Source organism: Pseudomonas agarici, assembly GCF_900109755.1.
GTDB classification, from domain to species: Bacteria; Pseudomonadota; Gammaproteobacteria; order Pseudomonadales; family Pseudomonadaceae; genus Aquipseudomonas; species Aquipseudomonas agarici.
In genome coordinates, this window is record NZ_FOAR01000004.1 from 161844 (window position 1) to 275972 (window position 114129).

General features: G+C 59.3%; 105 protein-coding genes and 2 pseudogenes (2 of these 107 running past the window's edge). 61 read left to right on the plus strand and 46 right to left on the minus strand.

Features of this window, described 5'->3' with window-relative positions; all coding sequences use genetic code 11:
* The 11 genes and pseudogenes from BMX68_RS05510 to BMX68_RS25100 form a co-directional block, all read left to right on the plus strand.
* A protein-coding gene (locus BMX68_RS05510) for a TniQ family protein (protein WP_017132217.1) crosses the window boundary here: on the plus strand, positions 1-1802 show its 3' portion. It extends 154 nt beyond the left edge of the window; 1802 of the gene's 1956 nt are visible here — the last part of the coding sequence; the start codon falls outside the window, past its left edge; it ends in the stop codon at positions 1800-1802.
* Positions 1799-2197, plus strand: coding sequence for a DUF6957 family protein (locus BMX68_RS05515; RefSeq protein ID WP_017132216.1), 399 nt, complete (start codon positions 1799-1801; stop codon positions 2195-2197). The genes BMX68_RS05510 and BMX68_RS05515 overlap by 4 nt, the downstream gene beginning before the upstream one ends.
* Before the next feature lie 406 nt (positions 2198-2603).
* Positions 2604-3359: a metallophosphoesterase gene (locus BMX68_RS05525; protein WP_017132215.1), complete on the plus strand. Its 756-nt coding sequence runs from the start codon at positions 2604-2606 to the stop codon at positions 3357-3359.
* Complete coding sequence (locus BMX68_RS05530; RefSeq protein ID WP_017132214.1) at positions 3356-3712, plus strand: hypothetical protein; 357 nt, start codon at positions 3356-3358, stop codon at positions 3710-3712. The genes BMX68_RS05525 and BMX68_RS05530 overlap by 4 nt, the downstream gene beginning before the upstream one ends.
* 84 nt (positions 3713-3796) lie before the next feature.
* Positions 3797-5251, plus strand: coding sequence for a DUF3375 domain-containing protein (locus BMX68_RS05535; RefSeq protein WP_017132213.1), 1455 nt, complete (start codon positions 3797-3799; stop codon positions 5249-5251).
* Positions 5248-6009 carry a DUF4194 domain-containing protein gene (locus tag BMX68_RS05540; protein WP_017132212.1) on the plus strand — a complete coding sequence of 254 codons (762 nt, stop codon included), beginning with the start codon at positions 5248-5250 and terminating at the stop codon, positions 6007-6009. The genes BMX68_RS05535 and BMX68_RS05540 overlap by 4 nt, the downstream gene beginning before the upstream one ends.
* Positions 6002-9379, plus strand: a complete 3378-nt coding sequence (locus BMX68_RS05545; protein WP_017132211.1) for an ATP-binding protein — start codon at positions 6002-6004, stop codon at positions 9377-9379. The genes BMX68_RS05540 and BMX68_RS05545 overlap by 8 nt, the downstream gene beginning before the upstream one ends.
* Entirely contained in the window at positions 9379-10569 is a 1191-nt protein-coding gene (locus BMX68_RS05550) for a DUF3322 domain-containing protein (RefSeq protein WP_017132210.1), read from the plus strand. Before BMX68_RS05545 ends, BMX68_RS05550 begins: the two co-directional genes overlap by 1 nt.
* 139 nt (positions 10570-10708) lie before the next feature.
* Positions 10709-13096 carry a TOTE conflict system archaeo-eukaryotic primase domain-containing protein gene (locus BMX68_RS05555; protein WP_017132209.1) on the plus strand — a complete coding sequence of 796 codons (2388 nt, stop codon included), beginning with the start codon at positions 10709-10711 and terminating at the stop codon, positions 13094-13096.
* Positions 13097-13734: 638 nt separating this feature from the next.
* Entirely contained in the window at positions 13735-15012 is a 1278-nt protein-coding gene (gene drt2 / locus BMX68_RS05560; RefSeq protein WP_017132207.1) for an antiviral reverse transcriptase Drt2, read from the plus strand.
* A 437-nt stretch (positions 15013-15449) separates the two neighbouring features.
* Positions 15450-16206: pseudogene (locus BMX68_RS25100) on the plus strand (transposase family protein); the annotation flags it as partial.
* 35 nt (positions 16207-16241) lie between these two features.
* Here BMX68_RS25100 and BMX68_RS05570 read toward each other — a convergent pair.
* A complete protein-coding gene (locus tag BMX68_RS05570) occupies positions 16242-17129 on the minus strand; it encodes a LysR family transcriptional regulator (protein ID WP_017132205.1) in 888 nt (295 codons plus the stop codon).
* Positions 17130-17265: 136 nt separating this feature from the next.
* Between BMX68_RS05570 and BMX68_RS05575 the strand changes: the two genes are divergently transcribed.
* From BMX68_RS05575 to BMX68_RS25825, 3 genes are all read left to right on the plus strand, one after another.
* Complete coding sequence (locus BMX68_RS05575) at positions 17266-18927, plus strand: GMC family oxidoreductase (protein WP_017132204.1); 1662 nt, start codon at positions 17266-17268, stop codon at positions 18925-18927.
* 100 nt (positions 18928-19027) lie between these two features.
* The gene (locus BMX68_RS05580; protein ID WP_017132203.1) at positions 19028-20650 is read left to right on the plus strand and encodes an MFS transporter; all 1623 of its coding nucleotides are present in this window, start codon (positions 19028-19030) and stop codon (positions 20648-20650) included.
* A gap of 58 nt (positions 20651-20708) precedes the next feature.
* Positions 20709-20846, plus strand: coding sequence for a hypothetical protein (locus BMX68_RS25825; RefSeq protein WP_017132202.1), 138 nt, complete (start codon positions 20709-20711; stop codon positions 20844-20846).
* 151 nt (positions 20847-20997) lie between these two features.
* Here the strand turns inward: BMX68_RS25825 and BMX68_RS05585 are convergent, their stop codons facing one another.
* The 4 genes from BMX68_RS05585 to glyQ form a co-directional block, all read right to left on the minus strand.
* Positions 20998-21768: a lysophospholipid acyltransferase family protein gene (locus tag BMX68_RS05585; RefSeq protein ID WP_017132201.1), complete on the minus strand. Its 771-nt coding sequence runs from the start codon at positions 21766-21768 to the stop codon at positions 20998-21000.
* 83 nt (positions 21769-21851) lie between these two features.
* Positions 21852-22385 (minus strand): D-glycero-beta-D-manno-heptose 1,7-bisphosphate 7-phosphatase, encoded by a 534-nt coding sequence (gmhB, locus tag BMX68_RS05590; protein ID WP_017132200.1) that lies wholly within the window; start codon positions 22383-22385, stop codon positions 21852-21854.
* Between the two features lie 9 nt (positions 22386-22394).
* Positions 22395-24449, minus strand: a complete 2055-nt coding sequence (gene glyS / locus BMX68_RS05595) for a glycine--tRNA ligase subunit beta (RefSeq protein ID WP_017132199.1) — start codon at positions 24447-24449, stop codon at positions 22395-22397.
* Positions 24446-25399 carry a glycine--tRNA ligase subunit alpha gene (gene glyQ / locus BMX68_RS05600; protein ID WP_017132198.1) on the minus strand — a complete coding sequence of 318 codons (954 nt, stop codon included), beginning with the start codon at positions 25397-25399 and terminating at the stop codon, positions 24446-24448. The genes glyS and glyQ overlap by 4 nt, the downstream gene beginning before the upstream one ends.
* 82 nt (positions 25400-25481) lie before the next feature.
* Between glyQ and BMX68_RS05605 the strand changes: the two genes are divergently transcribed.
* The 3 genes from BMX68_RS05605 to BMX68_RS05615 all read left to right on the plus strand — a co-directional run bounded on the left by BMX68_RS05605 (position 25482) and on the right by BMX68_RS05615 (position 27171).
* Positions 25482-26045 carry a DNA-3-methyladenine glycosylase I gene (locus BMX68_RS05605; protein WP_026013201.1) on the plus strand — a complete coding sequence of 188 codons (564 nt, stop codon included), beginning with the start codon at positions 25482-25484 and terminating at the stop codon, positions 26043-26045.
* Between the two features lie 33 nt (positions 26046-26078).
* Positions 26079-26966: a lysophospholipid acyltransferase gene (locus BMX68_RS05610; RefSeq protein WP_017132196.1), complete on the plus strand. Its 888-nt coding sequence runs from the start codon at positions 26079-26081 to the stop codon at positions 26964-26966.
* 76 nt (positions 26967-27042) lie between these two features.
* Positions 27043-27171 carry a hypothetical protein gene (locus tag BMX68_RS05615; RefSeq protein WP_017132195.1) on the plus strand — a complete coding sequence of 43 codons (129 nt, stop codon included), beginning with the start codon at positions 27043-27045 and terminating at the stop codon, positions 27169-27171.
* Here BMX68_RS05615 and BMX68_RS05620 read toward each other — a convergent pair.
* Genes BMX68_RS05620 through def form a run of 5 tightly spaced genes read right to left on the minus strand, consistent with a single transcriptional unit; the run spans position 27158 to position 31708 of the window.
* Positions 27158-27481 carry a tetratricopeptide repeat protein gene (locus tag BMX68_RS05620; RefSeq protein WP_017132194.1) on the minus strand — a complete coding sequence of 108 codons (324 nt, stop codon included), beginning with the start codon at positions 27479-27481 and terminating at the stop codon, positions 27158-27160. The two genes, BMX68_RS05615 and BMX68_RS05620, sit on opposite strands and share 14 nt — an antisense overlap.
* Before the next feature lie 12 nt (positions 27482-27493).
* On the minus strand, positions 27494-28867 hold the full coding sequence (trkA, locus tag BMX68_RS05625) for a Trk system potassium transporter TrkA (protein WP_017132193.1): 1374 nt from the start codon (positions 28865-28867) through the stop codon (positions 27494-27496).
* A 22-nt stretch (positions 28868-28889) separates the two neighbouring features.
* Positions 28890-30200 (minus strand): 16S rRNA (cytosine(967)-C(5))-methyltransferase RsmB, encoded by a 1311-nt coding sequence (rsmB, locus tag BMX68_RS05630; RefSeq protein WP_017132192.1) that lies wholly within the window; start codon positions 30198-30200, stop codon positions 28890-28892.
* Complete coding sequence (gene fmt, locus BMX68_RS05635) at positions 30197-31141, minus strand: methionyl-tRNA formyltransferase (RefSeq protein WP_017132191.1); 945 nt, start codon at positions 31139-31141, stop codon at positions 30197-30199. Before fmt ends, rsmB begins: the two co-directional genes overlap by 4 nt.
* Positions 31142-31201: 60 nt before the next feature.
* Entirely contained in the window at positions 31202-31708 is a 507-nt protein-coding gene (gene def, locus BMX68_RS05640; RefSeq protein WP_017132190.1) for a peptide deformylase, read from the minus strand.
* Positions 31709-31860: 152 nt separating this feature from the next.
* On the opposite strand from def, the gene BMX68_RS05645 reads away from it, so the two are divergent.
* The 3 genes from BMX68_RS05645 (at position 31861) to tsaC (ending at position 34694) form a co-directional block, all read left to right on the plus strand.
* Positions 31861-32883, plus strand: coding sequence for a LysM peptidoglycan-binding domain-containing protein (locus tag BMX68_RS05645; RefSeq protein ID WP_017132189.1), 1023 nt, complete (start codon positions 31861-31863; stop codon positions 32881-32883).
* Positions 32884-32988: 105 nt separating this feature from the next.
* On the plus strand, positions 32989-34089 hold the full coding sequence (dprA, locus tag BMX68_RS05650) for a DNA-processing protein DprA (protein WP_017132188.1): 1101 nt from the start codon (positions 32989-32991) through the stop codon (positions 34087-34089).
* A 47-nt stretch (positions 34090-34136) separates the two neighbouring features.
* Complete coding sequence (gene tsaC / locus BMX68_RS05655; RefSeq protein WP_017132187.1) at positions 34137-34694, plus strand: L-threonylcarbamoyladenylate synthase type 1 TsaC; 558 nt, start codon at positions 34137-34139, stop codon at positions 34692-34694.
* 52 nt (positions 34695-34746) lie between these two features.
* Here the strand turns inward: tsaC and BMX68_RS05660 are convergent, their stop codons facing one another.
* Complete coding sequence (locus BMX68_RS05660) at positions 34747-35724, minus strand: NADPH:quinone reductase (RefSeq protein ID WP_017132186.1); 978 nt, start codon at positions 35722-35724, stop codon at positions 34747-34749.
* Positions 35725-35894: 170 nt separating this feature from the next.
* Here BMX68_RS05660 and hemF point away from each other — a divergent pair, with 170 nt between their 5' ends.
* Entirely contained in the window at positions 35895-36815 is a 921-nt protein-coding gene (gene hemF, locus BMX68_RS05665) for an oxygen-dependent coproporphyrinogen oxidase (RefSeq protein WP_017132185.1), read from the plus strand.
* Positions 36815-37636 (plus strand): shikimate dehydrogenase, encoded by an 822-nt coding sequence (gene aroE, locus BMX68_RS05670; RefSeq protein ID WP_017132184.1) that lies wholly within the window; start codon positions 36815-36817, stop codon positions 37634-37636. The genes hemF and aroE overlap by 1 nt, the downstream gene beginning before the upstream one ends.
* Before the next feature lie 12 nt (positions 37637-37648).
* On the opposite strand, the gene BMX68_RS05675 is transcribed toward aroE, so the two are convergent.
* The 3 genes and pseudogenes from BMX68_RS05675 to betC all read right to left on the minus strand — a co-directional run bounded on the left by BMX68_RS05675 (position 37649) and on the right by betC (position 41779).
* Positions 37649-39217 carry a SulP family inorganic anion transporter gene (locus BMX68_RS05675; protein ID WP_017132183.1) on the minus strand — a complete coding sequence of 523 codons (1569 nt, stop codon included), beginning with the start codon at positions 39215-39217 and terminating at the stop codon, positions 37649-37651.
* Between the two features lie 107 nt (positions 39218-39324).
* Positions 39325-40245, minus strand: a pseudogene (gene choX, locus BMX68_RS05680) (choline ABC transporter substrate-binding protein).
* Between the two features lie 19 nt (positions 40246-40264).
* Positions 40265-41779 carry a choline-sulfatase gene (gene betC, locus BMX68_RS05685; RefSeq protein WP_026013200.1) on the minus strand — a complete coding sequence of 505 codons (1515 nt, stop codon included), beginning with the start codon at positions 41777-41779 and terminating at the stop codon, positions 40265-40267.
* Positions 41780-41893: 114 nt separating this feature from the next.
* Between betC and BMX68_RS05690 the strand changes: the two genes are divergently transcribed.
* From BMX68_RS05690 to BMX68_RS05700, 3 genes are all read left to right on the plus strand, one after another.
* Positions 41894-42844, plus strand: a complete 951-nt coding sequence (locus tag BMX68_RS05690; protein WP_017132179.1) for a choline sulfate utilization transcriptional regulator — start codon at positions 41894-41896, stop codon at positions 42842-42844.
* A 37-nt stretch (positions 42845-42881) separates the two neighbouring features.
* On the plus strand, positions 42882-43211 hold the full coding sequence (locus BMX68_RS05695) for a DOPA 4,5-dioxygenase family protein (RefSeq protein WP_017132178.1): 330 nt from the start codon (positions 42882-42884) through the stop codon (positions 43209-43211).
* A gap of 282 nt (positions 43212-43493) precedes the next feature.
* Positions 43494-45608 (plus strand): hypothetical protein, encoded by a 2115-nt coding sequence (locus BMX68_RS05700; protein ID WP_143063242.1) that lies wholly within the window; start codon positions 43494-43496, stop codon positions 45606-45608.
* Between the two features lie 115 nt (positions 45609-45723).
* Here the strand turns inward: BMX68_RS05700 and BMX68_RS05705 are convergent, their stop codons facing one another.
* The 5 genes from BMX68_RS05705 to trpB all read right to left on the minus strand — a co-directional run bounded on the left by BMX68_RS05705 (position 45724) and on the right by trpB (position 51772).
* A complete protein-coding gene (locus BMX68_RS05705; protein ID WP_060783051.1) occupies positions 45724-47151 on the minus strand; it encodes a hypothetical protein in 1428 nt (475 codons plus the stop codon).
* A gap of 227 nt (positions 47152-47378) precedes the next feature.
* A complete protein-coding gene (locus tag BMX68_RS05710; protein ID WP_143063243.1) occupies positions 47379-47987 on the minus strand; it encodes a hypothetical protein in 609 nt (202 codons plus the stop codon).
* Between the two features lie 313 nt (positions 47988-48300).
* Positions 48301-49482, minus strand: a complete 1182-nt coding sequence (locus BMX68_RS05715; protein ID WP_060783050.1) for a hypothetical protein — start codon at positions 49480-49482, stop codon at positions 48301-48303.
* 260 nt (positions 49483-49742) lie between these two features.
* Entirely contained in the window at positions 49743-50552 is an 810-nt protein-coding gene (gene trpA, locus BMX68_RS05720) for a tryptophan synthase subunit alpha (RefSeq protein WP_017132175.1), read from the minus strand.
* On the minus strand, positions 50552-51772 hold the full coding sequence (trpB, locus tag BMX68_RS05725) for a tryptophan synthase subunit beta (protein WP_017132174.1): 1221 nt from the start codon (positions 51770-51772) through the stop codon (positions 50552-50554). The genes trpA and trpB overlap by 1 nt, the downstream gene beginning before the upstream one ends.
* Positions 51773-51883: 111 nt before the next feature.
* On the opposite strand from trpB, the gene BMX68_RS05730 reads away from it, so the two are divergent.
* Positions 51884-52777, plus strand: a complete 894-nt coding sequence (locus BMX68_RS05730; protein WP_017132173.1) for a LysR family transcriptional regulator — start codon at positions 51884-51886, stop codon at positions 52775-52777.
* Positions 52778-52789: 12 nt separating this feature from the next.
* On the opposite strand, the gene BMX68_RS05735 is transcribed toward BMX68_RS05730, so the two are convergent.
* Positions 52790-53116, minus strand: a complete 327-nt coding sequence (locus BMX68_RS05735; protein WP_017132172.1) for an ElaB/YgaM/YqjD family protein — start codon at positions 53114-53116, stop codon at positions 52790-52792.
* 148 nt (positions 53117-53264) lie between these two features.
* Here BMX68_RS05735 and BMX68_RS05740 point away from each other — a divergent pair, with 148 nt between their 5' ends.
* Positions 53265-53480 (plus strand): dodecin, encoded by a 216-nt coding sequence (locus BMX68_RS05740; protein ID WP_017132171.1) that lies wholly within the window; start codon positions 53265-53267, stop codon positions 53478-53480.
* Positions 53481-53765: 285 nt separating this feature from the next.
* A complete protein-coding gene (locus tag BMX68_RS05745) occupies positions 53766-54005 on the plus strand; it encodes a DUF1161 domain-containing protein (protein WP_017132170.1) in 240 nt (79 codons plus the stop codon).
* 53 nt (positions 54006-54058) lie between these two features.
* On the opposite strand, the gene BMX68_RS05750 is transcribed toward BMX68_RS05745, so the two are convergent.
* Positions 54059-55060, minus strand: coding sequence for an LLM class flavin-dependent oxidoreductase (locus tag BMX68_RS05750; protein ID WP_017132169.1), 1002 nt, complete (start codon positions 55058-55060; stop codon positions 54059-54061).
* A 255-nt stretch (positions 55061-55315) separates the two neighbouring features.
* Here BMX68_RS05750 and BMX68_RS05755 point away from each other — a divergent pair, with 255 nt between their 5' ends.
* Positions 55316-55747 carry an OsmC family protein gene (locus tag BMX68_RS05755; protein ID WP_017132168.1) on the plus strand — a complete coding sequence of 144 codons (432 nt, stop codon included), beginning with the start codon at positions 55316-55318 and terminating at the stop codon, positions 55745-55747.
* Between the two features lie 202 nt (positions 55748-55949).
* Entirely contained in the window at positions 55950-56189 is a 240-nt protein-coding gene (locus BMX68_RS05760; protein ID WP_017132167.1) for a DUF1161 domain-containing protein, read from the plus strand.
* 6 nt (positions 56190-56195) lie between these two features.
* Here BMX68_RS05760 and BMX68_RS05765 read toward each other — a convergent pair whose 3' ends face one another.
* Entirely contained in the window at positions 56196-56612 is a 417-nt protein-coding gene (locus BMX68_RS05765) for a PA0061/PA0062 family lipoprotein (protein WP_017132166.1), read from the minus strand.
* A 160-nt stretch (positions 56613-56772) separates the two neighbouring features.
* Here BMX68_RS05765 and BMX68_RS05770 point away from each other — a divergent pair, with 160 nt between their 5' ends.
* Complete coding sequence (locus BMX68_RS05770; protein ID WP_051000638.1) at positions 56773-57852, plus strand: aminopeptidase; 1080 nt, start codon at positions 56773-56775, stop codon at positions 57850-57852.
* Between the two features lie 42 nt (positions 57853-57894).
* On the opposite strand, the gene BMX68_RS05775 is transcribed toward BMX68_RS05770, so the two are convergent.
* Together BMX68_RS05775 and BMX68_RS05780 are read right to left on the minus strand one after the other, a co-directional pair.
* Positions 57895-58539, minus strand: coding sequence for an HAD family hydrolase (locus tag BMX68_RS05775; RefSeq protein WP_017132164.1), 645 nt, complete (start codon positions 58537-58539; stop codon positions 57895-57897).
* Positions 58540-58567: 28 nt separating this feature from the next.
* Positions 58568-59116, minus strand: coding sequence for a gamma carbonic anhydrase family protein (locus BMX68_RS05780; RefSeq protein ID WP_017132163.1), 549 nt, complete (start codon positions 59114-59116; stop codon positions 58568-58570).
* A gap of 101 nt (positions 59117-59217) precedes the next feature.
* On the opposite strand from BMX68_RS05780, the gene prlC reads away from it, so the two are divergent.
* The 3 genes from prlC (at position 59218) to BMX68_RS05795 (ending at position 63722) form a co-directional block, all read left to right on the plus strand.
* Positions 59218-61269: an oligopeptidase A gene (prlC, locus tag BMX68_RS05785; RefSeq protein ID WP_017132162.1), complete on the plus strand. Its 2052-nt coding sequence runs from the start codon at positions 59218-59220 to the stop codon at positions 61267-61269.
* Positions 61266-61553 carry a YheV family putative zinc ribbon protein gene (locus BMX68_RS05790; RefSeq protein ID WP_017132161.1) on the plus strand — a complete coding sequence of 96 codons (288 nt, stop codon included), beginning with the start codon at positions 61266-61268 and terminating at the stop codon, positions 61551-61553. Before prlC ends, BMX68_RS05790 begins: the two co-directional genes overlap by 4 nt.
* A gap of 138 nt (positions 61554-61691) precedes the next feature.
* Positions 61692-63722 carry a M3 family metallopeptidase gene (locus tag BMX68_RS05795; protein WP_017132160.1) on the plus strand — a complete coding sequence of 677 codons (2031 nt, stop codon included), beginning with the start codon at positions 61692-61694 and terminating at the stop codon, positions 63720-63722.
* A 236-nt stretch (positions 63723-63958) separates the two neighbouring features.
* Here the strand turns inward: BMX68_RS05795 and BMX68_RS05800 are convergent, their stop codons facing one another.
* Positions 63959-64375 (minus strand): hypothetical protein, encoded by a 417-nt coding sequence (locus BMX68_RS05800; RefSeq protein ID WP_017132159.1) that lies wholly within the window; start codon positions 64373-64375, stop codon positions 63959-63961.
* An 81-nt stretch (positions 64376-64456) separates the two neighbouring features.
* Here BMX68_RS05800 and BMX68_RS05805 point away from each other — a divergent pair, with 81 nt between their 5' ends.
* From BMX68_RS05805 to BMX68_RS05815, 3 genes are all read left to right on the plus strand, one after another.
* Positions 64457-64759 carry a hypothetical protein gene (locus BMX68_RS05805; protein ID WP_017132158.1) on the plus strand — a complete coding sequence of 101 codons (303 nt, stop codon included), beginning with the start codon at positions 64457-64459 and terminating at the stop codon, positions 64757-64759.
* Between the two features lie 422 nt (positions 64760-65181).
* Complete coding sequence (locus tag BMX68_RS05810) at positions 65182-65913, plus strand: carbonic anhydrase (protein ID WP_017132157.1); 732 nt, start codon at positions 65182-65184, stop codon at positions 65911-65913.
* A gap of 95 nt (positions 65914-66008) precedes the next feature.
* Positions 66009-67547, plus strand: coding sequence for a SulP family inorganic anion transporter (locus BMX68_RS05815; RefSeq protein ID WP_026013197.1), 1539 nt, complete (start codon positions 66009-66011; stop codon positions 67545-67547).
* 15 nt (positions 67548-67562) lie between these two features.
* On the opposite strand, the gene BMX68_RS05820 is transcribed toward BMX68_RS05815, so the two are convergent.
* Positions 67563-68213 (minus strand): hypothetical protein, encoded by a 651-nt coding sequence (locus BMX68_RS05820; RefSeq protein ID WP_017132155.1) that lies wholly within the window; start codon positions 68211-68213, stop codon positions 67563-67565.
* Positions 68214-68573: 360 nt separating this feature from the next.
* Here BMX68_RS05820 and coxB point away from each other — a divergent pair, with 360 nt between their 5' ends.
* From coxB to BMX68_RS05840, 4 genes are all read left to right on the plus strand, one after another.
* The gene (gene coxB, locus BMX68_RS05825; RefSeq protein WP_017132154.1) at positions 68574-69701 is read left to right on the plus strand and encodes a cytochrome c oxidase subunit II; all 1128 of its coding nucleotides are present in this window, start codon (positions 68574-68576) and stop codon (positions 69699-69701) included.
* A gap of 79 nt (positions 69702-69780) precedes the next feature.
* A complete protein-coding gene (gene ctaD / locus BMX68_RS05830; RefSeq protein WP_017132153.1) occupies positions 69781-71370 on the plus strand; it encodes a cytochrome c oxidase subunit I in 1590 nt (529 codons plus the stop codon).
* A 16-nt stretch (positions 71371-71386) separates the two neighbouring features.
* Positions 71387-71935, plus strand: a complete 549-nt coding sequence (locus tag BMX68_RS05835) for a cytochrome c oxidase assembly protein (protein WP_017132152.1) — start codon at positions 71387-71389, stop codon at positions 71933-71935.
* A 34-nt stretch (positions 71936-71969) separates the two neighbouring features.
* On the plus strand, positions 71970-72866 hold the full coding sequence (locus BMX68_RS05840; RefSeq protein ID WP_017132151.1) for a cytochrome c oxidase subunit 3: 897 nt from the start codon (positions 71970-71972) through the stop codon (positions 72864-72866).
* Between the two features lie 10 nt (positions 72867-72876).
* Here BMX68_RS05840 and BMX68_RS05845 read toward each other — a convergent pair whose 3' ends face one another.
* On the minus strand, positions 72877-73080 hold the full coding sequence (locus BMX68_RS05845; protein WP_017132150.1) for a twin transmembrane helix small protein: 204 nt from the start codon (positions 73078-73080) through the stop codon (positions 72877-72879).
* A 71-nt stretch (positions 73081-73151) separates the two neighbouring features.
* Between BMX68_RS05845 and BMX68_RS05850 the strand changes: the two genes are divergently transcribed.
* The 5 genes from BMX68_RS05850 to BMX68_RS05870 are packed head-to-tail and all read left to right on the plus strand — an operon-like array spanning position 73152 to position 77066.
* Complete coding sequence (locus tag BMX68_RS05850; protein WP_017132149.1) at positions 73152-73898, plus strand: SURF1 family protein; 747 nt, start codon at positions 73152-73154, stop codon at positions 73896-73898.
* On the plus strand, positions 73864-74457 hold the full coding sequence (locus BMX68_RS05855; protein ID WP_017132148.1) for a PA_0111/PP_0108 family redox-active disulfide protein: 594 nt from the start codon (positions 73864-73866) through the stop codon (positions 74455-74457). The genes BMX68_RS05850 and BMX68_RS05855 overlap by 35 nt, the downstream gene beginning before the upstream one ends.
* Positions 74458-74467: 10 nt before the next feature.
* The gene (locus tag BMX68_RS05860; protein ID WP_017132147.1) at positions 74468-75547 is read left to right on the plus strand and encodes a COX15/CtaA family protein; all 1080 of its coding nucleotides are present in this window, start codon (positions 74468-74470) and stop codon (positions 75545-75547) included.
* Positions 75535-76434 carry a heme o synthase gene (gene cyoE / locus BMX68_RS05865; protein WP_017132146.1) on the plus strand — a complete coding sequence of 300 codons (900 nt, stop codon included), beginning with the start codon at positions 75535-75537 and terminating at the stop codon, positions 76432-76434. The genes BMX68_RS05860 and cyoE overlap by 13 nt, the downstream gene beginning before the upstream one ends.
* Positions 76431-77066: an SCO family protein gene (locus BMX68_RS05870; RefSeq protein WP_017132145.1), complete on the plus strand. Its 636-nt coding sequence runs from the start codon at positions 76431-76433 to the stop codon at positions 77064-77066. Before cyoE ends, BMX68_RS05870 begins: the two co-directional genes overlap by 4 nt.
* A gap of 65 nt (positions 77067-77131) precedes the next feature.
* On the opposite strand, the gene BMX68_RS05875 is transcribed toward BMX68_RS05870, so the two are convergent.
* The 3 genes from BMX68_RS05875 to BMX68_RS05885 form a co-directional block, all read right to left on the minus strand.
* Positions 77132-77557 (minus strand): VOC family protein, encoded by a 426-nt coding sequence (locus BMX68_RS05875; protein WP_017132144.1) that lies wholly within the window; start codon positions 77555-77557, stop codon positions 77132-77134.
* A 277-nt stretch (positions 77558-77834) separates the two neighbouring features.
* Positions 77835-78509: a methionine ABC transporter permease gene (locus BMX68_RS05880; RefSeq protein ID WP_017132143.1), complete on the minus strand. Its 675-nt coding sequence runs from the start codon at positions 78507-78509 to the stop codon at positions 77835-77837.
* Positions 78509-79516: a methionine ABC transporter ATP-binding protein gene (locus BMX68_RS05885; protein WP_017132142.1), complete on the minus strand. Its 1008-nt coding sequence runs from the start codon at positions 79514-79516 to the stop codon at positions 78509-78511. The genes BMX68_RS05880 and BMX68_RS05885 overlap by 1 nt, the downstream gene beginning before the upstream one ends.
* Before the next feature lie 240 nt (positions 79517-79756).
* Here BMX68_RS05885 and katE point away from each other — a divergent pair, with 240 nt between their 5' ends.
* A complete protein-coding gene (gene katE, locus BMX68_RS05890) occupies positions 79757-81910 on the plus strand; it encodes a catalase HPII (RefSeq protein WP_017132141.1) in 2154 nt (717 codons plus the stop codon).
* Positions 81911-81960: 50 nt separating this feature from the next.
* Here the strand turns inward: katE and BMX68_RS05895 are convergent, their stop codons facing one another.
* The 4 genes from BMX68_RS05895 to zur are packed head-to-tail and all read right to left on the minus strand — an operon-like array spanning position 81961 to position 84760.
* The gene (locus BMX68_RS05895; RefSeq protein WP_017132140.1) at positions 81961-82677 is read right to left on the minus strand and encodes a PA5502 family lipoprotein; all 717 of its coding nucleotides are present in this window, start codon (positions 82675-82677) and stop codon (positions 81961-81963) included.
* A 37-nt stretch (positions 82678-82714) separates the two neighbouring features.
* Positions 82715-83503, minus strand: coding sequence for a zinc ABC transporter permease subunit ZnuB (gene znuB / locus BMX68_RS05900; protein ID WP_017132139.1), 789 nt, complete (start codon positions 83501-83503; stop codon positions 82715-82717).
* A complete protein-coding gene (gene znuC, locus BMX68_RS05905) occupies positions 83496-84278 on the minus strand; it encodes a zinc ABC transporter ATP-binding protein ZnuC (protein WP_017132138.1) in 783 nt (260 codons plus the stop codon). Before znuC ends, znuB begins: the two co-directional genes overlap by 8 nt.
* On the minus strand, positions 84278-84760 hold the full coding sequence (gene zur, locus BMX68_RS05910) for a zinc uptake transcriptional repressor Zur (RefSeq protein WP_026013196.1): 483 nt from the start codon (positions 84758-84760) through the stop codon (positions 84278-84280). Before zur ends, znuC begins: the two co-directional genes overlap by 1 nt.
* Positions 84761-84825: 65 nt before the next feature.
* Here zur and BMX68_RS05915 point away from each other — a divergent pair, with 65 nt between their 5' ends.
* Positions 84826-85746 (plus strand): zinc ABC transporter substrate-binding protein, encoded by a 921-nt coding sequence (locus BMX68_RS05915; protein WP_026013195.1) that lies wholly within the window; start codon positions 84826-84828, stop codon positions 85744-85746.
* 92 nt (positions 85747-85838) lie between these two features.
* Here the strand turns inward: BMX68_RS05915 and BMX68_RS05920 are convergent, their stop codons facing one another.
* Together BMX68_RS05920 and BMX68_RS05925 are read right to left on the minus strand one after the other, a co-directional pair.
* Entirely contained in the window at positions 85839-86789 is a 951-nt protein-coding gene (locus BMX68_RS05920; protein ID WP_017132135.1) for a homoserine kinase, read from the minus strand.
* Between the two features lie 58 nt (positions 86790-86847).
* Positions 86848-87138: a DUF2782 domain-containing protein gene (locus BMX68_RS05925; protein WP_017132134.1), complete on the minus strand. Its 291-nt coding sequence runs from the start codon at positions 87136-87138 to the stop codon at positions 86848-86850.
* Between the two features lie 74 nt (positions 87139-87212).
* On the opposite strand from BMX68_RS05925, the gene polA reads away from it, so the two are divergent.
* Positions 87213-90023 (plus strand): DNA polymerase I, encoded by a 2811-nt coding sequence (gene polA / locus BMX68_RS05930; RefSeq protein WP_017132133.1) that lies wholly within the window; start codon positions 87213-87215, stop codon positions 90021-90023.
* A gap of 415 nt (positions 90024-90438) precedes the next feature.
* Here the strand turns inward: polA and yihA are convergent, their stop codons facing one another.
* Positions 90439-91080, minus strand: a complete 642-nt coding sequence (gene yihA, locus BMX68_RS05935) for a ribosome biogenesis GTP-binding protein YihA/YsxC (protein WP_017132132.1) — start codon at positions 91078-91080, stop codon at positions 90439-90441.
* A gap of 189 nt (positions 91081-91269) precedes the next feature.
* Here yihA and BMX68_RS05940 point away from each other — a divergent pair, with 189 nt between their 5' ends.
* The 7 genes from BMX68_RS05940 to BMX68_RS05970 all read left to right on the plus strand — a co-directional run bounded on the left by BMX68_RS05940 (position 91270) and on the right by BMX68_RS05970 (position 98589).
* Entirely contained in the window at positions 91270-91560 is a 291-nt protein-coding gene (locus tag BMX68_RS05940) for a c-type cytochrome (RefSeq protein WP_026013194.1), read from the plus strand.
* Positions 91561-91605: 45 nt separating this feature from the next.
* Entirely contained in the window at positions 91606-92211 is a 606-nt protein-coding gene (locus BMX68_RS05945; RefSeq protein ID WP_017132130.1) for a c-type cytochrome, read from the plus strand.
* Positions 92212-92415: 204 nt separating this feature from the next.
* On the plus strand, positions 92416-93063 hold the full coding sequence (gene dsbA / locus BMX68_RS05950) for a thiol:disulfide interchange protein DsbA (protein WP_017132129.1): 648 nt from the start codon (positions 92416-92418) through the stop codon (positions 93061-93063).
* Positions 93064-93074: 11 nt separating this feature from the next.
* A complete protein-coding gene (locus tag BMX68_RS05955; protein ID WP_017132128.1) occupies positions 93075-93932 on the plus strand; it encodes an endonuclease/exonuclease/phosphatase family protein in 858 nt (285 codons plus the stop codon).
* A gap of 19 nt (positions 93933-93951) precedes the next feature.
* Complete coding sequence (locus BMX68_RS05960) at positions 93952-96021, plus strand: GGDEF domain-containing protein (protein ID WP_074861937.1); 2070 nt, start codon at positions 93952-93954, stop codon at positions 96019-96021.
* A 98-nt stretch (positions 96022-96119) separates the two neighbouring features.
* A complete protein-coding gene (locus tag BMX68_RS05965; RefSeq protein WP_017132127.1) occupies positions 96120-96899 on the plus strand; it encodes an N-acetylmuramoyl-L-alanine amidase in 780 nt (259 codons plus the stop codon).
* Between the two features lie 76 nt (positions 96900-96975).
* Positions 96976-98589 (plus strand): EAL domain-containing protein, encoded by a 1614-nt coding sequence (locus BMX68_RS05970; RefSeq protein WP_017132126.1) that lies wholly within the window; start codon positions 96976-96978, stop codon positions 98587-98589.
* Between the two features lie 19 nt (positions 98590-98608).
* Here the strand turns inward: BMX68_RS05970 and BMX68_RS05975 are convergent, their stop codons facing one another.
* Together BMX68_RS05975 and algB are read right to left on the minus strand one after the other, a co-directional pair.
* Positions 98609-100390, minus strand: a complete 1782-nt coding sequence (locus tag BMX68_RS05975; protein ID WP_026013193.1) for an ATP-binding protein — start codon at positions 100388-100390, stop codon at positions 98609-98611.
* Positions 100391-100400: 10 nt separating this feature from the next.
* Positions 100401-101747, minus strand: coding sequence for a sigma-54-dependent response regulator transcription factor AlgB (gene algB / locus BMX68_RS05980; RefSeq protein ID WP_017132124.1), 1347 nt, complete (start codon positions 101745-101747; stop codon positions 100401-100403).
* 442 nt (positions 101748-102189) lie between these two features.
* Between algB and BMX68_RS05985 the strand changes: the two genes are divergently transcribed.
* The 5 genes from BMX68_RS05985 to BMX68_RS06005 all read left to right on the plus strand — a co-directional run bounded on the left by BMX68_RS05985 (position 102190) and on the right by BMX68_RS06005 (position 106606).
* Complete coding sequence (locus BMX68_RS05985) at positions 102190-102474, plus strand: hypothetical protein (protein WP_017132123.1); 285 nt, start codon at positions 102190-102192, stop codon at positions 102472-102474.
* Positions 102475-102555: 81 nt separating this feature from the next.
* Entirely contained in the window at positions 102556-102720 is a 165-nt protein-coding gene (locus BMX68_RS05990; protein ID WP_003170804.1) for a DUF1328 domain-containing protein, read from the plus strand.
* A 1-nt stretch (position 102721) separates the two neighbouring features.
* The gene (locus BMX68_RS05995) at positions 102722-103165 is read left to right on the plus strand and encodes an inhibitor of vertebrate lysozyme family protein (RefSeq protein WP_017132122.1); all 444 of its coding nucleotides are present in this window, start codon (positions 102722-102724) and stop codon (positions 103163-103165) included.
* A 670-nt stretch (positions 103166-103835) separates the two neighbouring features.
* Positions 103836-105167, plus strand: a complete 1332-nt coding sequence (gltP, locus tag BMX68_RS06000; protein ID WP_017132121.1) for a glutamate/aspartate:proton symporter GltP — start codon at positions 103836-103838, stop codon at positions 105165-105167.
* Between the two features lie 209 nt (positions 105168-105376).
* A complete protein-coding gene (locus tag BMX68_RS06005) occupies positions 105377-106606 on the plus strand; it encodes a nucleoside recognition domain-containing protein (RefSeq protein WP_017132120.1) in 1230 nt (409 codons plus the stop codon).
* Positions 106607-106637: 31 nt separating this feature from the next.
* Here the strand turns inward: BMX68_RS06005 and BMX68_RS06010 are convergent, their stop codons facing one another.
* From BMX68_RS06010 to BMX68_RS06040, 7 genes are all read right to left on the minus strand, one after another.
* Positions 106638-107276 (minus strand): ABC-type transport auxiliary lipoprotein family protein, encoded by a 639-nt coding sequence (locus BMX68_RS06010; protein WP_017132119.1) that lies wholly within the window; start codon positions 107274-107276, stop codon positions 106638-106640.
* Positions 107273-108211: an MlaD family protein gene (locus BMX68_RS06015; protein ID WP_017132118.1), complete on the minus strand. Its 939-nt coding sequence runs from the start codon at positions 108209-108211 to the stop codon at positions 107273-107275. The genes BMX68_RS06010 and BMX68_RS06015 overlap by 4 nt, the downstream gene beginning before the upstream one ends.
* A gap of 1 nt (position 108212) precedes the next feature.
* Positions 108213-109004, minus strand: coding sequence for an ABC transporter ATP-binding protein (locus tag BMX68_RS06020; RefSeq protein WP_218165207.1), 792 nt, complete (start codon positions 109002-109004; stop codon positions 108213-108215).
* 8 nt (positions 109005-109012) lie between these two features.
* Positions 109013-110158: an ABC transporter permease gene (locus BMX68_RS06025; RefSeq protein WP_017132116.1), complete on the minus strand. Its 1146-nt coding sequence runs from the start codon at positions 110156-110158 to the stop codon at positions 109013-109015.
* Between the two features lie 51 nt (positions 110159-110209).
* The gene (locus BMX68_RS06030) at positions 110210-111247 is read right to left on the minus strand and encodes a DUF5924 family protein (protein WP_017132115.1); all 1038 of its coding nucleotides are present in this window, start codon (positions 111245-111247) and stop codon (positions 110210-110212) included.
* Positions 111248-111506: 259 nt separating this feature from the next.
* Positions 111507-112880: a M16 family metallopeptidase gene (locus BMX68_RS06035; RefSeq protein WP_017132114.1), complete on the minus strand. Its 1374-nt coding sequence runs from the start codon at positions 112878-112880 to the stop codon at positions 111507-111509.
* Between the two features lie 215 nt (positions 112881-113095).
* A protein-coding gene (locus BMX68_RS06040) for a Na/Pi cotransporter family protein (RefSeq protein WP_060783023.1) crosses the window boundary here: on the minus strand, positions 113096-114129 show its 3' portion. Its footprint extends 625 nt past the window's final position; 1034 of the gene's 1659 nt are visible here — the last part of the coding sequence; the start codon falls outside the window, past its right edge; the stop codon is at positions 113096-113098.

Sequence of the window (114129 nt, forward strand, 5' to 3'; positions counted from 1 at the left end):
CAGAGGTTAAGACGCTGGGTGAGGCTTATGGCTTTGACCAGTCGGCAGTAGCGGCTTTGGCCGCTTTCAAAAGTGTCCGGGGCGGATTAAGCAATACGCGGTTTTTGCGCAGTGCTCAGGTTCCAGTATGCCCGCATTGCCTACGCGAGCAAGGTTACATCCGTCAGGCTTGGCATCACGTGTTGATGACGGCCTGCCCGGTACACCGTGTCTTACTCCTCCCACGGTGTCCAGAGTGTGAGGCACCGATCACCCCAGGGCGCGGGGGTTATCAGAGCTGCTACTGTGGTTGTGAGTTTGCGGATGTCGAGGTGCTGCCTGCCGATGCAGCCAGCTTATTCGTGGCGGACTTGCTGCATGGGCACGCCGACGCCAGGTTAACCGGATTTGCTGGTCTACCTGACGATATCGAATCATTCCTATTATTCTTGGCCAACCTTGATCTTGTGGTACCTCATCGGAAAAACGCGCCGATTAATTGGGCTAGGGCGTTGGATATCAATCGCGCCGCCTATGCTTTTGCTGAAGATTTGCCGGGGCGCTTTCGCGCCTTCGTGTTAGACCGGGTTCACGCAGCGAACGCCCTGGAAAGCAGCCGCTTTATCGCTAACTTGGGGCGTTGGTACTTCGAGCTCAATCGCACCTTTGCTGCTGAAGCCTACCGCCCCATCCGTGAGGTCGCTTACCGGGTGCTCTTGGAACACGCGCAGGCGCCCATCAACCGTAAAATGAAGCAGATGGGGGCCGACCTGCTGGGCCTGAAATCGACTTACACAGCGGCGGAAGCTGCGCGTGAACTGGGAAGCTCCGCGGATCGTATTGTAGCCCTTGTGAAAAGTGGGCAACTGCAGGGCGTGATCCTGCAGGGCGGCGCGAATGAGTACTGCCTGGTGGCTCGCGCCGAAGTGGCGGCGCATAAGCAAGCCGCTGCCGGCTTCGTATCCGCCAAAGATCTGCTGAAGATTCTCGGGATCGGTCGGCGCGTACGTGACCGGTTGCTAGAGATAGGATTGCTCACCGCAATCCCTGCCGGTCAACGGCCCCTGTTTGCCAAGGGTGATTTTCGCAGTGCCGAGGCTGAAGCCCTGTTGGCCCAGTTGAGCTTCGGCGCACCGCATCGCCATGGCGATAAGCTCATCATGCTCGACGAAATCAGCGGCAAGCGGTTTTCTAATGCACAGGCCGGTGAGCTACTGCGCAAGATCTTCGCCGGAGCGCTCAAACCGATTGTGCGCCTGCCAGCGGTACATGGGCTAAAAGCCTACTGTTTCGATGAAGACGCCGTTATGGCGGCAGTAAAAACGGGGTCGGGATCGGTCGAACTGACGATCACCGAGCTGACCAAACTCACCCGCTGGAAACATGAGACTATCAAGTCTTGGATCGAGCAGGGCTTTCTGCCGGCGCGGCGTGAGTCGTGCGATAAACACCGGGTGTTCGTAGCCCTGGCTGACCTGATTACCTTCCTCTCCACCTACGTAGTAGCAGGTGATACGGCGGAACGGCTGGGTAGCAAAACCTTATGGTTGATGAAGCCTCTGCAGACGGCGGGTGTGTTTGCCCGAGGGGCGCACGAAACCTCTTCGGGTTACCAGCGAGGCGTGCTGTTTTCTGTGGATGCGCTGGTCAATGTCGCCTCAATGCGGGCGTCCACCTGGACAAGACCTACGCGGATTGCTGCGCGACAACCCTCTGGCATCTTGGATCTTAGGGACGTCGCCGATGGCTTTTGCGGCGAAGCAGAGAGCGGCGAAAACTCTGCTGATGAAACTGCTGGTGACGATTTCGGGGTGTGTGCATGAATGATCTGCAGTCTGTTCTCGATCTGCTGCAGGGCCCAGGTGAGCCGATGCCTGGCTGCGCGCTAACTGTGGACGAAGCTCATATCTATTTGCGAGAGCATTTCCCTCGCCAGGCTTATTGCCTGGTACGCGATTGGATCTGGCTCGACCTGATGATGGAGGACAAGCACTGCATTGCCCTGGCCACAACGGATCGATTGCCAGTGATGCTCTATGCCCACACGGTCGTTTACGACAGCGCCGGGCGCTGGGGCGCGGGTGACTTTGTGCGCACGTCACCGCTGCACCGGTTTGATGAGGGGGGGCTGTTTCATACTCACCGTACAATCTACGTCTTGATGGGGCCCGGTTTGCGCAAATCGGTGGTACCGGAGACGGTCATGCGCATCGTATAAACCAAGGCTGGGAGGATTTGGATAACCCCAGATGGGTTAAAGGGCAGGCCGACCCTGTACTGCTAGGACATTCAGGAGTGATAGTAATGAATGAGCCAAGCCAAAAACCGTACCTGACATTCACTGCGAAGTGTGTGGCCGCCACGCACGCCTGGCCGGGTACGGCCAGCAATTTGGCACTTTGCAGGCCCGGTGGGAATACGGCTCACAGCACGGCGGCGATCGTTACTGTGTGGTTCTATGCAAGTCCTGCTTCTTCCAAATCCTGGCTTATCTTCGTGAGCAACGGCGAATCGCTTCGCTGTTCGATTACGAGCAGTCGGCGGGTGATCAATAGTTTGGCCGGATTGCCCGCAATAATTTTTTTGGCGAGTCGTAACTTGTCTCTAAGGCTATGGAGATAGCGATGCGTATTCATTTGCTGTCCGATCTGCATCTTGAGTTTGAGCCGTTTACCTCCGCGCCAGTCGACGCGGATGTCGTGATTTTGGCCGGCGATATCGATGTAAAAGCCCGTGGGATCGCCTGGGCGAGAGCTATGTTCGATTGCCCAGTGCTATACGTATTGGGAAACCATGAGTATTACAGCGGGCACTTGCAACGAACGCTGGAAAAGATGCGTGCGGCTAGCGATGACCACGTTCGTGTGCTTGATCGAGATACCGTGGAAATAGGAGGCGTTAGGTTTCTGGGCGCTACGATGTGGACGGATTTTGCTGCCACGGGTAATGCTCCATTGGCGGCACTCAGTGCTCAGAATTCTATGAACGATTTCCGCCAGATCCGTACGGATAATTATCGCCGCATTCGGCCCGCTGACTTAATTGATGAATCAGTTCGCACGAGGGATTGGTTGAGGAGTGAGCTTGCAAAACCCTTCGCTGGCCCAACCGTCGTCATCACCCACCATGCGCCAACGCTGCGCTCATTGCTGGAAAATCCTCACGCCGGTAGTCACCTGGACGCTGCATATGCCAATGGCTGGGATGATCTCATGGGCAAAGATCGGGTTGCACTTTGGGTGCATGGGCACTCCCATATGGCAGTCGATTACGAGGTGGCCGGTACTCGTGTCGTGTGCAATCCAAAAGGCTATCCTGGCGAAGAGACGGGCTTCGACGAAAGCTTAGTGCTCACGCTTGAAGAGAGATTCATCCCATGAGCGCGACGAACCCAGACGCTAGCGACCGGCTAAAGGACGCCATTAGTTACAGCTTCGACGAGCCGGTCACGGCCTATCTTACGGACGCTGTGCTGGTGGCGGGCTGTTGTATGGGAGTCACTCATCGACATAGAAAGGCCGATTGTTTTGGCCGTTTTGCTGATGGCCATCGGATTCGAACCTCTGATGTCAAACATGCGGAGCAGCGAGGGCCCTTCTGGGTACTACATACTGAAAGCGGCAGCTTCTATGTCGTGGCTTCGTTCGATCCTGAGGGCGGTGAGCAATCCCTACAGGAGTTTTTACAATTGCTGCACGCTGGTATCCACCCTACCGCCCAGTACCTTCAGTAGCTTCCGAAAAAATTCAGATGAAATCGCCCGAGATTGGCGCGTATTCTGTGATCATAATCTGAGCGCGTGCACAGGGAGGTGGCGATGAGCTTGCATGAACAACAGGCGCGATACAGGCGCTTGTTTACTGAGCACGCCGCATGGCGTTTAGTGCATGCCGAACATGCACCTATCATCCTGGCCTTCGTCAGTGACTTGTTTGCCCAGGACAGCGAAGTGTCTTTCGGCAAGGCCCGTATTGCCCTTGAGGCTGAGTTGCCTGCCTGGCAGGACAGTTACGGCCTACAAGAAAACGCCGGTATACACTTGCGCCACTGGATTCAGTCCGGTTGGCTGCGTGAGCACGATGACCGACTGACTCGTACAGATGCCTTCGAACAGGCGCTCAGGTTTGCCCAGAACCTTGAGCAGCGCGATAGCAACGCCACAGCCACTCACCTGCGTATCGTGCAGGATGCTGTTCGAGACTTGGCGGTTGCGCTCAGCCCCAACCCCGAAGAACGGATCACCCTCCTTACGGCCCGCAGCCAAGAGCTGGATCGCGAGATTGAGCTCCTGCGCGCAGGTGTCGTCCCCGAACTATCAGCACCGGAACAGCGTGAACGGATTCGAGGCCTCTACCACTTGGCCTCAGTGTTGACTGGAGACTTCCGTCGCTTGGAAGACGAGATTCGGCAGCTTGATCAGCGGATGCGTGTCCAGATGATTGAGTCAGAGACCGGGCGTGGTGAGGTTTTGCAGGCACTGTTGGAGCACGAGGGGCAGTTGCTGCAAACGGACGCCGGGCAAGCCTTCGATGGCTTCTTTCAACTGTTATGCGATCAGAACCGGATCATCGAGCTCCGTGAGCAATTGCGCTCCATCCTCGTTCGACCCGCTTCTCAATACCTCAAACAAGATGAGGTGCGTTATCTGGGGCACTTGGTACGCGAGCTGACAAAGGAAAGCGAACGGGTCTTTCAGGTGCGGCGGCGTACAGAAGAGAGCCTACGTGCGTTCGTTGAAAGTGGTGCCCAGCAAGAGCGTCGAGCGGTGGAGCGGCTGCTTCGACAGCTAGAGAAGCAGGCGGTCAATTTCAAAGAGCATGATCTGAGCTTTCGTGCGTCCGTTGCCGTTGAGCTACCAACAGGTAGTCTTCGTGTGCGCTCTCCTTCCAGCATTCACCTGCGCTTACCTGAGGAGCGGCTGGACACCAGCAAAGTGATAGCCAACACCAATAGCCACGTTGCCAGTGTTGGCATGCTCGATCACCTCAATACCGTCAAAGTACTGGAGGTCGCGCAGGAGGTTAGGGCTCTCCTTAGCCAATGTGGGCCAATGACTGTGGCGAAGATTGTTCAACTCCGCCCCATTACTGGTGGTCTAGAGGAGCTTGTCGCGCACGTACGGATTGCCAAGGCAGTCGATGCAGTCATCTTGGAGGATGCGGAAAGCCTGCTGGTGCCAGACCATATGGGTAATTTAATTCGCGCGACGATCCCTGCGCTGTTAATGGCGGCAGAACAATTTCCTATGGATCTGGAGGAGCTCGCATTATGAGTATAGAGAATGAGACCACGCCAAAGGCTCCAGCCCTGTTTGACCAGTACCGGATAGTCGGCGGGGAAGGTGATCACGAGGTTCTGTGCGAAGCAATTGCCACCACGGACTCGGAGAGTTCAGAGCTGCCGTCTCCAGATGCCGCTGCGAACGGAATGCCTATTGAGGCCCGCCGAGCCTTAGTTTTGTTGCTTCGCCAAGGTGTCGTAATGGCGGAAACTAAACGCATCGCGTTCGAGGCATTATGCCGTCATGAGGAGCTGATCGCGGCGCATCTCGGCAACATGTTCATGCACATGCTGTTGGATCATAAGACTGGGATCGCGATTCTTTTGCAGCAGGAAGTCTCTGAGCAAGACGATGAGACAGATGAGGGATCACGGCTGATCAATAAGCGCACCTTAAGTCTTTACGACACCCTGTTGCTCTTGGTTCTGCGTAAGTACTACCAGGAGCGAGAAACCGCAGGTGAACAAAAGATCATCATCGACATCGACCGTGTCGAGGCGTTGATGACGCCATTTCTTCCGCTTACCTATAGCACTCGAAGTGACCGTCGAGCTTTGAGTGGTTCGTTGGCGCTTATGAAAGATAAGCGTCTGCTCACTACCGTACGGGGAGATGACGAGCGCTTCGAAATTACGTCGGTTATTCGCTATGTCGTAAACGCCGATTTCTTGGGTAGGTTGTTGGCCGAGTATGAGCGTCTTGCCGTAGATGCTGGGGTGAACTCCGATAGAGAGGTGCAGGATGCTTGAGACTCCTGTTGTTAGCCCTAATGAGTTGTTCAGTTCTGGGCAGATCCGTTTGGCTGAGTTGTCGGTTTTCAACTGGGGATCTTTCCACGGCTTACATACGGCGAAGATTGATCCTGACGGCACCCTGATTACAGGAGATAACGGCGCAGGCAAGTCAACGCTGATCGATGGCTTGATGGCGCTGCTGTTACCCTCCAGCAAAGCCTCTTTCAATATTGCGGCGGCCCAAGGTGATCGAGCAGATCGCACACTGATGTCGTACATCAGAGGGAACTATGGCAAAGCTCACGATGGAACTGAAACAGCGATTCTTCTAAAACGGTCAGGTGCCACAGCTACAGCGCTTAGGGCGCTCTATCGAGCAGATGACGGCTCTGAGGTCACTCTCGCAGGGTTGTTTTGGATTACGCAGGCGAGCAACTCGCTGAACGATCTCAAGCGACTGTTTGTGATTGGCAAGCGTGATTTTCGACTTGAGGAGCTGCTGCATTTATTTGGTGAGGGCAATGCTCGTTTGCTCAAGCAGCACCTGAAAGAAGATCCTCTGGTCGAAGCTTTTGACTCGTTCTCCGACTACCAAGAAACCTATGTTCGTTTGCTGCGGATGGAGAATCGAAATGCCCCTGCACTGCTCTCACGAGCACTGGGTCTGAAGAAAATTGATGATCTCACCAGCTTAATCCGCGACTTGGTCTTGGAGCCAAGTCAGGTCAAGGAGTACGCCAGGCAAGCGGTGAGTGAGTTTGATGACCTGGTGAGTATTCACAATGAGCTGGACGATGCTCGGCGGCAACGAGATGCTCTGATAGAGCTGCCGGAGACGAGCCAGGCGCTCAGTCAGGCTAAAGAAGAGCTGAACAGGTTGATTGCCGAGTCAGCGGGGCTTTCGGTGTACTTTGGTGAGCAGTGTCATCGCCTCTGGGGGCTGCGTTTTGCACAGCTTGATGATGAGTTGAAGCGTCTGACTGACGAGGAAGATCGACTAAAGGATCTTGAGGGTCAAGCAAATGGACGAGTTCAGACCCTTTACCATGCCTATCAATCCCAGGGGGGAGAGCGCTTAGAGGGGCTGAGGCGGGAGTTCAGGGATGCTACCTCTGCACATGGGGAGACTGTCGGTGCGGCTCGTGCCTATCAGATGGATGTGCGGGCGCTGAGCCTGCCAGAGATGCTGAGCGCCGACGTGTTTAAGCAGAACCAGGCGAAAGCACAAAGCATCCTTCTGGACATGCCTGCGCAGCGACAACAGGCACAAGATCGCTTTGCTGAAGCCGCTAGAGAGCTCTCTGATCATCAACTCCGGTTTACGCAACTTGCTTCTCAGATTCAGGAAATCGAAGCGCGTCCAGACTCCAACATTGCCCCCGATTATCAAAGGCTTCGCGACCAAATCGTTGAGAGCCTGTCATTGGACAGGTCAGAGATCGTTTTCATTGGCGAGCTGCTCGATGTGCGCGAGGAGCACAAGCTCTGGCGTGGGGCCATCGAGCGCGCTTTGGGTGGGCTCCGAAACACCTTGCTTGTGCCTGATGGGCAATATCGATTGGTCACTAAATGGTTAAACGCCCGCCATACCGGTCTACATGTCCGGGTGCAGGTCGTTCGGGCACACGAGCAGAGTACCGAGTTCATTCCAGACGGTTTCTTGAGGAAGATTGAGTGGCGGGTGCACGGCTACCGTGATTGGTTAAAAAAGCACCTTTCGCGCTTTGATCTTGGGTGTGTCGATTCGACAGAGACTCTTGATCAAACCCCCTTCTCGATGACGATCCAGGGGCTCATGCATCTGGATAAAGGACGGTTCGAGAAGAAGGATCAGCAGCGGGTAGATGATCCGCGCCACTGGTGTTTGGGGTTCAGTAACAAGAATCGGTTGGCCGCGCTCAAAGCGGATCAGGCAGCGCTTGATACGGCGGTGTGTGACTTGGGTAAAGCCACCCAGGTCGCTCGCTCCGTGATGGACAATCTTGAGGGCTCCGCTCAAACATGGGGGCGGATTGCCAAGACGTCATGGGCCTTTATTGATGTGCAGTCTGCACAGGCTCGAATGGATGTTCTCCGCTCTGATCTAGACGCATTAGAACGGCCTGATAGTGATTTGGGAATGGCAAAGGCGCGCTGGGAGGCTGCGAGTGCAGAACATAGTGAGATACGTAGTCAGCAGGGTGAGGTCAGCAGGCAGATCGGGGGTAAAGAGAGCGATATCCGCCAAGCCAAAACCCAGATCGAACTTGCTTCGGAAGCAGCCCAAGCCGGGTTAGTCGATGTGGTCAGGGAGTCGCTCACAACGCGTGTGGGACAGATGCATATCGATGATCTTGAGATGGCTTCAGAAATCGAGACCCGTCATCGCTCAGAGTTGGATGAGACCAGACAGAAAGCCCATGTTCGAGAGAGCAAGACGTCAAACAGAGCCAGCGCTATCGTTACTCGGTTCAAGACTGAATGGCCCCTGATTGCCAATGATTGGCTGGGGGGTATTGATGGGCTAGACGATTATTTAGATCACTTGGTACATCTTGAGACTGAGGGCTTACCGGATCTTGTGGATCGTTTTCGTGAGCGCTTGAATCGTAATGCTACCCAGTCTCTAGCTCGCATCAGCCAAGCCATTGACGCGGAGCGCGAAGACATTCGGGATCGTATCGAGACGATCAATGAGGTTTTGGAACGTACGGAGTTCAAGCATGGGACTTTCCTTCGTTTAGGGAGCCGCTCTGAAATCTTCGAACACGTAAAAGCCTTTAACAGCCAGATGATCCGCGTGCTAGCTCGGGCGGGTAGCGATGACCATGATTGGCGCTTTCGGGAGTTGAAGGAACTGGTTGAAAAGCTAGAGAAGGCGACTAACCCAGCTACATCCGGCACTTTAGAAAGCCTGCGTCTGCTGGACTCTCGTTATCAGTTGTCCTTCTTCGCTGAGGAGGTTGAGAAAGACAGTAAGAAAGTGCGAGACGTTCTTGAGTCCTCCAGCGGCAAGTCAGGTGGCGAGAAGGAGTCCTTTGCCGGAACCATAGTGGCAGCAAGTCTGGCATATGTACTGACGCCTGATGGATATGACAGACCTCTGTACTGCACCGTTTTCTTGGATGAGGCCTTTTCTAACACCGCCGAGGCAGTTAGTCGTCGCGTGCTCAAAGTCTTTCGAGAGCTGAAGATTCACGTCAATCTGATTACTCCATACAAGAACCTCAACCTTGCGAGGGAGTCTGCGCGTTCCCTGCTGATTGCGGAGCGAGATCAGGATAAGCATGAGAGCCGCTTGTGCGAGGTCACCTGGGAAGAGATTGATAAGCAGCTCAACCAGCATGAGCATCATGTGCTTCAAGGCGCGGCTAAATCCTTGGGCATTGAAATGGAGTCGGTTTAATGAGGGAGTGGGGACGGCTGCCGCAGGAGGTCATTGAGGAGCTGCGAAGAGTGGAGTGGGATCACCCGGGCAGGCTCAGAGATCGCTTATCAGGTGATCGGCGATTTCCTATTAAGCAGTCGCTGGGGTTGCCCACTGGTAGTCAAGCGCTGAGGGACATCGGTCATTTTCATGACTATGTAGCAGCCTGGCGTCAATGGCCAAACCCACACCAAGTCATTTGGACGTCACGGCAATTTCGGCAGCTTGGTACGTGTGACGTGCCTGAAAGACTAGAAATCGGGTCGATTCAAGCGCTTATTGAGGTGTTGGGATCGCTGGCCATTGAACGAAGTGCGGGATGGGCTGCGCGGATGGAGCCGTTTCTTGCCCTCGACAAGAGCTTGTACCCGACACTGGTTAAACAAATTTTAGAGTTGGAAAAGCTGTCCGTTGTCGACACCGAATTGCTTGCGCGTGTTCTTCCTCAGCTCCGGCGGGGTATGGGTGAAGGACGATACTTCAGAGCATTACCCCTCCAAGGGGTGGATACCAAGTTTCTAGAGGTTCACCAGCCCTTGATGACTGCGCTTCTGGACGGGCTGTATGAGCAGGAAGTCTCCAGCTGCGGAGGGCTAGAGCAATGGCTGGCATGCATTCCGATACCTTCCAATTGGCTCTATGTGAGGCCATTGTGCCCGCAGGTACGGGGACAGTTAGCAGGATTTGATGTCTTGCGTCTCCCCCTGGAGCAACTTCTAGAGCATCCCCTGCCTGGTGAGCGTGTGCTTGTTGTGGAGAACCTACAGCCTGGATTTGGATTGCCGAATCTGCCAGGCACCGTTGCGGTATTTGGTGGGGGGCGCAACACGGTCTGGCTTCAGGCGAGTTGGTTGAAGGAAAAGCGTATAGGTTACTGGGGAGATTTAGATACTTGGGGACTTAAATTCTTGGCTGACGTCAGAGTTATGCAACCGCATGCTCAAGCACTGATGATGGATAAATTTACGCTGCTTGCTTACAGAGAACGCGGGGTAAATGAGGTGCGACCAGCAAATTTACCTGAGCTAGGTCTGAGTTTTGCTGAGATCGAGCTTTTCGAAAGCCTCCGCTCGGGAGAGCACGGGATAGGGCGCTTGGAGCAAGAGCGGCTGTCCCAAGACTATATAGTTGATGTTTTGAAAAAATGGGCGAGTGTGCAACAAATGTAACGGTGATCCACCATGAAGTTGTAGTGCTGTGGTAGCGGTAGAACCCTTGGACGTGGGCTGCGTGCCGCGAGGCAGCCGAACGCCTAAAATTATTGGCAGGGGCAGTCGTTCCCCTACGACTGAAGGTGGCATTGGTACGATGGATGATCGTGATTTGCTTGAGCAATTACGAGCTGAAAATGCCCGCTTGGTCGCGCTGTTGGAGTCGCATGGCATTGCCTGGCGGTTGCATGACGAGCCCTCGCAGGTTGAGTCGGCGAGCCCTCTTCCATTGCTAAGCTCCAGTCTCGACACGGATGCCAAGCTTGCGCTGTTTAAGCGACTGTTTCGGGGCAGGGTCGATGTTTACCCCGTGCGCTGGGTAAGTAAGGCCGGTAAATCGGGCTATTCGCCCGCTTGCGCCAATGAATGGCGACCTGGCGTGTGCGAGAAGCCACGGATCAAGTGCGGGGAGTGTTCTTACCGCCAGCTCCTGCCGCTGACAGATCAGGTGCTCTATAAACATCTGGCCGGCGAGATTGTCATCGGCGTCTACCCGTTACTTCCAGATGACACTTGCTACTTCCTTGCGGTGGATTTTGATGAGGCTGATTGGCGTGAGGATGTCACTGCTTTCGCCCAGTCATGCCGTGAGTTGGACGTGCCTGTGGCTACGGAAATATCACGCTCAGGCAACGGTGCGCATGCCTGGATTTTCTTCGAGCGCAATATCCTCGCTTGTGAGGCGCGCCTGCTCGGTTCCGCGATCATTAGCCATACCTGCGAGCGTACCCGGCAACTGACGCTGGGGTCGTATGATCGACTGTTTCCTAATCAGGACAGCATGCCCAAAGGTGGCTTCGGTAATTTGATTGCCCTTCCCCTACAAAAGCGGGCACGCACGGATGGAGGCAGTGTTTTCGTCGACGAGAGGCTGGTTCCCTATCCCGACCAGTGGGGGTATCTGGATAGTATTCAACTGATGCCCGCGCAGGACATTGCGTCGGCAACACAGCGGGCCACAGGAGGCCGCCATCCGTTGGATGTCACCGCAATAATGGATGACGACGAGCTGAAACCCTGGCATCGCGCACCGGCAAAAACTAATAAATTGGCGTGTGCGCTGCCCGCCTCAGTGAGCGTGACCCTAGCTAACCAGATCTATTTCAACAAGTCCGAGCTGCCCCAGCCATTAGTCAACAAGCTCATCCGGGTGGCGGCGTTTCAGAACCCTGAGTTCTACAAGGCACAGGCTATGCGCATGTCTGTGTGGAATACGGCGCGGATCATCGGCTGTGCTGAAAACTTTTCCCAGTATATTGCCTTGCCCCGTGGCTGCCTGGACGACGTGTGGATGTTGTTGCGCGACAACGGCATTGAGATGCTGCTATGTGATGAGCGCTTCGCAGGAGAGCCCATTGATGTCCGCTTTGGGGGCACGTTACGCCCGGATCAGGAGATTGCTCTCGAAGGCATGCTGGAGCACGACACCGGCGTCCTCTGTGCACCAACCGCTTTTGGTAAAACCGTCACAGCTGCGGCCCTGATTGCTCAACGTGGAGTGAACACGCTGGTGTTGGTGCATCGGACAGAGTTGCTCCAGCAGTGGACGGAGCGTTTGCAGGCTTTTCTAGGTGTCGACAAGATGACTGTCGGCAGCATAGGCGGTGGTAAGGCTAAGCCGACTGGCATCATCGATGTTGCCGTGATGCAGTCTTTGTCGCGGCAGGGCGAAGTCAGCGAGCAGGTGAAAAACTACGGGCAAATCATCGTGGATGAATGCCACCACGTTTCAGCTTTTTCGTTCGAGGCTCTCCTCAAGGCCGCTGGGGCCAAGTATGTGTTGGGGCTGACCGCTACGCCCATACGTCGTGATGGGCAGCAGCCGATCATTTTCATGCAGTGCGGGCCAATCAGGCACACAGCGAGCAGGCCTGAGAGTGCTCCAGCTGATCTGGCCGTGACGCCGCAGTGGCTTTCTCGACCTATACTCATGCCTGAAGGGACAAGCATCCAAGATGTCTTCTTGCAGGTGTGCAGCGACACGGAGCGAACAGCCAAGATTGCTGCCGAGGTTGGAGACGCTTTTGACCAAGGACGGAAGATCCTGGTGCTGACTGAGCGAACGGATCACCTCAGCACCATTCAGGAGCAGTTGGCAGGTCGGGTCGAGAATCTGTTCACGCTGCATGGGCGGTTGTCCAAGAAGCAACGTACCGCGCTAATCAGCGAGCTGGAAGCACTACCACCCGATGCTCCACGGGTGATCCTGGCAACCGGGAAACTGGTCGGAGAGGGGTTCGACCACCCGGCACTGGATACTTTGGTACTGGCCATGCCGGTTTCCTGGAAGGGCACTCTCCAGCAGTATGCGGGCCGCCTGCATCGGGAGCATGCGAGTAAGGCAGATGTACGCATCATCGACTTTATTGATGCCGGACATCCCACTTTGCTCCGCATGTGGAGCAAGCGCCAAGCGGGTTACAAGGCTATGGGGTACCGATTGGCTGATTCATCGAGCTCAATGGAGCTGCTGTTGAAAAGCTGAGGAGTGCCCGGCAAAGGGATAGATGGATGCTCTCATGACAGATGCTGCACGTTGGCAGTACGCGCAAATGATCAGGTCATACCTCAAGCTGCTGGTAGATAGCGCTTGGAGGATAATCAAGCCGGGAGATGTGGCACGCTGTGACCTGGCGGAGGGGAAATCATGCCCAGCTTTTTAGGAAGAATTATGGGACGGCCATAATTATAGGGATGCATAATTTCGAGCTGATCGTCTGCCCATTGAGCCCTGAATCAGGTTCAGACCGGATGGTACGTGAAAATATTTAGCCCCAAGCCTCTGCTTGGCCATGAGTGTGATGGCAATCAGGAATTACTATGTGTTAGCCTCAAACCGCTCATGGCATAGGCCCTGAGGTGCATCACAAGCTGTCAAGCCCCAAGGCGGTTCCGGAGGAATAACATCCTACGATTACCAGCAATGCGGCCAGCAGCCCACGGAGACTTATCTTCATAGATACTCCAAGTGTGACGCTGACATTATATGTCGATCCTAGCAATCGCGGTGAGGCCGGGTAACCGGTTAGATGGTGTGAAGAACATTTGGGTTTATCCGACCGAGCGGCTGAAGGATTGCCGCCATCCTATGCTCGGTCGGTTGGCTCGATACAGGGAGGTAATATGTCAAATGACTGGTATAAATCCCGAAGATATTTGCACTTTGATCGTCCTCTGAATGAAGAAGCGGCATTAAAAGTCGTTTCCGATCAGAGAGCAGTCGCACAGCACTCCTTCTATCCCCTGATTCGTTATGTCGCGGAATCTCAAAAAGTTCATTTTGATAAAGCGACAAGACGGGTAGTAAAGAAAGACCCTAAGAGGCGCCAGATTTCATATGCTGCGCACCTTGATAGCCATATATACTCATATTATTGCGAAGTGCTTGGCGGTCTATATGAGACTTATCTTAGTAAGTCGGAATGGTCTGCGTCGGTTTTGGCTTTCAGAGCTTTGGGCAAAAGTAATATTGAATTTGCCCATGAGGCGTTCACGGAGATCGCTTCAAGGACTGAATGCTGTGTATTAGGTATTGATATTAAAGGCTTCTTCGATAATTTGAGTCACACGCAACTCAAGTTAAACTGGCAGAAGCTAATTGATAGGCCTAGTCTTCCTGATGATCATTTTGCTGTCTATAAGTCGTTAACTAGATTTTCGTTCGTGGATAGAGAAGAAGTCTATAGCGCGCTGGGTATCTCCAAAAACAACCCAAAAAATGGGCGTCAGCGAATCTGCGAGCCCCATCAGTTTAGGTCATCGATCCGTGGCGCTGGCCTCGTCGAGACCAATTCAATTGGGAAAGGAATCCCCCAAGGATCACCGATTAGCGCTCTGTTATCAAATATCTACATGATGGATTTTGATGAAAAACTCTATTCCTACGTAGAAACTCATGGCGGCTCTTATTTTCGATATTGCGATGATATTTTGTTAATTGTTCCACTGGCTAAGGAAGCTGACGCCATCCAGTTCGTTGATGACGAGGTCGCAGCGATCAAGCTTGAAGTACAAAAAGCAAAAACGGAGGTCTGCCGATTCAAAAAAACGGCGAAGGGATTCAGATCAGACCGAGCACTGCAATACCTAGGTTTTATCTTCGATGGTGAAAATATTTATCTAAGATCATCCTCGCTTGCCCGGTATCAAGAACGTGTAAATCGTGGCTTATCGATTGCAACCCTGAGTATGCAGAAAGTAAACACGGCAAGGATCGCTAGAGGGCAACTGCCTAGATCAATTTTTCTCAGAAAGCTGCATAGCCGATATTCATACCTGGGTCGACGAAACTTTATTTCATATGGTTACAGAGCTGCCAGGATTATGAACTCCAAATCTATTCGGAAGCAGCTTAAGCCGTTGTGGGGCCGATTGAGGAAAAAGATCGAGGATATTGCGTGAGCTCTGAACTTACAAAGGTATCAGTGGGCCGGGCCAATATGCCCCAGATACTGCTTTGATCCTGATCGCAGATGCGTTACTATTGCCAAATTGGCAATTTATTTTTCCTCTTCATTTTTCTGCTCTATCATGACTAGGCAGTCTAGGTAATTAACTCTGTCCGAGAACGGGTTTATAGCACCTAACTTTGGCTGAGTCGGACATTTTACTTTGACTGAAGTCTCGTATAGGCCAGGTTTGCTGCTCTGCCAAATACCGGTATCTTTGCCCACCTACATTGGGTTAGAGTGCAAAACGAAAAAAGGCCAATGCTTTGTCTGCATTGGCCTTTTTTTGTGCTGTGTGTCCCGTCCTGAATAGGGTTTATACCTTCTGATCTGTTTTTCAGGAGGGCGTAATGGAATCGGCAAAAAAGGCGTAGTCAGCGAGACTACACGCTGACTTTTAAATTGTCGGTCGTCGACCAGGTTGAAAAAGGTGAGCTGAGTTATAAAGAGGCTCAGGAGCGCTACGGGATTCAAGGCAAAACGACCGTTTTGACATGGTTACGCAAGCACGGTCGGCAAGATTGGAGCCCCGGCACATATATTGGCTCGCGGAGGATGGGGTCTATGCCCGAAAAAAACCGACCATTAACGCCAGAGCAACGCATCAAAGAGCTTGAAGAGCAGTTGGCGCTGTCCAATCAGAAAGCGCAGTTTCTCGAGGCGACCGTGGACGTCTTGAAGCATGACTACGGTCTCTCTGTCGTAAAAAAGCGTCCCGGCAAGTCCTCGCGCAAAAAACGAATCCAAAACCTGAGCATCAGCAGGGCTTGTCAGTTCATGGGGATAAGTCGACAGGCTTACTACAAACGCAATCGCGCCGATGCTGCTCGTCTGATTTTGGATGAGAAGGTTGCCGATTTCGTTCAGCAAAAGCGCCTGCGGCAGCCGCGGCTGGGTACCCGAAAGCTGTATTACTTGCTGCAGTGCCAGCCGCAGCATGAGCTACAAGTGGGTCGAGATCGCCTGTTTGCGATTCTGCGTGAACGACGTTTATTGGTAGCTCGCAAGCGGGCGTATCACAAGACAACCGACAGTCATCATCGTGACGGATGCTTTTTCGCGAAAGATTGTGGGCTATCACGTTCATGAAAGCCTGCACACCGAGTCGGTCGCGCAGGCGCTGCGCCGGGCGGTGAGCCAGCGTCAAATTATGCAAAGCTCTTCGGCAAGGGCGACTGAGCATCACTCTGCCAATAAAATCTCCTGCTCTTTCGCACATAGCTCCAACAAAAAATCCCACACTACCCTCAACCTGACGGACTTGTGCAGTTCCCTGCGAGTGCTCATCCAGTAGCTGCGTTGGATCGTCTCTTGGGGCAGTATCCGCACCAGTTGCGGATCATCCTTGGCCATGTAGTTGGGTAGCACCGCGATGCCCAAGCCAGCTCGTGCCGCGATCTGTTGGGCGATCACACTGGTGCTGCGCAAGGTTACGTTCGGCGAACGGCAGAAGTGGTCGAGAAACAACAGTTCCTGGCTGAACAGCAGGTCATCGACATAACCGATCCACTGGTGCCGCGAAAGGTCGTCGCGGATGATCAGGCGCGGTGCCCTAGCCAGGTATGCCGGGCTGGCATAAAGTGCCAGGCGATAGTCAGTGAGCTTACGGGTGATCAGCATATCGGCGTGGGGGCGGTCGAGGTGGATGCTGATCTCAGCCTCGCGGTTGAGGATGCTGACGAAGCGTGGCACCGCCACCAGCTCGACTTCCAGTCCGGGGTAGCGCTCGAACAGGCCGCCCAGGCGCGAGGTGAGGAACATAATGCCGATGCCTTCGGTCACACCCAGGCGAATCTTGCCCAGGGGCGCAATGGCTTGAGTGATTTCTTCCTGAGCCAGCAACGCGACGTTCTCCATCGCCTCGGCATGTTTGAGCAAGGCCTGGCCCGAGGGTGTCAGTTCATAGCCCTGGGCATGCTGGACAAACAATGCGGTGCCCAGGTTCCGCTCGATGGTTTCGATGTGCCTGGCGACAGTGCTGTGGGTGGTATTCAGCCGTTTGGCAGCGCTCAGCAAACGTCCGCTACGCTGTAGTTCGAGGAAAAATCGCAAGTCGTTCCAGTCAAACATAGGGCTCCTTGTGAATCGTCGGTTTCACTTTCCTTGCTTGAAAACGCGCAGCCTATGCGCAAAAACGCAGGTTTTCATCTCGAAATTAATCAATAACATAAGCTGATACAAGGACAATAAAACGGCGAGGTTGCTGATGTCATCGGCCCATCTGCCTTACGATTATGTGATCGTCGGTGCTGGCCCCGCGGGTTGTGTGCTAGCCAACCGACTGTCCGCCGACCCGCGCAACAACGTGGTGTTGCTCGAAGCCGGCGGCCAGGATAGCTACCCATGGATTCATATTCCGGTCGGTTATCTGTTCTGCATCGGTAATCCACGCACCGATTGGTGTTTCAAGACCGAGCCCCAAGCCGGCCTGCAAGGTCGCAGCCTGAGCTACCCGCGGGGCAAGGTACTCGGTGGCAGTTCCTCTATCAACGGTATGATTTACATGCGTGGCCAGTCTAGCGACTATGATCGCTGGGCTGAGCAAGGCAATCCGGGTTGGGCCTGGAAAGATGTGTTGCCGTTGTTCAAACACAGCGAAAATCACTTCGGTGGAGCCGACGCATGCCATGGCGACCGGGGCGAGTGGCGGGTGGAGCAGCAGCGTTATTCCTGGCCGATCCTCGATGCCTTCCGCGCCGCCGCCGCTGAAAATGGCATTGCCAGCGTCAGTGATTTCAATGCCGGTGATAATCAGGGCTGTGGATACTTTCAGGTCAACCAGCGTTCCGGAGTGCGTTGGAATTCGGCCAAGGCCTTTCTGCGACCGGTGCTCAAGCGTCCCAACCTGACTATCCTGACGGGCGTGCAGGTCAACCGGGTCAGCCTGGAAAACGGTCGGGCCACGGCAGTCCTGGCGCGTTGGCAAGGCGAGGAGCGCTGGTTCCCTGCCCGTCGGGAAATCATCCTCTGCGCCGGCTCGGTCGGCTCTCCCGCAATCCTGCAACGCTCCGGCATCGGTCCACGACCGTTGCTGGAAAGCCTCGGGATTGCCGTGCGCCACGAACTGCCGGGCGTGGGTGGCAACCTGCAGGACCATCTGCAACTGCGACTGATCTACAAGCTCAGCAATGCCCGCACGCTCAACCAGGTGGCCAACAGCCTGTGGGGCAAAGCCGGCATGGGCTTGCGCTATCTCTACGACCGCAGTGGTCCGCTGGCGATGGCGCCGAGCCAGTTGGGCGCCTTTGTGAAATCGAGCCCGGAGCAACGCTCGGCCAACCTGCAATATCACGTACAGCCGCTGTCGCTGGAACGCTTCGGCGAGCCCCTGCATCGCTTTCCTGCATTCACCGCGTCGGTGTGCAACTTGCGACCGTTGAGTCGGGGTCGCATCGATATCCGCTCGGCCAATCCGGAGGATGCACCGCTGATCGATCCCAATTACCTCAGCGATCCCGAGGACCTGAGGGTCGCCGCCCAGGCCATTCGCCTGACCCGGCGCATTGTCGACGCCCCTGCCCTGCGCGTGTTCAAGCCCGAGGAATACCTGCCCGGTGCGTCCCTGCAAAGTGAAGAACAACTCTACGAGGCCGCCGCAAAGATCGGCACCACCATCTTCCACCCGGTCGGCACTTGCCGCATGGGCAACGGTGCGCAGGCTGTGGTCGATGCCCAGTTGAGGGTCCACGGCGTGCCCGGGTTACGGGTGGCGGACGCCTCGATCATGCCACAGATCACCTCCGGCAATACCTGTTCACCGACAGTGATGATTGCGGAAAAAGCTGCGCGGATGATTTTGCAAACTCGCCAGGCGACGGACCAAGGAGGATTGGGCAGCACCCCGGAAAGTGTATTACCGAGCGCTTGAACAGAGCGATCGGCAGCAGGATTGCGTTGGTCGTCAGGCGCAATTCACAGTGGAACAACAACAATAATCACTGGGGCCCACAAGGCCGAGGACATCACGCATGTCGGACTATATCGAGCAACAGTCAACGCCGGCGTCTGCCAGCACGGGCAAGGAAGAACGAAAGATCATCTTTGCGTCATCCCTCGGGACCGTCTTCGAGTGGTATGACTTCTTTCTCTATGGCGCCCTGGCGGCGGTGATCAGCAAGCAGTTCTTTGCCGGGGTCAACGACACCACTGCGTTTATCTTCGCGCTGATGGCCTTTGCCGCAGGCTTCCTGGTGCGACCGTTCGGCGCGCTGGTGTTCGGTCGGCTGGGGGACATGATCGGACGCAAATACACCTTTCTCATGACCATCGTCCTGATGGGCCTTTCGACTTTTGCCGTCGGCCTACTACCGACCTACAGCAGCATCGGCATCGCCGCGCCGATTATCCTGGTGGTGTTGCGCATGCTCCAGGGGCTGGCGCTGGGCGGTGAATACGGTGGTGCCGCGACCTATGTGGCCGAACATGCACCGGCTGGCAAGCGGGGTTTGCACACCGGTTGGATCCAGTCCACGGCGACCCTCGGACTGCTGCTATCGTTGCTGGTGGTCCTGGCCAGTCGCTACATCAGCGGCGATCAGTTCGAAGTATGGGGCTGGCGCTTGCCGTTTCTGCTGTCGATCTTCCTGCTGGCGATCTCTACCTGGATTCGCCTGAGCATGCACGAATCACCCGCTTTCGTGAAGATGAAGGCACAGGGCAAGGTCAGCCAGTCGCCGATCCGCGAGTCTTTCGGTTCCTGGCCGAACCTGAAGATCGTCCTGACCGCATTGTTCAGCATCAACGCCGGGCAAGCGGTGACTTTCTACACCGCTCAGTTCTACGTGATGTTCTTCATGACCCAGATGCTCAAGATGGATCCGGCCCAGGCCAACACGCTACTGATTATCAGCGTGGTGATCGGTGCACCGTTCTTTGTGCTGTTTGGCTGGCTCTCGGACAAGATCGGTCGTAAGCCGATTATCATGCTGGGTCTGTTGCTGGCGACGGTCTGCTACTTCCCGCTGTTCAAGGCGCTGAGTCATTACGCCAACCCGCAGGTGGACGCCGCCAGCCGGCAGGCGCCCATCGTCGTACTGGCCGATCCGGCTGGTTGTACCTTCCAGTTCGACCCTGTGGGTAAAGCCCGTTTCGATAGCCCTTGCGACCAGGTCAAGACCTTCCTGGTTAAACAGGGCCTGCCTTACGATTCCCGGACAGCAGCGCCGGGTTCCACGGTGACGGTTTCGGTGGGCGAGCAGAAGATCAGCGGCTTCGACGAAGCAGCCATGCGCGCGGCCATCAGCCAGGCCGGGTACCCGGCCAAGGCCGACGCGGGTTCAGTGAACGAACCGATGGTGGTCTTGCTGATCGTGCTGTTGATCCTGATCGCTACCATGACCTACGGCCCGCTGGCGGCGGTGATGGTCGAATTGTTCCCGACCCGCATCCGCTACACGTCCATGTCGCTGCCCTACCATATCGGCAACGGCTGGTTCGGTGGATTCCTGCCGACCGTTTCGTTTGCCCTGGTGGTCTATACCGGCAATATCTTCTACGGCCTCTGGTACCCGGTGCTAGTCACCGGGATCAGTCTGGTGGTGGGGCTGTTCTGCCTGAAAGAAACCAGGGATGTGGATATCGATAAGGTCTAAGCGGTTCGACGGGTGGCAGTGGTGTATCTGTCACCCGCGGCCCTCAAGGAAATGCTGTATGAAAACCTTGAACCTCATCCTCGTCATTTTAGGTGGTATGGCCTTGGGGCGCGGTCAGGTACACGCGGCGACCATGCGCTGTGATAAAGGCCCGATTGGCGAAGGAGAGACTTCATTCGAGGTGCTGGAAAACTGACCGGCATTAGCGCCGGTTTTTTTATCGCCAAGAAAAACTTATGCACGATTTTCATAAAAAAATAATATAGAAAAATAAGTATATAAATCAGATACTTAGAGTATTTTTTCGAAAGAAATAAAAATTTTGTGCACAAGTTATCCACAAAACATCAGGCGGCACTCGGCGTTTCCGCCACCGTTTGCGACGGCAGTGAACCCATGTCGCGCTGGGCATTTTCGTTCCAGGCCTGAACCCGCTCGTTCAACTCGGCAATGGCTCGTGGGCCAGTGCCTTCGGCGAACATCGGTGCGCCGATCACCACGGTGATGGTGCCGGTTTTTTTGGCCCAGCCGGTTTTCGGCCAGAACTTGCCGGCGTTGTGAGCAATCGGTAGCACCGGGAGCTCGGCGTTTACGGCCAGCGCTGTACCGCCCCGGGAAAACTTGCCGACGGTGCCGAAGGGCACGCGGGTGCCCTCCGGGAAGATCAGCACCCAGACGTTATCCCTGAGCAGCTCATCGCCCTTCTTCGCCACGTGCTTGAGCGCCGCTTTTGGGTTGTCCCGGTCAATGGCGATCGGCCGCAGCATGGCCATGGCCCAGCCGAAGAACGGTACATACAGCAACTCACGCTTGAGCACCTGGCTCAGCGGCGAAAAATAGGCCGACAGAAAGAACGTTTCCCAGGTGCTCTGGTGGTTCGACAGAATTACGCAAGGGCGCTCGGGAACATTCTCCGCACCTTTGATCTCGACCCGGATATCCAGGCATACCTTGGTCAGCCACAAGGCACAGCGGCACCAATAGACATTGATGAAGCGATAACGGGCCTTGAACGGCAGGAACGGGGCAATAAAAAAGCTCAGGGAGCACCACAACAGCGAACTGGTGCCCAGCAGCAGGTAAAAGAAAAAGGTTCTGATGGCCTGCAGGATCGACATAGCGGCATTTACCGTTGCGGGCATTGCCCGGCTGTTAATAAGTGCACCCCCGAACAGTCCTTGGTCAGGAAGTCAGAGAAGCGCTAATTGTGGATAAGTTCAGCGGCCACCGCCGCCAGATCGTCAAAAATCAAAGTGCCCACCGGCAGGGTTTTGCCCAATGTCTTCTCGCCTTTACCGGTCTTAACCAAAACTGGCTGACAATCGACGGCGCTGGCGGCTTCCAAGTCACCCAGGCTGTCTCCAACAAACCATAGCCTAGACAGTTGGACACCGTAATACGCGGCGATGGTCCTGAGCATGCCCGGCTTGGGCTTGCGACAATCGCAACCCTCGTCCGGGCCATGGGGGCAATACACGACCAGTCCGAGCTCGCCACCTTGTTGCGCCACTAACGAACGCAGGCGCTCGTGCATGGCATCCAGGGTCGCGAGATCGTAGTAGCCGCGAGCAATGCCGGACTGGTTGGTAGCGACGGCTACCGTCCAACCGGCACGGCTCATCTGTGCGATGGCTTCGATGGCGCCGGGAAGTGGAATCCACTCCTCCAGCGACTTGATGTAAGCGTCGGAGTCGTAATTGATCACGCCGTCCCGATCGAGAATCAGCAGCTTCAAAACCGGCCCTCAGCCCAGCAGCGAAATATCGGCGACGCCGAGGAACAGACCCCGCAGGCGTGCCAGTAGCGCATAACGGTTGGCTCGCACCTTGGCGTCTTCGGCATTGACCATCACCGCTTCGAAGAACGCATCCACCGGCTCGCGCAGGGCAGCCAGGCGTGCCAGCGCTTCGTTGTACTGGCGCGCCGCAGCCATTGGCTGGACGGCCTGGTCCGCTTGCTGGATCGCCGAGTAGAGCGAGAATTCGTTGGCGTTGTCGAAGTATTTCGCCTCCACCGTAGCGGCGATGCTGCCCTCGGCCTTGCTCAGCAAGTTCGATACCCGCTTGTTCACCGCCGCCAACGCGGCGGCTTCCGGCAATTGGCGGAATGTCTGCACCGCTTGTACGCGCTGGTCGAAATCCAGCGCTGAACCTGGTTTCAGGGCACGGACCGACAGGTAAGTAGCGACGTCCACGCCTTCGTCTTCATAACGGGCACGCAGGCGGTCGAAGATAAACTCCAACACCTGCTCGGCCAGGCCGGCGGCCTTGATCTTGGCACCGAAAGCGCTGACGGCGAAGGCCACGGTTTCGATCAAGTCGAGGTCGAGTTTCTTCTCGATCAGGATTCGCAGTACGCCCAGGGCGGCACGACGCAGAGCATAGGGGTCCTTACTGCCGGTCGGCAGCATGCCGATACCGAAGATGCCCACCAGCGTGTCGAGCTTGTCGGCAATCGCCACTGCCGCACCGGTCAGGGTTGTCGGCAATTCGGCACCGGCACCGCGCGGCATGTACTGCTCGTTCAGGGCCAGGGCGACATCTTCTGGCTCGCCGTCATTGAGGGCGTAGTAGTAACCGGCGATACCTTGCATTTCGGGGAACTCGCCGACCATTTCGGTCGCCAGGTCGCACTTGGACAACAGGCCGGCGCGTGCCGCGTGCTGAGCGTTGCCCGCGATGCGTGGAGCGATAAACGCCGCCAGCTTGGAGATGCGTTCGGCCTTGTCGTAGACGCTGCCCAGTTTTTCTTGAAACACCACGTTCTGCAGGCGCAGATTGAAGTCGGCAAGCTTGTGCTTCTTGTCCTGCTTGAAGAAGAACTCGGCGTCGGTCAGGCGTGGGCGCACGACCTTCTCGTTGCCGGCGACGATCTGCCGCGGGTCCTTGCTCTCGATGTTGGCGACCGTGATGAAACGCGGCAGCAACTTGCCTTCGACATCCAGCAGGCAGAAGTACTTCTGGTTGTCCTGCATGGTGGTGATCAGGGCTTCCTGTGGTACATCAAGGAAACGCTCTTCGAACGCGCACACCAGTGGCACCGGCCATTCGACCAGGGCGGTGACTTCGTCCAGCAGGGCCGGCGGTACGATCGCGGTGCCTTCTTGCAGGGTCGCCAGCTCCGTGGTACGCCGGCTGATCAGTTCGCGACGCTCGTTGGCATCGGCCAGCACGTAGGCGGCACGCAGGTCGTCGAGGTAGCTGGCCGGCGAGCCGATACGCACGCTTTGCGGATGATGGAAACGATGACCACGGGAATCGCGACCGGCCTTCTGGGCGAGGATGGTGCAGTCGATGACCTGGTCACCGAGCAGCATCACCAGCCATTGGGTGGGACGCACGAATTCTTCCTTGCGCGCAGCCCAGCGCATGCGCTTGGGAATCGGCAGGTCGTTCAGCGAGTCTTCGACGATGGTCGGTAACAGGCTGGCGGTCGGCTTGCCGGGGATGTTCTGGCTGTAGCGCAGTTTCGGTCCGCTCTGGTCGATTTCGTTCAGTTCGACGCCGCACTTCTTGGCAAAGCCCAGGGCGGCCTGGGTCGGGTTGCCTTCGGCATCGAAGGCGGCTTGGCGTGGCGGGCCATCGAGATTGATGCTGCGGTCCGGTTGCTGAGTCTGCAATTGGGTCAGCAATACGGCCAGACGCCGTGGCGCGGCGTAGACCTGCTTGGCTGCAAAGCTCAAGCCGGCAGCCTGCAGGCCTTTTTCAATACCGGCGAGGAACGCCTCGGCGAGGGTATTGAGGGCCTTGGGTGGCAGTTCTTCAGTGCCCAGTTCTACCAGAAAATCTTGCGCACTCATTGTGCCGCCTCCAACTTAGCCAACACTTCATCACGCAAATCCTCGGTCGCCATCGGGAAGCCCAGCTTGGCACGGGCCAGCAGGTAGGCTTGGGCGACGGCACGCGCCAGGGTGCGCACCCGCAGGATGTACTGCTGGCGTGCGGTCACCGAAATTGCCCGGCGCGCGTCCAGCAGGTTGAAGGTGTGCGAAGCCTTGAGGACCATTTCATAGCTCGGCAACGGCAGCGGCTGATCCAGTTCGATCAGGCGCTTGGCTTCGCTTTCATAGAAATCGAACAGTTCGAACAGCTTCTCGACGTTGGCGTGTTCGAAGTTGTAGGTCGACTGCTCCACTTCGTTCTGGTGGAACACATCGCCATAGGTCACCTTGCCGAACGGACCGTCGGCCCAGACCAGGTCGTAGACCGAATCGACACCTTGCAGGTACATCGCCAGGCGTTCGAGGCCATAGGTGATTTCGCCGGTCACCGGGTAGCACTCGATGCCTCCGGCTTGCTGGAAGTAGGTGAACTGGGTGACTTCCATGCCGTTGAGCCAGACTTCCCAGCCCAGGCCCCAGGCGCCGAGGGTCGGCGATTCCCAGTTGTCTTCGACGAAACGGATGTCGTGCACCAACGGGTCGAGGCCGACGTGCTTGAGGGAGCCCAGGTACAGTTCCTGGAAGTTTTCCGGGTTCGGCTTCAGGACCACCTGGAACTGGTAGTAGTGCTGCAGGCGATTCGGGTTTTCGCCGTAGCGGCCGTCAGTCGGGCGGCGGCTGGGTTGTACGTAGGCGGCATTCCAGGTTTCCGGGCCGATGGCGCGCAGGAACGTGGCGGTATGAAAAGTGCCGGCGCCTACTTCCATATCGTAGGGCTGAAGTACCACACAACCTTGCTCAGCCCAGTATTGCTGGAGGGCGAGGATCAAGTCTTGGAAGGTACGCACGGCTGGCGTAGGCTGGCTCACGAAATTCACCTGTTACTTGGGCTGCGATTCAAAAGGCGGGAGTATACCCGATTCGGTCGCGCCTCCACCCCCTGGGAGCCTTATGCCACGCTGCTTTTGGTGTAACGACGAGCCTTTGTACATGGACTATCACGATCAGGAGTGGGGCGTACCGTTGCGCGACGAGCAACGACTGTTCGAGTTACTTCTGCTCGAAGGGTTCCAGGCCGGGCTCTCGTGGATCACGATCCTGAGAAAACGCGAGCACTATCGCAAGGTCCTGTTCGGTTTCGATATGAGCAAAATCGCGGCAATGAGCGACGATTACATCGAGACCCTGATGCACGATCCCGGGATCGTGCGCAATCGCCTGAAGCTCAATGCCGCCCGGCGCAACGCCCAGGCCTGGCTGAAGACGAAGGACCCGGTGGCCCTGCTCTGGTCCTTTGTCGGCGGCCTGACGCTGACTCATCACTTCAAGGACCGTAGCGAGGTTCCGGCCGTCACGCCCGAGGCCCAAGCCATGAGCAAGGCTTTGAAGAAACTCGGTTTCAGCTTTGTCGGGCCGACCATCTGCTACGCCTTCATGCAGGCGTCGGGGATGGTCATGGACCATACCACCGATTGTCATCGCTATGCCGAGCTGGCCGGGCCGGGGCTACAATAGCCGGCTGACGAGTGAGCACATCGGGAGTGATCTGTGGAAAAGTTTAAAGGCGCCATGTTGGTGGGCGCGTTGCGGTTGTTTGCGCTGTTGCCCTGGCGTGCCGTGCAGCGTGTCGGCGCGACCATCGGCTGGCTGATGTGGAAGCTGCCCAACCGTTCCCGCGAGGTGGTGCGGATCAATCTGGCGAAGTGTTTTCCCGAGCTCGATCCGCTGGCCCGCGAGCAACTGGTCGGGCAGAGCCTCAAGGATATCGGCAAGTCCCTGACCGAGAGCGCCTGCGCGTGGATTTGGCCGGCCCAGCGCTCCATCGACCTGGTGCGCGAAGTCGAAGGCCTCGAGGTGCTCAAGGACGCCCTGGCCTCGGGCAAGGGCGTGGTCGGTATCACCAGCCACCTGGGCAACTGGGAAGTACTCAATCACTTCTACTGCAACCAGTGCAAGCCGATCATTTTCTACCGTCCGCCCAAGCTCAAGGCGGTCGATGAACTGCTGCGCAAACAGCGGGTGCAACTGGGTAACCGGGTGGCGGCCTCGACCAAGGAAGGCATTCTCAGCGTCATCAAGGAAGTGCGCAAAGGTGGCGCGGTGGGCATTCCCGCCGATCCTGAGCCGGCCGAGTCCGCTGGGATCTTCGTGCCGTTCCTGGGCACCATGGCCTTGACCAGCAAGTTCGTGCCCAACATGCTGGCCGGCGGCAAGGCGGTCGGGGTGTTCCTGCATGCGCTACGCCTGCCCGACGGTTCGGGCTTCAAGGTGATTCTCGAAGCCGCTCCAGAAGCCATGTACAGCGCCGACACAGAGACTTCGGCGGCGGCCATGAGCCAGGTGGTCGAACGTTATGTGCGGGCTTATCCGAGCCAGTACATGTGGAGCATGAAGCGCTTCAAGAAGCGCCCGGTGGGTGAACAGCGCTGGTACTGAAACACCTCGTTGGCGCGAGCTGTGGATAAAATCGCCAGCGATTTATCCACAGCGGCGTTAGCCAAGGACGCAATAGATGTCCGATCACAAGCATGACCTGCGTATCAAGATCGTGCACCCCAGCATGGGTGAGTGCCTGGCACGCACGCGCCATCTGTCCTGCAAGGGTGTGTACGTGCAGCACCTGCGTTTTATTGATCTTTGAGTGCGGCTTTTTCCAGTTTCTTCAGAAACACCGTCATTTCCTTTTCCGCTTGCTTGTCGCCATGGGCACGAGCAGCGTCCAGTCCCTGTTCCCAGGCCTGTTTCGCCGCGTCGGTGTCGCCAGCGGCCTGATAGGCCTTGCCCAATAGTTTCCAGGCGGCGGAATACTTGGGGTCCAGGGTCACGCAGCGTTGCAGGTGTTCGGCGGCCTCGGCGTTGTTGCCAAGATCCAGGTAACCCTTGCCCAGGCCGAAGCGCAGCAGGGCGTTATCCACACCCTTGGCGAGCATTTTTTCCAGTGATTCGAGCATCGGGGATTCCCTTTAAAAAAAACTCAGACCGACGTGGAACAGCTTCTCCACATCGCGGATATATTTTTTATCCACAAGGAACAGGATCACATGGTCGCCGGTCTGGATCATTGTATCGCCATGAGCGATCAGCACTTCTTCGTCGCGGATGATCGCACCGATGGTGGTTCCAGGCGGCAGTGCAATCTCCTCGATGGTCCGGCCGATCACCTTGCTCGACTTTGCATCGCCATGGGCAATCGCCTCGATGGCTTCCGCCGCGCCCCGGCGCAAGGAGTGCACGCTGACGATATCGCCACGCCGCACGTGGGCGAGCAAAGTGCCGATGGTCGCCAACTGGGGGCTGATGGCGATGTCGATATCGCCGCCTTGGATCAGGTCGACATAGGCCGGGTTGTTGATGATGGTCATGACCTTCTTCGCCCCCATCCGCTTGGCCAGCAGCGAGGACATGATATTGGCCTCGTCGTCGTTGGTCAGGGCCAGGAACAGGTCGGCGTCGTTAATGTTCTCTTCCATCAGCAGGTCGCGGTCCGAGGAGCTGCCTTGCAGGACCACGGTGCTGTCGAGGGTATCGGACAGATGACGGCAGCGTGCCGCGTTCATCTCGATGATCTTCACCTGATAGCGGCTTTCGATGGCTTCGGCCAGACGCTCGCCGATTTGTCCGCCGCCGGCGATGACGATGCGCTTGTAATTTTCGTCGAGCCGGCGCATCTCGCTCATCACTGCGCGGATATGTGCCTTGGCCGCGATGAAGAACACCTCGTCATCGGCCTCGATCACGGTATCGCCCTTAGGCATGATTGGCCGGTCGCGGCGAAAGATCGCCGCCACGCGGGTATCACCATTGGGCATGTGCTCACGCAACTGGCGTAGCTGCTGGCCCACCAGTGGCCCGCCGTAATAGGCCTTGACTGCCACCAGTTGGGCCTTGCCATCGGCGAAGTCGATCACCTGCAAGGCGCCAGGGTGCTCGATCAAACGCTTGATGTAATGGGTGACCACTTGCTCGGGACTGATCAGGACGTCCACCGGGATCGCGTCGTTGTCGAACAGGCCGGCGCGGGTCAGGTAGGCCGACTCGCGTACCCTGGCGATTTTGGTGGGTGTGTGGAACAGGGTGTGAGCGACCTGGCAGGCGACCATATTGGTTTCGTCGCTGTTGGTCACCGCCACCAGCATGTCGGCATCATCCGCGCCGGCCTGACGGAGAATCGTCGGGAACGAGGCCCGACCCTGCACGGTACGGATATCCAGGCGGTCGCCGAGGTCACGCAGGCGCTCGCCGTCGGTGTCGACCACGGTGATGTCGTTGGCTTCGCTGGCCAGATGCTCGGCCAGGGTACCGCCGACCTGTCCCGCGCCGAGAATGATGATTTTCATCGGATGACTCCGTTCAACCCGGTTAGCCGCGCACGGCAGCGATCTTGATCAGTTTGGCGTAGTAGAAACCGTCGTGGCCACCTTCCTGGGCCAGCAGTTGGCGACCGTGAGGCTGCTTGATGCCGAACGGGCCGGCGATATCCAGCTCGCGGGCACCCGGGGTGCGAGCCAGGAACGCCTCGATCACCTCGGTATTTTCCGTCGGCAGGGTCGAACAGGTGGCATAGAGCAGAATGCCGCCGACGTCCAGGGTGGTCCACATCGCGTCCAGCAGTTCGCCTTGCAGGGTGGCCAGGGCGGCGATGTCGTCGGGTTGGCGGGTCAGCTTGATATCCGGATGGCGACGGATCACTCCGGTGGCCGAACACGGTGCGTCCAGAAGGATTCGCTGGAACGGCTTGCCGTCCCACCAGGTCGCGGTGTCTCGGCCATCGGCGGCGATCAACTCGGCGTCCAGGCCCAGACGCTCGAGGTTTTCGCGTACCCGTACCAGGCGCTTGGCCTCCAGGTCGAGGGCGACCACGCTGGCCAGTCGCGGCTCGGCTTCGAGGATATGGCAGGTTTTGCCGCCAGGGGCACAACAAGCGTCCAGCAACCGTTGACCGGGAGCCAGGTCCAGCAGCCCGGCGGCCAGTTGCGCGGCTTCGTCCTGGACGCTGATCCAGCCTTCGGCAAAGCCCGGCAGGTTGCGCACGTCGCAGGCTTGGGCAAGGACAATGCCGTCCCGACTGTAATCGCAAGGCCGGGCGGCAACCGTGGCATCGGTCAGCAGCTTGAGGTAGGCATCGCGGCTGTGGTGGCGGCGGTTGACCCGCAGGATCATCGGTGGGTGGGCGTTGTTCGCCGCACAGAGGGTTTCCCATTGCTCGGGCCAGAAGGCCTTCAGGGATTTCTGTAGCCAGCGCGGGTGGGCGGTACGCACCACCGGGTCGTGTTCCAGCTCGGCCAGTAGTGCCTCGCTTTCTCGCTGTGCGCGACGCAGCACGGCATTGAGCAGGGCCTTGGCCCAGGGCTTTTTCAGTTTTTCGGCGCAACCGACGGTCTCGCCGATGGCGGCGTGGGCCGGGATGCGGGTATAGAGCAACTGGTAGAGACCGACCAGCAGCAGCGCCTCGACATCGGCGTCGGCGGCCTTGAAGGGTTTCTGCAGCAGCTTGAGCGCCAGCGCCGACAGGCGTGGCTGCCAGCGGGCGGTGCCGAACGCCAGGTCCTGGGTCAGGCCACGGTCGCGGACCTCGACCTTGTCCAGTTGCAGCGGCAACGAACTGTTGAGTGAGGCCTTGCCGTTGAGCACGGCGGCCAGAGCCTTGGCGGCGGCCAGACGCGGGTTCATTGGCCGAGCACCGTGCCGAGGGCGAATTTCTCGCGGCGGCTGTTGAACAGGTCACTGAAATTCAGGGCCTTGCCGCCGGGTAGTTGCAGGCGGGTCAGGCACAGGGCGTCTTTGCCGGTGGCGACGAGCAGGCCGTCCTTGCTGGCAGCGAGGATTTCGCCCGGCTGGCCTCGGCCTTCGGCCACGCTGGCGGCGAGGACTTTCACCGTTTCGCCGTTGAGGCTGCTGTGGCAGATTGGCCAGGGATTGAACGCACGAATCCGTCGTTCCAGCTCGACCGCCGGGCGGTTCCAATCGATGCGCGCCTCGTCCTTGTTCAGTTTGTGGGCGTAGGTGGCCAGGCTGTCGTCCTGGCCTTCGCCACCAAGGGTTCCGGCGGCCAGGCCGGCGATGGCTTGCAGGACCGCCGGTGGGCCGAGTTCGGCGAGGCGGTCGTGCAGGCTGCCACCGGTGTCCTCTGTGCTGATCGGGGTGACGCTCTTGAGTAGCATCGGCCCGGTGTCGAGGCCAGCCTCCATGCGCATCACCGTCACGCCGCTGTCGCTGTCGCCGGCTTCCACCGCGCGCTGGATCGGCGCCGCACCGCGCCAGCGCGGCAGCAGGGAGGCGTGGCTGTTGATGCAGCCCAGGCGCGGGATATCCAGGACCACCTGCGGCAGGATCAGGCCATAGGCGACCACCACCATCAGGTCTGGCTTGAGCGCCGCCAGTTCGGCCTGGGCATCGGCGTTGCGCAGGGTGGGCGGTTGCAGGACGGCAATGCCATGTTCCAGGGCAAGCTGCTTGACTGGGCTGGGCATCAGCTTCTGTCCGCGACCGGCCGGGCGATCCGGCTGGGTGTAGACCGCGACAATCTGGTAAGGGCTGCCGAGCAGGGCCTTGAGGTGTTCGGCGGCGAACTCGGGAGTGCCGGCGAAGACGATGCGCAATGGCTCAGTCATAAATGAAAGCTCGCTTGAAAAAGAAAAGGCTTGCCGTGGCAAGCCTTTGGGATGAAGGGATCAGGCGTTCTGGCGATGTTTCTTTTCCAGCTTCTTCTTGATCCGATCACGCTTGAGCGTGGACAGGTAATCGACGAACAACTTGCCGTTGAGGTGGTCGCATTCGTGTTGGATGCACACCGCCAGCAGGCCATCGGCAACCAGTTCGTAAGGCTGACCGTCACGGTCCTGGGCCTTGATCCTGACCTTGAGCGGGCGTTCGACGTTCTCGTAGAACTCCGGCACCGACAGGCAGCCTTCCTGATACTCGCCGGTTTCGTCGGTCAGCGGTTCGAACTCGGGGTTGATGAACACCCGGGGCTCGCTGCGGTCTTCGCTCAGGTCCATGACCACGATACGCTGGTGCACGTTGACCTGGGTTGCCGCCAGGCCGATGCCGGGGGCTTCATACATTGTTTCAAACATGTCATCGATCAGTTGCCGCACCTTGTCGTCCACCACGGCCACGGGTTTGGCGATGGTGCGCAGGCGCGCGTCTGGAAATTCGAGGATGTTTAAAATGGCCATAGGCGTATTTGCTGCACATGTGAGGTAAAGTCAGAGACGGCTGCCCAAATGTCCCGGCGGGATTCGGCTACCGTTGTAAAACGTTCTCCTTGGGAGCGAGCTACGAAGCTCCGGCGTTTCACGCGAAGGTACATAATAAAGGGATTCACTGCATGAGGAAAACACTACTCGCCCTGCTGTTGGCCTTTACCGGTGTCGTGCAGGCGCAAGTGCAACTCAAGGACGGTTATCCACAGCGCTACACCGTGGTGCGTGGCGACACACTTTGGGACATTTCCGCTAAGTTTCTCCGTGAGCCCTGGAAATGGCCGCAAATCTGGCATGCCAACCCACAGATCGCCCATCCGGACCTGATCTACCCAGGCGACATCCTGACACTGCAGTTTGTCGACGGCCAACCGCGACTGGTCGTCGAGCGTGGTGCCTCTCGCGGTACTATCAAGCTGGTGCCGCAGGTGCGCAGTTCGCCGGTGGCGGACGCAATCCCCAGCATTCCGTTGGAAAAGATCAATGCGTTCTTGCTGAGCAACCGCATCGTCGACAGCCCCGAGGACTTCAAGCAAGCCCCGTATATCCTGGCCGGCAGCAACGAGCGGGTGCTTAGCGGCATGGGCGATCGGGTCTATGCCCGCGGCGTGTTCGATTCGACGCATTCGGTGTACGGACTGTTCCGCGAGGGCAAGGCCTACAGCGACCCACGGACCAAGGAATTCCTTGGCATCAACGCCCAGGATGTCGGCACGGGCGAGTTGCTGGCGACCGAGGGCGATGTCGGCACCCTGATGCTGCGCCGGACCACCGAGGAAGTTCGCCTCGGCGACCGGCTGTTCGTCAGCGAAGAGCGACCGATCACCTCGACTTTCATGCCCAGTGCTCCCCAAGCGCCGGTCAGTGGCGTGATCATAGATGTACCACGAGGTGTTACACAGATTGGGGTCATGGATGTGGTCACGATCGACAAAGGGCGTCGTGACGGGCTGGCGGAAGGCAACGTCCTGGCGGTGTTCAAGACCGGTGAGACGGTTCGCGACCGGATCACCGGCCAGCCGGTGAAGATTCCCGACGAGCGCTCGGGCCTGCTGATGGTGTTCCGCACCTATGAAAAGCTCAGCTATGGTTTGGTACTCAATGCCACGCGGTCGCTGGCGGTGCTGGACAAGGTGCGCAATCCGTAATGGCTTTTCGGGCGAGTTCCGTTAGTTAGCTAAACAGATTACTCACAGAGTTATCCACAGGATATTCCTGCCGAATCGCGACCGCCCTGGATCAAGGATGATTGAATGTCGCTCTCTGTGAATACCCTCCCCTCGCCGGCGGAGCTGGAAGCTCGCCTGCGCTTGCATCGCCTTCCGGATATCGGTTCCAGGCGCTTTCGCAAGCTGATCGAAGCTTTTGGCTCGGCCTCTGGTGCCCTGAGTGCGCCCGCCGCTGCCTGGCATTCGTTGGGCTTGCCCGCACGCTGCGCCGAGGCTCGCCGCAGCCCTGTCGTGCGTGATGGCGCCAGCGCTGCATTGGACTGGCTAGAGCGTTCGAACCAGCATTTACTGATGTGGGACCAGATCGATTACCCGGCGTTGTTGGCCGAAGTGGACGATGCCCCGCCGTTGCTGTTCGTGGCCGGCGACCCGGCGGTTCTGGACAAGCCGCAGTTGGCGCTGGTCGGTAGCCGACGTGCCTCGAAGCCGGGCATGGATACCGCCACGGCCTTCTCCCGAAGCCTGGCCGGTGCTGGTTTTGTCATCACCAGCGGCCTTGCCCTGGGGATCGACGGAGCGGCCCATCAAGCCGCGTTGGACATCGGCGGGCTGACAATCGGCGTGCTCGGTACCGGCCTCGAGAATTTTTATCCACAGCGACACAGGGCGCTGGCGCGAGCGATGATCGACCAGGGCGGCGCGGTGATTTCCGAGTTCCCGTTGGATACCGCGCCGCATCCCGGTAACTTCCCCCGCCGCAACCGGATCATCAGCGGTTTATCCCTTGGCGTACTGGTGGTGGAGGCCAGTGTTGCCAGTGGCTCGCTGATCACCGCCCGGCTCGCCGCAGAACAGGGGCGTGAGGTCTATGCAATTCCCGGTTCCATTCACCATCCCGGTGCGCGGGGCTGTCATCAATTGATTCGCGATGGCGCGGTGTTGGTGGAGACGGTCGAGGATATCCTGCAGAACCTGCGGGGCTGGCAGCGGGTTGCCGCCAGCGAGCCGCCCGCTGCCTCCGATCACCCGCTGCTGGCCTTGCTGCACGCGGCTCCGCACACCAGCGAAGGGTTGGCACTGGCCTGTGGCTGGAACCTGTCGCGAGTACTGGCGAGCCTGACCGAGCTGGAACTGGAGGGCCGGATTGCCAACGAAGGCGGACGCTGGTTAGCTCGCATGAGATAGCCTTACTTGAGTAAACTGCGAGCGGCGTTGAATCCGGAGAACAAGCGATGGTCAAAAGTTGGCGTGTGCAAGAAGCCGCACGAGAAGTTCGCGCGGGAGCGGTGATTGCCTATCCAACCGAAGCGGTCTGGGGCCTGGGCTGCGATCCCTGGAACGAAGAGGCGGTGGATCGGCTGCTGGCGATCAAGAATCGTTCAGTGGACAAGGGGCTGATCCTGGTCGCCGACAATATCCGCCAGTTCGATTTCCTGTTCGAGGACTTTCCGCAAGCCTGGCTCGATCGCATGGCCAGCACCTGGCCGGGACCCAACACCTGGCTGGTGCCGCACCAGGATCTGTTGCCGGAGTGGGTGACTGGCCAGCACGACACCGTGGCGCTGCGGGTAAGCGATCATCCGTTGGTGCGGGATTTGTGTTCGTTGGTGGGACCGCTGATTTCCACCTCTGCCAACCCACAGGGACGGCCTGCGGCGAAAACCCGGTTGCGAGTGGAGCAGTATTTCCGCAGTCAGCTCGACTGGGTGCTGGGCGGCAATCTCGGTGGGCGCAAGAACCCGAGCCTGATCCGTGACCTGGCGACCGGCAAGGTGGTACGCCCGGCTTGAGCTGAACCCTGTGGCGAGGGTGCAAGCCTACTCGCCACAAGTTCGTGCAAAACTAAGGCAACAACACCGTCGATCCTGTAGTCCGCCGCGCCGACAGCTCGGTCTGCGCCTTGGCCGCTTCGGCCAAGGCGTAATGAGCGCCGATCTCGATTTTCAACTGACCACCGATAATCATCCCGAACAGTTCATCGGCCATGGCCTGCAGTTGTTGCGGGTTGCTGGCGTAGCTGCCGAGGGTCGGTCGGGTCACATACAGCGAGCCCTTTGCCGCCAGGATTCCCAGGTTGACGCCGTCCACCGCGCCCGAGGCGTTGCCGAAACTCACCAACAGGCCCCGTGGCGCCAGGCTGTCGAGGGAGGTCAGCCAGGTGTCCCTGCCGACACCGTCATAGACCACCGGGACCTTCTTGCCATCCGTCAGCTCCAGCACTCGTTGCGCCACGTCTTCGTGGCTGTAGTCGATGGTTTCCCAGGCACCGAGGGATTTGGCATAGGCTGCCTTCTGCGCCGAGCTCACAGTACCGATCAGCTTCGCTCCGATGGCCTTGGCCCATTGGCAGGCCAGTGCCCCGACACCGCCGGCTGCGGCGTGGAACAGCACGGTTTCGCCGGCTTTGAGCTCATGAGTCTGGCGCAGCAGGTATTGCACTGTCAGGCCCTTGAGCATGACCGCCGCCGCCTGTTCGAAGCTAATCTGCTCCGGCAATTTCACCAGGTGGGCCGCCGGCAACAGGTGAAACTCGCTGTAGGCCCCCAACGGCCCGGTGCCATAGGCCACGCGGTCGCCGACCTTGAACTGGGTAACGTCGCTGCCCACTGCCTCGACGATGCCCGCGCCCTCGCCGCCCAGCCCGGAAGGCAGGCTCGGCGGTGCATACAGACCGCTGCGCCAGTAGGTGTCGATGAAGTTCAGGCCGATGGCCTTGTTCTGTATTCGTACCTGCTGTGGTCCCGGCTCGGCGGGGGTGTAGTCGACATATTCGAGGACTTCGGGGCCGCCATGGGCACGGAACTGGATGCGTTTGGCCATCGATACTCTCCTTGGGCAGTTTTCGTCTTGAGGCTGCGCGAAGGGCCTATCGGACTCCTTCGTTTGATCTTCGTCAACTGCGACGGTGACAAGGGCGGTGTTATGCTACCTGCCCTTTGCCGCCCGCCACGCGATGTGCCGCGTAGCTTTGCCCGATTCAAGGTGATGCCATGACTACCCGCACCGAGGCCGTTAAAGCCTATCTGCTCGACCTGCAAGACCGTATCTGCGCTACGTTGGAAACCGAAGACGCGGGTTCGCGATTCGTCGAAGACGCCTGGACCCGTCCTGCCGGCGGCGGTGGTCGGACCCGGGTGATCGAAAACGGCAGGGTCATCGAGAAAGGCGGCGTGAACTTCTCCCATGTCTTCGGCAGCGGTCTGCCGTCGTCCGCCAGCGCTCACCGGCCCGAACTGGCCGGGCGCGGTTTCGAGGCGCTGGGGGTGTCCCTGGTGATCCATCCGCATAACCCTCATATACCGACCTCCCATGCCAATGTGCGGTTCTTTATCGCTGAAAAGGCCGGTGAAGAGCCGGTCTGGTGGTTTGGTGGCGGCTTCGACCTGACCCCCTACTACGGCAACGAGGAAGATTGCGTGCATTGGCACCGTGTTGCCGAGCAGGCTTGCGCGCCGTTCGGGGCGGATGTCTACCCGCGCTACAAGGCCTGGTGCGACAGTTATTTTCATATCAAGCACCGCAACGAGCCACGGGGCATCGGCGGTCTGTTCTTCGACGATCTGAACGAATGGGACTTCGACACCAGCTTCGCCTTCATGCGCGCCATCGGGGATGCCTATATCGATGCCTATCTGCCGATTGTCCAGCGGCGCAAGGCGACGGCCTGGACCGAAAAACAGCGTGAGTTCCAGGAATTCCGTCGTGGGCGCTACGTGGAGTTCAACCTGGTCTATGACCGTGGCACCCTGTTCGGCCTGCAATCGGGCGGGCGTACCGAATCGATCCTGATGTCGCTGCCGCCGCAAGTGCGCTGGGGCTATGACTGGAAAGCGACTCCAGGCAGCGACGAGGCTCGATTGACCGAGTACTTCCTGCAGGACCGCGACTGGCTGGCGCGGGGTCAGGCCTGATGGATCGCTATGTCGTCTTCGGCAACCCTATCGGCCACAGCAAATCGCCGTTGATTCACCGTCTGTTCGCCGAGCAGACCGGCCAGCAACTGGACTACAGCACCCTGCTGGCGCCACTGGATGATTTTTCCGGCTGCGCCCTGGCGTTCTTCCAGGACGGTCGCGGGGCCAATGTCACGGTGCCGTTCAAGGAAGAAGCCTTTCGCCTGGCCGACGACCTGACGGCACGGGCGCTGCGGGCCGGCGCGGTGAATACCTTGAGCAAGCTGGCCGATGGCAGCCTGTTGGGTGATAACACCGATGGCGCCGGACTGGTCCGCGACCTGACGGTCAATGCCGGCTTAAGCCTGCGGGACAAGCGTATCCTGCTACTGGGGGCCGGTGGCGCCTTACGTGGAGCACTGGAGCCACTACTGGCGCAAGGGCCGGCGTCGGTGATCATCGCCAATCGCACCGTCGAGAAAGCCGAGTATCTGGCCGAAGAATTCGCCGACCTGGGGCCATTGTCCGCCAGCGGCTTTGATTGGCTGCGCGAACCGGTGGACCTGATCATCAACGCCACCTCGGCCAGCCTGTCGGGCGAGGTGCCGCCGATTGCGCCGAGCCTGATCGAGCCGGGCCAGACCTTCTGCTACGACATGATGTACAGCAAGGAGCCGACCGCGTTCTGTCGGTGGGCCAGCGAACACGGCGCGGCGGTAGCGATGGATGGGCTGGGCATGTTGGCTGAGCAGGCGGCGGAAGCTTTTTTGCTGTGGCGTGGCGTGCGCCCGGATACCGCACCGGTGTTGGCGGAGTTGCGGCGCTTGCTGGCGCTCTGAGTACCGCCTGACTCACTCCTCAAAGCGGATCGGGCACTTATCCACACCCTCCAGCTTGACCAGTTCCTCGACCACGGGTGCCCGTGCCTTTCTCAAGGTCAGGCTGCGCCCGTCCCTTGCCAGCCTGCGGGCTTCCTGGTGCAGCATCTCTACCCCGGAATAGTCGATGAAGTTGATGTGCTGCGCCTCGATCACGACCCGTGGACCGTGTAGCCGTTGCAGGCGCACCTGCAAGTAATGGCTGGCGCCGAAGAAGATCGATCCGCCGACCCGCAACACATCCTCATCACCGTTGCGCCAATGCTGCACCCGTGGCTGTGAGGTGCGTTTGAGGTAGAAGAACAGCGACGCCAGGACCCCGGCATAGATCGCTGTCTGCAGCTCCAGGAGCAAGGTGGCCATGCAGGTCAGGGCCATCACCGCAAACTCGGCATGGCTGACCCGGAACAAGGCGCGGATACCCCGGTGATCCACCAGGCCCCAACTGATCAGCAAAATGCTGCCGGCCATGGCCGGAATCGGAATGTGGGTGATCAGCGCCGAGCCGCACACCGCGAATAACGCTACCCATAATGCTGAGAACACCCCGGCCAGCGGCGAGCTGGCCCCGGCCTCGTAGCTCAGGGCGGCGCGAGTGAATGAGCCGGCGGACAGGTAACCGGAAAACAGGCTACCGACGATATTCGACAGGCCCTGAGCGCGCACCTCCTGGTTGGCATCGAGCAATTGCTGGGAGCGTGCGGACAGCGAGCGGGCAATCGACAGGCTGGTCACCAGCCCCAGCATGCCCACCGCGACGGCGCTGGGCACCAGCCGCAGGACGGTCTCGACGTCCAGTGGCAACGGACTGAATGGCGGCAGGTGCCCGGTGAAGCCCTTGACCAATTGCACATGGCCGAACATCCCTGGCCACAGCCAGACCAATAGGCTGGCGAGTACCAGGGTGATCAGCAAGCTCGGCCAGCGCGGCAGCAGCGCCTTGAGCACCAGGCCCAACAGCAGCGTGCCGAGCCCGAGGGCCATCGACGCTCGGTCCAACTTATCGGCATGCCGTACCAGCGCCAGCAGACTGTTGAGGGCGGTTGCCTGGTTTACCACCTCGATGCCCAACAGGTTGGGCAACTGCCCCAGGGCAATGACCACGGCGGCGCCGAGGGTGAAACCGAGCACCACCGAATGGGAAACGAAGTTCACCAGAGCGCCGAAACGCAGTATGCCCAGCAGCCACTGGAAGATGCCGGCGATAAAGGTCAGCAGCAGAATCAGAGTGATGTAGTCCTGGCTGGCGGGCACCGCCAGTGGGCTGACGCTAGCAAACAGAACAATGGAGATCGCGGCGGTGGGACCGCAGATCAGGTGCCACGACGAGCCCCAGAGGCAGGCGATCAACACCGGAATAATGGCTGCGTACAGCCCATATTCAGGCGGCAGGCCGGCGATCAGGGCGTAGGCGACCGATTGGGGCAGCGCGAGGATGGCGCCGCTCAGTCCCACCACCAGGTCACGGCTGACGCTGGCGCGGGTTTGCCGAGGCAGCCAACTGAGAAATGGTAGGAATCTGTGGCGATTGGTCCAGCCCATGGGTCTCTCGGTGGGTTGAGTCGGCGTCAGGGTGCAGTATGAGTGTGACAGGCGCGAGAAGCCGAGCCCTCGTCACGGATTGTGGCGGATTTCACAGCGGCGCGGGCTCAGAGCTTCGCCTTCACCACTGGCAAGCCATCCTGCCCATCCACGGTCTTGACGTCCTTCAGCCACCTGTCCAGTACCGCCGGATTGGCCTTGATCCAGGCCCTGGCCGCCTCGGTGTTGCTCAGCTTCTTGGTCGCCACCTCGGCCATGATGCTGTTTTCCATGTCTTGGGTGAAGCTCAGGTTGTTCAGCAGTTTGCCGACGTTCGGACAGGCCTGTGCATAACCCTTGCGAGTCACGGTATAGACGCTGCCGGTGTCGCCGAAATATTTCTCGCCGCCCTTGAGGTAATGCAGCTTGATCTGCACGTTCATCGGGTGTGGGGTCCAGCCGAGGAAGACCACGAACTTCTGCTTCTTCACCGATCGGGCCACCTCGGCGAGCATGGCCTGTTCGCTGGACTCCACCAGTTTCCACTGGCCCAGGTCGAATTCGTTCTTCTTGATGATCTCCGCCAGCGAAGCGTTGGCCGGCGCGCCGGAGCCGATGCCATAGAGCTTCTTGTCGAATTGGTCGGCGTACTTGGCCAGATCGGCGAAGTCATGCACACCCGCTTCCCAAACATAGTCCGGGACCGCCAGGGTGAATTCGGTGCCTTCGAGGTTCTTCGCCAATTGCGTGACATCGCCGCTGGCGACGAACTTGTCGTAGAAGCCCTGCTGCGCCGGCATCCAGTTGCCGAGAAAGACATCGACCTGGCCGTCCTTGAGGCCGCCCTAGGTAATCGGCACCGCCAGGGTGTCGACCTTGGCCTTATAGCCCAGGCCGTCGAGCAGCAGGCTGGCAATGGCGTTGGTCGCGGCGATATCGCTCCAGCCGGGGTCGGCCATCTTCACCGTGTCGCAACTCGGTTCGGCGTAGGCGCCCAGGCTGCTTATGGCCAGCAGCCCGGCGGTCAGCGCTGTGGATAACTTCTTCATGGCTTTCCCCTTGTATGTGTTATTGGTTTTGGCAGGGTTGTGGATAACGAGCCTTGCGCTCCAGATCGTCGAGGTCGATGTGGTTGCGCATGTATTGCTGACTGGCGTCCACCATCGGCTGATGGTCCCAGCTCTTGAGCTTTCCGAGGGTCAGGGCGTCGGCGACGAAACGCCGGCGGCGCTGACTGGCGAGCACTTGCTGGTGGATCGCCGGGATATTCCATTTCGCCCGGGCTTCGACCAGAAAATCGTTGAACAGTGCCTGATGCTCCGCTGACTGACTGAGCTCTCGCTCTTCGCGAGGATCGTTATGGAGATTGAAGAGTAGGCAGGGGTCGTCTTCGCTGTAGATGAATTTGTAGGCGCCACGGCGAATCATCATCAGCGGACTGATGGTGCCTTCGGCCATGTACTCGCCGAACACTTCATCGTGTCCACCCTCGCCTCGCAGATGCGGCACCAGCGAGCGGCCGTCCAGCGGCAATTGGCCATTCAGGGTGCCACCGGCCAGCTCCACCAGGGTCGGCAACAGGTCGGCGGTGGAAACTGCGGCGCTGACCCGTCCGGCGGCGAATTGCCCCGGTGCGCTGATCAGTAGCGGGACGCGAGCGGCCATCTCGAACCAGTGCATTTTGTACCAGAGGCCGCGTTCGCCGAGCATATCGCCGTGGTCGCCGGAGAACACGATCACGGTGTCGGCGGCCAGGCCGGTGTCTTCCAGCGTCTGCAGGAGCTTGCCGACATTATGGTCGATGTAACTACAGGCACCGAAATAGGCTCGGCGGGCGTCACGGATCTTGTCCACGGGTAGCGGCTTGTCCCACAGATCGTAGACCTTGAGCAGGCGTTGGGAATGCGGATCGAGACTGTTCTGGGCCGGAGTGCGTGGCAGTGGAATATCTGCGTCGTGATACAGATCCCAGAACGCCTTGGGAATGCTGTACGGGTCGTGGGGGTGAGTCATCGAGACGGTCAGGCAGAACGGTCGGTCGCCGTCTTCGCGGATATGATCGAACAAGTACTGCCGGGCCTTGAACACCACCTCCTCGTCGAAATCCAATTGATTGGTGCGCACGCAAGGCCCGGCCTGTAGCACCGAGGACATGTTGTGATACCAAGTGGGGCGCACGTCTGGCTCGTCCCAGTTGACTGCCCAGCCGTAGTCGGCTGGGTAGATGTCGCTGGTCAGGCGCTCCTCATAACCGTGAAGTTGGTCCGGCCCGCAGAAATGCATCTTGCCCGACAATGCGGTGCGGTAGCCCAGGCGGCGCAAGTAGTGAGCATAGGTCGGCACGTCGGCGGGGAAATCGGCGGCGTTGTCATAGGCGCCGATCTTGCTCGGCAACTGGCCGCTGACCAGGGTGAAACGCGAAGGAGCGCACAGCGGGCTGTTGCAGTAGGCGGCATCGAATACCACGCCGGCGGCGGCCAGGCGGTCGAGATTGGGCAGTTTGATCGGTGAGGGTCCGTAGAACGGCAACAGGGGCGCGGCCATTTGATCGGCCATGATGAAAAGAATGTTCTTGCGCTTCATGATGTCGCGGCATTCCATAGTCAATTGTTATGCGATAGTGCTGCGATCCAGCATGTGCCCCGTGCAATTTGCGGTAAAGCCCATGCCAGACAATGACTAGGATAAGTACAGCTTATGTTTGATGCATTGGGCGACCAGTCCCTGGACATGCTCCGGGTTTTCGAAGCGGCGGCTCGTCATCGCAGCTTTACCGCGGCGGCGGCGGAACTGGGCACCACCCAGCCAGCCATCAGTCAGCAGATCAAGCGCTTGGAACAACAACTGGTGACGCGCCTGTTCGACCGTATCTACCGTGGCATCGAACTGACCGAGGCCGGCTCGATCCTGTTCGAGCAGGTGCAGGCCGGGTTGCTGAGCATCGACAGTGGCCTGAGCGCAGTGACCGCCCACCGTCAGCATGAGGTGTTACAGGTCGCCACCGATTTCGCCTTTGCCGCCTACTGGCTGATGCCGCGCCTACACCGCTTCCACGCGGCCAATCCGCAGGTCGATGTCAGCCTGGTAACCAGCGAGCGCAGCCACAACATGATGCGCACCGATATCGACGTGGCGGTGCTGTTTGGCCAGGGGCGTTTCAAGCAAGGCGAAAGCCATTGGTTGTTCAGCGAGGAAGTGTTCCCGGTGTGCGGCCCGCAATTGCTCAACGGGCGCGTGCGACCATTACCCGTCGAGAGTCTGCTGGAGTTTCCGTTGTTGCACCTGAAGGGCGAGAGCAGCAGTCAGTGGTTCGACTGGAGCGGAGTGTTTCGCGAGCTGGGCCTCACCACGGCGCCGGCGCCGGGGCAATTGCGTTTCGACAACTACACCTTGCTGATCCAGGCGGCAATCGGTGGCCGGGGCGTGGCCATCGGCTGGCGGCACCTTGTGGACAACTTGCTGGAGCAGGGATTGTTATGCCGACCGCTCGACGAGACAGTGCTTTCGAGCTTCGGTTACTATGTGGTGCTGCCACCGCGCAAGCGCCGTGGGCCATTGATCCGACGCTTCTTCGACTGGTTGATGGCCGAGCAGGCCGGCAGCGCGCAATCGTTGGTGGAGCTGGGATCGCCGTCGATTGCGCTGTAGCGTTGAGTCATTCCCAGGATCAACGAAAGAGGGCGGTATGCAACGTATCAAGGGCTACCACGCCCATGTCTATTTCGATGCCTCGACGGTCGATCAGGCGCGCGAATTGTGTGAGCGGGCGGCGGCGACATTTGCGTTGCAGATGGGACGCATGCACCAGCGCCCGGTAGGTCCGCATCCGGACTGGAGCTGTCAGTTGGCCTTCGACGCCGAGTATCTGGGCGAGGTCTTGCCGTGGCTGGCGCTTCATCGCAAGGGCCTGGTGGTGTTCCTGCACCCGTTGACCGGCGATGACCGGGCAGATCACAGCGACCATGCGATCTGGATGGGAGCGGTACGGCCGCTGGACTTGTCGATATTTCGGTGACCTCCGCTACCTCCTGTAGACGCCGAACTTGCCGGCAAATTGCAGGACAACGAGTTATCGGCCCCGGTAAATAGTATTTCGAATGAGCTGTAGTGCCTTTCCTGCGGAGTATTTTAAATGCGTTCATTATTTACTGGGAAACAAGAAACTCTATTTAAGCCCTCTCGCAGGGAAAACAATTTCGCTAGACCTGAATTACTCTGATTTACATGCGCGAATTGTGATAGTTGCAAGGATGTGGATGCGCTCGAATTATTTTTTTCGAGCGAGAGCCCATGATCCATGCGTATTACCAATAAGGAAATATTGTTGCCTTCAGCTTGGGTAGAGAAGCCCGGAAATACTACGCTGGCAACGAAGACTGTGCGTGTTGGCAACTCCAGTAGCGGCATCGAGGTTTGCGCGTCACCGAAGTCAGACACTTTCAACAAAGTGCCTATGAATGGCAGCGCCTATCCGGAAGATCTCAATCCCTTCGCGGGCAAGGTCGACGAATACCCGGACGGCATCAATCCCTTCGTAGACGCCGCCGAGACCTCTTCGCAAGCACTCAACCCCTTCGAGAACGAAACCGACACGGCCGATAGCACCGCCGCCGGCTTGCAGGAGGTGTTGCCGTCCGCACCACGGCTTGACGTAACGTTCGGGGCTCCCCTGGCTTTCATTCAGATGATCAATACGTACCTGAGAACCCGTAGCGACGGCTCTTTTCAGAGCAGCAACAATAGCAGGCACGTTGATAAGTTGAGCAAGGACATCAACCAGACCCCGGCCCTCGCCCAATTCCTGGTCATGAAGGGCGAAAAGGGAAAAGAGGCCGTGGAATGGAAGGGTGAACCTCCCAGCAAAGAAGAATTTCAGCAAATGCTGCAGGCATTCAAGCCGCTGCACAAGGTAAAGGGCAGTTTCTATACGTTGCTGACCCATTTCGACTTCGCCGGCGCGGGCTATCGCCTGCTCGACGATGGTACCCATGAGCGGATCATCAGGAAGGCTGCCGAGCCCGACTTGCATCGCCCGGGCAAGGGGGCTGTCGTGGACATGAAGCGCAAGGCCATGACCGATGTCCTTGAGCATTTCAGTGACCCGCTACGCCGTGACGAACCTGTGCCCGAGGGCTTGTTGGATGAGCTGATTGCCCATTACGGTCGCGTGGAGAAGGACCAGGACCAGGCACGGTTATCGGCGCAGAAGCTGGCGGAGAACAGCAACCTGTCGCTCAATGACAGTGGTTTCGGTGATGCGCTTGCGCGCTTTTTTCGTCGGGTGAAAACAGGCGAACGGCTAGGTCGTTTCAATAACGAAGTGGCAGCGACCGGGGAAAAGCTTCGAGGAAAAATGTTCGAAAACCTGGAGCGTATCCATCGCCAACATGAACCACAAGCGGTGGCGGTGAGGACCAAGACAATGCTCGAAAAGCATTTGAGGAAGGCGCACGACGAGTACGCGAAAGAGATGAAAGGCAGGAATATCTACCCCGACAGCATAGGGGCGGAGACTGCCGGTCAGATTAACGGCAAAGCCGAGGAAAACTTCCAGCAGGTGCTCCGAAGCGTTGTTTTCAGCTACGAAAAAGCTTTTGTCGAGGGTATGGCTAAGGCCGTCTCGTCTTTTTCTCCGCCCGATTATTTTCAGGGAAAAAGCCTCGGTAGGTCGGTGGACAATATCATTAATATCAATGATAACTTGAGTGATTTGCATCGGGTCGCGCAAGCACAGCATAAGGCCGATATACATGAGGTAAAGAGTCGATTCGGTGAAAAAGCGGTGGTGGGACTTTCGACGGATTTCCAGGCGCTGCAACTCGATTTTGCCGGTCGCATCAAGCAAAAAGTGTTAAGCAACTACGGAGATGTGCTCCAGCGTTACGAAAAAAAGCTGGATAAACTGCGACAGGCGACACCTTCCGATAGCCTGCACGGCAAACTCAAACTTGCTCGGGAACTGGCTGTTCTCTCCAAACAATCTGCCGCTGACCTCGACAAGATACGCACGCATCGTCATGCGGAGCATCTGCAACTGCAACCTGCCGAGTTGGAGCAGGTTTTGCAAAAGGCCGCCCAGCCGATACAAGAGAAGGTAACGGAGCTGCTGCCCAAGCCGATGGGTATCAAAGGGATGCTGAAGTCGATCATCGTGCGCCCATTCAAGCCCACGGTGAAAAACATCGCAATCGGTGCCGCCGTGGCGGGCGTGTCGACCCTGGCGTTGGTGGCGTTACCCGCAGTGATCGCAGGTCCAGTGGGTGTTGCTTTGATTGTCGGGTTGTCTGTTGCGGTGGTGGGCTGGTTTGGCCGGAATATCTACAGAAGTCTTAGCCAGAGTCATGAACTCAATAAATTACTGACTCAGATAGGGCAACCACGGAGCGAGGTTGAGAACCGCGACAAAGCCTGAATGTAGCGTGACGGATCTGTTCAGGACTGTTCATATTCAGGAAGAGTAAAAAGGTGGGAAGAGGGCATTATCATTGATAGTGCCCTCTTCCTTGTTTTTCTTGGAGAAGCTGGAGTTATCGCTTAACGGATGGGGTGGTCGAATTTGCCTTGAACTGTGCTTCCCAGAAAGCTCTCATTTGCTCAACCCTCGTCTGCGTTGCTTGCGTGGTGTTGTTTGTGGGGTCGCTTTGGCTTCTCTCCAGGCCTTTTTGGGCATCTATTTTCCGTGACGGTCGGATTGGCACGGATCTGGTGCCGGCTTCCGAGTCGCTACGTTTGACTAGTGATGGCGGTGGCACCTCTTGGCCGATGGGTGTTTTTTCTTCGCCTGTGAACATTTCATTGAACTCTTTTTCTATAACGTCTTTGGACATTTGATCAAGTGCCAGCTCTGAAGCAAACAGTTGATCAAACTCGCTGTCTACAGAGTCTCCAGGTATTCGATCGCTATTGGGCCGATCAGGCACTGGCTGCGCCGGTTTGGTTTGGGAAGGGGGACTCGAAGCGCTTGGGACTCCTCCATATTTAAATGTTCGTGGTGGTTTTTGGGGAGGAGACAGCGCTCCGGATTTATTATCTTTTTGCTCGCTGGATGCCTTATTAATCGACTCTGTTGGTGATTGTGGATTCACCTGCGCGGTGGGGTTATTAGTCGTATCGGAGCTTGATTGTGAATATGAGTTTTCAGGGTTTTCAGAAAAAGTTGAAATATATTGGAGCAATTCATTTTCATTGATAACTAAATCTTCCTGGTCGCTTCCCAAATTGTTTGAAATGACCGAATGCAAAAATTGCTTTCCTGGATTTTTCTGGGGCCATTCGCTCAGTTCATCACCAGTACTACCATATTGCGCGCTCTGTGATTTTTCTTGCATGGTAACTTCAGGCCCTTTCATCTCGTGAGGCGCATTTGAATTTTCGCCACTCATTGGATGCCGTGCAGCAGCAAATTTTTCCTCCTGAAGTTGGACTCTGTCCTCAAGAGCTTTGATATAGCCATCTTGAGTATCCAGTTTTTCATCTATTTTAGAGATGATATTGTCTTTGTCCGTTATTTTTCCAAACTCAAGGTCGAGACCATTAATCTTTTTTTCGAACTTTGCGGCGCCAGCATCGCGTAATCCGACAGCTTCAAGTATTTTGAAGCTATTACTCAAATAAAGACCTTTTGTTTCGGAGTAACGAAGAGTACCCTTATTGGGCAGGTTCTTTACGCTATCGATTTTTTCTTTTAAATTCAGTAAACTATTTTTGAGTTCTTGCGCATTGTTCTGCTGAGTCCGCAATAAATCTATGACAGGGTTGGTTTTGGCTGCGATCGGTGTTTCTTTGTGGCTACTTTCGGGAACATCTACCCTGGTGTTGACTTCTGTCTTGTGGGGGGCGTTATTAATAGTCTGAACGTGCAGGCTGGCTTTGGAGTTTTTTTCCGACCGTTCGCTCCTAAATATGTCAGGAAGAATGCTTGGGAAACTTAAAAAGGGGGCAAAGGGATGCATCATGAGGGCCCATTCTTGAAATTGAAACGACCCAGTACATTGGTACTGGCGCGATCCGCCGTTATAAAAAGTCGGTACGCGCGTTAAATGGTTGGCCCTTTAAGGAGGGTGTGCTTCCAATAAACGCCCATCGTCTATCAATCGGTTACTATCTCTGGTTCGCGTGTAGGTAAAAAACTAATATACCTATGAAAAAGGCTTCAGCGCTGTAGCGCCGAAGCCTCCAGGCGTCAAATTTTAGGCTGAGGCCCGGATTGTTTTCCTTCCAGCATTTTGAAAAAATTTATTCTGTCTTTAATTGATTGGCCATTTTGGTTTGTTTCCAATGGAGGTCTTGAGGCTGGTTTGGTCGTGTTGGTAAGTGCGCTCTGGCTTCGCTGTAAATGTGCCTGGATAAGATCTTCGCGTTTTTTGGGAGTTGGCAAAGCAGCGGTTTCCGAGGTGCTTCGAGTGAAGGGCAAGATGTGCCTCGGCAAGGGCACCGGCTTTGTCCGTGAGGGGGTAACTGCTATCTGGCCATCATTGAGATTGGGTCTCGGTTCGGCCCGCGAGCCTGTACGGGTGTCGCCAGGCTGATTTGTCAGACGAGCAATCAGTTTTTCGTTCTCGTTCAAGCACGTTTTGAGTGTCTCTTGAATAACCGTGCATTTTACTTTTTTGCCAAAGGGGGCGAGGGTAAGGTCTTTTATGTCTTGCGGGGCTTTTGAGGCACCGCCATCATGCCTGTGGATCGCTTCCCGGAAACTCCAATTTGAGCTGAAATACGCACCTCTTTCGGGAGAGAAACGCAGATAACCGCCACCTTGTTTGTTTTGTACAAAGTTGACCTGTTTTTTCAAATTTTCCAGGCATGTTCGGAGTTCCTCCGCACGTTCCAACTCCGTTATCGGAGCGGTGTGTTGGGAGGACTCGGATCCATCGAGAGTGTAAATACGCGGAGAACCGCCGTCGTTCGATATTGGGCCCATCTTCTATAAAACTCCTTTGCCCTATTCCATTTTTTTCATCGTTCACGCCACGAGCTGGCGTGAACGCAAGCAGGCGATGCTCAGTCAGCTCAATCCCTCAAAGCTTTCAGTAAACGCTCGCTGTGTCATGAATTGATTGGCCTCAATGCTGTGCGCCGTCGCCTTTGTGCTGACAGGCCAGGCGTTACACCAGGATCGCCCTGGTGCTTCTTCGGTCTGCTTCGCTCAACACGATGCTGGCCGTCGGGCTTCGGGTATCGATTGATATGACCTTGAATTGGCTACCGGGCTTGAACAAGCTTTCCTGTTCATAAGCGCTGTCGGCTGTGAACGGGTTGCCAATGACTGTGAACATGACCGGGCGATCCTTGTGGCTGCTGTACTTGCCCTCGGCGAAGGGGCGGGCGTCTTTTTTCTCAGGCGTCACCGCCATGAAAAATGATGATTCGATGGGCAGCGCACTATTATAGGCATCCTGGTATTTCTGGATTTCATTGTCGGGTAAAGAAGCACCACGAAAATAGGCCTTTGTGCCGGAAGGCTCGGTTAAGGCGGTGTCCATGACCTGGAGGAGTATTTCATCGTTCAACTCAAGAACTTTCTCGACCTGCTTGATGGCCTTCTGGGAAAAACTATTGATGTGGCTGTTATTGTCGCTGTTTTGATAGAAACAAGTGACCTCAGCAAGACCTGGTTTTTTGCTGGCCGCTTCTGGACGGAGGGTTGAAACTTTGGCGCGACACAACCCGTTGATATAGGCTGCCCCGCAGTTGCTCCCCCAGAGTTTCAGCACGCCGCGTTTAAGGTCTTCTGGTCTGTTACGTTGTTCCTGCAGTTCTTCTGATAGTGCTCCGAGTGCTTTTTTTTGTTCGTTAAGTGCTTGCTCTTCTTTGGTGGATTCGGCTTTCTTTATTTCAAGGCTTGCGATTTCCTTGGTATGGATTTTTAGTGCAAGATCTATATGGTGACGCATATCGGCCACTGCTATTTTTTTACCCGCGCCGCTGTTAAGGGTGATGCCGCTATCTTTAAGGTTGTCGACTGCTTGCGCGTAACCCTTGTCACCAAGATGCAGACGGACCGCCAGGCCTTTATGATGGCTGAAGTGGTCGCCTTTCCCCCTGGAGCTATGGAGGTAGACAGTTTGCTTGGCGGGATTTTTATTTTTTACTGTATCAAGGTTCTCGCGTAACTGGGTAAGGTAGGCGATTTTGAATTTTTCCAGCCTTAATTCCTTACTTATGTCTCCTAAAGAGTTATTTACTGCTTTAATTTGCGTGTTGAGGGTTTTAATTTTTTTATCATTACTGGTGATTTTATCATCCAGCGACACTGACAGACGATGGTTTGTAAGATTAATAGGCATATCATTCAGTCCGATTTCGAGGGCAGACGGCTGGCTGATAATGGGCGTCAGTAATAGCCCACTCGATTATGGGGGGAGGTCTGCGCGACAGATAGAGTGAAATACTCAGCTATTGCTGGCCGTCGATACTTTCAGTAAACGCTCACCGAGCCATAGGTCGCTTCCGAGCTTCGAGTAGGTAAAGGGCCTTTGTACCCATAAAAAAGGGCTTCAGCGCTGTAGCGCTGAAGCCCTTCGGGTGTTGCCGGTGACTGGGTGGATCAGTTACGCGCCGTGCGTACCCCTTCCGCCAGCGCCGCGCATAAGCTCAGCACGCCATCGACGGCCTGTGCGTCGCTGGTGGCATTGGCAATATGGTCGATCAGCGCCGAGCCGACCACCACACCGTCCGCGAGCCGGGCGATGGACGCAGCCTGCTCCGGTGTACGGATGCCGAAGCCGATGCTGATCGGCAGGTCGGTATGGCGACGCAGGCGAGTCACTGCCTCTTCGACATGTGCCAGGGTTGCCGAGCCGGCACCGGTCACGCCCGCCACCGACACGTAGTAGACGAAGCCCGAGCTGCCGTTGAGCACGGTGGGCAAACGGACATCGTCGGTGGTCGGGGTGGTCAGGCGGATAAAGTCCAGGCCAGCGGCCTGGGCCGGGTCGCACAGTTCGCCGTTGTGTTCCGGCGGCAGGTCGACCACGATCAGGCCGTCGACGCCGGCAGCCTTGGCGTCGGCGATAAAACGCGGCACGCCATAGTGGTGGATCGGGTTGAAGTAGCCCATCAGCACCAGTGGGGTCTCGTTGTTGTCGGCGCGGAACGCACGAACCATCTGTAGGGTTTTCGCCAGATTCTGTTTGGCGGCCAGCGCACGGATATTCGCCAACTGGATCGCCGGGCCGTCTGCCATCGGGTCGGTGAAGGGCATGCCCAGCTCGATCACGTCTGCACCGGCCTTGGGCAAGCCCTTGAGGATCGCCAGGGAGGTGTCATAACCCGGATCGCCGGCAGTGACGAAAGTCACCAGGGCGGCGCGGTTCTGTTGTTTCAGCTCGGCAAAGCGGGTTTGCAGGCGGCTCATCAGTGTTTCTCCTGCTGGGATTGCTGCATATGGTGCATGACGGTTTGCATGTCCTTGTCGCCGCGACCGGACAGGTTGACCACCATTAGGTGATCCTTGGGCAGGGTCGGTGCGCGTTTGAAGACCTCGGCCAGGGCGTGGGCGCTTTCCAGCGCCGGGATGATGCCTTCGAGCCGGCAGCACTGGTGGAAGGCTGCCAGTGCTTCATCATCGGTGATGGAGGTGTACTGAATGCGACCGATATCGTGCAACCAGGCGTGCTCCGGGCCAATGCCGGGGTAGTCGAGGCCGGCGGAAATCGAGTGCGCGTCAATGATCTGGCCGTCGTCGTCCTGCAGCAGGAAGGTCCGGTTGCCGTGCAGCACGCCGGGCACGCCACCGTTCAGGCTGGCCGCGTGCTTGCCGGTCTCGATACCGTGGCCGGCGGCTTCGACACCGATGATTTCGACGCTGGTGTCATCGAGGAACGGATGGAACAGGCCCATGGCATTGGAGCCGCCACCGATGCATGCCACCAGGCTGTCGGGCAGGCGCCCTTCCTGAGCCAGGAGCTGGTCGCGGGTTTCCTTACCGATCACCGCCTGGAAGTCGCGGACCATGGCGGGGTACGGGTGTGGTCCGGCGACGGTGCCGATCAGGTAGAAGGTGCTGTCGACGTTGGTCACCCAGTCGCGCAAGGCTTCGTTCATCGCATCCTTCAGTGTGCCGGTGCCGGCTACCACCGGAATGACTTCGGCACCCAGCAACTTCATGCGAAACACGTTGGCCTGCTGGCGCTCGATGTCGGTGGTGCCCATGTAGATCACGCAGTCCAGGCCAAAGCGCGCCGCCACGGTGGCGGTCGCCACGCCGTGCATACCGGCGCCGGTTTCGGCGATGATGCGTTTCTTGCCCATGCGCCGCGCCAGCAGGATCTGGCCGATGCAGTTGTTGATCTTGTGGGCGCCGGTATGGTTCAGCTCTTCGCGCTTGAGGTAGATCTTCGCGCCGCCGCAGTGTTCGGTCAGGCGTTCGGCAAAATACAGTGGGCTGGGACGACCGACGTAGTCGCGCTGGAAGTAGGCCAGTTCCTCGATGAATGCCGGATCGGTCTTTGCGACTTGGTACTCACGGTTCAGGTCGAGGATCAGCGGCATCAGGGTTTCGGCCACGTAGCTGCCGCCGAATGCGCCGAACAGGCCGTTGGCATCGGGGCCGTTGCGCAGGTTGGACGGGGTCATGGGAGGCTCCAGGTGGGTGATTGAATGAGCGATAGCTTCACTCTAACCATGACAGGCGCGGATGAAAACCGATAAGATTGCTATGACTTGTCAGGAAAACTCACAGATATCATGAGCCGCGATCTACCTCCGCTCAATGCCCTGCGCGCCTTCGAGGCCACGGCCCGCCTGAATAGTGTCAGTCGGGCCGCCGAACAGCTACATGTGACCCACGGTGCGGTCAGTCGGCAGTTGAAAGTCCTTGAGGAGCACCTGGGCCTGAGCCTGCTGGTCAAGGATGGACGTGGCCTGAAACTCACAGATGCCGGCATCCGTCTGCGTGACGTTAGCGCCGAGGCCTTCGAGCGCCTGCGGGCGGTGTGCGCCGAATTGACTCAGGATTCGGCATCCGCTCCGTTTGTTCTGGGTTGTTCCGGCAGCCTGCTGGCCCGCTGGTTTATCCCGCGCCTGGGCCGCCTGAATGCCGATTTGCCGGATTTGCGCCTGCACCTGTCGGCGGGTGAAGGTGATCTCGATCCGCGCAAACCAGGGCTCGATGCCCTGCTGCTGTTCGCCGAGCCGCCGTGGCCGGTGGATATGCAGGTTCATGAGTTGGCCGGCGAGCGCATCGGGCCGGTGATGAGTCCGCACTTCGCCCGCTATGAAGCCTTGCTCAAGGCGCCGGCCCAGGACCTGGTCGGCGAGCCGTTGTTGCATACCACTTCGCGCCCGCAGGCGTGGCCGAGCTGGGCGCGGCGCAACGGCATCGATGCCAACGAGCTGAAATATGGGCAGGGTTTCGAGCATCTGTACTACCTGCTTGAGGCGGCGGTGGCCGGATTGGGCGTGGCGATCGCGCCGCAGCCGTTAGTGGCGGACGATTTGCGCGCCGGTCGATTGGTCGCTCCCTGGGGCTTCAACGAAACACCTGGGCGACTGGCGTTGTGGTTGCCTGGGCGCGCCGCGGATGGGCGCGCCCGGCAGTTGGCAGAATGGCTCAAGACCGAGCTCGAACTCCTGGTGTGAGTCTCGGGCGACTCAATCCCCGCGTTTGCACAGCAGGTAGGCGGCCAGCAAGCCGAGGGCTCCGATGGCGACACCGGCGGTCGTCCACGGGTGCTCTTGAGCGTAGTCGCGGGTGGCGATCCCGGTTTCACGGGTCTTGGTCTTGACCTCCTCATACGCCTCGCCGAGCAGATGGCGAGAGTGCTTGAGGGCGCTCTCGGCATTGCTCTTGAGCGCTTTGAGGGTTTTGCGCGACTCTTCCGACGCATCGTCCTTGAGGCTTTCCAGAGACTTGAGCAGGCTCTCGATCTCAGCTTCCATGCTTTGCAATGAGGTTTTACGTAACGATGAATGGGCCATGTTGGCTCTCCTGCGATGATGAGTGGCGTGTGCAAATTGGGACTGCGCGGGTTTGTGAAAGTGCAGAAAATCTGCCGCCCGCCCGCTTTGGGTCATCCGGGAAATCACTGCTAGGCTGTGTTGACAGTCCCGAGAGTAGGAGAACGCCATGAGTGATCATCACACCTACAAGAAAATCGAACTGATAGGTTCGTCGCCCAACAGCATCGAAGAAGCGATCAATAACGCCTTGGCTGAGGCTGGCAAGAGTATCAAGCACCTGGAATGGTTCGAAGTGCTGGACACTCGTGGCCATATCAAGGACAACAAGGCGGCGCACTTTCAGGTGACGTTGAAAGTCGGTTTCAGGATCGCCAATAGCTGAGCAGATGCTGGTGGCGGGTTCTGTCATTCAATTTCGTCGCCACGAGCCCCCGGTCGGCGTTGCTGTTCCTCGTCATAGCCGGCTATGACTCGTCGCAGCGCCTTGGCCACGGACTTGAGGCAGTCGGGCTTGAGCTAACCCACTAAGCGTACCGGCCACTCGCCTTTTGAACTTCTGCACTGGCCGACAGCCCTATTGCTTGTTATACCGAAGGCTCTATCAGGCCTTATGTGCGTCGCTCAAAAGCCGACGCACTTTTTTTGATTCGACCAGGGAATGTGAGTGATGAAAAAGCTGATGTTGGCAGTAGCCTTGCTGAGTATCGCAGGTACCACTCTTGCGGCGGGCAAGTCGTGTGACGAGCTGAAATCGGAAATCAAGGCGAAGCTGGATGCCAAGAAAATACCTCATTACTCGCTGTCCATTGCCGATAAAGGAACCGGGGAAAGCGCAGGCAAAGTGATAGGTTCTTGCGAAGGTGGAACCAAGGAAATCGTCTACAGAAGAGATGCCGGTGATTTGTAGTTCACTGGACACTTATCGCGAGCAACTGTGCTCGCGATCAGTGTTTGTAGCTTTCAGCCCTTCATCACCTGTGCCAACAACTCGTAGGAATGCAGCCGATCAGCGTGTTCGTACAGGTCGCAGGTGAAGATCAGTTCATCGGCCTGTGTCTGTTCTATCAGCACGTTAAGATTCGCACGGATCTTCGATGGGCCGCCGACCATCGCCAGGCCTAGAAAATCCCCTACCGCTTCGCGTTCATGGGGCAGCCATAAGCCGTCCATGGTCTGTACCGGTGGACGCTGTACCAGGCTTTGGCCTCGCATCAGCGCGAGGATGCGCTGGTAGACCGAGGTGGCCAGGTAATCGGCCTGCTCGTCGGTGTCGGCGGCCACCAGCGGTACCCCGAGCATCACGTAAGGCGTGTCGAGTACCTCGGACGGCTTGAAGTGGTTGCGGTACACCCGAATCGCTTCATGCATGAAGCGCGGTGCGAAATGTGAGGCGAAAGCGTAGGGCAAGCCTCGCTCGCCGGCCAGTTGTGCACTGAACAGACTCGACCCGAGCAGCCAGACCGGCACGTTAGTGTTGCTGCCCGGCATGGCGATCACCCGCTGGTCCGGGGTACGCGGGCCGAGGTATTTCATCAGTTCGGCGACATCCTCCGGGAAGTCGTCGGCGCTGCCCGAACGCTCGCGGCGCAGAGCGCGGGCGGTCATCTGATCGGAACCAGGCGCACGGCCCAGACCCAAGTCGATCCGGCCCGGATACAGGCTGGCCAGAGTGCCGAACTGTTCGGCGATCACCAGTGGCGCATGGTTGGGCAGCATGACACCACCGGAGCCGACGCGGATGGTCGAGGTGCCACCGGCCAGGTAGCCCAACAGCACGGAGGTGGCCGAGCTGGCGATGCCGTCCATATTGTGGTGCTCGGCGACCCAGAAGCGGTTGTAACCAAATTTCTCTACGTGTCGGGCCAGGTCCAGCGAGTTGCGCAAAGATTGCTCCGGGCTGCCATCCTGGCGCACGGGCACCAGGTCGAGGGTGGAGAACTTGACATCGGACAGTCGCTTCATAAGCCTGCTACTCCTTTTGGGGGCACAGGTTTCCGGCACGTGGCGAAATACCTGGCGGTATAGTCTTGGCAATATGGGCATATACCCGAGTTTCAAGAGCTACCGAAACTTTTAGGTTGCAAAATTAGCCTGCAAAAAAAGCAGACGGCTCCTACAGGTTGAACTTTGCCGGCTCGACTATCCTCAGAACCCTAGTGACGACACAGATCACCCTGTCCGGCGCGAACCTTCGCACTGGCTTTTGAGGAGGTAGTTATGAGTATCACGAAGAACGCATCGGCTCATTGGGAAGGCGACCTGAAAACCGGCATCGGCTCCATCTCCACGGAAACCGGCGTGCTGCGCGAGGCACCTTATGGCTTCAAGGCGCGCTTCGAAGGTGGCCGGGGCACCAACCCCGAAGAGTTGATCGGCGCGGCGCATGCCGGTTGTTTTTCCATGGCCCTGTCGATGATCCTCGGTGAAGCCGGGCTCAAGGCGGATCGTATCGACACCAACGCGCAAGTGACGCTGGAGCAGGTCGACGGTGGTTTTGCGATTACCGCGGTACACCTGATCCTCAAGGCGAAAATCCCTGGGGCCAGCCAAGGGCAGTTCGATGAACTGACCAGCAAGGCCAAGGATGGTTGCCCGGTATCCAAGGTTCTGAACGCGAAGATCACGCTGGACGCGACCTTGCTGGACTGAGGCCGGATGATCCTGGTCTGACGGGCTGGCCCGTGCGGCTTTTGGCGGTCTTACGATGCCGTTCGTGATGGCTCGGCAGGCTTCCTCCCGTATGAGTGATGTGAGGGAGGGTCAGAACTTGGCTTGCCCGGTTGTGGTCCAATCGGTTGTGGCAACCCAGTGCGTACGCCCTTGCGACGCGTTGCCGCGAAGGAGCTTGACCATGAAACGCATTGCCCTGGGAGTTTTCTGTTGCGCACTGGCTGCGTCGGCCCTGGCGGCCCCGAAGGATTGCGAGGAGCTGAGGAAAGAGATTGAGGTCAAGATCCAGGCCAAGGCCGTACCGTCCTATACTCTGGAGATCGTCTCCAAGAAAGAAGCCGAGAAGCACGATATCGCGATGATTGTCGGACGTTGCGAAAACGGCACCCAGGCAATCATCTACCAGAGGAACGATATCTGAGGTCTTCTACGGGATGCAGCGTACATTCTGGCTTTCGCCGACCTGTTCGCGCTTGTCGTTGTAGAGCCGTGCGCTGGCGTCGAAGCTCAGGGCGACGGCCTCCAGGTGATAACGCCGGCCAGCTTCGAAGTGGTCGTAGGGTACGCTGATATAGCAGATGCGTTCCAGCGGATCGGTGTTCATCGCCATGCTCCCGGCATAGACATCGAAGTCGAAACGCACGGTCAGTTCATGGGCGCCTGGGGTGACCTGGAAAAAACGCCCGTCGTCCAGACGCTGGTTATCCAGGCTTTCGGCCATGACCAGCGTGCCGGTGCGGGTGCCCATGTCGATCCAGGCCATTTGCGGGTTGACCGCTGGCAATGGGTTGGCGCAGCCGCCAAGGCTGGCGAGGACCAGAAGGGAAGAAAGGAGCTTGCGCATGATGATTTTCGCTCGGTGATATGAAATTCGGCGTACCCGCAATCGATGCCTCGGGTTGCCCTGTCAACATCCAGTGGACACCTGATCCTCGACCATCATTCATGCCTATTTTTCGCTCCACGCGATAGTCTTGCAACAAACCCCGACCGGATGATTTTTCATGGTGCTCAGGCTGTGTCCAGGCCCTAGGCGACTCACGCTTATTTTACGTCCCTTGCTCGCTGGCCTGTCGCTTTGGTTTATCGGCGGTTGTAGCAGTGTGAGTTATTACAGCCAATTGGCCAGCGGGCAGTTGAGCCTGTTGCGCGCCCGAGAATCGGTCGCCGAGGTGATCGCCGACCCGAACCGCGACCCCGAGCTGCGCGAACACCTGATTCGCTCACAAGAGGCCCGGACGTTCGCCAGTCAGCGCCTGCATCTGCCGGATAACCACAGTTATCGCCTATATGCCGATATCAAGCGGCCCTATGTGGTCTGGAATGTCTTCGCCACGCCGGAGTTCTCTCTGACCCCACGCGAGCAGTGTTTTCCCATTGCCGGTTGCGTGGCCTATCGCGGTTACTACAGCCAGGGCGCGGCCCGGGGCGAGGCGGCGCTGCAACGCCAACGGGGCCTGGATGTGTACATCGGCGGGGTCGAAGCCTACTCGACGCTGGGTTGGTTCGATGATCCGATTCTCAACTCAATGATGAACTGGGGCGACGAGCGCCTGGCGGCGCTGATCTTCCATGAACTGGCGCACCAGCGTTTCTATGTAAAGGGCGACACCGAGCTCAACGAGTCCTACGCCAATTTCGTCGAGCAGGAAGGCACACGCCAATGGCGGGCAGCACGGGGATTACCCCCGGCCAAGGTCGGCGAGGTGGCGCAGAAGGAGCAGCTCATCGAGTTGGTGCTACACACCCGCGAACGCTTGCGGGCGCTCTACGCCCTGCCCCTGCCGGCTGAGCAGATGCGCGAGCGCAAGGCTGCGGAGTTCGCGCGCCTACGCCTGGAGTACCGTCGGGTACAGGCGACGCAGTGGGCTGGAGACAAGCGATATGACGCCTGGATCAACTCGCCACTGAACAACGCCAAGCTGCTGCCCTTTGGCCTCTATGACCAATGGGTGCCGGCTTTTACCGCGTTGTTCAGGCAAGTCAACAGTGATTGGCCGGCATTTTTTACCGCGGTGGAGAAGCTCGGGGGCTTACCGGTTGACGAGCGCAAGGCAGCGTTGCGTCAACTGATGCCGGGCTGACTGGCCGCTGTGGCCCGCCCGCTCGCCACAGGGGACGGCGCCTTACATGAACGCCCGATGCAACTCAGCCAATGTCTGGAAGTGATACGCCGGTTGTTCGCCATTGAGCTCCTCGAAGCTGCCGAAGCCGTAACCCACCGCCGCCGCATCCAGCCCGTTGCGCCGGGCGCCAATCAGGTCGTGCTTGCGGTCGCCGATCATCAGCGTATCGCCCGGCTCCAGCCCTTGCTCGGCGATCAGGTGGGCAATCAGTTCGACCTTGTCGGTCCGGGTGCCGTCGAGTTCGCTGCCGTAGATCACCTTGAAGTACTTGGCAAAATCGAAGTGGCGGGCAATCTCACGGGCGAATAGCCAAGGCTTGGAGGTGGCGATATACAAGGTGCGGTCTTGTCCACTGAGGGTTTCCAGCAAAGGTGTGACCCCCTCGAACAGGCGATTTTCATACAGCCCGGTGACCTTGAAGCGCTCACGGTAGAAATTCACCGCCTCCCAGGCCTTGGCCTCGTCGAAACTGTAGAACTGCATGAACGCCTGCAACAGCGGTGGGCCGATGAAGTGTTCGAGCTTGCTCAGGTCCGGTTCGTCGATGCCGAGTTTGCCGAGGGCGTACTGGATCGAGCGGGTGATGCCCTCGCGCGGGTCGGTCAGGGTGCCGTCGAGGTCGAACAAAATGGTCCGGTAATGCATGAAATACCCCAATCTGTATAAATAACGATCAGTCGGCCCGGTGGTAACCTTCGGCGATATGCTGATCCTTGAGTTTCACGTAGTTCGAGGCACTGTAGGTAAAAAAGGCCTTCTCCTTGTCCGTCAGCGCGCGCACTTGCTTGACCGGGCTGCCGACATAGAGAAAACCGCCGGTCAGGCGCTTACCCGGCGGCACCAGGCTACCGGCGCCGACGATCACCTCGTCTTCGATCACCGCCCCATCCATGACGATACTGCCCATGCCGATCAGGATCCGGCTGCCAACGCTGCAACCGTGCAACATGACCTTGTGGGCGATGGTCACGTCGTCACCGATCAGCAGCGGGAAGCCCTCTGGGTTGAAAGGCCCGGCATGGGTAATGTGCAGTACGCAGCCATCCTGCACGCTGGTACGGGCGCCGATACGGATACGGTGCATGTCGCCACGGATCACCGTCAGTGGCCATACCGAGCTGTCGGCGCCGATTTCGACATCGCCGATGACCACCGCCGAGGCATCGACAAAAGCCCCGCTGCCAAGGGTCGGTGTGTGATTCTGATAGGTGCGAAGGGTCACGATAGGCTCTCTCTCTGTTGCCGATAGCTGCGGTGGGCATTGATTGTAATTAAGATGGCCCCATCTTTGTTCTTACTGTTTCTCCAGCCAAGGTACCCACCGTGAGCGTGAACAACCCTCTTCTGCAACCCTATGACCTGCCGCCGTTCTCGGCGATCCGTGCCGAGCACGTACAACCGGCCATCGAGCAAATCCTCGCCGACAACCGTGCCGCCATCGAAGTCATCCTGCAAAGCCAGGGGAAAAATCCGAGCTGGGCCGGCCTGGTCCTGGCCATGGACGAGCTCAATGACCGCCTGGGTGCCGCGTGGAGTCCGGTCAGCCACCTCAACGCCGTGTGCAACAGCGCCGAACTGCGCGAAGCTTACGAGGCCTGCCTGCCGGCCCTGAGCGCCTACTCCACCGAGCTAGGCCAGAATCGCGCACTGTTTCAGGCCTTCGAAGCCCTGACCAAGAGTCCTGAGGCCGCCGGTTTTGACGTGGCGCAGAAGACTGTTCTCGAACATGCCCTGCGCGACTTTCGACTGTCGGGTATCGACCTGCCCGAGGCCGAGCAGAAGCGTTATGCCCAAGTGCAGAGCAAGCTGTCCGAGCTGGGTAGCCGCTTTTCCAACCAGCTGCTCGACGCGACCCAGGCGTGGAGCAAACACATTAGCGACGAGGCCGGTCTCGCCGGGCTGAGCGCGTCGGCCAAGGCACAGATGGCCGCCGCCGCCCAGGCCAAGGGCCTCGATGGCTGGCTGATCACCCTGGAGTTCCCCAGCTACTACGCGGTAATGACTTACGCCGAGGACCGCGCCCTGCGCGAGGAAGTGTACGCCGCCTACTGCACTCGAGCGTCGGACCAGGGCCCCAATGCCGGTCAGAACGACAACGGCCCGGTGATGCAGGACATCCTCGACTTGCGCCGGGAGCTGGCGCAACTGCTGGGTTTCGCCAGCTTCTCCGAGTTGAGCCTGGCGACCAAGATGGCCGGCTCCAGTGACCAGGTGCTGACTTTCCTGCGTGACCTGAGCAAGCGTAGCAAGCCGTTCGCCGCCCAGGACCTGCAACAGCTCAAGGCCTATGCCGCCGAGCAGGGCTGCGCCGAGCTGCAAAGCTGGGACAGCGGGTTCTACGGCGAGAAGCTGCGTGAACAGCGCTACAGCGTCTCCCAGGAGGCCCTGCGCGCTTACTTCCCGATCGACAAGGTATTAAGCGGCCTATTTGCCATCGTTCAGCGTCTGTATGGTATTGAGATCACCGAGCAGAAAGGCTTCGATACCTGGCACCCGGATGTCCGCCTGTTCGAGATCAAGGAAGACGGCCAGCATGTCGGACGATTCTTCTTCGACCTCTACGCCCGCGCCAATAAGCGTGGCGGCGCCTGGATGGACGGCGCTCGCGATCGTCGGCGTACCGCCGCTGGCCTGCTGCAAAGTCCCGTGGCCAACCTGGTGTGCAACTTCGCCCCGGCCGACAGCGGCAAGCCCGCGTTGCTGACCCACGATGAAGTGACCACTCTGTTCCACGAGTTCGGCCACGGCCTGCACCACCTGCTGACCCGCGTCGAGCACGTCGGTGTTTCCGGCATCAACGGGGTGGCCTGGGATGCGGTGGAACTGCCGAGCCAGTTCATGGAGAACTGGTGCTGGGAGCCGGAAGGCCTGGCGCTGATTTCCGGTCACTACGAAAGCGGCGAGCCGCTGCCTCAGGACCTGCTGGAAAAAATGCTCGCGGCAAAGAACTTCCAGTCCGGTCTGATGATGGTCCGCCAGTTGGAGTTCGCGCTGTTCGACTTCGAACTGCACGCCACCCACGGCGACGGTCGCAGTGTGGCGCAGGTCCTCGAAGGTGTGCGCAACGAAGTTTCGGTGATGCGTCCACCGGCCTACAACCGCTTGCCCAACAGCTTTGCGCATATTTTCGCCGGCGGTTACGCGGCGGGCTACTACAGTTACAAATGGGCGGAAGTGCTGTCGGCCGACGCTTTTTCCAAGTTCGAGGAGGAGGGCGTATTGAACGCCGAAACCGGTCGCGCGTTCCGCGACGCTATCCTGGCCCGTGGTGGCTCTCAGGCGCCGATGGCGCTGTTCGTCGACTTCCGTGGTCGCGAGCCGTCGATTGACGCACTCTTGCGTCACAGCGGCCTGAGCGCGGACGCGGCGGCATGAGCGAGGTACCCGTGATCAAGACCAAGAAACGTTTTATCGCTGGCGCGGTCTGTCCGGCATGCAGCGAGCAGGATAAGCTGATGATGTGGAGCGAAGACGAAGTTCCGCACCGTGAATGCGTGGCTTGCGGTTATGCCGATACGTTGAATGAACAAGGCTTGTCAGTGCCCAAGGAGCTGGGCACGCGGGTCAATACGCCGGCGGTGAAAGTCGTCGACAAAAAGGTCCAGACCGTGCAGTTTTTCCCCAATCCCAAGCTGAAAAAGAAGCCTGAGGGCGAGTAATCGAGCCCTTGCGCTCTTGCGGGTCGTCCAAGGCCCCGGGGCGCGTTATCCATGCATCACTCTTGAAAGAGCCCGCTGCCCTAGGCTGGGGGCCTTGAGCGGGCCGGTGGTCGGTCCGCGACCATCAAGGAGTGAAACGTGGGGACCTTCAACCCGCTGCTGCAAGCGCAGCCGTGCGATCTGCCAGCTTATTCGTCAGTGCGTGTCGAGCACCTGCTGCCGGCGCTCGATGCGCTGATCAAACACAGCCGACGCGCGATTGACGAGATTGTCGCGAGCCAGAGCCAATACCCGACCTGGGACGATTTTTTCGTGCCGGTCGACGCTCTACAGGCCCGGCTCTCGGGGTTCATGGGCGTCGTGAGCGCCTTGAGTACCGCCCGCCCCTACCCACACTGGGGAGGCGCGCTCCAGCGTTGTCGCCAGCGTTATCTCGCTTATCGGCTTGAGGTCAGTCAGCATCCCCGGCTCTTCCAGCTCTATGAAAAGTTGGCAAATTGCGAACACGCGAAACTGTTCGACGCATCGCGTGTATCCGCTCTCCAGCGGATATTGCTGGATTGCCGCCTGGCGGGCGCGCATTTGGCCGAGGGTCAGAAAACCCAGTTGCAAACGCTTGATGCACAGATCAAGGCACTGGAGTCGCGCTTCCTCACTAATATCTACATTGCCAGTGAAGACGCCAGCCTGTACTTCGGCGACGACGGTGTGCTTGATGGCGTGTCGAGCGAAGACAAGACTCATATGGAGCTGTATCACGAATCGAACTTTGCCGGTTGGTGGTTGAACATCGACGATCCGCAGGCCGTCAGCTCGATTCTGGTGGACGCACGCGGGCGCGAGCTTCGCCAGCAGGTCTATGAAGCGGTTATGACCCGTGCCAGCGATCCCGAAACAGACTATGACAATAGTGCCGTGCTCGATGAGTTGCTGCAGTTGCGTTTTCAAAAGGCCGGCCTGCTGGGTTTTGCCAATAGCGCGGCGCTGCGACTGCAGAGCTTTTCGTTGAGTTCTCCTGAGCAGGTCGAGCGCTTTTTGCGCCAGCAGGTGAGCGAGGAAAAACCGGGCTGGCTCAGCGAAGTGGAGGAATTGAAGCAGTTTGCCGCCCAGGACGGGCTGGTGGAACTGAAACCCTGGGACCGATCCTTTTATGCCCAGCGGTTGCGCTTGCACAAAGGAGCGATCAGCGAAGATGAATGTCGTGCCTACTTCGAGCTTGAGCAGGTTCTGAAAAGCCTGCTAGCGTTACCCGGTCGCCTTTTCGGGGTTGAATTCATCGCCCGCGACGAGTTGGATACCTGGCACGCCAGCGTTCGACCGTTCGAGGTCCGTGAGCAGGGGCAGACGATAGGCTACCTGTTCCTCGATCTGTTCGCCCGCGAAGAGAAGACCACCAGGGGGGGGGCGATGTTCGCGCTACGCCATCGGTTGTTATCGGTCGAGGGCCGTACCCTGACGGCACCGATTGCGGTGCTGTCGTGTTACCTGCCAGCGACCGCCGCTGACAGGCCGCTGCTGCTCAAGCACGGACAGATACGGACACTGTTCCACGAATTCGGACATTGCCTGCATCAGTTGTTGGATCGCTCGAATTGCTGGCGCCTGTCCGCAATCGAGTCCGCCAGGGATGTCGGCGAGTTCTTCTCGGCGTTGCTGGAGTGCTGGTGTTATTCGCGCACCTATCTGGTCGAGATCAGCCGGCACCATGAGACTGGGGCAGCGCTTTCGGTTGATCAGGCCGACCAGTTGATGATTGCGCTTACGACCCAGAACAGCTTGACGTCTGCCAGTACCTTAATACTGGCCTCGCTCGCGCTGGAGCTGCACCAGAACTCCGCACAAGGGCAAAGCGTCCTGGCGCGCGCCGCACGTGTACGAGACGAGATTTTGTCGCTGCCGGCACCGGGCAATGAGCGGCAGGTCTACAGCTTCAAGCATCTGGTTACGGAAACGGATGTCGCCTACTTCATCTATCCTTGGGGGCAGATGCTGGCCAAGGCGGTATTCAGCCGCTTCGAAGACAAGGGACTCTTCGACCCCGTGGAAGGTAGGCGCCTGCGTGAGCTGGTCTTCGCGCCGGGTGCCTCCCAACCCATCCTGACATCCATCGAGGCCTTTCTCGGACGCACGCTCGATGAAGCCAGGATCATTGCACCTTCGTCGACTTGAGCCCGTTTTGCCCATCGTCGGTGGCGGGTGGGTGGGCTGGTGGTGGTGCGAGCGCCGCTCGCCAGCCTCTCGTTATCGGCCTTGATCATGGCGCGTGGAATCTGTACGAAATGCTTTCGAGCGAAGGCCAGGCCAGGCGAAAGCAGGCGAGCCAGCGCCGTTGACGGGGGTCAATGAGCATGGCGGGGCTGCTTTCAACGCGGCATGGGCGAGCGCAGATACATTTCATACTGAGCCTAGAATCTGCAACAGGTCTGCAGGGTATGCCGGGGGGCGGCGTTTCTGACTTCCGAGTCGCTTTTCGTTACTGCGCCTTGTACGGTGGCATCCTGCGGGCATACATGCGTGTTGGCCCGATGGTCCCAATTGGCTAGATTGGTTGGCCTGACACTCTCCCTGACCCTGTCACCATCAGCCACCTTCAGCGCGGTATCGTCGTCTTCGCGCTGCTCCGTTGCCCTCTGGACGGTAAATCTGAGTATTGCCCCGGTATCGCAGGCGCTGTCTTCGGACCAGCCCTGCCTTGGATCCTGTTCCGACTTGTCGGTGGGGGCGGTGCCTGTTCCCGGCTCGGCCTGTGCCGCTAAAGTCGTCTCCTGAACAATAATGGAGAGCGCAACGGCAAAAACGCATAATGCGGTGTAGTTAGACATAATTTTAACCTTCCTGTTAACACTATGCCCGGTGACGATGCACTGCCTTCTTCTCGTCAGGGTGCAGGTGCATGATGAACCATGGGCCCTGAATCAGTTGCCGATGTCCTGTTTTATCTTCGAAAAGACCGTGGCGAGTTCGAGCAACGGATCATCGTCATGGTGATGGCTCATGGGCGCCAGAAAAACGCCTTTTTGCGGTTTTTCCTCAGCCGCCGTGCGAAAGGTGTCTGCGCTCACCCACGCGGTGGTGAAAACTGGCTCGCCATGCTCATTGATAACCCGTCAATTACGCTTTCCCGCCTGCTTTCGCTGGGTCAGGCCGCCGCTCGAAGACATTTCGTACTGAGCCTGATTAAGGGCTCATTTAGGAGACCGCTATAACTTTCGGTGCCTACTCTATGGGGGCTCTCTTGAATGTGTCTACTGTCAAACTTGACAGGGTGTATGTCTGTCCAGTGTTTGGTGGCATTTTTTTGGCGACTTCTGTGTGAGCTTCTTCGTGCTGGCGTCGGGGCTCCGATCAATGCGCCGGATTCGGCCGCACCGGTGGTTTTTTTGTCCGTTGAGGGGGTAGATGGTGCTTTTCGCGCAGCGTAAAAATAGCGTGATGGAGAACGGAAAAGCCCGTTTTAGAGCCTCTGATTCAGTTTGAATTAAGTTTTTACGGCTATGCTGGTTGCGCCTGTTTCCTATAAATGACAGGCAGTGTTCAAGGAATCGGGCGTGCTGACCCGAAGAACGCTGGCTCTGAGCAAGCCAAATCAAGAAAATCTCCTTCAATCCGTCAGAAAAAAGGATGAATCATGAGTGACAGGGATAAACAGCCTTTGGCTGCGTCGGCTTCAGTGCTCCCCGAGACCGAAAGCGCCGATGCAGCATTGCAGCATATCGTCGATGGCTTTCTGCATTTTCATCATGAAGTCTTTCCGCAGCAGCAAGAACTCTTCAAGAAGCTCGCCACGGCGCAGCAGCCGCGAGCCATGTTCATTACCTGCGCCGATTCGCGCATCGTTCCCGAACTCATCACCCAAAGCTCCCCCGGCGACCTGTTCGTCACCCGCAACGTCGGTAACGTGGTGCCACCTTACGGGCAGATGAACGGTGGCGTCTCAACCGCCATCGAATACGCCGTGTTGGCCCTTGGCGTGCAGCACATCATCGTCTGTGGACATTCGGACTGCGGTGCGATGCGCGGGGTACTGACTCCCGCAAGCCTGGAAAAGATGCCCACGGTAAAAGCCTGGTTGCGCCATGCCGAAGTGGCGAAAACCATGGTCCAGGAAAACTGCGACTGCGCCAATGAAAGCGAAAGCATGCAGGCGCTGACCCAGGAGAACGTGATCGCCCAGTTGCAGCATTTGCGTACCCATCCGTCGGTGGCCTCGCGCATGGCCAACGGGCAGTTGTTCATCCATGGTTGGATCTACAACATCGAAACCAGCGAAATCAAAGCCTATGACGCGGATCGAGGCAGTTTTCTGCCTCTGGACGGTATTCTTCCAATCCCGAGCGCGACGCCCAAGGCCCGTTTCTAAAGCCTGAAGCTTTTCTCAATCGATAAGGTTTTGCCACGACTGCCGTCGAGCCGTCTGGCTTTGCCATGCCTGAAGAAATCCTCGGGAGATTTATCATGCGTGCAGCACAACTGAAAGCTGTTTTACCCAGGGAGCTATTGGCTTCCATGGTGGTGTTCCTGGTGGCCCTGCCGTTGTGCATGGGAATCGCCATTGCTTCCGGCATGCCGCCGGCCAAGGGGTTGATCACCGGGATTGTCGGTGGCCTGGTGGTCGGCTGGATAGCGGGTTCGCCGTTGCAGGTCAGCGGTCCTGCCGCCGGGCTGGCGGTGCTGGTGTTCGAGTTGGTGCGCCAACACGGGATCGCTATGTTGGGGCCGATCCTGCTGCTGGCCGGGCTCCTGCAATTGATCGCCGGGCGCATGCGCCTGGGCTGCTGGTTCCGGGTCACTGCCCCGGCGGTGGTGTACGGGATGCTCGCCGGGATCGGCGTGTTGATCGTGCTCTCGCAAATCCATGTGATGTTCGACGGCTCGCCCCAGCCCTCGGGCCTGGACAATCTGTTGGGCTTTCCCGAAGTCCTGGGCAAAGCCTTGCCGGTGGTTAGCGGCGGCATTGGCTGGCAGGCCGGTTTACTGGGGGTGCTGACAATCCTGGTGATGGGGTTGTGGGAGAAGTTCAAGCCCCATGCTCTGCGCTTTGTGCCGGGCGCTTTGCTCGGTGTGGGCCTGGCGACACTGGCGAGCCTGCTGCTGGCCTTGCCGGTCAAGCGGGTGGAGGTGCCCGATAATCTGGCGCAGGCCATCGATTGGCTGCGTCCGGCGGACCTGCTCAACCTGGCGGATCCGGCGCTGCTGATCGCGGCCTTTGCCGTGGCCTTTATCGCCAGCGCCGAAACCCTGCTCTCGGCGGCAGCGGTGGATCGCATGCACGACGGCCAGCGCTCGGATTTCGACCGTGAGCTGTCGGCGCAGGGAATTGGCAACATGCTTTGTGGCCTGCTTGGGGCACTGCCCATGACCGGGGTGATCGTGCGCAGTTCGGCCAATGTCCAGGCCGGCGCACGGACTCGGCTGTCGGCGGTATTTCACGGTGTCTGGCTGTTGGCCTTCGTGCTGTTGCTGTCCAGCGTGCTGCAAAGCATCCCGGTGGCGAGCCTGGCGGGGGTATTGGTCTACACCGGGCTGAAACTGGTGGACCTCAAGGTTTTTCGGGGACTGTCGCGGTATGGCCGGATGCCGATGCTGACCTACGCGGTCACGGCGCTGTCGATCATCTTGACCGACCTGCTGAGCGGCGTGCTGATTGGCTTCGGTCTGACCCTGGCGAAACTGGCGTGGAAAGCCTCGCGGCTGAAGGTCAGCCTGGTGGATTTACCGGGCGAAGGACAAAAGGAGCTGCGGCTGACGGGAGCGGCGACCTTTCTCAAGGTCCCGGCGCTGACCCAGGTACTGTCGACGATACCGTGGGGCAGCACGGTGCATGTGCCGCTGAACAACCTGACGTATATCGACCATTCCTGCCTGGAGCTACTCGAAGAATGGGCGCGCGCCAACGTGGCCAAGGGCTCGCGGCTGGTCATCGAATCCCGCGGGCTGAAGCGGCGTCTGGAAGGACGCCTGCGCACCACGGTAGGTGTAGGCTCGACCTCTTGACGCGCACAGGTACGGTCAGGGCGTGGGGTGTTTCAGTTCCAGTTCTACCCCCAGTTGGCGGGACAGGCAGGGCTGGCGCTTCCACGCGGCTTCGGTATTTGGATCGTTGAGGCGGTCACGGTAGGCTTCCACTGATTCAAGGGCGAAGCTTTCTTCGTCGAGCATTTCATCGACAGCATGGTGCACCGCCCCATCCAGTTGGTTGGCGAAGTCTTCGCCGATCAGTTGGTGGGCGATCAGGTTGGCCACGGTGGTGTCCAACGGGATCAGCGCCTGGCCGAAATGTACGATATAGAGATCGTTGACCTCTTCCACCAAACGATGCGCCAGATACGCTTCATCCAGCAGGCTGGCGAGACCGATATGGCCGTCGAGGAGGGTCGGCGGTTGCAGGAAAAACTGCTCGGCGATTTTCAGCACCGGGGTGATCTGCGACTCGATGCCCGCTTCACGGGCGACTTCATTGGCGGCGTCCAGCAGGTCCGGGACCAGATCGATATAGGTAGTGACGAACCGGGTCATGACTCCTTTGGCATCGATTTGCGGTAGTTGAATGGCGGGATGAAGGTGCGGCAACTGCACTTCCAGTTGTCGCGTCAATTGACCGGTAGCGGCCTCGTGTTGATGTGCACGCTGTATCTGCTCGCGCAATGCGGCGGTGTTCATGAAGGCTCCAGGATGGAAAACAAAGGGAAAAGTGAGGCCAATAAGGTAGCTGGGTTATAAAAGTTGCTAAGACATATTTGTCATAATTATTTCATAGTTATATGTCTGCGTTATAACGATTTGCTATCACGTCGCGCTATCCCACGTCATCCGTGGCCTCTGGCCAAATTATCGGTTCATTTTCCTTATCGCGTTGCGTGGTCGCAGTCGCTGTCTATACTCGGTTTTGTGAAGAGCTAGCTGATGATGTCCGGCTGCATGTTCCGGCAAGACCGAATGGTCCGCTTGCGTAGTCCGACCATTTCCCTCTGCCTCAGGTGAAAGCCGGCGGGATAACAAGAATGATAAGGGGAACCCGCAATGATGCGACGTCCACAGGTCTGGATGGGCCTGCTGTTGTGGTCGATATTCAGCCAGGCGCAAGCCGCCTGGACCACGAATATGACTCAAGGGGCAACCGAAGTAAGCCACGCGGTCTTCGATCTGCACATGACCATCTTCTGGATCTGTGTAGTGATTGGTGTCATCGTCTTTGGCGCGATGTTCTGGTCGATGATTCTTCACCGCCGTTCCACCGGACAGGTTGCCGCCAAATTTCATGAAAGCACCACGGTGGAAATTCTCTGGACCATCGTACCTTTCCTGATTCTGGTGGCCATGGCGATCCCGGCGACCGCCACGTTGATCAAGATGTACGACGCCAGTGAATCGGATGTGGACATCCAGATCACCGGCTATCAGTGGAAGTGGCACTATAAGTACCTGGGCCAGGATGTCGAGTTCTTCAGCAACCTCGCCACCCCCACCGAACAGATTCACAACCAAACCACCAAGGGCGAGCACTATCTGCTCGAAGTCGACCAGCCGCTGGTGCTGCCGGCAGGTGTCAAGGTGCGCTTTCTGGTGACCGCCGCCGATGTGATCCACTCCTGGTGGGTGCCGGCCTTCGCGGTCAAGCGCGATGCGATTCCTGGGTTTGTCAACGAGGCCTGGACCAAAGTCGACAAGCCGGGCATCTACCGTGGGCAGTGCGCTGAACTGTGCGGCAAGGATCACGGTTTCATGCCGATCGTGGTCGAGGTGAAGTCCCAGGCCGACTACGCCACCTGGCTGGGCGAGCGCAAGGCCGAAGCGGCCAAGCTCAGCGAGCTGACCACCAAGGAATGGACGCTCGACGAACTGGTGGCCCGTGGCGACAAGGTCTATCACACCACCTGCGCGGCTTGTCACCAGGCCGAAGGCCAGGGCTTGCCGCCGATGTTTCCGGCCCTCAAGGGCTCGCCGATCACCACCGGATCGAAGGAAGACCACCTGCACCGGGTCTTCTTCGGCAAACCGGGCACCGCCATGGCGGCCTTCGGCAAACAACTTTCCGAAGTCGATATCGCCGCAGTTGTCACTTACGAGCGTAATGCCTGGGGTAACAACAAAGGCGACATGGTCACGCCCAAAGACGTGCTGGCTCTGAAGCAGGAGCAAAGCAAATGAGCAAATCGGCTGCGTGCTCCCTGAACTGGCCTGGATCATGCCCAGGTCACCCGGTTCAACCGTTTGCAGGAGACAGGACATGAGTGCTGTGATCGATGACCATGGTCATGCCGTTGACCACGCCCATGGTCCCGCCAAGGGCCTGATGCGCTGGGTGCTGACCACCAACCACAAGGATATCGGCACGCTGTACCTGTGGTTCAGCTTCGCCATGTTCCTGCTGGGCGGATCGTTCGCCATGGTGATCCGTGCCGAACTGTTCCAACCCGGATTGCAGATCGTGCAGCCGGCGTTCTTCAACCAGATGACCACCATGCACGGGTTGGTGATGGTCTTCGGCGCGGTGATGCCGGCCTTCGTCGGCCTGGCCAACTGGATGATCCCGCTGATGATCGGGGCGCCGGATATGGCCCTGCCACGGATGAACAATTTCAGTTTCTGGTTGTTGCCCGCGGCATTCCTGTTGCTGGTGTCTACCCTGTTCACCGCCGGTGGCGGACCGAACTTCGGATGGACCTTCTATGCCCCGCTTTCGACCACTTATGCACCGGAAAGCGTGACTTATTTCATCTTTGCCATCCACCTGATGGGCATCAGTTCGATCATGGGCGCGATCAATGTGGTCTCCACCATCCTCAACCTGCGTGCACCGGGCATGACGCTGATGAAGATGCCGCTATTCGTCTGGACCTGGTTGATCACGGCCTTCTTGCTGATCGCGGTGATGCCGGTGCTGGCCGGTTGCGTGACCATGATGCTGATGGACATCCACTTCGGCACGAGCTTCTTCAGCGCCGCCGGCGGTGGTGATCCGGTGTTGTTCCAGCACGTGTTCTGGTTCTTCGGCCACCCCGAGGTGTACATCATGATTTTGCCGGCCTTCGGGGCCGTCAGTTCGATCATCCCGACCTTCTCGCGCAAGCCGCTGTTCGGTTACACCTCAATGGTCTACGCCACGGCGAGTATCGCGTTCCTGTCATTCATCGTCTGGGCGCACCATATGTTCGTGGTCGGCATTCCGCTGGTGGGCGAGCTGTTCTTCATGTACGCCACGTTGCTGATCGCGGTGCCGACCGGGGTCAAGGTGTTCAACTGGGTCAGTACCATGTGGCAAGGTTCGCTGACCTTCGAGACGCCGATGTTGTTCGCCGTGGCGTTCGTCATCCTGTTTTCCATCGGTGGCTTTTCCGGCCTGATGCTGGCGATTGCCCCGGCGGACTTCCAATACCAGGACACCTATTTCGTGGTGGCGCACTTCCACTACGTGCTGGTACCGGGGGCGATTTTCGGGATCTTTGCATCGACCTACTATTGGTTGCCGAAATGGACCGGCCACATGTACGACGAAACCCTGGGCAAGCTGCACTTCTGGTTGTCGTTCGTCGGCATGAACCTGACATTCTTCCCGATGCACTTCGTGGGACTGGCGGGCATGCCGCGGCGGATTCCGGACTACAACCTGCAGTTCGCCGATTTCAACATGGTCTCCTCGATTGGCGGCTTCATGTTCGGGGCCACCCAGTTGCTGTTCCTGTTCATCGTGATCAAGTGCATTCGTGGTGGCCCGGTGGCCCCGGCCAAGCCATGGGATGGGGCCGAAGGACTGGAGTGGAATATCCCGTCGCCGGCGCCGTACCACACATTCACCACGCCACCGGAAGTGAAATGACGCGGAGGGCTGTCCGATGAACGACTCGATCGCACTCAAGCGTCTGGTCACGCGCCTGTTGCTGGTGGTGGTGGCGATGTTCGCCTTCGGCTTCGCCCTGGTGCCGATCTATGACGTGATGTGCAAGGCCTTCGGCATCAACGGCAAGACCGCCGGCCAGTACGAGGGCGAGCAGGTGGTGGATGCGTCACGCCGGGTCGGTGTGCAGTTCCTCTCGACCAACGCCGTGGACATGGTCTGGGAGTTCTATCCCAAGGCCGACCAGATCAGCGTCAATCCCGGTGCGGTCAACGAAATGATCTTCGTTGCCTACAACCCGACCGATCAGGTGATGAAGGCTCAGGCGATCCCGAGTATTTCGCCCAGCAATGCGGCGATGTACTTCCACAAGACCGAGTGCTTCTGCTTTACCCAACAAACACTGCAACCGGGGCAGCGAATCGAGATGCCGGTACGTTTCATCGTTGACCGTGACATGCCCAAGGACGTGAAGCACCTGACACTGGCCTACACGCTGTTCGATATCACTGCTCGCAACCCACCCATGGCCCGCTCGGGCGGGTAGGCCATCCAGTGTGCCCGATAAGGAGAACAATAAAATGGCAACGCCGACTCACGAGCATTACTACGTTCCTGCCCAGAGCAAATGGCCGATCATTGCCACACTGGGCATGTTGACCACCGTCTACGGCCTGGGTACCTGGTTCAATGACCTTAAGGCGGCGCGCCCGGAATCCCATGGCCCGCTGATCTTCTTTGTCGGCGGACTGCTGTTGGCCTATATGCTGTTCGGTTGGTTCGGCACGGTGATCAAGGAAAGCCGCTCCGGCCTCTACAGTGCCCAAATGGATCGTTCGTTTCGCTGGGGCATGAGCTGGTTCATCTTTTCCGAGGTGATGTTCTTCATCGCGTTCTTCGGTGCGCTGTTTTATGTGCGGCACCTGTCTGTGCCGTGGCTGGCCGGTGAAGGCGGTGCCAAGGGCCTGGCGCACATGCTTTGGCCGGATTTCCAAAACGTCTGGCCGCTGCTGCACAACCCGGACCCGAAACTCTTCCCACCGCCCAAGGCTACCATCAGTCCGTGGGGTCTGCCGCTGCTTAACACCATCCTGCTGGTCAGTTCCAGTGTGACGGTCACCATTGCCCACCATGCGTTGAAGAAAGGTCATCGCGGGGCGCTGAAGATCTGGCTGGCGCTGACGGTACTGCTGGGCCTGGCTTTCCTCGGGTTCCAGGCCGAAGAATACCTCCACGCCTATCACGAACTGGGCCTGACCTTGGGTTCGGGCGTCTATGGCGCGACGTTCTTCATGCTCACGGGGTTCCACGGCGCCCACGTGACCATCGGTACGCTGATCCTGTTCGTGATGCTGGTGCGGGTCATGCGTGGGCACTTCAACGCCGACCATCAGTTCGGCTTCGAAGCGGCGGGCTGGTACTGGCACTTCGTGGATGTGGTTTGGATCGGCCTGTTCGTTTTCGTCTACGTGCTGTAGCTGCGCCTGCCTACCAGGGGGCACTGGACACCAACTGGCCGCTGTAGAAGCCCCAGCTGATCAATGCCAGGGTGGCGACGGCCAGACCGACGCGGACCGTCAGCGCGGTGAGCAGGCGGCGAGACGGTCCCTCGTCCTTGACCAGAAAAACCAGGCCGCTGAACAGGCTGATAAGCGTGGCTATCAGCATCAGGACAATCGCCGCTTTGAGCATGGTGAGACTCCGGGGGAGATACGCGTGTATTTGAGTATAGCGAGTCGAGTTGCTGCCAATGGAGTGCCGTCATGAGGCGCTTTCACCCCGGCGTGGCACCGACGCTGGTGGTGCTGGTGGTGTTGCCGTTGCTGGTACTGCTGGGTTTCTGGCAGTTGGCGCGGGGCGAACAAAAGCGCGTGTTGCTGGACAGCTATGCCCAGCGCCGCACGGCCGAGCCGCTGAGCGGCGAGCAACTCAAAGGCAGTGCCGACCCGGCTTTTCGCCGCGTACAGCTACGTGGCCAGTTCGATGCCGAACACAGCTACCTGCTGGATAACCGCGTGCGTAATGGTCAGGTGGGCGTCGAGCTGATCCAACCCTTTCACGATTTAGCCAGCGGGCTCTGGTTGCTGGTCAATCGCGGCTGGTTGCCCTGGCCGGAACGGCGCACGCCGCCGGTCTTCGGCACGCCTGGGCAAGCGCTGAATATCGACGCCTGGGTCTATGTCGCTCCGGGCAGCACCTTCCAGCTCCATGCCGACCCGCTGAACGCACTCTGGCCGCGCGTGGTGACAACGATTGAGCCCGGCAAACTGTGGACGGAACTGGGCCGTGAAGGCTTCGCCTACGAGCTGCGCCAGGAGCCCGGTCCTGGCGCCTATGAAACCGGATGGCCAGTGGTGGCCGAAGGCATGGGCCCGGAAAAACACCTCGCCTACGCCGTGCAATGGTTCGCCATGGCCTTGGCGCTGTTGGTCCTTTACCTCTACCTCGGATGGCATAACGCTAGGGAGAAACACCATGGGAGCGGCCTTGAATCGACTCAACACAGTTGAAGCCCGACGGCCGGGAGGACGCGCTCGCGGGCGCTGGCAACTGATCCTGATCGTACTGATGGTCGTTGGCCCGATGATCCTTGCCACCGGCATGTACAAGCTGCAGTTCTGGGTGCCGCAAAGCCGCAGTTATCACGGCGAACTGATTGGCAATGGCCAGGGCCGTGCCGACCTCGGCGTACAGGCCGACGAACAACGCTGGCAAATGCTGGTGACGGCCCCCCAGGAGTGCTCGATGGATTGCCAACAATTGGTCTATCTGGCGCGGCAGATCCAGATCGGCCTGGGCCGTGACGCTTCCCGGGCCAGCCATGCCCTGGCGACTGCGCAACCACTGGACCGCGAGTACGGCGTCAAGCTGCAACGCGAATACCCGCAACTGCAACGTTACCCGCTGAACCTTCCCGCCTACACCCGGGAAGCTCGGGGCAACGGTGCGCCGCAGCTGTGGATCATCGATCCGCACGGCAACCTGGTGCTGCGCTACGACGCCCAGGTCAAGGGCAAGGACTTGCTCAACGACCTGCGCCAACTGCTGAAACTGTCGAATATCGGATAAGGGCATCGTCATGGCCAAACCTGGATTTCGCCTCGCTGTGTTCGCCACCCTGCTGGCACTGATCGTCGTGCTGCTTGGGGCCTATACCCGCCTGACCCATGCCGGTCTCGGCTGTCCGGACTGGCCGGGTTGCTACGGCTTTATCAGTGTGCCCAAGAGTGAAGCCCAACTGGCCCATGCCGAGCTGCACTTCCCCGATACACCGGTCGAGGCCCACAAGGGTTGGAACGAGATGATCCACCGCTATTTTGCCGGCACCCTGGGGTTGTTGATTGTGCTACTAGCGAGCCGCTCCTGGATGGAGCGGCGGCGCGAGGGGCAGCCGCTGAAGTTGCCGTTACTGCTCCTGGCAGTGGTATTCGCCCAGGCTGCGTTCGGCATGTGGACGGTCACCCTCAAGCTCTGGCCACAGGTGGTGACCGGGCATCTACTGGGTGGTTTTGCCACCTTGAGCCTGTTGTTTCTGCTGGCCTTGCGCCTGTCCGGCGTGCTGCCGGCGTTGGCCGTACCGCGACGGTTGCAGCGCTGGGCGAGCGCCGGGCTGCTGCTGGTGATCTTGCAGATCGCCCTGGGCGGCTGGGTCAGTTCCAACTATGCCGCCGTCGCCTGCATCGATCTACCCACGTGTCACGGTCAATGGTGGCCATCAGCCGACTTTGCCAACGGTTTCCACCTGACCCAGCATATCGGTCCGAATTACCTCGGCGGCCAACTGGACAGCGATGCCCGCACAGCGATTCACTTGACTCATCGTGTCGGCGCCCTACTGGTGACGCTGGTCCTGTTGGGGCTGGCCTGGCAACTGCGGGTGGTTGGCATGAGTCGTCTGGCCGGGCTGCTATTGATTGCCCTGGTGGCGCAGATCAGCCTTGGCCTGAGTAACGTCTACTTCCATTTGCCGCTGCCCGTGGCCGTGGCCCATAACGCCGGCGGCGCAGCCCTGCTGCTGACCTTGGTGCTGATCAACTATCATGCGCGGACCGCCCTGGTCCGGGTCCGGCAACGGACGCCGGTACGCTGGCGACTCAGCCCGCGCAAATCCGTCCACGGCCCGATAACAATAAAAGGAGAAATGCCATGGCGACTGTAGTCGTTGAACGTCACCGCCAGGCGATCTGGCGCGACTACCTGGAGCTGACCAAGCCCAAGGTGGTGATATTGATGCTGATCACTTCGCTGGTCGGCATGTTTCTCGCGACCCGTGCCGGCGTGCCGTGGACAGTGCTGGTGTTCGGTAACCTGGGTATCGGCCTTTGTGCGGGCGGTGCGGCGGTGGTCAATCATGTGGTGGATCGGCGCATCGATGCGGTCATGGCGCGGACCCACAAGCGGCCGATAGCCGAAGGACGGGTATCGCCGCTGGCGGCGCTGAGCTTTGCCCTGCTACTGGCGGTGCTCGGGCAGGCGGTGTTGCTGGCGTTTACCAACCCGCTGACGGCCTGGCTGACGTTGGCTTCGCTGCTTGGCTATGCGGTGATCTACACCGGCTTCCTCAAGCGCGCCACGCCACAGAATATCGTCATCGGCGGCCTGGCCGGGGCGGCTCCACCGCTGCTGGGCTGGGTGGCGGCGACCGGGCATGTCAGCGCCGAACCGCTGTTGCTGGTGCTGATCATCTTTGCCTGGACCCCGCCGCATTTCTGGGCCCTGGCGATCCATCGCAAGGACGAATACGCCAAGGCCGATATCCCGATGCTACCGGTGACCCATGGCGAGCAGTACACCAAGGTACATATCCTGCTGTACACCTTTGCCTTGCTGGCGGTCAGCCTGTTGCCGTATGTGATCCACATGAGCGGCATGCTCTACCTGCTGTGTGCCCTGGGCCTCGGCGCACGCTTCCTGCAATGGGCGTGGGTGCTGTACCGTGGCGTCCAGCCGCATGCGGCGATCAACACCTTCAAGTATTCTATTTACTACTTGTTCCTGCTGTTTATCGCGCTGCTTGTCGATCACTACTTATTGTTGAATCTATGACTCGAACTCAGAAAACCGTCTTTATTCTCGTCGCGCTGGTGGCCCTGGTCTTGGGGTTGACGGTCAACAAGGTCATGAGCGGCAAGGGCCAGGGCGATCCCACGGCGCTGATCGATGCGGGAATTATCCTGTTACCGCAGAGCCGTTCCCTTCCTGATGTGCAAATGACCGATCAGGACGGCCAGCCGGTGCAGGTCAACCAGTTGAAGGACAAGTGGACGATGCTGTTCTTCGGCTATACCTTCTGCCCGGATATCTGTCCGACTACTCTGGCGCAATTGCGTCAGATCAAGAGCGAATTGCCCAAGGATATCGTTGGCAAGTTGCGGATCGTCCTGGTCAGCGTCGACCCCAATCGGGACAATCCCAAGCAGCTCAAGCAGTACCTGGGCTACTTCGATCCCCAGTTCACAGGGTTGACCGCGTCTTCCATCGAGGACCTGCAGAAGCTGGCGAATGCGGTGAGCATTCCGTTTATCCCGGCCGATACCAGCAAGCCGAACTACACCGTCGACCACAGCGCCAACCTGGCGATTGTCGGACCCGACGGCAGCCAGCGTGGGTTTATTCGGGCGCCCTTGAACAACCAGAAGTTGGTGGCGCAGTTGCCGGATCTGCTCAAGCGCCAGTAACTGTGATGTCTGTTGCGGCCTCTTCATGACCTTGCCCGCGAAGAGGCCCTGGCGGTCTCAGATGATCATTTGGCGAACATCTGCCCGATATCCTTGAACGCCTTGAACTCCAACGCATTGCCGCAAGGATCGAACAGGAACATGGTCGCCTGTTCCCCCACCTGCCCCTTGAAGCGCACATAAGGCTCGATCACGAAGCGCGTGTCCCTGGCTTTCAGGCGTTCGGCCAGGGCTTCCCATGCCTGCCATTCCAGTACCACGCCGAAATGCGGCACCGGCACGTCATGGCCGTCCACCGGATTACTCAAGGCTTGTTCCTGGGCGGCGCTCTTGGCCTGATGGTGGATGACCAATTGATGGCCGAAGAAATCGAAATCCACCCAATGATCGCTGCTACGTCCTTGCGGGCAGCCGAATACCTCGCCGTAGAAGTGTCGGGCCGCTGCCAGGTCATGGACAGGGATTGCCAGATGAAAAGGAGAGAGTGCCATGGCGGATACCCAGAAAGAGGACATGAGCTTCTAGTCTAGAGCTAATGGCCTGTGTGGCTAGTGGCTTGTACGGTGAGTTCGTTAGCTCAAGTTCGGATGCCATAAGTTCATGGCTAAGGCGCTGTGACGAGTCATAGCCGGGCTATGGCGAGGAACAGCAACGCAAGCCAGGGATTTATGGCGCCGAAATTGACTAATAGAACTAACCACACAGGCCACTAGTTCCGCGAGTCAATTTCGGCGTCACCAGCCGGCCCCTGTTTTTTGTTTACGCCAGCTATTTACGCGAAAAACGTGCCACCAACTTGTCGCCGAGGCTTTGCAGCAGTTGGACCAATACCACCAGCATGACCACGGTCACCAACATGACATCGTTCTGGAAGCGCTGATAACCATAACGGATTGCCAGGTCGCCGAGGCCGCCGGCACCCACCACACCGGCCATGGCGGTGTAGCCCACCAGGGTAATGGTGGTCACGGTGATTGCTGCCAGGATGCCTGGGCGAGCTTCCGGCAGCAGGGCATTGAAGACGATCTGGCGGGTGGTCGCTCCCATGGCCTGGGTCGCTTCGATAATGCCGCGATCGACTTCCCGCAGCGCGGTTTCCACCAGCCGCGCGAAAAACGGCGCAGCACCGATCACCAGGGGTGGGATGGCGCCGGCCACGCCCAGCGAGGTGCCGGTGAGGAACACGGTGGTGGGGATCAGCACGATCAGCAGGATGATGAATGGCAGCGAACGCACCACGTTCACCACGAACGCCAGGGCCGAATAGGTCGCTTTGTGCTCCAGTAGCTGGCGCGGGCTGCAAAGAAACAGCAGCACCCCCAGCGGCAGGCCGAGCAGCACGGTGAACAGCAGCGAACCGCCGAGCATCAGCAGGGTGTCGCCGGTGGCTTCCCAGATATCCATCCAGTCGATATTGGCGAAAAAGCTCAGAAACAGGTCCATCAGCGCAGTACCTCCATATGGACGTCCGCCGCGATGAAGCGGGCGAATGCTGCGTCTATGTCGCCGCCGGTGATGGCGAGCGTCAGTTGCCCATAAGGGGTGTCCTTGATGCGGTCGATGCGCCCGGCGAGGATGCTGTAGTCCACGCCGGTTTCACGGGCGATGGTGCCCAGCAAGGGTGCGTAGGTGGCCTCGCCCTGGAAGGTCAGGCGCACGATACGACCCGGCACATGGGCGAAATCGTCACGTTGTTCGCTTTCGTCGATCTGTTCGTCCTCTTGCACGAAACGCCGGGTAGTCGGGTGCTTGGGGTGCAGGAAGACCTGCGCCACCGGCCCCTGCTCGACGATCACGCCGGCATCCATCACGCCGACCACGTCGCAGACCCGACGGATCACATCCATCTCATGGGTGATCAGGACGATGGTCAGTTTCAGCTCGCGGTTGATCTCGGCCAGCAGTTGCAGGACCGACGCAGTGGTCTGCGGGTCGAGGGCGCTGGTGGCTTCGTCGCACAGCAGGATCTTGGGCTTGGTCGCCAAGGCGCGGGCAATGCCGACGCGCTGCTTCTGGCCGCCGGATAACTGGGCTGGATATTTCTTCGCATGATCGGACAGGCCGACGCGCCGCAGCAACTCGGCGACGCGCTGGTCGATGTCCCGGCGGGACAGCTCGCCGGCCAGGGTCAGCGGCAGCGCAACGTTGTCGGCGACGGTCTTGGAGGCCAGCAGATTAAAGTGCTGGAAGATCATTCCGACCTGTTGGCGAAAGCGCCGCAGGCCGCTGGCGTCGAGGGCGGTGACTTCTTCACCGTCCACCGTGATCGTACCGCCGCTGGGGGCCTCCAGGCGATTGATCAGGCGCAGCAGAGTACTTTTGCCCGCGCCGGAATGACCGATCAGGCCGAACACCTGGCCATCCTCGACACGCAGGCTCGTCGGATGCAGGGCGGGAATATCCTTACCGGCGACCCGGTAGGTTTTATGGACGTTATGAAACTCGATCACGTAGCGAACCTTGTGGGGCGCAATGGAAATAGGTCAGCGGTTAGCCGGGCGGGTATTTTAGCCTGTCCGTATAGAGGCGATTAGCATTTATTTCGCATTCAATCTGCCATTTTGGCAATAACGCGATCAATGGTCGGAAAAAAGGAACGACGCAAATTAGCGACAGTCACTCGTAAGGCAACTCGAATCCTGCCCCATTGTCCGGCATCGCCGGGCGACTGCAAACGAGGAGTCAGTCTGATGAGTACCAAGAAAACTTCTGCTACCCGACACGCGACCACCAAGAGTCAGCTGGCGGGAACCGATACTCTGGATCGCAGCAACACCAACGGCAAGCTCGACAGCCTGGAACCCTTCCGCTCGGATGCCACCGGGCAGGCGTTGCGCACCAACCAGGGGGTGAAGGTCGCCGATAATCAGAACACGTTAAAGGCCGGTGCTCGCGGGCCGTCGCTGTTGGAAGACTTCATCATGCGTGAAAAAATCACGCATTTTGACCATGAGCGGATTCCGGAGCGGATCGTTCACGCCCGAGGTACGGCTGCCCATGGTTACTTTCAGGTCTATGAGAACCATGGGGCGCTGACCAAGGCCGGTTTCCTCCAGGACCCTGAGGCCAAGACGCCGGTCTTCGTGCGTTTCTCCACGGTCCAGGGCCCACGGGGTTCCGGCGATACGGTGCGGGACGTGCGGGGTTTTGCGGTGAAATTCTTCACCGATGAGGGCAACTTCGACCTGGTTGGCAACAACATGCCAGTGTTCTTCATCCAAGATGCGATCAAGTTTCCTGACTTCGTCCACGCGGTCAAACCCGAACCTCACAATGAAATACCCACGGGCGGCTCCGCCCACGACACCTTTTGGGATTTTGTCTCGTTGGTGCCGGAGTCGGCCCACATGGTGATCTGGGCCATGTCCGACCGAGCGATCCCGAAAAGCCTGCGGACCATGCAAGGTTTTGGCGTGCACACCTTTCGCCTGATCAACGCCGAGGGCCGCTCGAGTTTCGTCAAATTCCATTGGCGCCCGACTGTCGGCACCTGTTCTCTGGTGTGGGACGAAGCGCAAAAGCTGGCGGGCAAGGACACCGATTTCCATCGCCGCGATCTCTGGGAATCGATTGAGAGTGGCGACTACCCTGAGTGGGAGTTCGGCGTGCAGATCATTGCCGAAGAGGACGAGCACGCGTTCGACTTCGATATCCTCGACCCGACCAAGCTGGTCCCCGAGGAGCTGGTGCCCATCACGCCCCTGGGCAAAATGGTGCTCAACCGCAACCCGGACAATTTCTTCGCCGAGACCGAGCAGGTCGCATTCTGTCCAGGGCATATCGTGCCGGGGATCGACTTCTCCAACGACCCGCTGCTGCAAGGTCGGTTGTTTTCCTATACCGATACACAGATCAGTCGATTAGGTGGCCCGAACTTCCACGAGATTCCGATCAATCGGCCCGTGGCGCCCTTCCCTAGTAGCCAGCGCGATGCCCTGCATCGAACGGTGATCGACAAAGGACGGGCCTCCTATGAGCCCAACTCGATCGATGGCGGTTGGCCGAAGGAAACCCCGCCCGCTGCCCGCGACGGCGGTTTCGAGAGTTACCCGGAGCGTATCGATGCGGCCAAGATCCGTCAGCGCAGCGAGTCCTTCGGCGACCACTTTTCCCAGGCGCGATTGTTCTTCAACAGCATGAGCCATCATGAGCAGGAACACATCATTGCCGCCTACAGCTTTGAGCTGGGCAAGGTCGAGCGGGAGGCTATTCGCGCACGTCAGGTCAACGAGATCCTGGCCAATATTGATTTGGAATTGGCCGGACGTGTCGCTGCCAACCTCGGCTTGCCGGCGCCGAAAGCCGGCAGTGTGACTCCGCGCAAGACCAGTCTGGAGCGGTCGCCGGCGTTGAGTCAGGCGAACCTGCTGTCGGGGAACATCAAGACGCGCAAAGTGGCGATTCTGGCGGCCAACGGCGTCGATGGTGCGGCGATCTCGGCGTTGAAGAAGCTGCTGGCGGCAGAAGGCGCCCATGCCCGGCTGCTTGGACCGACGTCGGCCCCGGTGACCACTGCCGATGGCAAGAGCCTGGCAGTGGACGGTTCGATGGAAGGCCTACCGTCAGTGGCCTTCGATGGGGTTTATGTGCCGGGTGGCGCGGCTTCGGTCAAGGCGCTCGCGGGCAACGGGGTGGCTTTGCACTATGTGCTGGAGGCCTACAAGCACCTGAAGGCGATTGTCTTGCACGGTGAGGCGAAACAATTGTTGGAGGTGCTGCATGTGCAGGCGGATGCGGGGTTGATCGTCGGCAGCGACGCCAAGACGCTGAAGGCGTTTGTGACGGCGCTGGCCCGGCATCGGATCTGGGAGCGCGAGGAAAGGGCCAAGGTGGTGCCGGCTTGAGCGCTTTGGTGGCATCGATCACTATCGCCGGCAAGCCGGCGTTAGCGGTTTCAAGGCTTGCGCGGACTCAAGACCACCTGGGCGCGCACCTGCCGGTCGATCTGCTTGTTCATCTGCAAGGCGAAGTCTGGGTCGAGCTTCTTCACTCGTTTCTCCAACAGGGTCGCTAGCCATGGGTAGTCCAGGGTGCGCGGGACTTGGAAGGTGACCGTACACTGGTAATTCACCACGTCCGCCGCCAGCGCATCCATCTGTTTGCGCAGGTGCGCGATGTCGTGGATATTCAGGGCGATGGTGCTGCTTTCGGCGCTGGGATCGATCAGCCGGGCAGCCGGCTTGGCTTCGGCGGCCTTGAGGGCAGCCTCGACCTTCTCCAGCTCGGCCTTGCGGGCCTGGGCAATGGCGCCGTCGACCCCACCCGTCAAGGCCGGGGCCTTGGGCATCAGGGCTCGGGCACGGCTCAGTGCGGTGGCTGCGGCGTTGACGTCACCCTTCTGAAGCACGATTTGGCTGCGTTGCAGATAGGCTTCGGCCAGTTGCCGCTGGTAGGGCACGAGCTGCGGGTCGTCTGCGGACGACACTTGCAGGGCGACCAACTGATCTTCGGCGGTGGCCAGTTCGTTGCTGTTGATGTTCTGCTCCAGCGCGGCAATCGCCGAGGCCCGGACATCGAGCACGACGGTATCGGCCGGCGGGTTACTTTGGCACGCACCCAACAGCAGGCAAACTGCGACAAGGAGCAGATAACGGAAGGCGGAAAGCTTCATTCCTGCGACTCTCTAATTGCGCAAAAAACGAGCAAGTCTACACCCCTCTGCGTGGCAGGACAAAACTCAGCAGAAATAGACCGGCGGCGCTGACCACGATCGACGGGCCGGCGGGGGTGTCCTTGAACCAGGAAAGCGCCAGCCCGCCGCATACCGCGAACATCCCCAGGAGGCTGGCACCGAGGGCCATCTGTTCCGGCGAGCGGGCATGGCGCTGGGCCGCCGCCGCCGGAACGATCAGCAGTGAAGTGATCAGCAACACGCCGACGATCTTCATCGCCACCGCGATCACCACCGCGATCAGCAGCATCAGCGCCAGGCGCAAGGTCGCGACCGGCAGGCCTTCGACCGTTGCCAGCTCCTCGTGCACGGTGATCGCCAGCAGCGGTCGCCAGAGGCTGACCAGCAGCACCAGCACCGCCACGCTGCCGCCGAGGATCCAAGTCAGGTCGGTACTGCTGATCGCCAGCAGGTCGCCGAACAGGTAGGCCATCAGATCGATTCGCACCTCGTGCATGAAGCTCAGGACCACCAGGCCAAGGGACAGGGTGCTAGGGGCGAGAATCCCCAGCAGCGTGTCGGAAGCCAGTGGTTGGCGCTGTTGCAGGGTCACCAGCAGCACCGCCAGCAGCAGGCAGCCGACAGTCACCGCCAGGGTCGGACTGACATCCAGCAAAAATCCCAGGGCCACGCCGAGCAAGGCGGCGTGGGACAAGGTGTCGCCGAAATAGGCCATGCGCCGCCAGACCACGAACGAGCCCAAAGGGCCGGCTACCAGAGCCAGAGCCAGGCCGGCGAGCAAGGCGTAGAGTAAAAAATCAGCCATGCTTGCAGCTCTCTCCGTGAACGTGAGCCGCCGGGGCCTCTTCGCTGACCACCGCGCCATGCAGGTCATGGGCGTGGTCGTGGTGATGGTGATAGATCGCCAGGCTCCGTGCGTTCTTGCCGAACAACTCGACGAAGGCCGGGTCGCCGCTGACCTGCTCGGGGTGCCCGGAGCAGCAGACATGGCGATTGAGACAGACTACCTGGTCGGTGGTGCTCATCACCAGGTGTAGATCGTGGGAGACCATCAGCACGCCGCAGCCGTGACGGTCGCGCAACCGGGTGATCAGGCCGTAGAGCTCGGCCTGGCCGGCGACGTCGACACCCTGGACCGGTTCGTCGAGCACCAGCAGCTCAGGTTGGCGCAACAGCGCTCGAGCCAGGAGCACGCGCTGCATTTCACCGCCGGAGATGCTTTGCACCGGGCTGTCGATCACCTGATCGGCGCCGACTTCGTCCAGGGCGGCAATCGCCTGGGCTCGGTCGACACCCGGCACCAGTCGCAGGAAGCGTAGCACCGACAGCGGCAAGGTCGGATCGACATATAGCTTCTGCGGCATATAGCCGACCCGCAGCTTCGGCTTGCGCCAGACACTACCGCGCTCGGGCTTGAGCAAGCCGAGCACGGCGCGCACCAACGTGGTCTTGCCCGCGCCGTTGGGGCCGATCAGGGTGACGATCTGCCGGGGCTCGACGCTCAGGTGAATGTTGTCGAGCACGTTCTGCCCGGCAAAGGTCACGCCCACCTGTTCAAGGCGAATCAGCGCAGTGCTCATTAAGCCCCCTGGCAGCCCGAGCAGAGCCCGACCACTTCCACGGTCTGGGCTTCGACGATGAAGCCGACATCCCTGGCGCCCTGGATAATCGCGTCGCTGATGGTCTTCTGTTCGAGCTCGATGGCCGCGTGACAACTACGGCAAATCAGAAACTGACCCTGGTGGGTGTGTTCCGGGTTATTGCAACCGATAAAGGCGTTGAGCGAGGCGATGCGGTGGACCAGGCCGTTGTCGAGCAAGAAGTCCAGCGCTCGGTAGACTGTCGGCGGCGCGGCGCGGCGGCCGTCTTGCTCGCTGAGCACAGCGAGGATGTCGTAGGCGCCCAGCGGTTTGTGGCTCTGCCAGACCAGTTCCAGCACCCGTCGTCGCAGGGCAGTCAGGCGCAGGCCTTGCCGTGCGCACAGGGTATCGGCCTCGGACAGCGCGCTGTGCACGCAGTGAGAGTGATCGTGGGGACGGCTGGCGAGAGGGGTTTTAGGCATGTGAGCGACGATTGTGGTGAGAGACGTTATTATGTTACCTGTTCCTGTCGCCTTGAGTGCCCATCGTGTCCCGTCTTTTTAGCTTTTTTATCGTTTTAAGCACCGGTTTGTTGATGATCGGCCCTGTCCAGGCCCAGGTCAGCGTCCTGACCAGTATCAAGCCGCTGCAACTGATTGCCGCAGCGGTGCAGGATGGCGTGGACACGCCCGAGGTGTTGTTACCGCCGGGTGCTTCGCCGCATAACTATGCGCTGCGGCCTTCCGATGTGCGCAAGGTGCAATCGGTGGCTCTGCTCTACTGGATCGGTCCGGACATGGAAAGCTTCCTGCCACGAGTGCTCCAGGGGCGCGGACTGCCGAGCGTGGCGGTGCAGGATTTGCCCGGCATGAAGTTGCGCCGCTTCGCCGAGAGCGGCCACTCCCATGCCGAAGGCGCGAATGAGCACGACCATGACCACCGTCCGGGCTCGGTGGATGCGCACTTGTGGCTGTCGACCATCAATGCGCGGGTGATTGCCGCGCGTATGGCCAGTGACCTGAGCGAGGCCGATCCGGCCAATGCCCAGCGTTATCAGCACAATGTCGAAGCTTTCGACAGTCGTCTGGATGCGTTGGATGCCCGTCTGAAAGCGCGCCTGGCTGGCGTTGCCAACAAGCCGTACTTCGTTTTCCACGAGGCTTTCGATTACTTCGAAGATGCCTACGGGCTCAAACATACCGGCGTGTTCAGCGTGGCTGCCGAAGTGCAACCGGGTGCCCAGCATGTCGCGGCGATGCGCACGCGGCTGCAGGAAGTCGGCAAGACGTGTGTGTTCAGCGAGCCGCCGTTGCGTCCACGGCTGGCCGAGACGCTGATATCCGGCCTGCCGGTGAAGCTGGCGGAACTGGATGCGCTGGGCGGCTATACGCCAGCGGCTGCCCATGGTTATGAGCAGGTGCTGGAGAAGCTCGGCGACGACCTGGCAGGCTGCCTGGAGTCCCTGTAGGCATTTTCCGTGGCGGGAGGGCTTGTCAGGACACCGCATCGCCGCCCTGGGCTGAAACCACAGAATAGTCCCAGCACCTGGAAAACCGTTTGTTACATTGCCAGCGGCAACGGTGTGCTGATCTTCTGCCGCTGTGCCAGGCGCAATTGGAACTCCATCGGGTCGTGAATCAGTACGTCCTGTCCGGCAAAGGACTCGGCGGCAATCAGCCGTGACAGCCAGAATCGCACGCAGGCCACCCGCAGCAGGGTCGGCCACAACTCGGCCTCCGCCGCGGTAAATGGTCGCAGGCTGGCATAGGCTGCCAGCAGCGCCCGCGCCCGTTGGCCGTCGATCTGGCCGGCGTCATCCGAGCACCAATCATTCAAGGCAATGGCAACGTCGTACAGCATTGGCCCGGAGCAGGCGTTGTAGAAGTCGATCAGGCCGGTCAGGTGCGTGCCTTCGAACATCGCGTTGTCGCGGAACAGGTCGGCGTGGATATTCGCCCGTGGCAAGGCCAGGATCTGCGCCTTGCGTCGGCTGATCTCGTCCAGCGCCGCCTGCAGCAGCGCCTGTGGCTCGGCGTTCAGGTGCGACATGAGCTGAGCACCCTCTTCGAGCATCCAATCCAGGCCGCGATCGGTTTTGCGTTCGATGGGCTGGTCGCGGGTTGCCAGGTGCAAGTGACCGAGCAGTTCGCCCACCTGCGCGCAATGCTGGGCATTGGCCTGCTTGATGTGCTTACCAGCCAGGCGCGGTTGCAGCAGCGCCGGCTTGCCGGCCAGTTCGCGTAAGGCCTGGCCATCGGTGGTGCGCAGCGCATAGGGCACCGGCAGATCGGCGCCATGGAGCACGTCCAGCAGATCGATAAAGAACGGCATTTCCTGGACCGGTCCACGTTCCACCAGGGTCAGGACGTACTCGCCCTTCTCCAGGCTGATAAAGAAATTGGTGTTTTCGCTACCGGCGGCAATTCCCTGGAAATCGAGCAAGCGACCGAGCCCGTAAGGGGCGAGAAAGGTTTCCAGCTCAGGTCGAGCCAGGGGGGTAAACACAGACATGGTGAGAACTGCCAGTACGGGCGCCGCGATTGAGCCAGCGCCGATCAAGGTTAAAGGGTTATTTCCATTCGAAGATCTTCCATGACGGAATCAGCATATCCGGCTGATCCGAGCGGATAAAGTTTGCATCAGTTCCGTCGGCGCGCACCAGGAAGTAAGGCGGGGCACCCTTGGGAGTGACCTTGATGGCGTACAGAAAGCCATTTTGCCGGTATTCCTGGATGACTTTATCGCCTTCCGTGCGGATGGTGACTTCTGGATCGGCCGAGGGTGCGCCCTCCGCGGCGATGGCCGCCAACGGAGTGATTGCAAACAGGCCGGCCAACAACAGGCGATTGGGTGTGCGCATGATAACCTTGTCCCTTTGTCGTCAACGGTTCCGCTATTCTAGCGCCGGACCCGCCGAAAAGGTTGATCGTACTCATGAGCAAAGCCCCTCTCGTCCTGGTGGACGGCTCTTCATACCTCTACCGCGCGTTTCACGCGATGCCGCCGCTCACCACTTCCAAAGGCCTGCCGACCGGCGCGGTGAAGGGCGTCCTGAACATGCTCCGCAGCCTGCGCAAGCAATACCCTGACAGCCCGTTTGCCGTGGTGTTCGACGCCAAGGGCGCCACCTTTCGCGACGAGATGTACGCCGATTACAAGGCCAACCGTCCGAGCATGCCCGATGACATGCGCGTGCAGATCGAACCGCTGCATGCCAGCGTCCGTGCCATGGGCTTCGCGCTGCTGTGCGTGGAAGGCGTGGAGGCCGACGATGTCATCGGCACCCTCGCGCGCGGCAGCGCGGCGGCGGATCGCCCGGTAGTGATCTCCACCGGTGACAAGGACATGGCGCAGTTGGTCGATGGGCACATTACCCTGGTCAACACCATGAACGAAACGTCCCTGGATGTAGCGGGCGTGAAGGCCAAGTTTGGTGTCGCGCCTGAGCAGATCATCGATCTGTTGGCTTTGATGGGCGATTCTTCCGATAACATTCCTGGGGTCAAGGGCGTGGGCGAGAAGACCGCCGTCGCCCTGCTGGTGGGGGTCAACGGTGGCCTGAAAGAGCTCTATGCCAATCTCGACCTGGTGCCGAGCCTGCCGATCCGTGGGGCGAAAACCCTACCGGCCAAGCTGCGCGAACACGAGGAGATGGCGTTCCTGTCCTATCGGCTGGCAACGATCAAGGTCGATGTGCCGCTGGATATCGGGCTCGATGATCTGCACCTCGGCGAGCCGGACCGGGAAAAGCTAGCTGAGCTGTATGCCACGCTGGAGTTCAAGAGCTGGATCGACGAGTTGCAGCGTGAGGCCAAGCGTGCCGAGCTCCAGGCCAATGCCGAGTCTGCCCCGGCGCTGCCCGAGGAGGCCACCCAGGGCGCGGTCGAAGTGACGGAGCCGGCTTCCAACGAACCGCAGTACGAAACCATCCTAGATCAGGCGCGCTTCGAGGTCTGGCTGCAGAAGCTCAAGGACGCCAAGCTGTTCGCCTTCGATACCGAAACCACCGGGGTCGATGCCCAGCAGGCTCGGTTGGTCGGGCTCTCCTTTGCCGTGCGGGCCAATGAAGCGGCCTATATCCCGCTGACCCACTCCTATATTGGCGTGCCGGACCAACTGGACCGCGATAACGTGCTGCTGGCCCTGAAGCCATTGCTGGAAGATCCGGAAAAACTCAAGGTCGGCCAGCACGCCAAGTTCGACATGAATATCCTGGCCAATTGCGCCATCGGTGGCGATCAGTCACAGGGCATCACCGTGCGCGGTATTGCCTTCGACACCATGCTCGAATCCTATGTGCTGAACGCCACCGCGACCCGCCACGACATGGACAGCCTGGCGAAGAAGTACCTTGAGCATGACACGGTCAGCTTCCAGGGCATCGCCGGCAAGGGCGCCAAACAACTGACCTTCGACCAGATTGCCCTGGAACAGGCCGGTCACTATGCAGCAGAAGACGCCGATGTGACCCTGCGCCTGCACCAGGTGCTGCATGAGCAACTTGCGGCGATCCCGAGCCTGACCAGCGTGCTGAGCGATATCGAGATACCGTTGGTGCCGGTGCTGGCCCGGATCGAGCGCCAGGGTGCCCTGGTCGACAAGGACCTGCTGGGCGTGCAGAGCATCGAGCTGGGCAACAAGCTGGTCGAGCTGGAGCGCCAGGCGTTCGAGATCGCCGGTGAGGAGTTCAATCTCGGGTCGCCCAAGCAGTTGGGGGTTATTCTCTACGAGAAACTCGGCCTGCCGGTGTTGAAGAAGACCGGCAAGGGCCAGGCTTCCACTGCCGAGGAGGTCCTCGCCAAGCTGGCCGAAGACGACTATCCGCTACCCAAGGTGCTCATGCAGTACCGCTCCATGAGCAAACTCAAGAGTACCTACACCGATCGCCTGCCGGAGCAGATCAACCCGCGCACCGGGCGTATCCACACCTCCTATCACCAGGCCGTGGCCGCTACCGGGCGCTTGTCCTCCAGCGATCCGAACCTGCAGAACATTCCCGTGCGCACCGCTGAGGGGCGGCGGATTCGCCAGGCATTTGTCGCGCCCAAAGGCTACAAGTTGCTGGCGGCGGACTATTCGCAGATCGAGTTACGGATCATGGCGCACCTGTCGAAGGACGAAGGTCTGCTCAATGCCTTCCGCGATAACCTCGACGTGCATACGGCTACGGCGGCCGAGGTGTTCAAGGTCGAGTTGGACGACGTCAGCCCCGATCAGCGACGTAGTGCCAAGGCGATCAACTTCGGCCTCATCTATGGCATGGGCGCACAAAAACTGGGCAAGGACATCGGCGTCGGCACCAAGACCGCCAAGGCCTATATCGATGTCTATTTTGCCCGTTACCCTGGGGTTCGCGAGTATATGGAGCGTACTCGCGTCCAGGCGTCGGAGCAGGGCTATGTCGAGACCTTGTTCGGTCGCCGGCTGTATCTGCCGGATATTCATTCCAACAAGCCCCAGGAGCGCGCAGCGGCCGAGCGCACCGCGATCAACGCGCCAATGCAGGGCACCGCGGCGGACATCATCAAGAAGGCGATGGTCAAAGTGGATAGCTGGCTGGCCAGTTCAGGACTGGACGCCAAGGTCATTCTCCAGGTACACGACGAACTGGTGCTCGAAGTACGCGAGGATCTGGTAGCCGAGGTCAGCGAGAAGATTCGCGAACACATGAGCGGTGCGGTGCGACTGGATGTGCCGCTGCTGGTGGAGGTCGGAGTGGGCAACAACTGGGACGAGGCGCACTGAGCCTGGATCGGCCAGATAGCCTGCGAAGGGCATTCATTCTGAAATGTTCAGGAGTTATGCCAAATAGTTTTTGAAACCGCTCGGAACTAAATCGATGAAGTCGGACTCAGAGTTACCGAATGGCTGATAAAGCCCTTCGATGCTCCTATGTTGTGTTAAGTGTTGGCAGATATCTGGATCCCGCCCTAGCGGTCCGGAACTTGGACCCCGAACTTCCCCTCCCCATACGAAGTCCGGGGTTTTTTTTACCCCCCCCCAAACGGTCTGTGGCGTGCTCAGGCTGCGTTAAAAGCGCGGTTCGAAATGCTCATTTAGGCCGCTAAACTCCGCTTTCGAACCGCGCTTTTGCCTTGTCTGAGCGCACCACAGGCCGTTTGGCGTAAGCCTGCCGAGTCTCAAAAAAGCGGGGAGCGGGTTACTCGTTGGCTTCGCCGCCGTTGTCCGCCAGTTTCATCCAGTGCGCCAATACGGTGTAGGCTTCTTCCAGGCCCATGCGCTTGGGTGCCGAGAACAGTTGGAGGGTCACCGCGTCGCCCCAGCCCTTGCGGATTTGCGACTGGACCTTGAGCAAGGTGTTCTTCGCTGCCCCATAGGTCAGCTTGTCGGCTTTGGTCAGCAGGACGTGCATCGGCATGCTGCTGGCAACCGCCCAGTCGAGCATCAGCAGGTCGAAGTCGGTCATTGGATGACGGATGTCCATCATCAGAATCAGGCCCTTCAGGCTCTCGCGGCTACCCAGGTAGGCTTCCAGGTGACGCTGCCAGTGTTGCTTGAGCGGGATCGGTACTTTTGCATAACCGTAGCCAGGCAGGTCGACTAGACGGCGTTCATCGTCTAGCTTGAAGAAGTTCAATAGCTGTGTGCGTCCCGGAGTTTTCGAGGTGCGCGCCAGGCTGGCGTGGGTCAAAGTGTTCAAAGCGCTGGATTTGCCGGCATTGGAACGGCCGGCAAAGGCCACTTCAAAGCCTTCATCGTCCGGGCACTGGTCGACTTTGGCCGCGCTGAGCATGAAGGTGGACTGTTGGCACAGGCCGAGAATGGGATTCTTCAGTTGCATGGGATTTCCGATGTGGGCGGTGCCGGGGAGGCGCGAGAAGCTGTGTCGTTTCCGTTTCAGTAGCACCAGTATATAATGCCGCAGATTTTGTGTGCGCTTTGTCCCAACGTAGGATAAAGAACACGGGAACGATTGACCTAGACTGCGCGATAGAACGCGGTACGTTCCCAACCCTGAAAAGGTCGTTTCATGACTAGATGGCTGCTCGTTGTCGGTGTCTTGATGCCGCTTTACGGCGCTCAAGCCACACAGGATCCCGAAGCCGTGTACAACCGTGTTTGCAGTGCCTGTCATGCCGGACAGTTGCCGATGGCCCCACGCAAGGGCGATCAGGCCGCCTGGAAGCCAAGAATGGCCCAAGGCATGGACGTGCTGGTACAACACGTGACTCAGGGTTTCAAGGCGATGCCGCCGCGTGGTTTGTGCGTGGACTGCAGTACCGAGGATTACCGAAGCATCATCCGATGGATGAGCGAGTAAGCCCGGTCCATAACTCTTAACCCTTAGCCGTAGTTGGATTAGCTGATGAACAAATTGATCGTGAGTCTGCTGTTGACCCTGGGGATCGCCGGCCTTGCTCATGCCGCGGGCGACGCCGCTGCCGGGAAGGCCAAGGCCGCCGTGTGTGGTGCCTGTCATGGTCCTGATGGCAATAGCATGGCGCCCAACTTTCCGAAACTGGCGGGCCAGGGTGAGCGTTACCTGACGAAGCAAATGCACGACATCAAGTCGGGCAAGCGTACCGTCCTAGAAATGACCGGCTTGCTAACCAACCTCAGTGACCAGGACATGGCCGACATCGCCGCTTACTTTTCCAGCCAGAAAGGCAGTGTTGGCGCCGCCGATCCGAAGGTCGTAGCTCGCGGTGAGGCATTGTACCGTGGTGGCAATCTGGATCAGGGCATACCGTCCTGCACCGGCTGCCATTCGCCCAACGGCGCGGGCAACGCCGCCGCCGGCTTCCCGCACCTGGGGGGCCAGCACGCGCAATACGTTGGCAAACAACTGACCGACTTCCGCGAAGGCGCTCGCACCAACGATGGCGATGCCAAGATCATGCAGAGCATCGCCGCGAAGCTGAGCAACAAGGATATCGAAGCGGTCTCCAGCTATATGCAGGGTCTGCACTAAAAAGGGCGATTGGACACGCTGATGAAAGAGGCAAGTCTTTCTGCGCGTTAATGATCGATTAATCCTTGGCTGCGACAATAGAAGGGTGGCCTTGGCCGCCCTTTTTTGTGGCCGCTGCCGTTACACTAACGAACTAGAGCCCGCTCGGTCTGTCTGAAATACAGGTCGCGACGGAAGCGACGTCCCAATGTCCAGGAGTAAAGCATGCGTAATCTGATCCTCAGCGCCGCACTCGTCACCGCCAGCCTGTTCGGCATGACGGCCCAGGCCGGCGAACCGATCGAGGCCGGCAAGCAGTATGTCGAACTGAGCAGCGCCGTACCTGTTGCGGAGCCAGGCAAGATCGAAGTGGTCGAACTGTTCTGGTACGGCTGCCCGCATTGCTACGCTTTTGAGCCGACCATCAACCCGTGGGTCGAGAAGCTGCCGAAGGACGTCAACTTCGTGCGTATCCCTGCCATGTTCGGTGGTCCGTGGGATGCCCACGGCCAGTTGTTCCTGACCCTGGAAGCCATGGGTGCGGAGCACAAGGTGCACGCCGCGATCTTCGATGCTATCCAGAAAGGGCACAAGCGACTGACCGATCCTAAGGACATGGCGGACTTCTTGGCTACCCAGGGTGTCGACAAGGACAAATTCCTGAACACCTTCAACTCCTTCGCCGTCAAAGGCAAGATTGTCCAGGCCAAAGAGCTGGCCAAGAAGTATGAAGTCAGCGGCGTACCGACCCTGATCGTCAACGGCAAGTACCGCTTCGACCTCGGCACCGCCGGCGGTCCAGAGGCTGCGCTGAACGTGGCCGATCAACTGATCGCCAAAGAGCGAGCGGCCGGCGCGACAGTCGCCAAGTAAGGCGCCCGGCCATGGCTCGCTGGGGTTCGGAACGCGTTGTTGGCCTTCATGAGCCGAAGGTCAACGAACACCACCTGAAAGCCAGCGGCCTGCCGGCGGACAACCGCCTGAGGTTGCTCAGCTTCAATATCCAGGTAGGTATCAGCACCCTGCGATACCGGCATTACCTGACCCGTGGCTGGCAGCACCTGCTGCCGCACACTGGAAGGGCCGACAACCTGCAGAAGATCGGTGGCCTGCTCGGTGATTTCGATCTGGTGGCCTTGCAGGAAGTCGATGGCGGCAGCCTGCGCTCGGGCTACGTCAATCAAGTTGAGCATCTGGCTCAGCTTGGGTCCTTTCCCTACTGGTACCAGCAACTCAATCGTAACCTCGGCCGTCTGGCCCAGCACAGCAACGGCGTGCTCAGCCGCCTGCGTCCCTGGGTGATCGAAGATCACCCGCTGCCCGGCCCTGCCGGTCGCGGGGCTATCCTGGTGCGTTTCGGCGAAGGTCCGGACGCGCTGGTGGTGGTCATGATGCACCTGGCGTTGGGCGCTCGTACACGGACCCGGCAATTGGCATATATTCGCGAGCTGATCGGCGGTTTCAAGCATCAAGTGCTGATGGGCGATATGAACACCCATGCCAGCGACTTGCTGCAACACTCGCCCCTACGTGATCTCGGGCTGATTGCACCGCAGGTCGAGGCAACCTTTCCCAGTTGGCGTCCACAGCGCTGCCTGGATCATATCCTGCTCAGTCCGACCCTGACCCTGGAGCGGGTCCAGGTGTTGGCCCTGCCGATTTCCGATCATTTACCGGTTGCCGTTGAAATTCGCCTGCCAGGTGCCATCGGTTCTGATACGTTGCCGGCCTTGAGTCGCTAAATCTCGCGGACGCCGTGTAATGAGCAGCGAAGAAGCCCTGCGCTGGAAAGAGAAGTACCTTAAAAGCATCGAACAACAGGAAAAGCTCGAGCGCCGCTGGGAGGCTCGCCTGGATTTGCTTCGCCGTGGGCTGGTGCGCAGCACCCTGGCGGCGGAAGGCAGCGATCGCGCGGTCGACCAGTGCATGAAGGAAATGCGCGAAGTGGTGCGCACCGACGATATGGACGGGCCTCTGGCCGCGCTGCTGCCACGCCTGGAAAAAGCCGTGCTCGACTCCGAGCAGCGCCGTGAGACGCGTGTCGAACAGATCGGCGTCGCCTTGTTGGCCCTGGTCACCCAGCTCCAATCCCTGCCGCTACCGCGAGAGGTCAGCAGGCCGCTGAAAAACTTCGCCAAGCAGCTCGATGGCCGGGTCGGCCAGGCCCGCGAGATTCCTCTGCTGCTCAGCGAGTTGAGTGGTTTGCAGGGCAAGGCGCTGACACAACTTGAACAGCCTGTCGGACCGGAGCGCCCGGGATTATTGCAGCGCTTGTTCGGGTCCAAAGAGACGGCGGAACCGACGACCGACACCGCATCGGCCCGGGCGCCGGTCGCTGCCCCTGCGGCCGCCACGTCAGTTGTCGCGCGAGCGTCGATTGAGGCGGCGGCGATTGATAGTACACCGCCTGCTCCAGGAGTCTCGGCGGTCGAGCCGGAACCCGGATCGGAGTCGGAGGCAGCATTACCGGCGCCCCCCGTGGAGGTTGTCGCCTACAAGCCTCCCGCCGGGCTATCCGAGCCGGCAGCCGTGCCCCTTAGCGTGCCTGCGCCCGACGCCCCCTTGGTTGTAGCGGCCACGCCAGTGATCGAGGCTGCCTGCGTGGCATGGGTACCCGTAGAGCCTGTTGAGCCTCTCGATCAGCCCGAGGCGATCACCCCCGTGCCGCCACCTGTGTTGGCACCCCTCGACAGCGAGCCGTTGCCTTCGGTGATGGCCGAGACCCCGGCGGCGGTCGATCCCGAGCCGGAGGTGTCCTATGCGCTGCCGGAGTCGCCGGAACCGTCCTACAGTTCCGTGGCCGAGCATATCGCGTCCACCTTGCTCGGCCTGCTGGGCGACCTGACGCTGCCCGAGCGTCATCGGCCCCATGCCGAAGCCATGCGTCACCGACTCGACCACGGGCTCAACTGGTACGAATTGCTGCCGATCCTCGATGATCTGGCGGTGCTGATGCTGGCGATCAACAACAGCGGCCAGCATGAGTTCGAGACTTATCTCAGGCAGCTCAACGAGCGGCTGGAGTCATTCCAAAGCCATCTCCAGGTGACCCGCGAAGATCATGCCGAGGGCTGCTCGCAGGCGGATAAATTGCACAACCGGTTGCGCGAGCACGTTGGTGGTTTGCAGAGCGGCGTGCAGGACGCCGTCGATCTGGAGAGTCTTAAGCAGGTATTGGAAAACCGCCTCGAAGGTTTGCTGGGTACCCTGGACCAACATCAGCAGCAACGCGATCTGCGTGAGCAGGACGCCGCCGCCCGCCTGCAAAGCCTGGCCGAGCGTGTCGCGCACATGGAACAGGAAGCCCAGGGCTATCGCGATCATCTCGAAGAGCAACGGCACAAAGCCCTGATTGACCCGCTCACCGGCCTGGCGAACCGCGCCGCTTGGAGCGAGCGTCTGGACCATGAGGTCGGGCAATGGCAGCAGCATGGCAACAACCTGTTGATCGCCATGCTCGATCTCGACCATTTCAAGCGGATCAACGACAACTACGGCCATCTGGCCGGCGACAAAGTGTTGAAGATCATTGCCAGCGTGCTGCGTGAACGCCTGCGCCCCGGCGATTTTATCGCCCGCTTCGGCGGTGAGGAGTTCGTCCTCCTGATGCCGGAGACTCCGCTGGCTGTGGCTCTCAAGCTGATCGAGAGCATGCGAGCGGCTATTGAAGCCAGCCCTTTCCACTTCAAGGGCGAGCGCGTCACCATCACCGCATCGATTGGGGTATCGGCGTTCCAGGCCGGCGAGCGTAGCGATCATGTGCTCAAAAGAGCCGATGAGGCGCTCTACAGGGCCAAAGGTGCCGGACGCAATCGGGTGGAGCTGAGCTGAGCAGGACCTGCTGTTTTGTGACAGGGTCTTGCTTTGGCCGGTACCGCTGCCTTGGTTACGTTATACTAATGCGTTACTGTCTTGGCCTGTCATCTCTCATGAAATTGCTCTCCCTTCTGTTCGCAGCCCTGGTGCTTGCGGGTTGCTCCAGCGGTCCACGCATCGATAACAGCCACCCGTCGGTCAATCATGATAATCGCGTGCAGTTCGTCGTCGTCCACTACACCTCGACGAACATGGACAATTCACTGCGCCTGCTGACCCGTGGCCAGGTCAGCAGCCATTACCTGATCGGTGACAACAACCCTGCGACCCTCTATCAGTTGGTGGATGAGAGTCAGCGCGCCTGGCATGCGGGCGAAAGCGAGTGGCGAGGACGTACCTGGCTCAACTCCAGCTCGATCGGTATCGAAATCGTCAATCCGGGCTTTCGTGACACGCCTGCCGGGCGCGTCTGGTATCCCTACAGCGAGGCCCAGGTGCAAGCGTTGATCGTCCTGCTCAAGGATATCGTCAAGCGCAACAATATCGAGCCGCGCGATGTGATCGGCCATAGCGATATCGCTCCGCTGCGCAAACAGGACCCGGGCCCGCTGTTCCCCTGGAAGCGCCTGGCCGCCGAAGGACTGGGGGTGTGGCCGGACGAGCAGGCGGTGATGCGTCAGCAAGAGGTCTACGCCTATCAGTTGCCGAGCCCGACCTGGTTCCAGCAGCAGCTCCAGTACCTGGGCTACAGCACACCGCAGACCGGCGAATGGGATGTGGCCACACGGCATGTACTCGCGGCGTTCCAGATGCATTTCCGTCCGGCGCGTTTCGATGGCGTGGCCGATGCGCAGAGCGCAGCGATCTTGCAGGTGCTTAATCAGTCAAAATAACGTCACTGCCGAACGGCTAGCGCTATTGTGTCAATGAATTGCTATAAGTCATGAGTGACTCTTCGGATATTTCATCATGCCGGCCGCTCGCGAGACATTGCGCTCCTGGTTCTTTCGTCCCTGGTCGCTGGCGTTGCTCGCGGCCTTGATCAGTGCTGCCGTGCTGTTGAGTGCCAGCCTGGTTCTGGTGGCGCACCAGGTTCGGCGGCACGAAAGCGAGCAGATGAATGCCCAGGGCCAACGCTTCCTGGAGCGCCTGGAGCAGCTTTTCGGTCAGTTGCGCGAGGGTCTCGATCTGCTTGAGGTCCAGCCGTTGCATGATTACGGTGCGCAGATGATCGCTACCTTGCAGCAACTGAGCTTCAGCTATCGGTTTATTTATGAAGCGGTTTACATCGATGCCTTCCAGTCCTGTTCCAATCGGCCTCGACGGGATTGGGTTGCCTCCCAAGCTCCGGATATTCGCGGTCCAACCTACAGCTATTGGCTCAACACCTCGGCCCAACCCGACGATAATCTCGCGGCGTTGATACTCGGGCGTGGCAACTTCCGGGTCTCGACCTCCCGTGGTCATCTGACCGATGTCGTCGAGCTGCCGCCCGGTGCCGGCCTGCTGGTGGTGGTCAATCACGACCGGCGGGCGATTCCGATCCTGGGACCGATTCAGCGCTGGCCGCCGCTAGGTTGGCCGACCCGAGACGGCGACCCGCTACTGATCACTGATCAGCAATTGATCTATCGCATGCCAACCCACACCCCCGAGTATCAGTTGGTGATGGTTGCGCCGCGTAGCGCCATGCAGTTGCGGCTCAACCCGCTCTGGTGGTGGTTGCTGCCCGCCAGCCTGCTGATCGCGGTCTGTATGGGTGGCTTGACCCTGCAGTTCGCCCGAAAGCACCAGTCGCTTAACGGCAAGTTGCAGGGGGCGTTGCGTCGAGGCGAGTTGCAGGTGCTGTACCAGCCGATCTTCGAGCTGAGCAGTCGTCATTGCGTCGGTGCCGAGGCGCTGATCCGCTGGCGTCGTCCTGACGGTACGTTGACCAGCCCGGATCTGTTCATTCCCCTGGCGGAAGACACCGGGCAGATCCGCCAGATCACCGACTTTGTCCTCCAGCGTCTGCTGGAGCAGCTCGGACCGGTGTTACGCGCCAATCCGCAACTGTATATCTCGGTCAATCTAGCGGCTTGCGATGTGATGATCCCGCGTATCGGCGAAGTCATTGGCCGGCTGCTACGGACGCACCGAGTGGCAGCCAGCCAGATTGCCTTCGAAGTGACGGAGCGCAGTCTGATCGATGTCGCGGTAGCGCGGGACAACCTGCAGGCCCTGCGCGATGTCGGGCACCAGGTGTTGATCGACGACTTCGGTACCGGTTACTGCAGCCTTGCTTACCTGCAGACGCTGCCGGTGGACTGCCTGAAGATCGACAAGGCGTTTATCGATGCGCTAGGGCATGATGCGGCCAGCAGCGGCATCGCCCCGCATATCATCCGCATGGCCCATTCCCTACGGTTGCAGGTGATTGCCGAAGGTATCGAGGACGAAGCCCAGGCGCTATTGCTCAGCAGCGAAGGCGTCAACTATGGACAGGGCTGGTTGTTCGCCCGAGCCCTGACCGCTGTACAGTTTATCGAGATGATCAGCTGTGGCCGGAGTCGGGGTGCCCGGCGCCTGGATGACGAGACCTAACTGGTGGCCGCACAGGCCGCTAGAGCGGCAGAGCCATGTAGAACTGGGTGCCCTGCCCCGGTCGCGAATAGACCCCCATACGTCCGCCATGCAACTGGACGATTTCCTTACAGAGTGCCAGGCCCAGGCCAACCCCGCCTTTCCTGCGTCCGATCTGCACGAAGGGTTCGAAGATCCGCCCTTGTTGGCCGTAGGCAATGCCTTCGCCATTGTCTTCGACACTGATGATTACCCGCTCGCCATGCCGCCGTGCCTGCAAACGGATCTGCCCGCCGTCGGCGGTGTGGCGTAGGGCGTTGTCCAGCAGGTTGTCGATCACCTGCTTCAATTGCGGTTGGTCGGCATGCAGGCGCGGTAGCGGTGGCTGAACCTCGACTTGCAGGTCGATGTCATGAGCGAGGGCCTGGTCGGCGAAGCGTTCACGGGCGTTTTCCAACAGTTCTTCGATATCGCAGGGCGCCAGCGTGAGCTTTTGCAGGCCATTCTGGTAACGCGAGAAATTCAGCAGGTCATTGATCAGTTGCATCAGACGCTGCATTTCCTCGTTGACCGTGTTCAGCAGGTCGGCTTCCCTCGATTCGCTGTCGAAGTGCAGGCGCTCCTGCAAGAGGCCGAAAGCCATGTGTATGCCGGTCACGGGAGTACGCAGCTCATGGGAGGCACGCAGGACGAACTCACTGCGCACGCGCTCGAACGCCCGCTGCTCGGTGACGTCGTGCAAGACCATGACCGCTCCGAGGATGTGGCCCTGGGGGTGGCTGACCGGCGTCAGGCTGTAGGTCAGCAGACGGGATTCGCCTTCGACTTCGACTTTGAGATCTTCCGGCGCCCGCTCCAGGCCGCCGCCGCGTAGAATCAGGCTCAGTTGCTCGTCCAGCTCCGGCCGTCCGAGAGCCTCGCCCAGGCCTTGGCCGAGACGCTCGACGTCCCAGCCCAACTGGCGCTGGGCCACCGGGTTGAGGTGTTCCAGGCTGCCCTGGCGATCGATCATCAGCAGCCCGTCGTCGATGCTGTCGAGTACCGATTGCAGTCGCTGCTGGCCGCTCAGCAGTTCATCGATATTGGTCGCCTGATGCTGGCGCAAGGCTTCGGCCATGATCCCGAAACGTCGGGTCAATTGGTTCATCTCCACAGCCGAGGAGATCGGTAGGGTGACTTCGAAATTGCCTCGGCCGATATTATCCGCCGCTGTGGCCAGGGCCTCGATCGGTGCGCCGAAACGCTGGGCGATGCCATGGGCGGTGATAAAGCCAATGATCAGTACCGCCAGCCCGACCAGCCCGAGCAGGCCGGCGATCAGCAGGGCGCGGTCACGGGCTTGGCTTTCCATGGCGCTGATATTGTCCAGAGCCTGCTGGTTTTCGACGATCAGGCCGTTGCGCAGGGTGTTGAAGCTGGCGGTGAGCTCTTCCTTGCTGGCCATCCCGCGGCGTGAGCGGTCGAAGACCTGCAGGAAGTCCTGGTAGTCGGTTAGGGCCTGGGCGAAGCCGCGGCGCAGGTTGCTGTTCGGCTCATGCTCGATGCCTTCGCGCAGCAGCTCCAGATAGTGCGTGCGCGAGGCTTGGAGGGTCGTCTGGTCGGGTTTCTCGCTGAGCATGATGATCAACTGATCGCCCAAGCTCTGGCGCAGCTTTAGGCTCAGGTCGAGGGTGATGAAGTTGTCGCTGACCGATGACTCCCGATTTTTGGCCATTTGCATCACGCTGACCAGTCCCAGCAGTAATCCCAGCAGGGCCACGGTGATCAGCGCCGAAATGCTCAGGAACAACCGAGTGCGCAACTTCATAGCGGTGAGCTTCATGGGGGCTGGCTCACAGGTTGTACTGTTTACGTTTGCGGTACAGCGTCGAGGCGTCGATACCCAGGGTCTTGGCGGCCTGGTCGAGGGTGTCGCTGGTGGCCAGGACCGCGCCGATATGAGCTTTCTCCAGTTCGTCCAGGCTCATCGGCGCGCCGATGCGCGGGGCGTTGTTGGTCGGCTGCTCGGCCATGCCGAGGTGGCCGATCTCCACGCGCTCCTGCGAGCAGATGATGCTGGCACGTTCGACCACGTTACGCAGTTCGCGGATATTGCCCGGCCAGCGATAGTTGATCAGCGCTTCACGGGCTTCGTCGCTGAAGGCTCGGGCGGGTCGGGCATACTCCTTGACGAAGCGGGCCAGGAACCGATCGGCGAGGGTCAGGATGTCCTCGCTACGTTCGCGCAGGGGTGGCAAGTGCAGGGTGATGACGTTCAGTCGGTAGAGCAGGTCTTCGCGAAAGCGCCCGGCGCGCACCATGTCTTCCAGGTTCAGGTTGGTGGCGGCGAGGATGCGCACATCGGCGCGGCGGGTCACGGGGTCGCCGACACGTTCGTATTCCTTGTCCTGGATAAACCGCAGCAGCTTGGGCTGCAGGGTCAGCGGGAAATCCCCGATTTCGTCGAGGAACAGCGTCCCGCCATCAGCCTGATTGACCCGGCCCAGGGTGCTTTCGCTGGCTCCGGTAAAAGCCCCCCGGCTATGGCCGAACAACTCGCTCTCCATCAACTCGGCGGTCAGCGACGGGCAGTTGATGGTGACGCAGGACTTCTTTGCGCGTTTGCTCCAGCCATGGATGGCCCGAGCCAACTCGCCTTTGCCGGTTCCGGACTCACCGAGAATGAGAATATTGGCATCGGTACTTGCGACCTGGCGAGCGGTTTCCAGCACCACCATCATTGACGGACTGTGGGAGTCGAGGCCGTCGCTGGGTTTGCGTACTTCGCCTTCAAGGGCTTCGAGGCGCGCGGACAGTTGCCGGACTTCCAGCTGTTTGGCCGTGGCCAGGCGCAGTTGGTCGGGGCTGCAAGGCTTGACCAGATAGTCGGCGGCACCGGCCTGGATCGCATCGACAGCAGTATCGACGGCAGAGTGGGCGGTGACGATCACCACCCGCATCCAGGGTGTCTGGATACGCATCTGGGCCAGCACATCGAGGCCATTGTCTTCGCCCAAGCGCAGATCGAGGAAGCACAGGTCGAATACCTGGCGCTGTAGCAGGGTCTCGGCCTGGGCGGCACTGTTGGCCGTGCTGACACTGTAGCCTTCGTCTTCCAGGCAGTAGCGAAAAGTGCGAAGGATGGCGGACTCATCATCCACCAGTAGAATGCGGCCTTGGTGTTCCGTGGCTGATTCCATGTCCCACGCTCCTTAAATATGACTGTTTCTGACGGATCCCGGACAGGTCGGGCAGGTTGTAGGGTTTCTTCGGGTCGAGGCCAAGGCCAGCAGGGTAACGGTCTCTTTCTCTGATTGCTAACCCGCTGATTTAGGGAATTTTTTGATCTCTTTGCTTCCGACAGCCGACGCCTCAGCTAATTCCGGCGGATTTGCCGCTGATTTGCTCTCGCATTCCAGGCGCTCTTGCGTGAACCTATCGTGCATTTCGCACGACCACAACCCCGACATCGTGCAAGATGCTGCTTCGAGTCTTTTTTTGCCGTTTATAACTTTATGATTTCATTGATTTTTGTCTGACAAAAAAGCTGGCATGCGGGCTGCAACAGTCCTCTTGCCAGAGGTTGAACAGGTGTGTCGCCGCTTCAACCTAGAATAAACACTGTATCGGAGGAGCTTCAGGATGAAACGCCAACGTACCGTCTCATTTCACGTCTCGCCACTGCACTGGCAGCAAGGACTCTTTGCGCTCTTTGCGTTGCTCGTGACGCTGATCGTGGGCCAGGCGTTTCAGCGTTGGAGTCAGCCCTTGGCCGAGGCGCGATCAGTACCTTTCCATGCCCCGATCCAGACCCATTTTAGCGCTGTCGGCAGTGCTTCAGACGACGGTGGCGCCTATACCCTGACGCCGGTCGAGCAAGCCGAGCCGGTGGCTGACATGCCGCTGCAGGAGCGTTGGGTGTTCTAGAGGGCAAGGCTGCAGGGCCCACAGCAGTGAGCCGTCACAGGCAGCGGCAAAAAAACGCAGGTCAAGGTAAGGAGAATCATCATGTTGAGCTGGGCAATCACATTCCTGATCATTGCCATTGTTGCCGCGGTGTTGGGCTTCGGTGGTATCGCGGGCACCGCCACGGGTATCGCCAAGATTCTCTTTGTCGTGTTCCTGGTGATGTTTATAGCTTCGTTCTTCTTCGGTCGGCGTGGGCGAGGTTGATATGTCCGTGCCAGCCCTCAAAGTCCTCGTCGCCGGCCTGATGGTGGGCGGCGCTGGTTGGGCCCTGGCGGCCAATGATGGCCAGGCGCGGGTCAATGAGCTGTTGAGCGCCTCCCCCGAGTACCGTCAGGCCTGGCGGGACGTCGTAGGGAAAGAAGAGCGCCTGCCGGAATGGGTGATAAACCTGTCGGGCAGTGCCGAGCAGATGAACGCAGTGGAAGAGGACGGCGACAAATACCTCGTCGGACCTTTGTGCGAGACCGTCGACAGTTGCCTCAACAAACGCCTGATCGTCGCTGTCAGCCTCGACAAGGAAGACGCCTATGGCATGTTGGTGGACTGGTCGGCTGGCTTGCCCGTCGACTATCGTTTCCTCGGCCAGCCGGACGCAGGTATGCAGGCCTTGTTGAAAGAGCAACTGCGCAAAGACCCGAACGGACACTGAGTTCGATGTATTGAACGAGCAGAAGCTCGACGCGAGCTTCTGCCCCTGCACCGCTCGAAGACAGCGGGTGCATGACCAAGGGGCCGGGATGTTCTGATTGTTTCTGGATCGGAGCGACCTACGGGTACAGGGAGTACCTGCGCAAGGGCCGGGTCAGGCGAAGGTAACAGGCGGCAAACTGCAGGTGGTCCCTGTGGCTTGCCGCTGTTTGGTCTATATGTCATTACGACATTAAGCGCTGATTAATAATGGATCCGATCCTCGCTGCCACCGTATATCTAGAAAACTTCCCTCCGCGGCGTTCTGCCGATGCTTGAACCTCTAAGACTTTTACGCAAATACAGCGGTCTTTTATTCATCTATCGAGACAAGGCAAATAGCTCTGGAATGGCCGGTTCACGGTGGCCTCAACGGCAGAAATGTCTTGTTTTCAGGGATTGAAAAGGGGAATTGTTAGATAAAGATCATGCTGATTCGGCATGGGGTAGGCGTTTACGGCATTAGACGTGCCACTCTTGCATCGGAATAGTTGCGCCTTTTTTCGCCCGCCAAAGAGCCTTTCGGCTTGCTTGCGGTGACCTTCCATGGGGCAGATGCCGGCGCTTTGCGCACGCCAAGACGTGCGGGCGAGACGCTTGTGTCTGAGTCAACTTGAAGTAAGGGTAATGACATGAAGAAGGCTAAGCTCAGCCTTGCCTGGCAGATCCTCATCGGTCTGGTACTGGGGATTGCAATCGGCGCGCTACTCAACCATTTCAGTGCGGAAAAGGCCTGGTGGGTCGGTAACGTCCTGCAACCGGCGGGCGATATCTTTATCCGTTTGATCAAAATGATTGTGATCCCGATTGTCATTTCCTCGCTGGTGGTCGGCATCGCCGGTGTTGGCGATGCGAAGAAGCTAGGGCGCATTGGCCTCAAGACCATCATCTACTTCGAAATCGTCACCACCATCGCCATTGTTGTCGGCCTGTTGCTGGCCAACGTGTTCCATCCGGGCACGGGCATCGACATGAGTACCCTGGGTACCGTGGATATCTCCAAGTACCAGGCGACCGCCGCCGAAGTGCAGCATGAGCATGCGTTCATCGAAACCATTCTCAACCTGATTCCCTCGAACATCTTTGCCGCCATGGCGCGTGGCGAGATGCTGCCGATCATCTTCTTCTCGGTGCTGTTCGGTCTCGGGCTGTCGAGCCTGCAGGCGGAGTTGCGCGACCCGTTGGTGAAGATGTTCCAGGGCGTCTCGGAAAGCATGTTCAAGGTCACCCACATGATCATGAACTACGCACCGATCGGCGTGTTCGCCCTCATCGCGGTGACGGTGGCCAACTTCGGTTTCGCCTCGCTGTTGCCATTGGCCAAGCTGGTGGTGCTGGTTTACGTGGCGATTATCTTCTTCGCCTTTGTCGTGCTCGGCTTGATTGCTCGCCTGTTCGGTTTCTCGGTGCTCAAGCTGATGCGGATCTTCAAGGATGAGCTGGTACTGGCCTATTCCACCGCCAGTTCGGAGACCGTGCTGCCACGGGTGATCGAGAAGATGGAAGCCTACGGTGCGCCGAAGGCCATTTGCAGCTTCGTGGTGCCAACCGGCTACTCGTTCAACCTGGACGGTTCGACCCTGTACCAGAGCATCGCGGCAATCTTCATTGCCCAGTTGTATGGCATCGACCTATCCATCAGTCAGCAATTGCTGTTGGTACTGACGTTGATGGTCACCTCCAAAGGCATCGCCGGCGTACCGGGAGTGTCCTTCGTCGTGTTGCTGGCGACCCTGGGCAGCGTGGGCATTCCGCTCGAAGGCCTAGCCTTTATCGCGGGCGTCGATCGCGTGATGGACATGGCGCGTACTGCCCTGAACGTGATTGGCAATGCCCTGGCGGTGCTGGTGATCGCTCGTTGGGAAGGCATGTATGACGACGCCAAGGGCCAGCGCTACTGGAATTCCCTGCCGCACTGGCGCAGCAAGGAAGTGCCGCCGGCCGGCGAGATTGCCAAGGGCTGACAGGATTAGCCTGCCGGGACAGCGGAGCGCCGCGAAGCTTTTAGCAATCTGCGCAGTCCCTTCCTGAGCAGGCTCTGCTCCCACCAGCACAGTGCCGGCCCCACAGGTTTGGGGTATTTGCAGCGACACGGACCAACCCCGGATTTTCCGGGGTTTGTTGTTTTTGGCCCGACCGTTATCATTCGCCGCATCTTTAAGGAGTTCTTTCGATGCTCAATGGCCTGTGGCTCGGCTTTTTCCTGGTGGCAATGGTCTCGGCCCTGGCGCAATGGCTGGCGGTCGGCAACAGCGGGATTTTCGCCGCCATGGTGGAAAGCATCTTCGCCATGGCCAAGTTGTCGGTCGAGGTGATGGTCCTGTTGTTCGGCACCCTGACGCTCTGGCTGGGCTTTCTGCGGATCGCCGAAAAGGCCGGGATCGTCGACTGGCTAGCCAAGGCCCTCGGTCCGTTGTTCAGTCGCCTGATGCCGCAAGTCCCTCGCGGCCACCCAGCTATCGGCCTGATCACCCTCAACTTCGCCGCCAATGGCCTGGGCCTGGACAATGCTGCCACGCCCATCGGCCTCAAGGCCATGCGTGCCCTGCAGGAGCTCAATCCGAGCCCGACCGTGGCGAGCAACGCGCAAATTCTGTTCCTGGTGCTCAACGCCTCGTCCTTGACCCTGCTGCCGGTGACTATTTTTATGTACCGCGCCCAGCAAGGCGCGCCGGACCCGACCCTGGTGTTCCTGCCGATCTTGTTGGCAACCAGCGCCTCGACCCTGGTGGGCCTGCTCTCGGTGGCGGTGATGCAGCGCTTGCGTTTATGGGATCCGGTGGTGCTTGCCTATCTGGTGCCCGGCGCATTGCTACTCGGCGGCTTCATGGCGGTGCTGGCCGGTCTGTCGGCGACGGCCCTGGCCGGTTTGTCATCGATCCTCGGCAATCTGACACTGTTCGGCCTGATCATGCTGTTCCTGATGATCGGCGCGCTGCGCAAGGTGAAGGTCTACGAAGCGTTTGTCGAAGGCGCCCAGGAAGGGTTCGACGTTGCCAAGAACCTGCTCCCGTACCTGGTGGCGATGCTTTGTGCAATCGGTGTGCTGCGAGCTTCCGGGGCGCTGGACTTCGGCCTCGACGGCATTCGCCATTTGGTGCAGTGGGCCGGCTGGGACACCCGTTTTGTCGATGCGTTACCGACAGCGATGGTCAAACCCTTCTCTGGTAGCGCGGCTCGGGCGATGCTGATCGAAACCATGAAAACCCAGGGCGTGGACAGCTTCCCGGCCTTGGTGGCGGCGACCATTCAGGGCAGCACCGAAACCACCTTCTATGTCCTGGCGGTGTATTTCGGCGCGGTGAATATCCAGCGCGCGCGACACGCGGTAGGTTGCGCCTTGCTGGCGGAGCTGGCCGGGGTGTTGGCGGCTATCGCGGTGTGTTATTGGTTCTTTGGTTGAGTTCCCACAAGTCCGCTTGCCACAACTACCCTCAGCGCGCCGTGGGAGTTCTTTCGTTCGCCTGTTGCACCGCCCAACCGATCAATTGTCCGGTCAGTTTGTCTCCGGCCTGGCCGAAGCCCGCCACTACGCCGGGCACCTGCTTGTCAGTGATCGGCTGGCGCACTTCAAAGCGCCGGCTGGCAAGAATCCGCTGGTCGTTGCCGCGCACCAGCCGTGCGTCGAAGCGGATCACCACCTCGGCGTCCTGCCCGCGATACTCGGTCTGGAACGCCTGCAACTCGCCACCCAGCTCGAAATCGGCCTGCAGGTTGCTATCGTCGGTGCTCAGCAGGCGCACCCGGCCATCACGCTGGAAAGCGTCGAGGATGCGGTTACGCAGCAGCACCGGCGCCGGATCGCTCCAGCGCGAGGCCTTGTAGTGGCTGATCAGGTCGCCCTGGGGCAACACGGCGATGTTCGGGTTGTTCAACGCATCGCTGGCGACGGGCTTGGCAATGCGCAACGACCAGTTGAGCGGCAGGCTGTTGGGGGCCGGGATGCTGTTCTGCGCGGTCGGTAGTCGATAGACATCCGCGGGTTCGGCCTGGGGTAGGATCGAGCAGGCGCTGCCCAGGGCCAGTCCGGTGAACAGGGTCAGTTGGCTCAGGGTGCGACGGGCAAGCCTCATGGGGTGAATTCCTTGTTCTTGTCACGGCCGAGCAAATAGCCGCTGGGGTTGGCGTTCAGACGTTGCGAAATGGCCCGCAAGGCACTCAGGGTGTCGCGCAGCTCGCGGATCGCCGGAGCCAGTTCATTGAGTCCTTGCAACCCGCTGTCGACCGAGTTCTGGTTGTTGACTAGCAACTGGTTGATGGTCGCGCTGGTCTGCTCCAGTGATTGCATGGCGCGTTCGGCACTGCCCAGGGCCTGGGAGCCTTGCTGGTCCAGCAGGTTGTTGGCATTGCGCATCAGCCGCGAGGTCTGTTCCAGGGTGGCGCTCATCTGCTTGCCGACCTGAGGCATCTGGCGCAGGGTCTGACGGATATCGTCGCGCTGGCCGGCGATAGCCTCGGTGGCTCGCTGGAGGTTGTCGAGGGTTTGGCTGACGCGTTCGACGTTCTCCCGAGAGAACAGGGTATTAACGTTGTGCAGCAGCATGTTGATGCCGCTCATCAGGTCATTGCTGTCGCTCAGCAGCCGGGAAATCGGTGACGGCGAAGCGATGATTTCCGGCAGTTTGCCATCCCTGCCCTTGAGTTCCGGGCTTTGCGGGGTGCCGCCACTGAGCTGGATCAACGAGGTGCCGGTAATGCCGGTCAGGGCCAGCTTGGCCTGGGTATCTTCCTTGATCGGGGTGTCGCCGACCAGGCGGATGCGCGCCAGTACCCGGCGTGGGTCCTGCGGATCGAGGCTCAGTTGCAGTACGTCGCCGACCTTGATCCCACTGTATTGCACCGGGCTGCCCCTGGACAAGCCGCTGACCGCCTCGTTGAAGACCACCTCATAGTCCTTGAACGCGGTATCGACGCTGGACTTGGCCAGCCACAGCCCGAAGAACAAGGCACTGAGCACCACCAGCACGCTGAACAGGCCGATCATCACGTGATGGGCGCGGGTTTCCATCTCATCCCTCCTTAAGCGGTGTAGCCGCTTCGAATGCGGCGCGGCCACGGGGGCCATGGAAGTATTCGTGTACCCACGGATCGTCGGTCTCGGCAACCCGATCGATCGCATCCGCCACCAGTACACGCTTGTGCGCCAGCACCGCGACCCGGTCGGTGATGGTGTAGAGAGTGTCGAGGTCATGGGTGACCAGAAACACGCTCAGGCACAGGGCATCGCGCAAGGTGAGGATCAGTTGGTCGAAGGCGGCGGCACCAATGGGATCGAGACCGGCGGTGGGTTCGTCGAGAAACAGAATGTCCGGGTCCAGCGCCAGGGCGCGAGCCAGGGCGGCGCGCTTGATCATGCCGCCGGACAGCGACGCCGGGTATTTGTTGGCGGCGGTCGGTGGCAGCCCGACCAAGGCCAGTTTCATACAGGCCAGGTGTTCGGCCTCGATACGGCTCAGGCCGGCGTGCTCGATCAGTGGCAGGGCGACGTTCTCTCTGACGGTCAGCGAGGAAAACAGTGCGCCCTTCTGAAACAGCACACCGAAGCGGCGCTCGACCTGCGAGCGGGCCTGCTCCGAGAGGTTGGGCAGGTCCTGGCCGAACACCCGCACCTGACCCTCGCTGGGCTGGCGCAGGCCGATGATGCTGCGCATCAGCACCGATTTGCCGCTGCCGGAGCCGCCGACCACGGCAAGGATCTCGCCCTTGTACAGTTCCAGGTCGAGGTGCTCGTGGACACTCTGGCTGGCGAAACGATTGCACAGCCCGCGTACTTGGATCACCGCCTCGCTCGACGGCCGCATCACCCGGCTCACCAGCCCATCTCCACGAAGAACAAAGCGGCGACCGCATCCAGCACGATCACGATAAAGATCGACTGGACCACGCTGGACGTGGTGTGGGTACCGACCGATTCGGCGCTGCCGCTGACCTTGAAGCCCTCCAGGCAGCCAACGGCGGCGATCAGAAAAGCGAAGAACGGTGCCTTCACCAGGCCGACCAGCATGTGCTGGATGCCGATATCGGCTTGCAGCAACGAGAGAAACATCGCCGGCGAGATGCCCAGCGACAATGCGCAGACCACGCCGCCGCCGACAATCCCGCAGAGCATGGCGAGGAAGGTCAGCATCGGCAGCGCGATCAGCAGCGCTAAAACCCGTGGCAACACCAGCAACTCCATGGGGTCGAGGCCGAGGGTGCGAATGGCGTCGATTTCCTCGTTGGCCTTCATCGACCCGATCTGCGCGGTAAAGGCGCTGGCGGTACGACCGGCCATCAGGATCGCGGTCAGCAGCACGCCGAATTCGCGCAGAAAGGAGAATGCCACCAGGTCTACGGTGAAAATACTGGCGCCGAAGCTTGCCAGCACCGTCGCGCCGAGAAACGCCACCACGGCTCCCACCAGAAAGGTCAGCAGGGCAACGATGGGCGCGGCATCGAGGCCGGTCTGTTCGATGTGGGCGACCATTGCCGTGACCCGCCAGCGCGAGGGCCGGAACAGGCCGCGGGCGAAGGTTTCCAGGATCAGGCCGATAAAACCCAGCAGTTGCAGAGTGTCTTTCCACACCTGGTCCACGGCGCAGCCGATCCTTTCGAGCAACTGCATGCCGGCTGCTGGCTCCGCCTCCTTGAGCGGTGCGCGGAAGTCGGCGAGCGCCCGGTAGACGGTTTGCAGCAGCGCCCGGTTGGCGGCGGACAGGTGCTCGGCGTGGTCGGCCAGTTGCCCGAGGCGTTCGGCACCCAGCAGTTCCACCAGCAGCGAGGCGCCGACGGTGTCAAGGGCGCCCAGTTGGTCGAGGTCGACGGCGGTGGTGGCGTCATACTTGCCCATCAGCCCGCCGGTATGCTTTTTCAGTGTGGTGTAATGGGCCAGCGTCCAGTCGCCGCTGATGCGCAGGCGTCGGGGCGCGCTTGAGGTATCCAGTTGGGCGTTACCGGCCATCGTGCTGATGATCATAAACTCCAAGGTTGATAGGCATTGACGCAAGGCACTTTAATAGCATGACCGCTAGAATTGCACGGTGTTTGCCGACGACTCTTGGTCGGTGATCTTAAAACGCAACACGCCGAGCATCTGTCCATCTTCGGTGAGCACCCGCACCAGCCAGTTCCCGCTCGGATTGGCCGGGAAGTTCTGCTTGTGGGTCCAGGCACGGTAGCCTTCCTTGCGGCCACCGTGGATATCCAGGGCGATACGGTCGACTTCATGTCCGTTGAACTCCCAGACATGGTAGATCCGCTCGTCCAACCCACGCGGTGCATTGATCGAAGTGTAGGCATAGAGTCCGGCGTTGCGAACCTGGCTGGCGCTGATTTGTTTCAGGCTATCGCCGGGGGTGCGGTCCTGCAATTGCGTGGTCAGCGCGACCTCGGTCATCCACAGCGTCGCGGGCGGCACCCAGGAGCGCAGCAGCCAGCCCGAGCCGCCGATGGCCAGAGTCACACTGACCAGCATCAGCCAGCCGCGCACGCCACGCGGCGGCAGACTGACCGCCAGGCTGGGGATCGACAGCAACATGGCGGTGCCCAGTGCCAGTTTGTAGCTCTCGGCGGTGGTCAGGTGCAAGATGATCGGCAACGCGGTGAGCAAGGCGGCGAACAGTGTCAGGGTGTGCAGGCCGAGCAGCAGCCAGCGTTTCGGTGCCAGCCACTTGTAGTACAGCGGGTCAATGATCGACACCAGCGCCGCCGCACCGAGCAGGCTGGTGAACACCAGTTGGCCGCTGTTCCAGGTGGTGGTAATGAAAAAGAACGGCAGAACGAAGAACAGGCTTTCCTGGTGGATCAATTGTGTCGCGTAACGCAGCAGCGGTTCCGGGATCTCGCGTTTGAACAGGCGGCTGAATAGTTGGGTCAGCACACCTTCCAACATCAGCCAAAGCCAGCTCAGCAACAGTACGATGGCGATTAGGCTGGCCTTGCTCTGCTGGCGGTCGACCAGGATGAAGCTGGCGATCCCCGAGCAGAAGCCAAAGGCTGCGACAACCCCCGGATAACGCTTCATCAATTCGAGGAGGCGCTGGATTAAAAGGGCTAATTTCGGCATTCGGCGATTCACAGTGCTGGCGGGAGAAATACCCAGACACAATACCGTTTTAGCGCGGAGGATGGGAGCTGGCTTGCCGGATGGACACGCCACAGGCCCTGGTGGCCTGTGTGGTTAGTTCTATGAGTCAATTTCGGCGCCCTAAATCCCTGGCTTGCGTTGCTGTTCCTCACCATAGCCCGGCTATGACTCGTCACAGCGCCTTAGCCATGAACTTATGGCATCCGAACTTGAGCTAACGAACTCACCGTACAGGCCACTAGCGACGACGGGCGCGCCAACCCAACAGAGCCAACACGATCAGCCCCACCAGCCCCGTGCCCAACCACAGCAACTGGTCATAGCTCAACAATGGCTTCTCGATCCGCAGGTAGCCCGGCTGTTCGAACAGTTTGCGCAGGGCCAGGTTGGCTTCCTTGAGCGTCACGGCCGCCAGGGCTTTGGCCGGGTCGGTGAAGTGGCCGTCCTGGTAATCCTCCAGCGCGCTCCAGTAGTAATCGGCCAGGGCGCTATTGCCCTGCACCGCCCAGGCCTGGCGGGCGATGGCGGCTTGTTGCAGGCGCGCGAAGGTCGCCGGGTCGAGACCGTCCTTGAGCAGCTGCTCTTTCAGCTCGGTCAACACTTGTTGCGCCTGGCCGAGGTTCTCCCGTTCGACATCGGCATTGAGGCTGAAGAAGCCGACGCCGCCGAGCACTTCGCGTTCGCTCCAGGGGCCATAGGACAGACTGTGGGCCAGTCGCAATTGGCGATAGAGCGTCCAGTCCAGGTAGTCCTTGAGCAGGTCGATGGCTTCGTCCGATGGGCCTTGCGATGCAGGCTCCGGAAACAGCCAGTGGATCTTCGCGCCGTTGCCGATCCAGCCACGGATCAGGTCGCGCTGTGCGGCGCCATGGTGGAGGATCTGCGGGAGAGGCAGGTGGTCGTTGGGCTCGATGGGTTCCAGTGCGCCAAAGGTCCGGTCCAAATAAGCCGGCAGCAGGCGATCGAGCCCGCCGACCATGATCAGGGTCATGTTGTTCGGCGCGTACCAGTTCTTGCGCACGGCCTCCAGTTGCTCGCGGGTCAGGTGCCCGACCTCTGCCCGACCGGGACATTTGAGGCCCAGTTCCATGGCCAATTGATCGCTACTGCGATGCCCGCTCGCTTGAATATCCAGCCAACGCTGCAAGTGTGAGTAGTGCCCGCCGTCCTCGCGTTCCACTACCTGCTTGGCGGTGGCGATATCGGCGTCGCTGAAGCGGGTCTGAGTGAGGACGGCCAGCAGCAAGTCGAGAATCTTGCGCTGGTTGCTGGCCGGCGCTTCGATCACGAAAGTGGTATCGGCGTCGCTGGTATAGGCGTTCCACTCGCCACCGAGGGCCTGCATGCGTTCCTCGAGGTCGTCCTCGCCGCCGCCGTCGACGCCACTGAACAGCAGGTGTTCGAGCAGGTGCGGCAGTTCCTTGTCGGCGCAGGCGAAATCGTCGAAGCCGACGCCCACCACCAGCCGGATCGCCACATGCCCGCGCTCGCTACCGGGCTTGAGCAGCAGTTGCAGACCGTTGGGCAACTGATAGCCCTCGACCTGGAAACGATCAAGGGCATGGGCAGGGGCGAAGGTGAGCAGTAGGTACACGAGCAGCAGGTAACGCATAACCATTTTCCGAGGATAGGTTTCTAGTGGCCTTTACGGTTAGTTCGTCAGCTCAAATTCGGATGCCACACGTCCATGGCCGAGGCGCTGTGACGAGGCATAGCCGGCTATGGCGAGCTACAGCAATGCGGACCGGAGGCTGGTGTCGCCGCAATGGACTGACAGAACCAGCCACACAGGCCACTACGCACAGACAACAAGCCAACCGTGAGCGTTCAAGGCGAGTGTGTGATATCGGCTGTTTCTTCCAAAGCCAGTGCGCCGGTCTCGGAGGTTTCCAAGATCACATAAGCGCTACCGCAGAATAACGAATTCAGACGCTTCATGTCGGCAATCAACTCCAGATGCAAGGAGCTGGTCTCGATGCTCTGGACGATCTTGCGTTGCAGGCGACTGACATGGGCGTGGGCCAAGCGCCTTTCCTGGGCGCGGAAGCGGCGTTTTTCCCGCAGTAACTGACGGGCGCTTTTCGGGTCGGCGCTGAGAAACACCGAGAGGCCAAGACGCAGGTTGTCGATCAACTGGCTGTGCAGCCCGGCCAATTCTTCCAAGCCAACTTCCGAGAATGAACGGCGTTTTGCGGTCTTCTGCTGCTGAACCTTGCGCAACATACGCTCGATCAGATCGGCTGCCAGCTTCAGGTTGATCGCCAGCTCGATAATTTCCGCCCAGCGGCGGCTGTCGTGCTCGCCGAGGTCCTCGCGAGGCATCTGCGCCAGGTAGAGCTTGACCGCGCTGTACAGCACTTCGACATCATCGCTCAGGCGACGCATCTCAATGGCCACGGCGGTCTGTTTGCCTTGCAGCACATCCAGCATGGCGGCGAGCATGTTGTCGATCAGGTCGCCGATGCGCAGGGTTTCGCGCACGGCGCTGGACAGCGCCAGGCTCGGCGTATCGAGGGCGGCCGGGTCGAGGTGTCGGGGCTTGACCTTGCCGTTGGCCTCGGGCCGCTCCGGTAGCAGCCAGGCGCACAACCGGGCCATGGGGCCGACGCTGGGCAGCAGTAGCAGGCAGCGCACGGTGTTATAGATCAGGTGGAAGCCGATGACCATTTCCTGCGGGCTGAAGTCCAGGCTGTCGATCCAGCGCACCAGGGGACTGAGCACGGGGATGATCAGTAGCAGGCCGATCAGCTTGTACAGCAGGCTGCCCAGGGCGACCTGGCGGCCAGCGGCGTTGCGCATGCTGGTGCCGAGAAAGGCCAGCACGCCGCTGCCGATATTCGCGCCGATCACCAGGCCGATGG

Coding starts and splice junctions, on each gene's coding strand:
- BMX68_RS05515 (WP_017132216.1), top strand. CDS start 1,799: ATGAATGATCTGCAGTCTGTTCTCGATCTGCTGCAGGGCCCAGGTGAG.
- BMX68_RS05525 (WP_017132215.1), top strand. CDS start 2,604: ATGCGTATTCATTTGCTGTCCGATCTGCATCTTGAGTTTGAGCCGTTT.
- BMX68_RS05530 (WP_017132214.1), top strand. CDS start 3,356: ATGAGCGCGACGAACCCAGACGCTAGCGACCGGCTAAAGGACGCCATT.
- BMX68_RS05535 (WP_017132213.1), top strand. CDS start 3,797: ATGAGCTTGCATGAACAACAGGCGCGATACAGGCGCTTGTTTACTGAG.
- BMX68_RS05540 (WP_017132212.1), top strand. CDS start 5,248: ATGAGTATAGAGAATGAGACCACGCCAAAGGCTCCAGCCCTGTTTGAC.
- BMX68_RS05545 (WP_017132211.1), top strand. CDS start 6,002: ATGCTTGAGACTCCTGTTGTTAGCCCTAATGAGTTGTTCAGTTCTGGG.
- BMX68_RS05550 (WP_017132210.1), top strand. CDS start 9,379: ATGAGGGAGTGGGGACGGCTGCCGCAGGAGGTCATTGAGGAGCTGCGA.
- BMX68_RS05555 (WP_017132209.1), top strand. CDS start 10,709: ATGGATGATCGTGATTTGCTTGAGCAATTACGAGCTGAAAATGCCCGC.
- drt2 (WP_017132207.1), top strand. CDS start 13,735: ATGTCAAATGACTGGTATAAATCCCGAAGATATTTGCACTTTGATCGT.
- BMX68_RS05570 (WP_017132205.1), bottom strand. CDS start 17,129: ATGTTTGACTGGAACGACTTGCGATTTTTCCTCGAACTACAGCGTAGC.
- BMX68_RS05575 (WP_017132204.1), top strand. CDS start 17,266: ATGTCATCGGCCCATCTGCCTTACGATTATGTGATCGTCGGTGCTGGC.
- BMX68_RS05580 (WP_017132203.1), top strand. CDS start 19,028: ATGTCGGACTATATCGAGCAACAGTCAACGCCGGCGTCTGCCAGCACG.
- BMX68_RS25825 (WP_017132202.1), top strand. CDS start 20,709: ATGAAAACCTTGAACCTCATCCTCGTCATTTTAGGTGGTATGGCCTTG.
- BMX68_RS05585 (WP_017132201.1), bottom strand. CDS start 21,768: ATGTCGATCCTGCAGGCCATCAGAACCTTTTTCTTTTACCTGCTGCTG.
- glyS (WP_017132199.1), bottom strand. CDS start 24,449: ATGAGTGCGCAAGATTTTCTGGTAGAACTGGGCACTGAAGAACTGCCA.
- BMX68_RS05605 (WP_026013201.1), top strand. CDS start 25,482: ATGCCACGCTGCTTTTGGTGTAACGACGAGCCTTTGTACATGGACTAT.
- BMX68_RS05615 (WP_017132195.1), top strand. CDS start 27,043: ATGTCCGATCACAAGCATGACCTGCGTATCAAGATCGTGCACCCCAGC.
- BMX68_RS05620 (WP_017132194.1), bottom strand. CDS start 27,481: ATGCTCGAATCACTGGAAAAAATGCTCGCCAAGGGTGTGGATAACGCC.
- trkA (WP_017132193.1), bottom strand. CDS start 28,867: ATGAAAATCATCATTCTCGGCGCGGGACAGGTCGGCGGTACCCTGGCC.
- rsmB (WP_017132192.1), bottom strand. CDS start 30,200: ATGAACCCGCGTCTGGCCGCCGCCAAGGCTCTGGCCGCCGTGCTCAAC.
- fmt (WP_017132191.1), bottom strand. CDS start 31,141: ATGACTGAGCCATTGCGCATCGTCTTCGCCGGCACTCCCGAGTTCGCC.
- def (WP_017132190.1), bottom strand. CDS start 31,708: ATGGCCATTTTAAACATCCTCGAATTTCCAGACGCGCGCCTGCGCACC.
- BMX68_RS05645 (WP_017132189.1), top strand. CDS start 31,861: ATGAGGAAAACACTACTCGCCCTGCTGTTGGCCTTTACCGGTGTCGTG.
- dprA (WP_017132188.1), top strand. CDS start 32,989: ATGTCGCTCTCTGTGAATACCCTCCCCTCGCCGGCGGAGCTGGAAGCT.
- tsaC (WP_017132187.1), top strand. CDS start 34,137: ATGGTCAAAAGTTGGCGTGTGCAAGAAGCCGCACGAGAAGTTCGCGCG.
- BMX68_RS05660 (WP_017132186.1), bottom strand. CDS start 35,724: ATGGCCAAACGCATCCAGTTCCGTGCCCATGGCGGCCCCGAAGTCCTC.
- hemF (WP_017132185.1), top strand. CDS start 35,895: ATGACTACCCGCACCGAGGCCGTTAAAGCCTATCTGCTCGACCTGCAA.
- aroE (WP_017132184.1), top strand. CDS start 36,815: ATGGATCGCTATGTCGTCTTCGGCAACCCTATCGGCCACAGCAAATCG.
- BMX68_RS05675 (WP_017132183.1), bottom strand. CDS start 39,217: ATGGGCTGGACCAATCGCCACAGATTCCTACCATTTCTCAGTTGGCTG.
- betC (WP_026013200.1), bottom strand. CDS start 41,779: ATGAAGCGCAAGAACATTCTTTTCATCATGGCCGATCAAATGGCCGCG.
- BMX68_RS05690 (WP_017132179.1), top strand. CDS start 41,894: ATGTTTGATGCATTGGGCGACCAGTCCCTGGACATGCTCCGGGTTTTC.
- BMX68_RS05695 (WP_017132178.1), top strand. CDS start 42,882: ATGCAACGTATCAAGGGCTACCACGCCCATGTCTATTTCGATGCCTCG.
- BMX68_RS05700 (WP_143063242.1), top strand. CDS start 43,494: ATGCGTATTACCAATAAGGAAATATTGTTGCCTTCAGCTTGGGTAGAG.
- BMX68_RS05705 (WP_060783051.1), bottom strand. CDS start 47,151: ATGATGCATCCCTTTGCCCCCTTTTTAAGTTTCCCAAGCATTCTTCCT.
- BMX68_RS05715 (WP_060783050.1), bottom strand. CDS start 49,482: ATGCCTATTAATCTTACAAACCATCGTCTGTCAGTGTCGCTGGATGAT.
- trpA (WP_017132175.1), bottom strand. CDS start 50,552: ATGAGCCGCCTGCAAACCCGCTTTGCCGAGCTGAAACAACAGAACCGC.
- trpB (WP_017132174.1), bottom strand. CDS start 51,772: ATGACCCCGTCCAACCTGCGCAACGGCCCCGATGCCAACGGCCTGTTC.
- BMX68_RS05730 (WP_017132173.1), top strand. CDS start 51,884: ATGAGCCGCGATCTACCTCCGCTCAATGCCCTGCGCGCCTTCGAGGCC.
- BMX68_RS05735 (WP_017132172.1), bottom strand. CDS start 53,116: ATGGCCCATTCATCGTTACGTAAAACCTCATTGCAAAGCATGGAAGCT.
- BMX68_RS05740 (WP_017132171.1), top strand. CDS start 53,265: ATGAGTGATCATCACACCTACAAGAAAATCGAACTGATAGGTTCGTCG.
- BMX68_RS05745 (WP_017132170.1), top strand. CDS start 53,766: ATGAAAAAGCTGATGTTGGCAGTAGCCTTGCTGAGTATCGCAGGTACC.
- BMX68_RS05750 (WP_017132169.1), bottom strand. CDS start 55,060: ATGAAGCGACTGTCCGATGTCAAGTTCTCCACCCTCGACCTGGTGCCC.
- BMX68_RS05755 (WP_017132168.1), top strand. CDS start 55,316: ATGAGTATCACGAAGAACGCATCGGCTCATTGGGAAGGCGACCTGAAA.
- BMX68_RS05760 (WP_017132167.1), top strand. CDS start 55,950: ATGAAACGCATTGCCCTGGGAGTTTTCTGTTGCGCACTGGCTGCGTCG.
- BMX68_RS05765 (WP_017132166.1), bottom strand. CDS start 56,612: ATGCGCAAGCTCCTTTCTTCCCTTCTGGTCCTCGCCAGCCTTGGCGGC.
- BMX68_RS05770 (WP_051000638.1), top strand. CDS start 56,773: ATGGTGCTCAGGCTGTGTCCAGGCCCTAGGCGACTCACGCTTATTTTA.
- BMX68_RS05775 (WP_017132164.1), bottom strand. CDS start 58,539: ATGCATTACCGGACCATTTTGTTCGACCTCGACGGCACCCTGACCGAC.
- BMX68_RS05790 (WP_017132161.1), top strand. CDS start 61,266: ATGAGCGAGGTACCCGTGATCAAGACCAAGAAACGTTTTATCGCTGGC.
- BMX68_RS05800 (WP_017132159.1), bottom strand. CDS start 64,375: ATGTCTAACTACACCGCATTATGCGTTTTTGCCGTTGCGCTCTCCATT.
- BMX68_RS05805 (WP_017132158.1), top strand. CDS start 64,457: ATGGGCCCTGAATCAGTTGCCGATGTCCTGTTTTATCTTCGAAAAGAC.
- BMX68_RS05810 (WP_017132157.1), top strand. CDS start 65,182: ATGAGTGACAGGGATAAACAGCCTTTGGCTGCGTCGGCTTCAGTGCTC.
- BMX68_RS05815 (WP_026013197.1), top strand. CDS start 66,009: ATGCGTGCAGCACAACTGAAAGCTGTTTTACCCAGGGAGCTATTGGCT.
- BMX68_RS05820 (WP_017132155.1), bottom strand. CDS start 68,213: ATGAACACCGCCGCATTGCGCGAGCAGATACAGCGTGCACATCAACAC.
- coxB (WP_017132154.1), top strand. CDS start 68,574: ATGATGCGACGTCCACAGGTCTGGATGGGCCTGCTGTTGTGGTCGATA.
- ctaD (WP_017132153.1), top strand. CDS start 69,781: ATGAGTGCTGTGATCGATGACCATGGTCATGCCGTTGACCACGCCCAT.
- BMX68_RS05835 (WP_017132152.1), top strand. CDS start 71,387: ATGAACGACTCGATCGCACTCAAGCGTCTGGTCACGCGCCTGTTGCTG.
- BMX68_RS05840 (WP_017132151.1), top strand. CDS start 71,970: ATGGCAACGCCGACTCACGAGCATTACTACGTTCCTGCCCAGAGCAAA.
- BMX68_RS05845 (WP_017132150.1), bottom strand. CDS start 73,080: ATGCTCAAAGCGGCGATTGTCCTGATGCTGATAGCCACGCTTATCAGC.
- BMX68_RS05850 (WP_017132149.1), top strand. CDS start 73,152: ATGAGGCGCTTTCACCCCGGCGTGGCACCGACGCTGGTGGTGCTGGTG.
- BMX68_RS05855 (WP_017132148.1), top strand. CDS start 73,864: ATGGGAGCGGCCTTGAATCGACTCAACACAGTTGAAGCCCGACGGCCG.
- BMX68_RS05860 (WP_017132147.1), top strand. CDS start 74,468: ATGGCCAAACCTGGATTTCGCCTCGCTGTGTTCGCCACCCTGCTGGCA.
- cyoE (WP_017132146.1), top strand. CDS start 75,535: ATGGCGACTGTAGTCGTTGAACGTCACCGCCAGGCGATCTGGCGCGAC.
- BMX68_RS05870 (WP_017132145.1), top strand. CDS start 76,431: ATGACTCGAACTCAGAAAACCGTCTTTATTCTCGTCGCGCTGGTGGCC.
- BMX68_RS05875 (WP_017132144.1), bottom strand. CDS start 77,557: ATGGCACTCTCTCCTTTTCATCTGGCAATCCCTGTCCATGACCTGGCA.
- BMX68_RS05880 (WP_017132143.1), bottom strand. CDS start 78,509: ATGGACCTGTTTCTGAGCTTTTTCGCCAATATCGACTGGATGGATATC.
- katE (WP_017132141.1), top strand. CDS start 79,757: ATGAGTACCAAGAAAACTTCTGCTACCCGACACGCGACCACCAAGAGT.
- BMX68_RS05895 (WP_017132140.1), bottom strand. CDS start 82,677: ATGAAGCTTTCCGCCTTCCGTTATCTGCTCCTTGTCGCAGTTTGCCTG.
- znuB (WP_017132139.1), bottom strand. CDS start 83,503: ATGGCTGATTTTTTACTCTACGCCTTGCTCGCCGGCCTGGCTCTGGCT.
- znuC (WP_017132138.1), bottom strand. CDS start 84,278: ATGAGCACTGCGCTGATTCGCCTTGAACAGGTGGGCGTGACCTTTGCC.
- zur (WP_026013196.1), bottom strand. CDS start 84,760: ATGCCTAAAACCCCTCTCGCCAGCCGTCCCCACGATCACTCTCACTGC.
- BMX68_RS05920 (WP_017132135.1), bottom strand. CDS start 86,789: ATGTCTGTGTTTACCCCCCTGGCTCGACCTGAGCTGGAAACCTTTCTC.
- BMX68_RS05925 (WP_017132134.1), bottom strand. CDS start 87,138: ATGCGCACACCCAATCGCCTGTTGTTGGCCGGCCTGTTTGCAATCACT.
- polA (WP_017132133.1), top strand. CDS start 87,213: ATGAGCAAAGCCCCTCTCGTCCTGGTGGACGGCTCTTCATACCTCTAC.
- yihA (WP_017132132.1), bottom strand. CDS start 91,080: ATGCAACTGAAGAATCCCATTCTCGGCCTGTGCCAACAGTCCACCTTC.
- BMX68_RS05940 (WP_026013194.1), top strand. CDS start 91,270: ATGACTAGATGGCTGCTCGTTGTCGGTGTCTTGATGCCGCTTTACGGC.
- BMX68_RS05945 (WP_017132130.1), top strand. CDS start 91,606: ATGAACAAATTGATCGTGAGTCTGCTGTTGACCCTGGGGATCGCCGGC.
- dsbA (WP_017132129.1), top strand. CDS start 92,416: ATGCGTAATCTGATCCTCAGCGCCGCACTCGTCACCGCCAGCCTGTTC.
- BMX68_RS05955 (WP_017132128.1), top strand. CDS start 93,075: ATGGCTCGCTGGGGTTCGGAACGCGTTGTTGGCCTTCATGAGCCGAAG.
- BMX68_RS05960 (WP_074861937.1), top strand. CDS start 93,952: ATGAGCAGCGAAGAAGCCCTGCGCTGGAAAGAGAAGTACCTTAAAAGC.
- BMX68_RS05965 (WP_017132127.1), top strand. CDS start 96,120: ATGAAATTGCTCTCCCTTCTGTTCGCAGCCCTGGTGCTTGCGGGTTGC.
- BMX68_RS05970 (WP_017132126.1), top strand. CDS start 96,976: ATGCCGGCCGCTCGCGAGACATTGCGCTCCTGGTTCTTTCGTCCCTGG.
- BMX68_RS05975 (WP_026013193.1), bottom strand. CDS start 100,390: ATGAAGCTCACCGCTATGAAGTTGCGCACTCGGTTGTTCCTGAGCATT.
- algB (WP_017132124.1), bottom strand. CDS start 101,747: ATGGAATCAGCCACGGAACACCAAGGCCGCATTCTACTGGTGGATGAT.
- BMX68_RS05985 (WP_017132123.1), top strand. CDS start 102,190: ATGAAACGCCAACGTACCGTCTCATTTCACGTCTCGCCACTGCACTGG.
- BMX68_RS05990 (WP_003170804.1), top strand. CDS start 102,556: ATGTTGAGCTGGGCAATCACATTCCTGATCATTGCCATTGTTGCCGCG.
- BMX68_RS05995 (WP_017132122.1), top strand. CDS start 102,722: ATGTCCGTGCCAGCCCTCAAAGTCCTCGTCGCCGGCCTGATGGTGGGC.
- gltP (WP_017132121.1), top strand. CDS start 103,836: ATGAAGAAGGCTAAGCTCAGCCTTGCCTGGCAGATCCTCATCGGTCTG.
- BMX68_RS06005 (WP_017132120.1), top strand. CDS start 105,377: ATGCTCAATGGCCTGTGGCTCGGCTTTTTCCTGGTGGCAATGGTCTCG.
- BMX68_RS06010 (WP_017132119.1), bottom strand. CDS start 107,276: ATGAGGCTTGCCCGTCGCACCCTGAGCCAACTGACCCTGTTCACCGGA.
- BMX68_RS06015 (WP_017132118.1), bottom strand. CDS start 108,211: ATGGAAACCCGCGCCCATCACGTGATGATCGGCCTGTTCAGCGTGCTG.
- BMX68_RS06020 (WP_218165207.1), bottom strand. CDS start 109,004: ATGCGGCCGTCGAGCGAGGCGGTGATCCAAGTACGCGGGCTGTGCAAT.
- BMX68_RS06025 (WP_017132116.1), bottom strand. CDS start 110,158: ATGATCATCAGCACGATGGCCGGTAACGCCCAACTGGATACCTCAAGC.
- BMX68_RS06030 (WP_017132115.1), bottom strand. CDS start 111,247: ATGCCGAAATTAGCCCTTTTAATCCAGCGCCTCCTCGAATTGATGAAG.
- BMX68_RS06035 (WP_017132114.1), bottom strand. CDS start 112,880: ATGCGTTACCTGCTGCTCGTGTACCTACTGCTCACCTTCGCCCCTGCC.